Genomic DNA, 115343 nt, shown 5'->3' with positions numbered 1-115343 from the left:
ATTTCATGCATAAAAATCCTCCCTTCCTTGTAATTTTAATATGAAACACAAACAAGAGAAAGGATGTTTCCCTTCTCTTAGTTCAGTTGATTCAAATATTTTAAATCAAATTTATAAATGATTTCTTTTATAGTTCTATCCTTAGTAGTCTTCCCTGGATTTACATGAATCTCTTCAATGAGAGAACGAAGCAATTCCTTTTTGTCATCATCTTCGATCATATCGAAAAAGGCTTTTAAATCGTGTAGTGATGTTGAAATAATATCAGCTAAAAAGGTTTTATCTCTGAGTTTAATGAGGTGCTGTAAATTTTCAATTCGACTTAAAATCGTTTTCTCTTCCTCTTGTAAATCTACCATTTCCTCCTTCAAAATCGCTTCTGAAATAATATCTTTCAACTTCCAATTTATAAGTTCTTTTCTCTTTGTTTTTAATTCATCTAACTCAACTTCATACGTCTTTAATTTCATTTCCAATGGCTCTATTTCACTCATAGCGTATGCGTGTAGCATACTGGTTATAGGTTCTATAATGTTGTATTTTTGTAACGCTATAAACACTTGGTTGAATACATAATCTTCAGCATAATCCTTTTTTACAAGGTTTGAGGAACACGCCTTACTACCGCTGTTTTTGTTTCTTGAACATTGATAGTATTTGTATTTTGGACTGCTATTTCCTTGTAACATGGCTGAGCCGCATTCTGGGCATTTTAGTAAGCCTGATAAGGGGAAGCTTCCAGGATGAACTTTCTCTTGTCTATAACTACTTACTTTCAATACTTCTTGTGTTTTCTCCCATAACTTTAGGTCAACAATAGGGGCATGCTTTCCATCTCTCAGTTCACCACGCCATTTTATTTTGCCTATATAAATGGGGTTGCTTAGTATCGTTTTTACGGAAGTAATTGACCAAAAATTATTTTTCTTTGTAGTGACACCTAAAGTGTTTAAGTTTGAAGCAATCTTTTTATAACCCCACTGGTCGATTGCATACTTTTCAAATATATAATTTACGACTTTTGCTTCTTCAGGGACAACTTTAAGCTTCTTATTCTTCGATATATATCCATAAATGACGCCTCCATTAAATTCTCCTTCAGAGGCTCTTTTCTCCATACCAGAGTTTGTTCGGAATATGATCATATCTCTTTCTAACTCTGCAACTAATGACATGATTTGATAAAGTATTTTTGCTCTTGGATCTCTTGTATCAATATTGTCAGCTATACAAATAAGATGTTTTTCGGCTTGCGTTAGTCGTTTATAAATATATAAGGATTCTAAATTGTCCCTGGATATACGGTCAGAATCATAAACGACAACGTAATCTATTCGATTTTGTTTATCAAAAACAAATGAGTACAACTCTTTAAACTCAGGTCGATTTTTAAATGATTCAGCCGATTTTGCCCCTTCATCAAAGATGCGAACGAGTTGTAAATCATTATTTTTGCAGTATTTTTCAATTTCCTCTTTTTGTTTTGCAATAGAAGTATTGTCTAATTGTTTTTCGGTACTTACTCGAACGTAACCAACAGCACGCATAAATCAATCACGCTCCTAATCTGCTTTCCTTAAATTTGTCGTAAATAGTAGTTTCATATTTGACAATCAGATCGGACAGTAAGTTAAGAAACTTTCGAGCATTATATTTTTCCAGCTCAGGTCCAATCAATAATTGTTCTTCAATTTCTTCATTAAAACTTAAAGTAGGGGATTCTTTCATTGGGGATCTTCCTTTCGTAGTGGAATTTTGAGGTTATTTAGGTTAATGAAGTGAGGAAAGTGTCATTAACCTATGTAAAAATCGGGGGGATATTATTTGAAAAGAAGCAAGAATGCATATAAAACAACAAAAAAGACTGCTTTACTTAGATATACAAAAAATCGCAATAAGTAGTTAAGCAAGAAGGCATAATCCCCCTTGAAACAACTATACCTATTGGATTGTTCATGTATCTAAGTAAAACAGTCTATAATCTATCAAAATATGTGTTATATAAAAATTTCTATAAACTATAATAAGAAATATTTTGCCTAATGTCAATAGTTAATTGAATGTTACAACAATTAATGGAATAACCAGCTCGAACCAGCTCGAACACAAAACCTATTTATTTCAACTTGACTTCTTCGCTATATTGTCAGTAGCCCATCTAATTTTGGGGGCAAGGAAGGATAAATATAATGGGGCTGGGAGCAAAAATATAACAATAAACCTTTGATGTATAAAGATTTCCAGCCTCCCAAGGTCAATCTGGAGGTGGTATAAATGATCCATACAATCAAGCTGTATTTTCCTATTGAATACTATGAAGTTATGGATTTGCAAAAAAGGTTTAATATTATTTACACGCAACTGAATGACTACTTTGCTAATTACTACGGTGGTAAGTTTAAAGGAGTTACGCTTCAAATTTCAAATAAAGGCAATGGACAGTGGAAGTTATATATGTTCATAGATGCAATTCTCCTTCTTGGTAAGTTTGACATTACGGAAGATGACTATATTTCGTTAGAACAAGAGATAACGAATATTCTTTGGATTCTCTTTAAACATTTTTTGCATTTCAGACATCATATTCTGCAAAGAATTGATTACCGATACGATTTAGTTGTAGAGGAAAAACTCCACAGAGATATACTGCTCCACTTGTATCAGAAGCTTACTAAATCACATAGGTATCAAAAAAAGTATATAGGTAAGCTTGATGCTGAAGGTGTTTTTCAAAAATATGAAACGACTGTTTACCATTCGTCAAAATCGGTACAAGCTGTAGTTTATTCAAAAGAAGAAGAACGATTATTTAAAAAAGAAGAGATACAAGAGTATGAAAAAAACGTACTAAGGTTTGAAGTACGAATTCTACAAGATCATATTAATTATATGGCTCGACAAGACAAAGGGAATTGTCGACCTAAGAAATTAAAAGAATATATGAAAGAAGAAGTCTATCGAGGTTATTTCCGCAAATATATGTCCCCCATTTACCATCCTGGAGAATTTAATAAGTTAGATGAAGCAAGAAAACGTATACGTAACTCCTCCCTCTCTGATTCCAATAAAGATAAGCTGATTGTATTTTTGAAACAAGTATCTTCTCACAGTATTGATACCCCGCTGAAATCAATGACAAAAGCCACATTTAGAAACCGCTTGGAAATGTTGAGTCAACTTGGCATCAATCCAATCCCCATTCCAAAAAATTACCCAAAAGCACCAAATACTCTAAGCAATCCTCTTGATAAATTTTTATGGTAAATAAATTTAGAATGTTTAAATTCGAATAGAAATACAGTTGATATGTGGTTAATAATGGTTATAATAATGATAAGCACGATATTGCGAGTATCGTGTACCATTACCGAACTTGAAGTTCGGTTCGGCAATAAGTAGATCCATTAGAACCACTCCGCTAACCAGGCTTCGGGTGGTTCTTTTTCTATGCCTATAATTACTATTAGTACCTTTCTTATGTTATCAAATTCCTCTTCCTAACTATGATATAAAGATCAACTCGATCAATTAAAACAGGGTTCCTTGAATGGAAAGATTAAAAGGAGAGGATTTGAATGACTAAAGGAAAACGAGAACTTGGCAATGATTTTGGAAAGCTGTTAAAACATCTAAGGCAATCCAAAGGGTATTCACTTCAAAAAATGGCGAGGTTGTGTAACGTCACCCCATCGTACTTGAATCGTCTCGAATCAGGTCACAGAAAAAATCCAAGCATCAATATTTTAGAGGATATTGCGGTGGCATTAGGAACAGGAGTTGACACTTTCCTCGGCACAAAGTTTGATTCTACAGGCAGAGAAGCTTCACTTGAAGAACTTTTCTTCAATAATGAAATTGAGTGGGAAGGGATAAATCTAAGTGCAAATACGAAAGATTCACTGCTAAAAATTTGTACTACTGTTTTAGCAATCGAATGGGTAGCAGATACAATGCTGGAAGATTTAAAAAGGGTTGGCGAATTAATTATAGAGCTTAAAGAAGAAATGTAAGGTTAGGAGGAGAGATTTTCTCCTTCTCTACCTATATATATATATAGGTTATGAATATTATTTTGATTACATATAGAAGAAATACATAATATGTGCCAAAAAATTGATTATTAATAAATTGTATATATGTTATATGAATTATTGACAATACAGAACCCTTTGCTATAAAGTTAGGACAGTATTATTATAAAGGTTTGATTCCAATGGCAAATTCTATCTATAAAATTCAACTATATACATTAAAAACAGCACTTACCGTCTCTGGATGGTAGGTGCTTTTCTTTTGTAAAAAATAAATGACAAAAAACCACAGCGAATGTAGGAGGCAATAGGATATGAGTAAAAAGGGGAGCAACAAGGAGTCGATTTTTACAATTTACCTAAAGGATTTTTATCAACAATGGCAGGAGATATTAGGATTTGAATTAAATAATATCTCACTGGAACAAAACCATACGAACCGTACTTATATGGAGCGTATCAAAAAGATGATGCTGGCTAATCAAGAGGCGGTTATTGTATGGATGGCATTATCATTTGATGAGGTAATACTTCGGGATCTTACAGATTGGATAAAGAGCAAACAATTACACTATATAGATTTTTTTGCAGTTTCAATTAATCCCTTAGCTATTGATATGTTAGAAAAATTGAACCAAATGTATAAGCTTGAAGTGTATGAACATATGAAGCAATTAATAAAAATCAGACAGCTTCTAACTGTCGATTATTCAATCAAAAATATACATCCTTTACACGCTGGCCATGCATTAACATTGGAGCCACCATTAGATCTTTCACGAACAGATGATATAAAAAGGGCAATGTTAGCTGTACTTCGCAAGAGAATGCCTTTCTATCTAAACTTTCACTACAACAAAAAAATGAATTTAAACGATTTAACGTTAACAGTCGGCTCAGGTCAGAATGGTTTGCTATTTAGATGCTCCTCTAAGAATGTAAAGTCACGTGCATTTGTAGAGCTTTATTTCGAAAAACATAGAATTGATAGGTACAGATTATTTTTAAAACATAGGGAGTTAATTCGTAATGAGGTGCATCCAGACATACAATTTGAACATAGAAAGATTGGTGTATACTTTAAACCGTTGGATTCCTTAGAAGATACTTTTGATATGATTGCAGAAATATTTGAAAAGTTTATTTTGTATTTCTGCCCCTACACATATGGAAGAAAAGAAATAGCATATGTAGCAGATCAATGGGTTAAAAGTAGGAAGGATTAAAGGCAATATTACTAACATCCGAAGATGATTGAAGGTTTATATGAAACCGAGGAAAGTTACCGAATACGGCAAGAAGATGCAGATGACTTTTTATATTGTTATTAGAAGAGAATTTTGTGGTATCGAGCTGGATTATGGTACAATTTATAAGATAATTGGATAAATACGGTAGAGATTCGACGTACTAAGGGTTATGGAAATAATTTTGTTAAAATTAAGAGTGAGTGGATAGTTAAGAATATAAAATTAAAACGGATAACGATACTTGGTGAAGAGATTGTCCAAGAACTTTTAACAACAAGAACTTACAACAAGATATGAAGGAAAGGCAGTTTCTAATTAGATTAGAGCTGTCTTTTTTTATAGAAGGGATGTAATTATGGCAGTCCTTATCGAGTTTTAATAATGGAACTGCCTTGTCTTTTGTGCATTTTTATTTGTTGGAATATTTGTCTGTGAAATCAAGAAGAAGTTGGGCAATAATGTCTTGGATTTTCAAATGGGGGAACTCGTTTTCACAAGTAGCAACAAAGTTTTGGTAGAGGTCGTCTGGCATACGGAAGTTTTTACTGGAGATTTTAGAGGTAGATCGGAATATACGCTTGTCAATGATGAAGTCGTCATTGTGTTTATATCTTTCTATTATGCTTTTCAAAAGGGGAAAATTCTTTTTAATATAATCCATTTCGGAATTACTTTGGTTAGAAATAGTAGATATCTGTCCTTCATCACGAACAAATTTATAATACTGGTTTTCCCGTTTAATATAAACATAATCGTCTTCTTGCATCAGTTTCGTAAAGGTAGAATAGTTAATTTCAAGAGCATCCGCTACTCTTTGTAAATCAAAACCTTCCCTCTTTAGCAACTCGTTTACGATGGCTACACGATTTTTGCTATTTGTTGTGAGGAACTTGTCTTTATTCATGGATACACCTCCTTTGTAATTGTGGATGTATTGTATTTTAGTATTTTGTGAGAAAAGTATTCATTTGAGGTGAGGAAAATGAGAAAAGTAATATTAATGAACAAATTAGCAGTGAATTAGTTAAATGATTTATAAGTATTAGGAAAATAAGCACGCTTCATTTTAATTCATCATGAATTATCTATAATTTAACATATCTTTTAACACCGCTTTTAGAAAGACTTCATAAATTTATGTGGTCTTGCTAATTTTAGTGCTAAATAGGTGCAAATTAGTGAGCAACAGACCGATTGAATAAAGTAGGAGTAAAAAAAATGGAGAAATTACGTTAAAATTTTAATATGGTATTAAAATATATTCTTATTAAACCAACGGGGAAGAAGAGTTGAAGAAGTTTAAAAAAGTGAGGGTGGGATTGGTTTGAGTTCAATAAAAAAAGCATACGGTTACGTAACCAGGATAAAGAATGGTAAGACACAAGTATTGGTTTTTCAACATTCGATTCCTGAAGCTGGAATACAAATACCTAAAGGTACAGTGAACGCTCAAGAAGATGCTTATCATGCAGTTATTAGAGAAATTGAAGAAGAAACTGGATTGAAGAATTTTATAGTTGAGAATTTAATTGCAGAAGATAATTGGAAAAATGATGATGGTGCTACTCATAATAGATTTTTTTATAAAATTGTTGTATCGGATGCTCCAGATAAGTGGGATCATCAGCCAACAGGTGGAGGAGATGAGGAAGGGCTAACATTCCATTACTTCTGGATATCATCAAAGGATGAAGTTGAACTTATCCGAGGTCATGGAGATTATCTACACCATGTCTTTAGTTAATAGCTACTTCAACTATAGTAGCCGATAATCCAAGAAGGATTAAAGTCCTTTTTTGTTGAAGTTACTGAACTAAAGTGGCAGATTAGTTGAAGAAGAGAAATTTGATTTTAGGTGGGATACTCTTAAGTAAGACAATTGATGTAAAACCATATGAAAATTATTTGTACTTTGCTATATATGCACTCATCCTCGGATTAGTCCCTGTATTAAGTAACTTTCTAACTAAATTTTCTTTGCAAATTTTTTTTACGTTATTGATCGTTTTTATTGTGTCTTTAGTTGTCGAAAAGATATCGAAGGCTTTTATGAACTTCTGTCTACGTTTTAATTTAAGGCTATTATATTTGTATATTATTTTTATTGTTTTATATTTTCCAGTATATATGTTTTTCAATTAACGAGGACTTTAGTTGAAGAATGGGGTTGCTAAGTCAGCCCTTGTCTTATTCAACTATCGGGGCAGGTTAGTTCAATGAGATTGTTATAAAATACCAGAAGTTTTGTGATAATCGCTGTAATATGTTGTCTTAATAGTAATTATTAGACTAATGACAATTAAATAAATCTTGGAGAGTGATAGTGTGGTTAGGTTGAAACATATTGTGAGTGTATTAGTTGCAATAGTTTTATGTGGAGTGATTTGGTTGGTTCACCCTGCGAAAGAACAAGTAAATCAATTGGAAACACAAATCGGTCGCCAATACTATTCTGCAAACTTCTTACTACTGGATACAGTTGAGGAACTACTTGCATGGAACTTTAGTCAACCCCTAACTGATGCGGACGTAGATTATTTAGACAAACTTTCTGATGATTTACTGCACACAACTGATCTGATTTTTTTTGGCGGGAACGTTGTACATCATGAATGGAGAAGTCGAATGCTTGAAGTACAAGAACATCTAACAAAATATGTGAACGGTACTTCACTTACAGAAATAGAAGTTGCAGATTTAATGCAGACATTAAAGGCAACTCGCTTTATAACCCTGGATTTTCAAGATTATGTTGAGAATATCCATGATTTCTATAACGCAATGCATGATGAACAACATGAAATGTTCGAAAGAGTTAAAGAACGTTTAGCTACAAAATATTAATCATAGATTTTCAGCTCTTATAAATTGATAAAAAAGCTAATAAATAAACTTACTTAACTAACGGAGGCGTTAATCCAAGAAGGATTAATGCCTCTTTTGTTGAAGTTATTGAACTAAAGGGGCAGGTTTGTTGAACAAAAATAGTCAAAAAAGAAAAGTAAGAACAAATCATATAAGGTGGCGATAATAGGATGAAAACATTCTTAGAATTACTCCGTATATTATTTATTTTAGGAATATTATTTGCATTGGGTTGGGTAATTATAGGCAATATTTATGCACTAAATGACGTAACTGAATCTTATTCGTGGCTTGGTGCAATAGCTATTTTATTACTTATTTTTGTTTTGTACAGAAATAAGTTGCAATTTTCAGGGTGGTATAAAGGAAAAGGTATGGTGAAACTTCCAAAGTTTGTTACAGCAACACTAATTATAATCTCTATATTGTTAATCATTTCACCATTTCTATTAGGTTCTTTATTAAGCTAACGGAGGCTTTAGTTGAAGAAGCACATTAAATAATGCCGAAAAACGCTCATATTAAATACTGAGCGTTTTTGTTTACCATTTTCATAGCAAATTAACTGTTAAGACGTTTGTTAAATGGGTGATTACATTACTTTTAGGGTTTTCCCCTCCATCAACCAAACATCTCGTCTCATTTTTTGCCTCTTAAATAGACACGGTGAACCGTATCATAAGTAAATGAGGTTTTTGAGGGAATATAAGAATCTAAACATTGAAAAACATTTAATTTATTTAATCAAGTTTTTAAATTGACTAGCACTGTGAAAGGATGTTGACAGGCTAGTAAAGCAAAAAAGCAACTAAAAAACAGAAATTTCTTTTAGCCAGCCTTTTGGATTATGCAGTTTTGGAAATGATTTGGTTATTATCTAATAAGACCCTTGATTTATCATTAGCGGAATGGAGACCTTTTCATTTAGTTCTTTTATGTATAATTTATTGTAAATAAAAGAAAACACAACCCCGTTCAGTTGAACCAATCCACAGCATAAATGATCGAAATACTCCGCAATTAAGCATAAGAAGCACCTTCTTTACAGTTAAGTGAAGGTGCAACTTTTCTAATAGGTTTTGTAAAGCAACATTGTAAATGTAAGCTTATGCTTAATTGTTTAATTCAGAGATATCCATTTCTTTTATAATCCCCATTCATACATCATTTCAACGATAGGAAGTAAAGTCATCCCCAATTCAGTCATGGAATATTCCACTTTCGGTGGAACTTCTGGATAAACCTCGCGATGAACTATTCCATCTTCCATCAGTTCTCTTAATTGATTTGTTAATATTTTATGAGATATTTTTGGAAAAAGCCTTTGGAGATCACTGAATCGGTGTGGCCCTTCTACACCCAAATGCCATAAAATAACAATTTTTCATTTACCACTTATAATTGATAAGGTAAGTTCTTTTTCACAATTATAATCACCATTTATGATCTTTTCTTTAACTTCATCTCTAAATGTATCTGGCATAAATTCTTACCTCCTTATTTATATCAATTGTAACCTGTTGGTAACCTTCTTACAAAAAAGTGCATTCTTCACAGTGAAGAAAACAAGAAGTAGAATGAAATAGTCGTCTTACCGGCGAATCTTTTTTATTAATGAGGGGGAACTACAAATGAGTAAAAAAGCACTTTTAATTATACCACCAGAACGATTCAATGAAGACGAATTATTTCAACCAAAAGTGGAATTGGAAAGCAACGGAATTGAAGTGACAATTGCAAGTACAAAAACAGGTGAAATCATAGGGGATTATGAAGGTAAAGCAACTGCTGAGGTCATTTTCTCAGACGTTTCTGCTTCTGACTATGATGTTGTATCTGTTATTGGTGGATCTGGTACGAACGATCATCTATGGGAAAATCAAGAATTACAAGACTACTTGAAACAAGCGTATACTAATAAAGTTCTTGTAACAGGAATTTGTGCAGGTGCGGTTACTGTAGCTAAAACGGGTTTACTTACTGGAAGAGAAGCAACTTGCTATCCAGTAGATATACAAAAAGACCAATTAAAAGCGAATAAAGTAACATATGTTGAAAAACATGTTGTTGCTCATGATGATATTATTACTGGTGATGGGCCAGATGGCGCTAAAGAGTTTGGAGAAGCTTTAGTAAAAGCATTAAGCTAATTCTACAGTATCTTCGCTGAATTTTCATATAATCGAAAGCCTACGGAATTAATTCCGTAGGCTTTTGGCTATCCAAATATAAGAACAATATACCAAAGGAAGGTTCGGAAATTCATTTGGCTGAGTTTAATGAAGAAGAAGCTGCTGTTATACTAATACAACATATAGAGTGGATTATTGGTAGCAAACAAACGGTAAAAGAAAAGCCGCAGACAGTTTTGGAGGAAAGCCAGGCGGATGTGATGAAATCATGGTCAATTCCCAAGTTTTCGACCACGACGCTAGCTTGTGTTTTTGTATAATTATGACAGAAATTACACAAAGCAATAGATTGTAAACAAAATGCCCTAGAATCTTTAGATTCTAGGGCATTTTGTTTCTATTATGGCTTATTCGATAGGAAAAATTAAAGGTTTGGCCTTTTTGAATTTGCATCCGTCAAAGGATCGATATTAATATTGTATTTTATTTTAATGTCCATCTTCTCAAACATTTCAATCCATTTTTTTTCTTCCATTGGTTTTGAGAATGGTCTTTTTGTTTGTATGCCAAGCTGTAATGGATCCACTTTCAATTCTTGCATCTTTTTAACTAGTTCATATGTTTGTTTTTCAAGATGGGTTTCGATATCTTTTTTCATATTTTCTAACTGCTGTGGGTCAAATAATTGCTTCTCTCCCCGGTATTCCTCAATCCTAGTGTCTATATTCACGGTATAGGTCATTGTAGAATAACTGCTATCGATATCTACTATTATTTTAGATCTAACATGACCCAGTACAATTTCGAATTCTGGAATCGGTAAAACTTTTAAGTAGTGGTCGTTGTTTATCAGCTGGAAGATACGCTCATCTAAAGATGAAATAGTTTCAACTAGCTTGTCATCTTTAAACAAGGCTGTACCTTCATAGTTGACCCCATCCTCTTCTATTTTGAATACAGGCAAGAAAGGATCTGAATAAGGAGTATAGAGCAAATGTTTAAATTGATGAAGATTAACGACAGTTAATTCTCCTTGATTTTTTTCCTCATAATGCTTCAGCATTCGGTAAAACGAGTAATCAAAGTTTTCATCTTTGTCCAATTGGCTTTCCAAGTATTCATCAAAATTTCCTTTTACGAGTACTAAATAGATTCTCGGAGAAATATCCGGATCAGTCAATAATACATTTATAATGGACATAATCCCGTCTTTTCCAAGTTCATCACTAATTACCAGCATCCGCATTTGTCCGGATTTAATTTCCTGGTAGAAGTTAAAGTTGTACTTCTGTACTCCCTCCTTTAATAAGCTGACTTCTTGCGACATAACAAACTTATTTTCTTTACTTAGAGGAGGCATAATTGTACTGACTTTTAATTTCCCTTTATCCCCCTTACTAATTGACAAAAAGGTAACGGGAGAAATTTCTTCAATAAGGTTGTTTTCGGTAACAGGGGCACAGCCAGATAACCAAAAAGTCATAAAAAGGAGTATCAATCTTTTACATAGCTTTTTATGTAGAAGCATGTTTTTTAACCCCCTCTTTTTTCATTACTAAAACAATAACAAGTGGAACAAGAAAATAGCTTATGCTTCCAGCTATAATTTGAAGATTAAGTAAAAAGTTCTGCTTCTCCCAAGACTTCCAAAATAATTCATTCACAAGAACCATTCCAATAAAAATAAGGAATACACTGAATAACAAACCTTTACCACTGGTCGGCTTGCTCATTTTACCAAAAGCTATTTTAGATGCTCCATAAAACAATAATAGAAATAGAGAAACTGCAAAAACTAGGTTAAATAATAGAAAGGAAAGCATCATTATATCAATTCGTTCAAACACTGGGTTTTGTAAATAACGGCCCATATTAATAATTGGATATTGAGTTTTACTTAAAAAATTGGAACCGAAATAAAATAAGGATGCTATAAATAGGAATACATACTCTACAACGGTGAGAGCGTTTCCGTAAGACAAATAGCGAAAGGTTTTATTGTTTGTTTTAAGCCATGGTCCCAAAAATACCAGAAATTCCGGACCAGAATAGGAAGACAAAATTAAAAAAACGGCTTTCCAATTTTCTACTTTCCACTCCATTGGAATAAGTGGATACAAATCACTGAGTTGAGCTATTGGAGGGAAGACGAAAAAAACGAAAAATGTGATCATCCAAAATGTACAGAAAAAAGAAATCAACACAAAACGAATGGTATGTTCAACGCCCCTACCTGCGACATAAAAACATAACAACAAAATAAAAAAGACAAGAAAATTTGTATCTGTTGATGGAAGTATAAATGTTTGAACAATTTCGCTGAATCCTAACGTTATGACGGAAATTTTAAGTAGAATAAAGAACAACCCGATGAAAGAGAGAAATCGTACCAATTTTTTTCCAAACAATTGGACAAATCCATTATAACCATTGCTAGATAAACGGGTTAAAAGCCACTTCGATAAAAGAAGAAGGTTTAGTTGGGATAATAACCCTACAGCTATAAGCACCCAAATCATATATGGATTGATCAAGATATTTGGCATAATCAGAAAAAAGTATAGCATTTGGAGGCGATTTACCAACAACATGGCATAGAGCCCATTATAGGTTTCATTCTTTTTAAATAATTGGTGGGTTCCCATCATCATCAAGTCATCTCCTAGTTTTATATCTCTTAAGTTTTAGAGGTTTAAGATGCTCTGGACGCTCCAACATTTTGACTAATGGCCCTCGAATGAATAAGTCAACCCAATCCTTTCCAAAGAAGGGTGAAACTGGCGAAAGATAGGGTTGCTTGATTGAAGACATGCTATTAAGATGGGCTAAAATAGCAATGCTTCCTAGTGCAATCCCAATTATCCCAAGTAAAGAAGAAAAAACAAGAAGCATCAATTGAATTAATGAATTTGCTTTTGTCATAAGGTAGTTGGGAATAAGAAAGGAAGCTATCGTCGAGATTCCAACCATGACAATTAATACCTTGCTAGCGAATCCAGCCTCAACAGCCGCTTGACCAATCACAATACCACCAATAACCCCAAGTGTTTGACCTGTTTTTGTAGGCATCCTTAAACTTGCTTCTTTTATGATTTCAATAAAAATTAACATGATAAATGCTTCCCAAAAAGGAGTAAAAGGAAGCTTGCTCCTTGATTCGACCAACACCAGAAGTGTTTGTATAGGAATCATTTGATAGTGATGAGTTGTCAATGCCACATAGACAGGAATCAATGCGACTGACAGAATAAAACAGACATATCGGATGATACGCAAAAAACTGGCAACTACCCATCGATTAATATAGTCCTCGGGTGATTGGAACAAATGGAAAAAAGTAATGGGTGCAACAAGAGCAAATGGTGTATTGTCTACCAGAAGGGTAATCTTTCCTATTCCCAGAGAATAAGCAACTACATCAGGCCGGTCAGTTTGCTGAAACTGAGGGAAAATACTGTTTTGATGTTCCTCCAGGAATGCCGCAACTTGAGAGGAGTCAAAGAAGAGATCAAAATTAATTTCAGAAATCTTCTCTTTGACTGTTGAAACAAATTCTGGATTAGTCAGCCCCTCTATGTACATTAAAACAACACTTGTCTTACTCATAGAACCGACAGTAAACTTCTCTGTTTTCAGTTCATGTATGGGGAGTCGTCTTCGAATAAGCGTAATATTTTGTTCTACTTGTTCACTAAAGCTGTCTTTTGCTCCGAACAGGATGGTTTCTGTTTCGGAAGTTTCAATGGCACGTCCAGTAGGATTTTTTAATGGCACAGCTAACCAAAGGTTTTGCGAAGAATCAAATAACAAAACGGACCCTGAAAACAACTTTGTTTTTGCCTCTATAAAAATATGATTGGGAATAATTGAGGAATTCACAATGCAATCTTGAATAGACGGTTTGGAACAATTAGTTAAAGGTTTTATAATGCTTTCATTTAAATTTTCTTGGTCAATGAGAGTTCGTATGTAAACAAGATGAATTTTTCGAATATCGGAAATGTCAATTTCCACAAATTCTGCATCATCCATTTGAGTGAGGCTTTTTTTCAGAGCTTCTATCGATAATTCTGATTCAGCTATTGATTGAGTAACAAGCTTACTTTCAATTTGTTTTTTTTTCCAAAACAAACATCCCACCTCCATTATTGAGAAAAAAATTTCTAGTCGTACTTAAAAGGACCATTGTCATACACATTATTAGCAATTTAATATAAAATATACAAAAAAGTAGAGGTGAAACGACCCAAGAGAAACCAAACCAATCCATAATAGATAGGCCTTCTTCATCATAAAGATTGTTATAATAAAGAAGTGTCAAAAGCTGTAGCCTTGGATGCTCTTTTTTTGTCCAAAACACAATCTTACTAGCCAGGGAGTTAAAATTATAGATGAATACAAAGATATAGCAGAGATTCGAAAACAATTTAAGTTGGATGACGATTTACTGAAAATAGTGGTGGAAGATGAGAATACTCCTACTTTGGATACTAAAGAGAATGAACGTGTGTGAAGGCGAGCTGCGAAAAAGATGTGAATACGGAAAAAGTGGAAAGGGTATTTCAGCAGATGGTTGAAGACAAAACGTATGAAATGAAAGCATGCCATATCGTTCCGAGTTACGCGTCTAAGTCCATTAAGATCAGCACAAAAGTAGCGAATATTGCGATCAGTCCTCAAGACTTGAGATATGTCAAACAGGTCAATTATAATGGCAAACGCTGTCTATTGATCGAGGTGGAAGAAGACACGATCATTGAAGGATTTAAGCTGCTTCCGGAAGAACGTTGGAGTAAGAGTAAGAGAGATTGGGTGATCATCCTTCAGCCGGCTTTCTAAAATGGACAAGGGAAAAAACCTCATTTAGCCCTGTTACGGTGAACCGTATCATAAGTAAGTGTGGTTTTTCATTTTATAGAAAATATCAATAATATAAAGAATTAGGAGAAGATTAAATGAACACCAATGATTTAAAAGAAACACCACATATTAAGCCAAACGGAGTAGAAATAGCAGAAACTATACTTTTGCCAGGGGATCCACTACGTGCAAAGTTTATTGCTGAAAACTATTTAGAAAACCCTGTTCTATTTAATGAAGTTAGAGGTATGCTGGGATACACAGGTGAATATAAAGGGAAAAAAGTTTCTGTTATGGGTACCGGAATGGGGTCACCAAGCATGGCAATCTATTCATGGGAACTAATTAATGTTTTTGGAGTTAAAAATCTAATTCGTATCGGTTCATGTGGGGCTATGCAAACGAATATTAAGTTATACGATATTATACTTGCTATGGGAGCAGCAACAAATTCAAATTTTGCACATCAATTTGATCTCCCTGGTCAAATGCCAATTACAGCATCTTATGAACTATTAGAGAAAGCTAAAAAAGTAGCTGATGAAAAGAATTATAAGGTTTTTGTAGGGAATGTACTATCTAGTGATGTTTTCTATAGTGCTAATAAAACAACGGCAACAGAAAAGTGGGCTAAAATGGGAATATTAGCAGAAGAAATGGAAACGACAAGTTTATATTTAAATGCTGCTAGCGCTGGAGTTAAAGCATTAACCATTTTAACAGTAAGTGACCATATGATTACACATGAACAAACAACACCAGAAGAGAGACAAACTTCATTTACAAAAATGATGGAAATTGCTTTAGATATAGTATAAGTAATGAGAGTCATATAAGTTATAAAAGAAGTATCAAAGAACAACTAAACATTCTTGGTACTTCTTTTTTCAATTTTATAAAAGTTAGTAGATAAAACCCCTCATTTAGTTACAGGACGGTGAACCGTATCATAAGTAAACGCGGTTTATAAAGATAATATTGATAAAAAGTGTTTATTAAACTGGGTACATAGCGTGTACATGTGTGATTATTAATTAGTGTACACCCTATGTCTATTATTATTTCTGGTTGAAATTATGAGTAATTTTCATATTTAGTTTAGGGATTGAACCTTTAATATGTTAAATTGCCTACTTCTAACATTCTATTAAATTGTTCTACCGTAAGTGGCTTACTATGAAGATATCCTTGATATTCATCACAATTTATATCTTATCTATATATTACAAATTATTAGACAGTGTTTTAACTAAGAGACAAGAGCCGATAATCTATTAATTCTATTACGTAGGTTTTTTTTGCAGTAAACTATAATAAGAGAATAGTGCCATTAATATAAATAAAACCTATGAAAATAAGCGTCCAAAGCATAGCTAAACATTCAAGGATGGGAAAGGAATGTAATATTATGAAACTTATTGATCTAGAGGTTTTGGATTCACTCTTAGATCAAATTGCCGTATTAAATAGAGATGGGGATATTATGGCTGTTAATAGATCTTGGGTGAATTTTTCAATTGAAAACAATGCTGATCTAGATAAGACGGGGATAGGGAACAATTACTTGACTGTTTGCCCAAAGGAAGTTCAAGAAGGAATAATTCAGGTATTAAAGGGTACAAAGGATCATTTTAATTATGAATATCCGTGTCATTCTGATTGTGAACTTCGGTGGTTCGTATTAAGAGTTACTCCAATTAAAATAAATCAGAACAATGGTGCAGTTGTATCACATGTAAATATTACGGATAGAAAACTTGCAGAGATTAGACTGGAAAGAAATGAACAGCTGTACAGGCATATTGCTGAAAACTCGACTGATTATATTTCATTGCATACCCTTGATGGAAAATATACATACGTTTCACCAAATCACTCCCATGTATTAGGGTACACATCTAAAGAGATGGTGGGAAGATCTCTGTATGATTTCATGCATGATAGAGACATAGAAAATATCAAGTTATTAAATGATAGTAGTCATACAGATACGATAGATGAAATTAAAACAATAACCTATCGATTTAGATGTAAAAATGGGAAGTATATTTGGATTGAGTCAAAATATAAAAGGGTTTTATCCTTAGATAAGATAACAGATGAGATTATATGTATCTCTAGAGATATTACAAAAAATAAGCAGAAGTTATTAGAGTTAGAGGAAGAAAAGAAATTATTAAAAAAGACAATCTATACCGACACATTAACAGGGGTTTTTAATCGAAGGTTTTTTAACCGCCATTTAAAAAAGGTGTATCAAGAGTATCTCCTACATAATATTGTCTTTTCTTTATTAGTCATAGATATTGACTATTTTAAAAAATATAACGATACATACGGTCATAGAAAAGGGGATGAGTGCCTAATTAAAGTAGCAGATACACTTGCTAGTGAGGTTAGAGAAAATGATCGTGTATGTAGAATAGGCGGAGAAGAGTTTTGTATTATCTTGCCTAATACAAATAAAGACGAAGCTATATCTTTGGCAGAAAGGCTTTGTAGGAAAGTAGAAGAATTGAAAATTCTTCATACAAAGTCAGATGTCAGTCCATTTGTTACTGTTAGTGTAGGTGTTACAACTGCAAATATAAGCCGTGATATTGCAAAAGTCAAACAGGAACAATTTTTTATAATAGCTGATAAGGCATTGTATAACTCTAAAAGAGGCGGGAGAAACCGAGTAAGCTTTCGTTAGAAAAGGACCACCATGTGATAAAGTATAGACCCAGAAGAAAATATCTCGTGCCTTCCACATTTAGTGGCCTAGTGTAACTATTTCGAGGGTTCCCTTCTTACTTTTTCCTTTATCTTCAGAGTTAGGTCAAAAACTATGAAAAGTAGTTACTCCTCACATAGACTTGTTACGGTGAACCGTAACATAGGTAAACGCGGTTAGTCATAACTGCAGCCAAGTTACGTAAAAATGATAAAGAAAAGAAGATAATTGGGGAGATGGGAACATGGAGAAGGCAAAGGTTCAAACTGGAATTGAACAGTTTTTCAAAAAAAGGGTAGAAAAAGACGCCAAAATTCAAAATGCATATTTGCGTGTTCATTCAGAGAAGCACGGGATTGACTTTCAAATGGCTACTGGAAAAGAGGCTATCCATTCTGAACAACCATTTTATATTGCTAGTATTAGTAAACTGTTTACTTCCGTTTTGTTTGGACAATTAGTTGAACAGGGGTATTGTTCATATGAGGACAAAATTTCAAAGTATTTGGATGCTGAGATTTTAACAAATCTGCATATTTACAAAGAGAAGGATTACTCAAATGAAATCAAAATCAGACATTTATTAAATAACACTTCTGGCCTAAACGATTTCGTAGAGGATAAGCCGGTTAAAGGAAAGTCAATGCCTGATTTGCTTGTTGATGAACCAAATCGAATATGGACTCCACTTGAAGTGATTAATTGGGCGAAGGAGAACATGAAAAATCACTTCCCTCCAGGACGGGGATTCCATTATTCCGATACAGGATATCATTTATTGGGATTTATTATTGAAAATATCTCAGGTTTACCTTTCCATGAGGTACTAAGGAAGAATATTTTTGAGCCTCTAGAGATGAAACACTCTCATTTCTCTCGTACTGAACCAATAGAAAAAAGTCCATATGAGGTAGCGAAGTTTTATATTCGTCAAACAGACATGACGAATAGCGAGAGCTTGGGCATTTTGTATGCTGGAGGCGGTATCGTATCTACTACCGGTGACTTGTTAACGTTTATGAAAGCACTAGTAAATGGTAAAATGCTAAAGAAAGAAACTATTGAAAAAATGAAAAATGACTGTGGTAAATTCTTTTTAGGAATAGATTATGGGTATGGATTGATGAATATAAAAACGATTCCTTTGTTAATGCCGGCAAAATACAACTCTTGGGGAAATGCTGGATCTACGGGTTCATTTATGTTTTATCACCCGGCTACGGATGCCTATATTATTGGAACCTTAAACCAATTTGGATATGGTCAAAAAGGGATTAGGTTAATGCTTCAATTAGCGGATAAGCTTCTAAAGGCTACAAAAAAAGTTGAGGTATTACTGTAAAAGAAAATTTCAAAAGAAATAACGAGGCATCTAATTTAGATTAAACTGCGTTTTATGAAAACATAAAAACCTCACATACTCGAGTTACCGAATACCGTATCAAAAGTAAGTGAAGATATACAATAAAAATAAAAAACACATTGGAATTTATTTGTTGTTTCCAATGTGTTTTTATGTTGTTATATCAAGGTTAACAAATATTTCTTAAGTTATTATATAGAAAATATCAACGTCTAGTTGATTGATTTGAACTCGCCCTCAATTGTTAGAAAAAAATTTTCAGCTGTAGTTTTTATCTTATTTTGTATAGTTATCAAAGTATCCTTGAATATAGACCATTGGTGTACCTTTGTCCCCACTACCAGAAGTTAAATCAGATAATGATCCAATTAGATCAGTTAGTCTACGTGGCGTAGTACCTTGTGATTCCATCGAACCAACTAGGTCTTCGTCTTTGTTTTGGATAAATTCAGAAATAGCTTGTTTTAGATCTTCTCCACGAAGATGAGAGAAATTGTTATCTGCCAAGTATTTTAATTTCACTTCGTTTGGAGTACCGTCAAGTCCTTGTGTATAAGCAGGAGATACAACAGGGTCCGCAAGCTCCCATATCTTACCTACTGGATCTTTAAATGCCCCATCTCCATAAACCATTACTTCAACAGTTTTACCTGTTACTTCTTTGAGTTTTGCTTGAATCCCATCAACGATTGGTTGACAGTTGTTAGGGAATAACTTTACGCTGTCTTCCGTTGCTTTATTTGAACCTAGTAGACCATATTCTTCATTAAATCCACTACCATTAATTGATTGGGAAAGAATATTATCAAGTCCATATACTTTTTCAGCACCGTTGTTTGTTAAAATACGTTTTGTTCTAAAACGTGAGTGAATATCACATGTTAAAACGCTCTTTGTATAGTCAAGAATAGTTTTAGGATTGTTTGAGAAAATCACTTCACAAGTTGCGCCTTCAGCTTCAACTAAAGATTTATAATAATCGATGTAATCAACACCAGTGAATGTATGTTTGTTATATCCGAAATATTCACGGAATTGAGTCTCAGTCAATACATCTGTCCAAGGATTGACGCCTTTAACATCTAGCTCATCGATATCTACTAGGTGATTACCTACTTCATCAGATGGGTAACTTAACATTAATACAATACGCTTTGATCCTTTAGCAATCCCACGTAAGCAGTTTGCAAATCGATTACGACTAAGAATTGGAAAAATAACACCAACAGTTTCATCGCCAAATTTTGCTTTAACGTCTGTTGCTATATCATCAATAGTTGCATAGTTTCCTTGTGCACGAGCAACAATGGATTCAGTGATTGTAACAATATCACGATCCTCAATTGAAAATCCCTCAGTTTTTGCTGCATTTAATACCGTATCAACTACGATTTGTTCTATATTATCACCATTGTTGATGATAGGACCGCGAAGTCCGCGGACTACTGTACCAACGGCTCTTGTCAATTTAATCTCTCCTCTAAGTGAGTATAATTTATGTAGAAATACTTAAGTCTGTTTAAACATTATAAGTTTACTATACCCTCCAAAGATGATATAAGTAAAATTAATATTTATAATATGTGATATAAGGAGAACTTATATGATTGGGAACTTGGATTTATATCGTATATTTAACGTAGTTAGTGGTAATAAAAGTTTTTCTAAAGCAGCACAGGAATTATATATGACACAATCTGCGGTCAGTCAAGCCATTATGAAGCTTGAAAATGAATTAGAAATACAACTTTTTTATCGAACATCTAAGGGCATAATATTAACTAATGAAGGAAAACTATTAAATGAATATATTAATTCTGCATTAGGAATGATCGACGTTGCAGAAGAAAAGATATTAGAAGTTAATAAATTAAATACTGGACAATTACGTATCGCGGTTGGAGATACAGTCTCTCGTTACTTTTTGTTGCCTTATTTGGAAGAGTTTCATGCAAGATACCCCGGAATTAGATTGAAAATTCTAAATGGAACTACATCAGAAATTTGTGATTTTATTAAATCCGGAAAGGCAGATGTGGGGCTATGTAATTTGCCAATCCATGACGAGAACCTTCAAATCATACCTTGTAAGGAGGTTCATGATATTTTTGTCTGTGGAGATAAATTTAAAAGAATGATCGATAAACCGATCAGTTTTGAGTATTTAATGAAAATGCCATTAATTTTTTTAGAAAGAAAGTCCAACTCACGAGTATATGTAGAAAATTTCTTTAAAAAAAGAGGTTTTCAAATTTCGCCTGCGTTTGAACTTGGGTCACATGATTTAGTTTTAGAATTCACAAAAATAAATTTAGGTATTTCTTGTGTAGTAAAAGAGTTTGCAAGTGATTATTTAGAAAGTGGAGAGTTATACGAGTTAAAGCTAGAAGAGGAAATTCCAAAAAGGAGTATTGGTATATGTTACTTGAAAAATGTTCCTTTATCCCGTGCTGCTGGAAAGTTTGTAGAAAGGATACATAAAGTTTGAAATATACAAACTGCATTTAAATATATTACGTTGAGCCGTACCATAAGTAAGTGCAAATTCTTAAAAACACCAAAGAGAACGCTGTATTCTGCGTTCTCTTTTTGAAAGTCTATCCTTATTTAGTGGCTTATTGAATCTATTTCGAGAGTTAATTCCATATTTTTTCTTTTTTCTTCTGAATATGGCCAAATTTGGTTGGCTTTTTTGATTAGATTGTCTAATTGGTTGTTATCAATATTTTTGCCTTTAATTTTCAAATTAATGGATAATTTATATCCATCTTTCTCATCTTCTAACAATTTAACATTGGCTGTGACTTGTGATTCTAAATTCAATTTTTCTTTATTCGCTACTATTTGTAAAGCACTATCAAAACAAGTTGCGTATGCTGCTGCGAACTATTGTTCAGGATTTGTAACTTGCTCTAATTCCTCGTCTCTATTAGTTCCTGGTATAGCGGTGGCCATATTAATGACACCATCTGATGATTGGACTTTTCCCTCTACGCCCCCATAAGTTGTTACAGTCGAACTATAAAGAATTTCAGACATCTAATTCATCTCCTTAATTAAAGGTCATACCCATAATTACTGTTCCCTATAGATGTCTTTTTATGTGTAAATAAAAATAAATGGAAAAATTTATAGAAATTAATAATAAAGTACTTCTATTCTATTTCAGTAATGTAAAGAAAATTAAGTATATTTCTAATTGAAATTCACTTGTTTAATATGTCTAATCATTGATTGCGAAAGAAATTGTATACAATTTTAATGACTTTAGGGGTAATACTCATCACTTGGTCTTTGTTACTGATCTGTAATTAATCGTTATACTAGGGTAATACCAGGGTAATAGTTTTTCTCTATACTAAAAACCGTAAATTGATAGTAAGGGAGAAAATAAGATGAAGAGAATTAGTACAATTTTATTGACAGCTACCATCTCCATGTCATCGTTAGTACAGCCTGCGAATGCGATGAATGGAGATTCGGAAGTGAACAAACCCTGGATGAACACTAAGCTGTCTGCTGAGGAGCGCACTGAGATGCTTCTCGACGAGATGACGATGGAACAAAAAATCCAGCAAATCGCCATTTCACGCTTTAATGAGAACGACACCGGTGAGCCGGTTGTTATTAAAAGGGGCGGTACAAGTAAGTACATGAATGGTGAATTCGCGCCAGAGGGTACTTTGCCTGGTTGTGAGTGGCAGGACACTGGGCGTCAGATCCGTGGGATTGAGGAATTGGGTATCCCAACAATCCGTATGACTAATGGTGGTACGGGCGTAAAAGGTGGATCTTGTGGCAATGACCCAGAAGCAACAGGACTTCCATCAACACCTGCGCTGGCAGCGACTTTCGATCGCGAGCTGAACTATGAGGCAGGCCGAATTCTCGGCGAAGAGACTCGTGCCTTCGCGCATCACGTGTTGCTTGGGCCAGGCATGAACTTAATTCGTCACCCGTACGGTGGTCGTAACTATGAATATTTCAGTGAGGACCCATACTTGACTGGTACATTGGCGACTGAACAGGTTAAAGGTATCCAGGAACAAGGAGTTCAGGCCCAGCTTAAGCACTTGGCAGGCAATGAGCAGGAGACTGAGCGTTGGACAATGGGTGTCCAAGTTCCATCACAGGCAATGAACGAGCTATACATGCTGCCTTTCGAAATGACTGTTAAGGATGCTGATCCAGCGTCAGTAATGTGTTCATTCCCAGATGTTAACGGCACTTATGCTTGTGACAGCTCTGAATTACTACAAGACGCCTTGAGAGACAACTGGGGCTTTGAAGGTTACGTTATGAGTGACCGTCGCGCAATTCACGACACCGTTGCTGCTATAAAGGCGGGAACGAATGTAGAGCTTGACTGGGCACCACAGTTCTTCACTGAGGAAAAAATCGAGGATGCCCTTGACTCGGGTGAGGTAACTGAGGACGACATCGACAATCTACTTCGTCCACGTTACATCAAGATGATCGAGTACGGCCACATGGATGAGCCTTACGACAAGTTCATGCCTGAAATCGTCGATCCGATTGCTAACGGTGCTAGCGCACTGAAAATGGCTGAAGAAGGCGCTGTACTATTGAAGAACGATAACGATTTCCTACCATTGGACGGCGAGCCGGAGACTATCGCACTAATCGGCGTTGAATGGTTCGCTGGTGAAGCAAAGATGTCTCCGCGATCTGTTCGAGACAATAACGAAAACGTAAATGCTCCTTACACGGTCACTCCGCAAGAAGGACTTGAGAATGTCATCGAGGAGCTTGGCTATGATACTGAAGTAACATATAACGATGGCCGTGACCCAGAGGCAGCAGCTAAGTTAGCCGCTGAGTCCGACGTAGTACTGCTAATGGTTGGTGACAACCCACATGAGACTGTAGACCGTGATACCCTTGGCTTCCCGGCGATTGACCTTAACACTAACCCAGATAAAGAGGACTGGGTGGAGCAGGAGCCACTAATTGATGCAGTCTTGGAAGCAAACGCGGAGAACACTGCAGTAATCCTGAAGACTTCTGGTACGGTGCTAATGCCGTGGTTAGATGAGGTACCTGCAGTGCTTGAAGCTTGGTACGCAGGTATGGAAGATGGCAATGCCGTTGCCAACCTGCTATACGGTAAAGTAAATCCTTCTGGAAAGCTACCTATGACGTGGGGTGCGACAGAGCGTGAAGCAGCTTTTGCGACTGAGAAGCAGTACCCTGGAACACGTCAAGATACTGGCAAGCCAGGTGGCCCAGGTCCATACGGTAATGGTTCTGACCAACTAATTGCTAAGTACACTGAGGGTCTAAAGATGGGCTATCGCTGGTATGAAGCAAACGACGTAGAGCCGATCTTCCCATTTGGATACGGTTTGTCGTACACTACTTTTGCGTATGACGACCTAAAGGTGAAGAAGGTCCAAGGTAAAGGCTCATTGTCCGGCATTGACGTGTCCTTCACGATTACGAACACGGGTGACGTTGCCGGTAAAGAAGCAGCACAAGTCTACCTGACATTGCCAAACGAGGCAGGGCAGCCGACTAAGCGACTTGTCAATTTTGAGAAGGTTGATCTTGAGCCTGGTGAGAGTGAACGCTTGACTGTACGTATTAACCATGCTGACTCTAACCACCCATTCTCTTATTTTGTTCCGGAAGAACCGGACAATTTGGCGAACTGGGCTGATGGCGAGTGGTCTACCGCTAACGGGAAATACCGCGTACATGTCGGTGGTTCCTCAGCAGACACACCATTGGAAAAAGACATCCCGTTGAACTTCAAACTTAACAAGGACAACGGCAAAGAAAACAACAAAGGCAACAATAAAGGTAAAGGTAACAACAATGGCAACAGCCAAAGATATTAACAATGACAAGGGGAACAATAATAGGTAGACCCCTTGCCATGAGATAAGTCGGCGACCCGGTAAGGATTGTCGGAACATCCCAAGGGCGGTGAGCGCGTGCGCTCATCGCCTTTCTCATCGCCTCACATGGGCGGTGAAACGAAAGGAGTCTTAGAAAGGACGTGAGAAGTGTAATGAAGGAATCCATTCGGAGTAGCCTAAGAGGTCTGACGCATTGGTGGTGGGTAGTCCTTGGCCTGGTGGTCCTCTTGGCCGCATGCAACGAGGAATCTGACGGGTCGGTCGAGAGCAAGGAAAATGTAGGACCTGCTCCGTCTAAGCCCGGCGACTGGCAGGTCCCGGGGTTGGTGGATAGGTCCGGGATCCAGATTGAGGTGCCGACGCCAGGTACGGCGACAGGCAGGACCTTGGATATCACTGACTTTGGGGCAGATCCTGATCCGGACTCAAACGACGATGCAGTAGCCATACGGGCGGCCCTAGATGCAGCTGAACCTGGTGACGAGGTAGTAATGCCGGCTGGTACATATGACTTACGTACAACTGACCCGGACGATGAGTCAGCAAATATCGTGTTGCGTAGTGGTGTGGATATACGCGGCGAGGGACAAGAGAGAACAGTGTTACTGACCTCTTTTGATGGCGAGGATGACAGCCGGGTGATCCGTGGTTCTGGAGTTCACGACGTCATTGTCGCTGACTTTACAATCACCTCTCGTTATGAGGGTCCACTAGGCGAGGACCCTGACTATGGTGAGGCGGGTGGTGGCCCGATGTATGGGATTCACATAGGAGCCAGAGATGGCAAGGCTAGCTCTCGGATCTTGGTAAAGAACCTTGGCATCAGAAAATTCGAGCGCCACGGTATCTCCGTTAAGGCTAGCCGTGAAGTGACTCTCTCTGGTAATTACGTAAGTGAGGCTACTGCAGTTGGACCAGGAGGACAGGGGTACGGCATCGCTGTTGAAGGCTCAAGGGACCAGCACGACCCAGATGCCTCTAACGATTCCCGGCACAATGTTGTAATCGGCAATACTTTCGATGGCAGGCATCTGCGACATGCCATTCTACTTCAGTTCCCCACACATAACAATCTTGTAGCAGAGAACACCATTGTTGGCAGCCATCTCGATGCCATTGACTTACATGGCGAAGGTGAATACCTTAACGAGGTCCGGGATAACAAAGTCATCGGCGGGCAACGGGCGGGTATAGCGCTGGGTAATTCCGGTGGGTCCAAGAACAAGCACGATGCCTCAGGACATGGAAATTGGGTGCACTCTAACGATCTAATCGGTAACCGTCAGGGAGTACTCGTTATCCTGGGAACTCCTGACACACTCATAGAGAACAATAGGATCACGGCAGGGGATAATTCAAAGGTAGGTATAGAGCTACGCAATGCTCCGGGCACGAAGTTACACGGTAACCACATCACTGGAGGGACTGAGGGGTTCTGGTCTATCAAGCTCAGTGAAGACCGTGGCACTGACGGACGTGGTAAAGGCATTCCTACAGGCATCAATATCGAGTGCAACGTCATTCGACATGCAGCCAACGGTATTATGATTAATGCAGGAGATAACCTCAGCATGGTGAATAACATTGTAGAAAATATCATCGGAGAAGACCTGAGAGTGGCCGACGGGATTGATGTGAGACGGTCGGCTCAGCAGCAGTGCAAGCTTCACTAATAAAAATAGATTAGTGAACTTGGAACAAGATTAATCAACAAAATAAAAATACCAGTTAATATGGTGAGGAGAACCGTACTATAAGTAATTGAAGTTTTTAAAACAAGCCGTTCAGTCAAAGCTGAACGGCTTGTTTAAACTTAGGATATTTAATTTACCTGAGATTATTTGAAAGAACCTTCAAATAAAATTTCTTCTAATGGGCGGCGACCTGATGGTGTTTCGCGTTGTTGTAATTCTGGAGAAAGCAATTCTTTTTCACCTTTGTAACCAATCGCGATTGCTAATTGTACATCGAAGTTCTCAGGAATATTTAATACTTCCTTCGCAACATCTTTGTAAATACCGCTCATTGGGTGAGTGATTAAGCCCTCTTTAGCTGCTTGTAATGATAGGAATCCCCATGCTGTTCCAGCATCAAATTCATTTGATCCTTTTGTATTATCAGAAACTAGTATTGCTAATACTGGTGCATTTTTAGCCCATACTAAGTTTCCTTCCATTAAGATTGGATGGAATTTCTCAAGGTCAGCTTTTGTTTTAGCAACGATGAAGCGCCAAGGTTGGTTGTTACCTGAAGAAGGTGCCCAACGAGCTGCTTCGAATATTCTATTTAATACATCGTCAGCCACTGGTTTGTCAGCATAAGAACGCGGAGACCAACGATTTAAAAATAGGTCTGCAATTTCGTGTTCAGCTGTTCGGTAATCTTTTGCTTGAAATGTTGTCATAATAAAATCCTCCTAGTTGTATCGAACTCCCATTTTTATATTAAATTATTAAAATAAGTTTGCAAGTAATTCGACTTACGAAAAGTAAGCATGTTATTGTTCGTAAGGTAACTAAGGAGCGTTCACGATTTTATCTGAAAGCTTTATGTCCCACTGTCAATAATTTAATATGATTGGCACATAACCAAATTCCATTATCTTATTAATGGCATGATCAAGTTTTTCTTCTATCGTGAATTGATGCTTTCGCAACTTCTCTATAAAAATAGAAACATGTAGAATTGTTGTTGTTCTACATGTTTCATTTTTTTCTATTTAATTTTGTTCAGGTAAATAGTTATTTAAATTCTTTTCATTCTCTGATGTAATAAACCATCCGAGCTGTTATTCTCACCATAGATGAAATCCTGCATATAGTGAGTTAAATATTTTCCATAATTAGTTTGCGTATTAAGTAATAATTCATCAACATAATATACACCTAAAGCAATCTCATCTAACAATAAACTCGCAGTTCCAGCATATATTCCACAAGCTACTTGGAAATAGGTTGCATTCGTTTTATATTTTTGGAATATATCACTACATTTCATTGAATTATACATATAGATTTCCTTATCTTTGTATACTAAAAGAACACCAACAAGGTCCTCACCTTCAACCTCTCCATCAGATGGGTCAATAATCTTTTGTTTCCAATTCCAAAGGTCATCCACATTACTTAGATTATTTCGAATTAATTCTGTTGTATATTCATTGACGCGATATATAAATCCAATTTCAAAATCATATAGTTCGCCCAATGTTAGTACTTCTTCATGGGGCATGAGACATCCATAAAACTCCTTGTTCCCTAATTTTACTTTATATTCAGTAGCGTAAACATCATCATATAAGTAAAGCGGTAAATGATGTTGGACAAACATTGGGTAACTTAATATTGCTTCATCTAAAAAACACTCTACTGACCAGGAAGTGTAAATAGTATTAGGCTTTATAAGGTTTTTGTCTTTATAAAAGGAACTATCATGCTCGAAAATGTAACAAGCTAATGGTTGGCTTTCGGAATTCTCTTTTAATAGTTTAATTGCCATCCATTGAACTACACCAGGATTCATACCTGATCCAATAATTGCTTTTGTATTAGTAAAGTTATCTCTACTATCTTCGAATCGATAATACCTCTCGGTTAGTGGAAACCCATATAAGCTGTCATCTGCATCAACCGCTGTGTTCTCTAATGCAGAATTGATATAATAAACACCAAGTTGATTACAACATTCTAACATTTCAACTGTATCAGCCCATGAAACATCAATAACAACTTTAGTGTTTGTTGATTTCAGGTGTTGAGTAAATTTATCTTTGTCACTTAAATCAAATTGCAATAGGGTCAATTTATCAGTTAACTCGGGAAACAATTGCTTATAATAACTTTTTTCCCCTTGATTGATATCAATTAAATAAAGCTTTGAATTTGTCAAAACATGATGTATTGGATCTTTTATATCTTTAATAGAATGATTAAAAATCGATAATAATGATTTAGCAACACCACCCATACTTCCAAGAATAGTGATTGTATATTGGTTTAATTGTTCCACAGCAAAACGTCCTTTTCTTGTAGTTAACATAGTTTATGAGCTTTTAAATGAGATTGCTGTATGAATCAACTAATTTCAATTGGAAAGTTAACTTAGAAATTTTTTGAAGTGAGATTTGGTTAAAATAAACTAATTAATAGCCTATCCGTAAGCTGTTAAGGCCTAGGGATAAAAATATTCAGTTACTAGCTGGATCATGAACCGTTCCTACATTTTAAATCAATTGTAAAAACATAATGAAAAGGATAGCTTAGACCATATAGGCCAAGCTATCCTTTTCATTAGTGTCTTACCTGAGCTTTACAATAAACTTCTACAAAGTGGGCAGGGTTTAACTTTTCCCCTGTTATACGACTGATTTTTTCATTCCAGTTATAGCGTGCAGCTGGTTTAAAAAATTCATTGATAAACATTTCCCCCGTTTCTTTTGTGAAAAATTCTGGGGAAATCGTTGTTTCAATATGGCGAAGAAGTTGGGCTGCCATTAGTTCACCTAAGAGATAATTTTGGTAGTAAACAGGAGCGAGAGTAAAATGGATTTTTGCTGCCCAATCAGGGTTATCAGTTGTATCCGGAGGAGTGACAAGCTGAATTTCATTGACAGTTTTCCACCATAAAGCGTTTAAGTCTTGATCTGGATTTTCGTACAGTTCTTTTTCAAAAAAGACAAAGGTAACAATCCATCTTACTGCCATAAGCATTTGTAATTGTTGGAACTTCTTTAATTCAGGAGCAAACTCATTTACAGTTGCATCATCGACATGTAAGAAGCGCTTTAACCAACGAGGGTCTTTGCCCATTTTTCCAAATAACATTGCGATTGATTCTGTTGTTAAGGTATGACTACTCGTACGTAGTATGAATGGAAGGCTAGCGTCTACATATTTAAAATAAGCTGCATGACCAAATTCGTGTAAATTTGTTTCCATCCAATACGCATCCTCCATTAAGTTACAAAGGACACGAACGTCACCTTCACGATCAACATCCATACAAAATGCTGTTGGATTTTTCTTATCTCTTGGGAATAAATCGCTTTTTTCATATAAATCATCTATTTTGATACCTAATGAGCTAAACGTATCTGTTGTTATTTGAAGAACATCTTTTCCCTCGTAAAAATGGTCTAGATTAGTTGAATCGGATGGCGGTGCTTCTTGGAAGAAAGGGTCAACATAATGCCAAGGGCGTATAACCTCTGGATTGATCCCGAATTTAGTTGCTAAACGTTCATCAAGTTCATTTTTCATCGTGCGATAAGCTTCATCTGATTGTTCAACCAGTTCGTTGAAAAGAGCAAATACCTCATCACGATCAAGTTCTTGAAGTGCAAAGCCCATTTGGTGATAGTTATCATAACCAAGTAGTTTTGCTGCCTCATTACGCTTCTTAACAAGCTCTAGCAATCCTTTTTCTACGACTTTACCTACTTCCTTACTAGCTAGCCATACTTTTTTGCGTAATTCCAGGTCATTACTATTCAACAATACCTCTCGAATGTCATTCGCAGAATACTTTTTCCCATCAACTTCAGGTGAATAAGTGTTGAATAATAAATTTAGTTCAGAATCGCGTTTTGCCAAATCTGCAATCACATCTTCAGGTAGTTGGTTTCTTTCCATTTCGTTCAGTAAAAGTTGAAGCTGGCGTTTTTCAATTTCTGTTACGTTTTCCGTTGCTAGAAAGTGTTTTGCTTTCTCGTATGTTTCTTTTGAGGAGAAAAACAGATTGTATTTTGTTTCAGCTTCCCCCAATTTTTCAGCCCATACAGGGTCCCCCGTTGTTTGGGCCATCCAGGCTGTTTCAGCCGTAGTTTTGTATAAACCTTGCATTTTATCATTGAAATCATTTAGGAATGTTTGTAGTGTTTTCAAATATTCGCAACCTTTCTGTATCAAAATACCTTTATACGATATTAAGAATTCGATATGAATATGCTTAAACCTTTAAGTGATTAAAAATAAAATTGCCATAGTTAGAAAAAAAATTACCTGATGCACAAATTAACGTAAATGAATCGTATTAATTAGTGAAGGAGGTTGGGTATGAATATGTTTGCAGGCTTAAGTGTTCATGAGATTGTTCAAACTTATAGCGACACCTTAATACGAATCGCTGTGCAGCAGACAAAAAATATGTCTGAGGCTGAGGATATTGTTCAAGAAGTTTATATGAAACTTATGAGACAGAAAAAGCCTTTTGATAGTGAAGCCCATTTAAAGGCTTGGCTTATCAAAGTGACTTTTAATAAATGTAAGGATTACTTTAAATCTTCTAGGGTCAAGAAGACAGTACCGATAACAGAAGAAATGACGTTTTTCTCAAAAGAAGAACAAATCGTTCTCCCTGAAATTTTTGAGCTTGATCCAAATGAGAGGTTGATTGTTTATTTACATTATTACGAAGGCTACACGACTGCAGAAATTGCCAATCTAATAGACATGAAGGTTAACACAGTAGGGTCGAAGTTGAGAAGGGTTCGAATGAAGCTAAAAGTAATTTTAGAAGAAGGGAGTTAAGTATCATGAGTACTTATAAGAAAGTGATGAAACAGATTCATGCTTCTGAAGAATTTAAAAGCAAAATGCATAAAGAGATGATGAAATATGAAAAAGGGGAAAAGAGAATTTTTATGAAAAAGATAAGTTTATTGGTTGGAAGTTTAGTAGCTTGCGCTGTCATTGCTGTGGTAGTTTTATCAAATATAAACAACGACGGAGCTCTAGATTTGACCGATAGAATTGTAGTAGATAATGCTGCTCCTGCTGCGAGTGCAATGGTTAATATTGAAGGAGTCATTACTGAAGTTGGAGATGATGGACTGAGTTTTACGTTGGATAATGGAATGAAAGTAGTAGTTACAGATGAAACAGAATTAGGAATTGATGGTCCAACTGCACCACATAAGGAAGAACAGTTATTCGAGCCTACATTTAGAGTAGGCAATCTAATAGGTGGTTTTACAGAAGACACGTCGACAGATCCAGTTACTGCAGCTGTAATTTATACTAACTGGAACTTTGAGAATCCTATCAGATAGGTGCATTTATAAATACCCCGATCAATAAGTGACGGTTTTATAATAGACGAAAGGTTGCCCAAAATTGTTAGGGCAACCAAGTAATAATTATTTAATACTTAAGTAGAATTTACCTGGCTGTTATAGACTCGATTTACGGGTAGCAGCAAGGTATAGGATAAGAGCAGTAAGAATGACGGTAGTTATAAGAGGGAGCATGAGTGGTCCCTCTAGCTTACCTGATATAAATAGGGAAGCAGCTGCATTTGTAAGTTGTGCTGGGCTCCATTCCATATATTTTTCGAAAAGTGATGTTAAGAGTGTCAAAAGAATACTAAGTAAAAGTGTAAACGCGGCCACGAAACCACTACTTTTCAAAAAGGTGCTAAGAAAAACTGTGAATGTTAATAAAAACATTATCCATATAAGGTACAGACTCGTACCCTTAACAATATTCATAAAAGGGTAGTCACCAATCAAGAGCACTGTATAGTACCATGAGGCTAACATTCCGAGAAATATTGCTCCTACACTAAGCAGCACTGCACTCATCCATTTAGCGGTGATATAAGATGAAAATCTGACTGGTTTTACTAGAATCGCTTTCAACATCCCGCTTTTTCGTTCAGAAGAAACGATGCCCATAAATGCAAGAACGAGAACGAGAATCCCCATCTGATTAAATTGTCCCAAAGTTTGTGCTAGAACTTCCCCGCTTGTGGGCATTGGAATTTCGATGACGGACCCTTCTGGGAGATTACTTGCGTTTTTCAAGATTTCGGGCATATAGTAGCTTGTTATTGGCTGCATAAGTCCGAACAACACAAAAATGAGTGGAATCCAGATTACTTTATAATTTCGGGTCATCTCAAGCCATTCTTTTCGATGAAGAACGAACCATTTTTTCATCTTCCCACCACCTCCATGAACAGGTCCTCAAGGCTAGTTTGCCCTACAGTGAATTTTGTAATTGGCAATTTTTTCTCGGTAATTTCAACTAGAAGTAGATTTCTTGCCTCTGCCACATTTTTCACATAAATTTCAATCTTATTATTAGTTGAGATAACCTTGGAAACGATATTCCAGTTTTCAATGCTCCCAGCCCATGCATCTAAATTTTCATCCGCTGATATAATAATGACGTCTTCTTGATGCTTCCTACGTAGCTCTGAAAGGGACGCCGTTACGGCAAGCTCTCCTTTATGAATCATAATGACATCATCACAAACTTCCTCAGCATCATGAAGGATATGGGTCGAAAACAGAATCGTCGTAGTTTCTTTCAACAATTTCATCAGTTCAAGGATTTCCCTACGTCCAACAGGGTCAAGTGCTGAAACGGGTTCATCCAGCATTAGCAACTTTGGTTCATGAATCAGTGCTTGTGCGATTCCAAGACGTTGCTTCATACCCCCTGAATACCCACCAATCTTGCGCTTTTTAGCATCGGCAATTCCTAAAAGTTCAAGTAACTCATTAGCACGTGCCACCGCCTTAGACTTAGACAGTCCAGAAAGCTCACCCATTAACACAAGGTATTCAATTGCATTCATCCAAGGGAAAAAAACTGGATATTGTGGTAGGTAGCCAATATATTCCCGATAATCTCTTTTTTCTACACTTAAAAACGATATCGATCCATTTGTTGGTTTTTGCAGACTTGCGAGCATTTCCAGCGTTGTGGTTTTTCCTGCGCCGTTTGCACCGAGCAGCGCAACACAGCGACCTTCCTCTATTGAAAAGGATAAGTCGTTAACGGCCACATGCTTTCCAAATGACTTAGTTAAGGATTTTACTTCCAACAGTTCCATCTTTCTCACACCCTTCAAGGAGCATCGTCTATGAATGCTTTTTCCCTATGATAAAATACAAAATTGGACCTAGAGTATTGATAAAAATAACGATAAGTACCCACATCCATTTCGGTCCATTCGTTTTCTCAGTTTTAGTGAGATCAAACAATGCAATAATCATTAAGATAGCCTGAATGACAAGGAGAGGAGCAACCAAGGCCCAGTTTATTTCAAAATTCAATTTTTTCGCCTCCTAATAATTTTCTTATTACTACTCAAAATTGGCTCCAAAACAAAAAGCGTATCTACTATTGATAAACTTTATGCAAAATGGATTCTTACTTAAATTACATATAAATGGAGTAGCGGGTTAGGAATCTAGGATTACCAATCAAACACTCCATTCTTGTTTGTTCTACATGTAGTATATCAGATTTGTTCTACACATACTATAACAAAAAATGATTTTAAGAATTAATTTTTTAAAACTAATATATTTTGTTTAAATGATTTGAACAAAAAAACCATCAATTAAAATGATGGGCTTTTTAATTATCTTTGGACAGGCAATAACATAAATTAAATTAGGATGGATTATATAATAATTTTGATGTTAGAACTGGGAACCGAACTTCTGAAGATACACTAATTTCTATGGGGGAATAGGTATGAAATCTGATAATTATAGTGCTTAATTTCCTTTTCCTTAGTTAAAATAATTAAAGGGGTCTAAAGTATGATACTTTAGATTAATAATCAATGTTTTTTAAAGCGAGATACAATACCTATTTGCATGCGGTTTTGTTACCAAAAATAATCGTAATGTCCCAAAAAAGGGAAAATTATTGTATAATATAAATCTATTAACCTAGTTTGAAATGACTATATGAATTTGTCATTTTAGTGCTTAGAAAGGAGAAACTAATGTCGAATCTCGATATCACTTTTATCGATGAGTTAGAAGAGGGAGAAATAATTCAAAGCGATATTTATTTTAATAAAACGTTACTTATTAAAGCTGGTACTAAAATTGACGATGTTCTTCTAAAAAGCTTACAAAATTGGGGAATTACAAAACTTAACACTTTATATTTAAAAAATCCAGAGCGTGATGTAGAAATAGAACAAATCCCTAAGAAAAAAGAGAAGATTTTTTATTCAAAAGAACTCTTTGATATAAAAAAGTTATTCTATGAAAGTTTACAATACGTCGTGAGTGAAACAAGGTATGGACTAATTTTAAATAGTGATGCGCAAATTACATGGCTTGAGAATTTATTTATCTCATCATTATTAAACAGCGAAATTTCGATGGGCTTATTTAACTTGAAGAAAAAGGACCCATATAGTTACTTCCACTCGTTCGATGTATTTTTACTAGGATCATTGCTTGCAGATATGTCTGGTATCCGTGATATTCGTTCTTTTGCAATTGGTTGTTTAATTCATGATATCGGTAAATTAGAAATAAGCAATGAGGTCTTGCATAAAGATGGCGCATTATCCAAAGTAGAATTTGATGAAATTCAGAAACACCCGCTTTACGGTGTGGAATTTATGAAGAAAAATAATATTCCAAGTGAATATCTAGATTTAGTCAAATCACATCATGAACGATTAGATGGAACTGGCTATCCGGAAGGACTTACAGGTGATGATCTTTCAGAAGAAGTAAGATTATTAGGTGTTGTCGATACGTATTCCGCTCTTACGTTACAACGTTCATATAGGAAGGCATTTTCATCCATTAAAGCGATAGAGTTGCTATTAAGTAAAGCAAATAAATACGATACAAAGTATGTTATTCATCTTATGGAGTTAATTAATATTTATCCAACAGATAGTATTGTTCGTTTATCGAATGGTAGAAAGGCAAGAATTAAATCTGTTCATCCTAACCAACCATACTTCCCTATATTAGAGGAAATCGGAAAGCCTAAAGTTTATCAGCTACCACTTAATTTTTCCGTAACGATTAGCCGATTTATTGAGTGGGATCAAGTCGTAGATTCAGAAGCAGATGACCATATTGACAAAAGGGAAATATACTGGAATCTACTTATTAGTAAAATTACCGATGGAGATATGGAAGAAGCAATGAATTGCTATAACCTTATAACTAAAGGTATGGGATTAAATAATATTTTTATTGATGTCATTATTCCTCTTATTAAAGAAATTGAAACTAAACGAATCGAAGGGGAACTATCAACAGGAGAAGAACATGATGCATTTTTAAAAATAAAAGATATTTTAGGTGCAGCATTTAAGGAATAGATTGAGAGAACGTAAGATCTTTTGCTTTGTTAACATATAACTTAAAGCTGGTTTTTTCCAGCGAAAGAACACGGGGACAGGTTCTTGGCTTAATAAGCCGAGATACCTGCCCCTTATTCGTTTACAATAAGCGACTAGCTAAGAGAGCTAAAGTTCACTTCTACTAAAAATATTTTTCTTAATAATTAAGTAATTCTTAATCGCAAAATTTAAATAATATAGATTAGCTCTAATTTCAAATTCTTCTCTCGACTTCGGTAATTCTGTTTCACGTATAGACTCTTCGTAATCCTCTAAATGCCGCAATGCAATGGTTGTATCTCCTGAATCAACATGTTGGCTTATATTTAAGAAAATATTAGCAAGCATTCCTCTTTGTGTAACATTTAACTCTGAAGAAGAAACATTACTCAAGATGGTTTCCATTTGTTTTAAGATTTCTAGTTGTTTCTCTCGCATTTCAAGGTAATAATAATCTTCATTTTCTTTTCTTAATAGATGGTTTTCTACATCTTGTATTACAACATTTTTAGCTTGATTTAGTATATTTGAAACTTCAACTATTTCTTTTCTGTCCCATTCTCGCTCACTATTCTTTAGTAGACTAGAGAATTCGTAAAGAATAACGCTAAATTTCTGTTCAATTTCAGCTCTATATTTCTCTATTTCTTTCTTAAAACTCGGCATAATGCTGTTCACGAGTAAGGCGATACCTATACCGATGAAAATAATATAGAGTTCATTTAATAAGTTTTCTAGGTTTGCTTCCTTCACTGTATATATATGTAGGACAATAACTATGCTTGTGACGAAACCTTCCTGAATACGTCCTTTTATAAGAATTGGGACAAACAGTAAAATAAATAAAGTTAAAACAATTGGATTGTACCCTAACAGTTCAAAAAACATTGAACCAAGGATTAATGATAAAAGAGATGCGAAAAACTTTTTCTGAATAGAATATAAGGTTTTTTTCTGTGTCTTCTCGATACACATAATAACGATGATCGCTGCAAATGATGCAAATTCCAATTCGAGTAATGTGGCAATCCAAATTGCTAACCCTGCTCCTATTGCAGTCTTAATTGTCCGATATCCCATTCCAACCATAAGTACCATCCTATTGTTCTTTAGTTTATAACACTAATTATGTTCATCTATAGTATAGACAATAAAATTTTTTTCTCCAAGTTTTGTATACAATAAATTCATCAAAGGCACAGTTAAAAATTACATTTCTACTATCTATTCAAAATTAGAAGTCCAAGATCGAGTTCATGCTGTTTTGAAGGCTAAAGAGGAGAAATTGATTTAGTCTGAGGGGCGAATAAGGGTAGAAATTAGTTGTTATGTGACAAAACTGCTGAAAGCCCCCCAATTCTCTTGCCTAGTAAATTGAGGATAAGAAGAAATAAAGTTAACTATGATATTGGCCTTATCTAAATAAGGATATTTAGTAAATAGTAATCTATCACCATATCGAATTGCTTTTAGTGCAAGTGGTAACTCACGTCTAAAAATTTCATTCCGTCTTGCAGAAATATTTTGATCGAATTCTCCTTGATCTATATATAAATACACATAGTAATATAAGTGTCCCCCATATGAACACCATTCACCTAAAACTTCATCTCTCATCTCGCGATTAACTTCATCCCAAGCATATTTATTTCCTATCGTTAAAAATAGGTTTCCAGTTTCATCAGAGTGGGTAAGTGTGTAACGCCTTGGAACAACAGGTTGTATCGCAGTATATCCATTTCTAAATTTAACATAAAGTTTTTCTGGGTTAAACTTGCTCAAGCAGCATTCAACTCCAATCGGTTTTTGTATCAATATGTGAATGAAAACTGATTAATTAGTTAAAAGTCATGGGTCGAATATAATTCTTCAAGAACTGAAATGGATTGAAGCATTTTTAAGGAGAATATTATAATGAGTATAAGAGGTTAGACAGGAGTATTTTTAGTCTTGATATTTTGGTCTCATAAATAACCAATGGTAACAAAGCTACATACATTATGAGTAAGCTAGATTCTTTTCTTGGAAGGAGGAAATCTACTTGAATAGTGTATTGCTTAACTCCCTTAGAAATGGGGGTTTTATATTGTATGTAAGGCACGGGGAAGCGAATGTGGGGAACGATTTACCCAATTTAAACTTTCAAAATTGTTTAACCCAAAGGAATCTTTCAAATATGGGGCGTAGTCAAGCTAGATATTATGGAGAAATACTACGCTATTTACAAATTCCAATTCAAATCCCTATTATCGCAAGTTCTTATTGCAGAACAATTGAAACAGCACAATTGGCATTTGGCATTGAAAATGTTCAAGATAACCCTATTTTGGTTGGGGTAAATCGGTTGAATGGAAATCTACCGAGTAATGATAGACAAAAAATTTTAAAACAACTTACCTCTGTTTTAGAGGAGATTCCAGAAGATGGTAAAAATAAGGTGATTGTTGCTCACAGTTTTCCAAATGGCGTAGGTATAGGTTCAATACCTTACACGGGAACAGTCATTGTAAAGCCTAAAGGAAAAGGGAATGGTTATGAAGTTGTTGGTAAACTATCATTGGCTGATTGGAGTAGATTAGTTAATTAGAGGAAAGTTTAATTAAGCTTAAGTAGCCCATTTGTAAAACTGAATCAAAAAGAAAAACTTGCATACTTGTATTGTACTAATAAACCATCCATCTCAAGGAACGGGATTTTAAGCCACATTAAAATCCCTATTTTTAATATAGTTTTGCCTAATGATTCATAAAAGTGAACAGAGTATGAGAAAACAATAGTACTAGCCATTTCTTCAATGATAAGTGTTATGATAGAAGCATTATGCCTTAAAGGAGACCAAAGTCTATGAATATACCAATATTATTTGAGGATAATCATCTGCTTTTGGTTGAAAAACCAGTAAACATTCCCGTTCAAGAAGATAGCAGTAGAGACCTCGATTTGTTAACGATATTAAAAAATGACATAAAGGATCGATATCAAAAGCCTGGTAATGTCTATTTAGGTCTTGTCCACCGCTTAGATCGTCCAGTTGGTGGTGCCATGGTGTTTGCTAAAACTTCAAAAGCCGCTTCTAGATTATCGGATATGATACGAAGGAATATTATTGAACGTAAATACCTTGCTGTTGTTCATGGTACCCCCAAGAAAAAAAGTGGACAATTAGTTCACTACTTACTAAAAGACGTTCGGAAAAATAAAGTTTCCGTTGTTGCTCCTAATCACCCAAAAGCAAAGAAGGCTATTCTCGATTTTGAAGTTTTAGAATCGAAAAAAGGATTCAGCTTACTTTCTGTCAAACTTCACACAGGTAGACCCCACCAAATTCGCGTTCAATTGTCCAGTATGGGCAACCCAATTTTCGGCGATCAAAAATATGGAGAACACCTTAATAAACCTGGACAACAAATTGCTCTTTGGGCTCATAGAATCCATTTGGAGCATCCTGTTAGGAAAGAACCAATCGAAGTTAAATCACTACCACCTAGTAAGTACCCTTGGGATTTATGGAAGGTTGTTACTAACAGAAAAGAAGAAAAAGTCCCTCTAGAAATTTCATAATACTCTGTGAAAAAAGAATGTGCTACCCAATAAACTATTGGAGCACATTTTTTTGGACATTGTACTTATAGGTAATTTCTATTTTTTATGGTATCTAATAAAATTTCTTCTAATAAGATTTTCATAGGATCATCTCATTATCTTTTTTATCAAATAGAATTTAAAAATAATAACGGGATACTTGCTCATCCCCAATTATTAATCCTTCGACTTCTTTAAAGCCCATTTTCTCATAAACGAGTTTAGCGTGAGTATTTGTTGGTTCGTATGATAATGTGATTGTTTGATGACGTTCTTCTTTTATATTCTTAATGTCTTCTATTACTAGTTTTACAGATTCTTTCCCAAATCCTTTTCCTTGATGCTTTTCATCAATCATCATACGGTAAATCCAGTATTCATGGTCATCTTCATCAATCCCATAAAGTGCAAAACCAACCATTTCTTCACCGAAATAGATTCCTTTTGCATGGAAATTTTCCAGGAAATTTAGCTGAGCTAATGAAACTGCATTAGTAGCAACAAAATTTCGTTGGTCTTCTCTAACTTTTAGTGAAATTGCTTCAATCCAGTTGTCTTTTGTAATTGTTTTTAGATGTAACATCTCTTTACCAACCCTCTCGATATTCAATTGCTTAATAATTAAAACTTTTGCAAATTTTAAATTATAGGAATGTTTTAACAGTTAATAATCTATAAGTCAATAAAATTATAAAGTATGAAAAAATTAAAAGAATAATGGAAGTAGCTTGATAAGTGCTGGAATTTGTTCATATCGTGAAAAGTTGCTCAATTCCAGGCAGAAGTCCCTCTAATATAAACATACAAGCAACCCAATCTTATTTGTTTTTATTTTCCATATAGGATTAACCAATAGTATACTTATAGTAGGAAGTACTATTAAGGAGGGGGAGTATGAAACAATTTTACATTAAACAAAAGGTGTTCAGTCTAAGGGGGAAATTTACCGTAAAAGATCACCAAGAAAATGATGTCTATTATGTAGAGGGAAGTTTTATGCGTATACCAAAAACTTTCTCCATTATGAATACAAAACAAGAGGAAGTTGCCCTTATTACAAAAAAGACATTTAGCTTATTACCGAGATTTTTTGTTGAGGCGAATGGACGAGATGTATTAACGACTAAAAAGGAATTTTCCTTCTTTAAAGCACGTTATACAATTGATGCTGCAGGAATTGATGTGCAGGGTAATTGGTGGGACATGGAGTTTCAAGTGTACCAGCATGGTGAATTGGTCGCCCAAGTAAATAAAGAGTGGTTTACATGGGGGGATAGTTATAAGGTGCAAGTATTGAATGAAGAAATGGAGACTATTATCATTGCGCTCGTTGTTGCTATTGATTGTGTAAAAGCTGACCAAGCAGCGGGAGCTTCAGCAGCATCCAATTAAGGATACGTTCGATAACAATTAGTTAGGTCATTCTTAATTATAAAATAGAATGAAAATCATCATACTGTTTTAGGATGATTTTAATAATAGTAAGAAGGAGCGGTTTAAATGGCACAATCATTGAATGGAAAAGTTGCATTTATTACTGGTGCAGCAAGAGGAATAGGGAAAGCAACTGCGCTTCGCTTAGCAAAAGAAGGCGTAAATATTGGTTTACTTGCAACAACAGAGTCTTCATTAAAAGAAGTGGCTTCGGAAATTGAAGGATTAGGTGTTAAAGTTGCTTTTGCAGTTGCAGATATATCATCACAAGAGCAAGTAGATACAGCCATTGCGTCTTTAACGAAATCATTAGGTACTACTGACATACTAATTAACAATGCAGGTATTGCAAAATTCGGTACAATTTTAGAGATGGACCCAGAAGAATGGAAAAAGATGATTGATGTGAATTTAATGGGTACATATTATGTAACACGCTCCGTATTACCTCAATTAATCGAAAAAAATGGTGGGGACATCATTAATATCTCATCAACTAGTGGTTTAAATGGAGCAGCTACTTCAAGTGCTTATAGTGCATCAAAATTTGGAGTGATCGGTTTTACAGAATCATTAGCTCAAGAAGTTCGCCGAAATAACATCCGTGTATCTGCTCTAACACCAAGCACCGTTGCAACGGATTTGGCTATGGATTTAAGTTTAATTAAAGAAAATAATGAATCAAAAATAATGCAAGCAGAAGATATAGCTGAATTTATTGTTAACCAGCTAAAACTCAATCCACGTGTGTATATAAAAACTGCAAGCTTTATTGCTACGAATCCGTTTTAGTTATTATGGAAAATAAATAGTTATTTCTACAAAATCCTCTACTTATATAAGTAGGGGATTTTGTATGGGAGATTGTTCAGAGTCTTATTAAGCCTGGACCTCACTCATTAATGCGTGAATATTATCTTCTGTATCTTTAAAAAATGCCATCCAAATCTCCGTTTGCCCCATCTTTCCAACAACATGTGGTTCATCGATAAAAGTCACTTCTTTGCTTTCTAATCGTTCATACGATTCATTAATATTTGCAACTTGAAAATAAATTACTGAACTCGGATGATTGAATTCCTCAGCTTCTGGAAGTGATAGTAAGAGCCGAATTCCATCGCAGTCAAAGAATGCTAAACGATCTGTATTAAATAATAGTGAAAGACCCAGTTTATCTTTATAAAACTCTAGAGCTCTTTCTAAGTCTTTAACAGGTACCCCAACTTGTCCGACTTTTTGAATCATTGTAGCCTCCATACAACATATCCCCTTTAATATGATAGTCATTTTAAGAATAAACGATTTTACCAAATAATAGAAGGGATAAAATCTGATGAGATTGGGAAGGGAACCTATTGTACGAACCAATATACCTTTTTAATAATTATTTTTTAACACTTATGCTATATTTTTTATGAACTTAAATTGAATTCAAACAAGGAGTTGAAACAATGGCTGCAAACAAAAAAAGTATTTATTTTATTTTCAGTTTATTAGCAGTAGTTTGTATATTAGCAGCATGCGGTACATCAACAGATGAAGTAGAACCTACTGAAAAATCAGAAAGTAAATCTGCTGATACTACAAATTATCCAGCGGAAGTAACAGAGAACCCAATTGTTACGATTACAATGGATAACGACGAAAAAATCGTAGTTGAATTGGATCCAAAAGTAGCTCCAAATACAGTAGCAAATTTCATTTTTCTAGCGGAAGATGGATTTTACAATGGGCTTATTTTCCATCGTGTTATCCCAGGATTTATGATTCAAGGTGGAGATCCTCAAGGAAATGGGACAGGCGGACCTGATTACTCTATTAATGGGGAATTCAATTCAAATGGATTTGAAAACAATATAAAACATGAGCGCGGTGTCATTTCAATGGCAAGAACACAAGATCCAAACTCTGCAGGGTCACAATTTTTCATCATGGTTGCCAATGCGCCTAGCCTTGATGGGGAATATGCTGCTTTTGGGAGAGTAATTGAAGGGATGGAAACAGTAGATAAAATCGTTTCTGTTGAAAGAAATCAGATGGATAAACCGCTACAAGACCAAATAATAAAAAAGGTTGAAGTTGATACAAAGGGCTTTAACTATCCAGATCCGACAGTTCAATAGTATTCATTTAAATAATGATTCCATGAGGCAATTTAACACTGCCTCTTTTTTTTGTTTTGTAAACCTTAAACAATTACGGTTTCTTTATCAAACGATAAGTTCATAAATGGAATCGTAATTATAAGACTACTATCCATTCTCAATTAGCATTGTGATACGATAGATGGAAATACAGAATACATAAGTGAGGTGAGTTTCATGTTTCCAAATAACTTGAAGAACAAACTTGCGCAAAAGCAGCCATTGTTTATAGGAGAGGATACGGCTTTTCGTTTTGCGGTTTTAATTCCGTTGGTGCAAGTAGAAGGACAGTGGCATATTCTTTTTGAAGTAAGGTCATTTGCTATGAGAAACCAACCTGGAGATATAAGTTTCCCAGGAGGAAGAATAGACAAAAGCGATCCAACACCAATGGATGCAGCATTACGTGAAACTTACGAGGAATTGGGAATTGACCCTAAGACAGTAAATGTCATTGGCCAATTGAGCGCTTATGTAGCATCATCATCCTTTGTCGTTTACCCATTTGTTGCAACCATAGATTACAGTCAAATCAAACAATCTTATAACATAGAGGAAGTTGAAGAAGTATTTACAATTCCGATTCAGTGGTTATTAGATTATGAACCTTATATGCATAAAGTGTCCTTTGATGCTATTCCATCGGATGATTTTCCATTTGATAAAATTATGAATGGTTCGAATTATCAATTTCGAACAAGAGCAATGGAAGAATGGTTTTATGACTATGGCAAGTATACAATCTGGGGCTTAACTGCGAGAATCCTAAAACATTTGATAGAGATGCTAAAATAGTGGACACCATTAAATAATTATCAAGAAAAAGAAGGAATTGTTCTGTATAATTCTGGATAGTATTGTAATTTTGTTTGATTTAATTCATAGGTTAAAAGTGATATAATGTGTAATGTAAAGTTGCATAGATTACTATTTTTAATGACAAATTTAGCAAGATTTCATATTATTACTTCTAAAAGCTTTTTACTATACTATAATAGTAGATTTAATTCTATAAAGAAAAGTGTTATACTGTAATATGGTTTTAGTAGATATACAGAAAAGGTGGTTCAGAGGAGCACCTGCTTTTGTTACACCTAAGTGGAGGCCTACATCTTTTTTGCAAATATAGGGGAGATAAGGAAGGTTATTATGAGTAACAGAATTGAAAAAACAGATGTTGTTTTAATAGGTGCGGGAATTATGAGTGCTACTTTAGGAACACTTCTAAAAGAATTAGCACCAGAGTGGGATATTAAAGTGTATGAATCACTTGATAAACCAGGTGAAGAAAGTTCAAATGAGTGGAACAATGCAGGTACAGGACACTCTGCACTTTGTGAATTAAACTATACACCTGAACAAAAAGATGGCTCAGTTGATATTAAAAAAGCAATTAACATTAACCAACAATTCCAAGTTTCAAGACAGTTCTGGTCTTATCTTGTAAAAAACAACTTAATTACAAATCCAGAAGAATTCATCATGCCACTACCTCATATGAGTTACGTATATGGCGAAAAAGATGTGAATTTCTTAAAGAAACGTTTTGAAGCGCTATCAAAAAGTCCATTATTTGAAGGAATGGAATATACAGAAGATCCAAAAACATTAAAAGAATGGCTTCCACTAATGATGCAAGACCGCAAGTTCAATGAACCAGTTGCAGCAACAAAAATTGATTCAGGTACAGATGTGAACTTCGGTGCATTAACACGTATGTTGATGGGTCATTTAAACAATCAAAATGTTGAGATTAACTATAAACATAGAGTTGAAGGTATTAAACGAACAAGCGATGGTCGTTGGGAAATTAAAGTACATGACCTTGATGGCTGCAAAATGCATTATATCCATACTAAATTTGTCTTTATCGGCGCTGGCGGTGCTAGTTTACATTTATTACAAGATACTGGCATTCCAGAGTCAAAACATATTGGTGGCTTCCCAGTAAGCGGACTATTTATGGTATGTAACAACCCTGAAATTGTAGAGCAACACAATGCTAAAGTGTACGGTAAAGCAAAAGTTGGTGCTCCACCAATGTCAGTACCACACTTAGACACACGATATATCGATGGTAAAAAATCATTATTATTCGGTCCATTTGCAGGATTCTCACCGAAGTTCTTAAAAACAGGTTCTTACATGGATTTATTTGCCTCTATTCGTCCTAATAACTTATTAACATTATTAGCAGCTGGAGCAAAAGAAATGCCATTAACAAAATACTTAATTCAACAAGTATTGTTATCAAAAGAACAACGTATGGAAGAATTACGTGAATTTATCCCGAATGCTAAGAGTGATGATTGGGAAATCGTCGTTGCAGGTCAACGTGTACAAGTTATTAAAGATACTGATGCAGGAAAAGGAACACTTCAATTCGGTACAGAAGTAATCACTGCTGAAGATGGTTCTGTTGCAGCATTACTAGGAGCTTCTCCAGGTGCTTCTACGGCTGTTCAAGTTATGCTTGAAGTGATTAAAAAATGTTTCCCACAAGAACACAAAGGTTGGGAATCAAAAATTAAAGATATGATTCCTTCTTATGGTATTTCTTTAGCAGAACATCCAGATCTATTCAAAAAACTTCATGCTGAAACTGCTGAAGTATTAGGTTTAACTGAAGTTAAAGAAGAAGCTAGAGAATTGCAAGAAGTGAAGTAATCTCCTTCGCAGATAAAAACTAATAATACGCTCCCTATTAGGTATACAAGATGGAAAACAAATTTCATCTTAACTAGTAGGGGGCTTTTTTAATCCGTAAATATGGAAAAAAGCCCTGTTGCATAGGGCTTTTTCCATTTAAAAATTAAATTATTTAAATATCGGTAATTTCTTTAGAACTAAACAAGCGGGTATAGCAATAAGAATACCTATTCCATTTTGAATAAGGTCACCAGGAATTGATAAAAGAGGTTGAATCCAGTTGCCGTAAAGGATTACTTCACCTAAGTAGTAAACACCAAGCATAAATGGAACTGAAGCAATTGTAGCAAGTATATTAAAGCCAATACTGTTTCCATCTCGACCATTCATCCAAGCAATTTTCCCTACAATAAACCCTTGCAAGCCCCTTGCCACAATGGTAATCGGTGCCCAAATCATCCAACCTCCCATTACATCAAACAATCCCATACCAGCTGCTCCTGCGATGGCTCCTTTTTTAGGACCAAAAAGAATGGAAGCAATAAATAGCATCCCAGTGCCAAAGTGAACTAATCCTCCGTGTCCAAAAGGAAGTTTAATGTTAATAAAGACAGTGGAAACAAAAACGAGTGCAATTAAAAAGGCAGTAATAATTACATCAAAAGTTTGTGTTCTAGTATTCGATAAGCTTTGTGTTTTTTGCATACCATGATTCTCCTTGCTAGTTAAATTTATTGATAACAATAGCAAAGGTCTGGTGTTAAGAAAAGCATCACTTTTGCATTTTTAGTTAAGGTCAGTTTGTAGAAAGGCAGTTATTTAGAATTTAATAATAAAATTTAGGAAATACTATTCAAGAGGAGGTATGTTACATGAAAAAATTCTTTCTTTTATTTTTCCTAACATTTTCTACGCTAGCTTTAGTTGGATGTGGAGATGATGACGAATTAAAGGAAGGCGAACATATAGAAGAAATTGAAGAAGAAGACGAAATTGGTGATGGTGAAATTGATGATGAGTAAATATCATTAATAGTTTAACTATTACAGATTATATTATGCACAGAATAATTAAAACGAAAAAATCCTCAAATTTTGGACAAACTAACATTGAAAAGTTCAGAAATCTCATAATGGATTTCTGCTCTTTTCAAAACAAACAATGAGGAGGATGGCAATGTCAAATCAACAGATGAACAATTCTGGAATGAATTATGCAAATTCAAAAATTGGGGGTTCTTGTAAGTTAGAAAGAACTTCTCAAGTTAATCGCAACTTAAAACATAATAACGTTGAGTTTGCTGAAGAATTCAATCCTAATGGACAAATTGGAAGACCTGCTCCATTAGCCAGAAGAGAGTTCGAGCCTAATGAACAACAAACTCCAGTAAGTGAACGTACTGCTTGGAATTAGGTGTGTTTGACAGCTGTTCAATTCATTGAAATGGGGACTAGAGTAGAGCAAATCTCCTCTAGTCCTACATAGTGGTGTTATTACAAGTATATTCAAATGAAAAATTTACTTTGAATAAATAACACCCTTTAGAAAAAAATAAGGTATTCTCACATTAAAATCGAAGCTGTGAGATAAAAATAAAGGAGGTGTGTGTAAATGAACGCAATTTATAGAATTGCTTTAACGTTAGCAATTATAGGCGCAATTAACTGGGGACTTATTGGGTTATTTGACTTTAATCTAGTTGATGCAATTTTTGGTACGGATACGTTTTTATCCAACTTAATTTATTCACTTGTTGGTCTAGCGGGACTTCTATCTTTACCAATTCTTGCAAAACGATTTGCAGAAGAACGAATGGATGGACCTGCTATGTATGCTGAACCAAGACCTCAAATGGAGGCTGGTGAAGAATATGAATTTACAGAAGTAGAAAAAAGAAGAACTGATAAGAATGATCACAATGATACAATAGTTTAAACCAAAGAACCCTCCATGCCGATTACGGTTTGGAGGGTTTTCCATGGAACACCATGAAAGACAAAGAAAAGGTCTTATGATTGACTCTTCAAATGCACACAATACGTAATGAAGAATTAAAATAATATTCTTCATTATCTCATACAAGGAGGATATCTTAATGCCAAATGTAGAAGTACGCTGTTCTGTATCGAATTGTATTTTCCATAAAGACGGGAATTTATGTGGAGCGGAAAAAATCGAAGTAGATATGGATTACCATTCTCAAAATCGTCAGACAGAGTTTGCTTCAGATTTTGACTTCAATCAATTGAAAGAAGAAGCTAGTAGTTCTCGTGATACGTGTTGTAAAACATTTGAACCAAAAGATACTCACGAATGAAGTCGGATAATTATGGCATCTAGATAGAACACTTTGAGATTCTCTTGAGGGACTAAGAATAATTGCCTTAGTCCCTCAAATTTTATACATAAGACAACCAATAAATGTGCATAATTGAAATTCCGATATATATAACACTTATTCCAGCTAATGACATTACAAAAGATCTTTGAAATCGTTCATTACTTTTGTAATAAACAGCAAAAGATAAAATAATGATTAAAATAGAAAATAGAAATTTAAAAATCAGAAACAGTTCTGGACTTATTGTCAATATGTGATTCATAAGTGGATTTAACTCTTCGATGAAGTTATAACTGTAGCCATAATTTGTTGCAAGTCCATCAAATATATTTAACAATGAAACAAGTAGCCCAAGAGCTAAAATGGTAAATTTATTTTTATTTTCCAATATGATCGTCCTTTTTAATGAAATAGAAATCACTATCCATTATTTACCTAATTGCTTATTTATATACCAAAAATAGGTAATAACATTACGGTTTATAAAAAGTATGACGATTCATTAATATGATTTTTTTATGTAAATAATAATGCCCACGAGAAAAAGTCTCGTGGGGGAATGATTAGTGGATTAGGTATTCTTCTTTTAATTCGTCTACATTCACCTCAGAACGTTCTTCTAACGATTTGCGTATATGGACAGTTGCTGTTTTACCATCTTCGTGAAGTTTGTCAATCCAAACGGAAACTCCATTATAGGTAACTTCGTATTCTTTTGACGATGAAACAATTTCCTGAGCACGGTTGAAATCCATGAAAATTGCCTCCTAGTTATTTTTTTTGTGTATTGTTCTTTGCCTTTTTCACTAATTCCTCTAGCTCATCTAACTCTTGAGCAAATTCCTCATGCACTTTGCTGGGTGGAATCTTTAAATTCTTTGGTGTTTGTGGCAAAGAGCTCGTGTTATTACTTTTTCCTTGGCTGTCGTCTCGACCCATAAAAAGTCTCCTTTCAAATGAAATCAATCTTAATATGGCTAAAAACTAAATTTTTTATCACATGTAGGAATAATTCATTGAATAAAATCAGAAGGGTAAATTTAACATCAACGTACCTTAGCATATGTAATGTAAATGATTTATAGGAAAGGATAGACTGAATTTTATAGTGTATAGAAAATGCGAAAAAAAGGCAGACCATCATGTAAGACGTCTGCCCGATAAATTATAATTAAAAGCTTACTCCTGTTTGAACTTGCAGTACCTGGACCTGCGCCTGCCATTCGCCTATTAAAGTACTAGCTTCTGCAAGACCTTGGTTGGCCATTTCAACGTATTCCATACTTTGTTCTTCTAACGCTGAAATCATTACTGCAAAGGCACCTAATTGAACCGTTGCTCCTTCCACATATAGAGCATGTAAGTCTCTAATGACTTGATGATCTGAACTAATCGCAGATAAAGCACGAACAAATTCCGTATAGGATGGAACTACATCATAATATAACGCTTCATACATAATTTGGTCATTTACATAGTTGTTCCCCGATACACTGCCATATACCTGAATAATTCGTCCTTCTTCTGAAGCAAGCATACGAATATCGTTAATGTATGTTTGGAAGGCTATAGCTAACTCATCGTTTTGGTTATTATTGTTGTTGTTGTTGAAATTATTATTATTATTATTGTTATTGTTATTATTATTATTATTGTTATTGTTATTATTATTATTATTATTATTGAAGTTGTTATTGTTCCCATTGTTATTGTTATTGAAATTATTGTTGTTTACATCTTGATTATTATTATTTTGCTGATTGTTGTTGTTCTGTTGATTATTATTTTGTGGTTGTTCTTGATTTATGGGACCATTAGCTTGTTGGGGAGGAAAAAGATTACAGGCAGCCAGAACACTAGTGAACATGAGGACTAAAAGAAAAGTTAAAAGTTTTTTCATATGTCTCCATTCCCCCGATATTTTCTCGGGAATTTTTAGTAGGTACATATGATTATATTATTCAAACATATGTCGAAAAATGACACAATATGACGACAAATACTTAATAAAATAAGCATCTCAAATTGAAGTGTCAAAGTGAGATGCTATGTGATAAATAGCATTTACATATATAGCCCGGCAAGGAAAATACCTAGAGTTTCTTCGTAAATTTCATCGAATTGACTTAATGGTAATGGATTTATGCCTGTTCCTAATTCAACAGTAAAACCTGGCCTGCGCCAGTCTTGAATGAACCAATCTTTGTAACCTGCATAGCTTTCAAGTGTTTGTACAGGCGTATAACCACTAACCCTACTAAATTCATTGACTAACACTTCAGCTTCAGGTGGCTCCAAGTTTTCGTAACCCCAGTAAATAACCTCACCTTGAGTATGGAACGCTAGAACTCTTGCAAAATCACGTTTTCTTGTTAATTCTGCCATAGCAATCGCTTCTGGTTCTGTTAAAGGTGCCTCGCCTCCATAATCTCTTGGGCCAGGAGTTTTTGGATTTCGTTCCCTTTCTGCTTCCCAATTTGCAGGGAATTGGTCATTTAAATCTACACCATTAAAGTTCGCCTTCCAACCAGAGAAATCCAAGCTACCGTTGTTCCATTCAATTACACGACGAGCAAAAGGTTCAGCCTCGGTTGGACCATTAATAACTAAATTTACTCCATCTGGGTTAACCATTGGTACTATTGACAGGGATGTTTGTTGGTAGAGAGGGAATGTGTTTAATCCACGAATTGGGGTTTGATTAGTAAGTGAAAGTAAATAATCGTTTAAAAAAGTCATAGTAACAGGTGTTGTAATCCATTCGTTTGCATGAAATGCTCCATTGTAATGAACACGTTTTGTGCCATTTCCAACTAAGACTTCGGGAATGCTTCGACCAAGTACAGTGTTACCAATAGAAGAAGATTGAATGAAAGGATAGATTGTCGCTAAACTTTGGAGATCGTTTAACATAATGTTATATTCGTAATTTTGCCTGCTATTCACGACTCGCCATGTCACTCTTTGTGGGACTAAGATAATCTGGCCAATCTGTAAACGGTTTGGATTCAGGGTAGGATTTACAAGAAATAAAGAATCGACGGGTATATTACGTCTTCTTCCAATAGACCATAATGTGTCGCCTGATTGGATTTGGTAGTTTGTCGTAATATAACCTGGAATTCGAATTCTTTGCCCAACTGAATAAGCTTGCGGATTCACATCCCAGTTCGAGTCAATTATTAATTGAAGAGGTATTTTAAATAGTTGGCTATAGTACCAAAACGAATCGCCTCTTCTCGCATAAACGTCCACATAATACCTCCCTTAGATGATTCATAATTTTCGGATGGTGAAATTATCATTAAGTAAAGCCCAATTTTGCGGGTATGGATATCCTAAAGCCCAATAACTTATCCCTCGAAGATTATATTCTTTTGCCATATCAAACTTTGCCTGTGCACTTCGAGCATCTTCGAACCATACTTCATGTCCTTGCCCATTTTCATCTGTATATCGGAAGAATGGCGATTGAGCGACTTCATCATATTGTATAGCAGCATTATACTGTGTAGCTCTTCGTACCGCCTCTTGTGGACTAAAGGTTTCAGCAGCGGCCCCTGGGGCGTGAGGAATTTTCCAATCTCGAGCGTATATTTGAAAACCTAAGTATATTTTATTTGCAGGCATGACAGAAAGTGCATATTCAACTACACGTCTCATTTGATTTAATGGAGAAATCGCTTGTGGAGAAGCACGCATCCAGCCCCATTCATAAGTCATCAATATAACAAAATCTGCAATACGTCCATGTGCCTCGTAATCATGCGCCGTATACAACAAACCTTCTTGCCCCCCACTTGTTTTGGGTGCTAATGCTGTTGAAACAAAATAACCTCGTTCATGCAATCGATCTACAGCTAGCTGCAGATATTGATTGTAATTTTCACGGTCTTCAGGTGGTACATATTCAAAATCGATATTTACTCCTTTATAACCTTTTTCATCCATCAATTTAAGGATATTCGTTATGAGTGTCTCTCTAATTTGTGGATTTGATAGGACTGCATGAGCTAAATTTGTCCCAGCACTTGTGGCAGAAAGGTTTGTAATAGCTAACATAGGTACTGCATTGTTGGAAACAGCAGCTTCTAGCATTAAATCATCATCAAACGGCACTAAAGTACCATCTTCTTTAATCATATAAGCAAACGGACTAAAATAAGTTAATAAGTGACCGATTTGATTAACTGAATTCGCAGCATCTTGATCTTTTTGATAAGAATATGCATTCACTTCAATGGTAGGTTTTCGCCTTGGAATAATTAGCTGGCTGCCACTATAAATAAGATTGGCATTGTCAATTCTGTTTGTCTGCATAATTGCCTCAACCGATGTTCCATAAAGTCTTGCAATTTGAGTTAAATTTTGCCCTGGTTGAACAATGTGGAGTAAAGGTGGGATATAAAGCCTACTTCCTGGCATAAGTAAATTTGGGTTTATTGTCTGATTAGCTTGTAAGATTGTATTCACTGGAACACCATATTGCCTTGATAATAACCATAAATTCTCACCTGGTTGTATTGTATGAATACTACCTGGAACTGGGATGACAAGTGATTGCCCTATTAGCAATCGATCCGGATTAGGCAATTCGTTTACTTGTTGAATGGCACCGGTTGAAACATTATAGAGCCTTGCAATCTGCCAAAGCGTCTCGCCCCTTTTTACAACATGGATTAACAAAACATAGCCCCCTTCAAACTATGATGAACATTGTAATATATGTTCTTGATATTAAGAAAATTATGAAGGAAAAAAGGGCCTATGGTTATCCTAAATTTTTCCTATATAAACTCGAACGATAATATATTAAACTTTTACTTAAGTGTAAATATTTGTTTACACTGGAAACGTTCCATTTTTTTGGAATTACCTTTATAATGATACGGGGGATTATTCAATTAACTTCAAACTAGTAAACTATTAATATACATTTACTCAACTACATTAACGAAAACATTTCGTGGAAAAAAAGCACAGTATAACTGAAGTTAATATACCTCAAGTGGATGCTACAGATATTTATAATGATTTTATTGTGAATCTCGATAAAATCATGCCAAGGTGTAATTGTTAAGAGTATGAATGGTAAAAACATTAAGGAGGATTTAAATGAACGAGGATAATCAAAATCCAAACCAAAATGAAAATCCAAATCAAGGGTCGAATTCAAATAATGATGGAAACATAAATTCCAATTATTACGGAAACCAAAACCAAAACCAATTTGGAAATTCAAATCAGTTTGATCACCAAAACCAATACGTGAACCCCAATCAGTACCCAAATCAAAATCAATATGCGAACTCTAATCAGTACCCAAATCAAGACCAAAATGTAAATCCAAATCAAAATCCTGGCCAATATAATGATCAGGACAAATATTGGAATCCAAATCAAAATCAATACCAAGGTCAAACTCCAAATCAATTTGTGAATCAAAATCAATATGGAAATCAACCAAACCAGTTTGGGCAGCAAAACCAATATGGAAATCAACCAAACCAGTTTGGGCAGCAAAATCAATACGGAAATCAACCAAACCAGTTTGGAAACCAACAAAATCAATATGGCAATCCAAACCAATTTGCTAACCAAAACCCAAAACCGAAGAAGCCAAAATCGAAAAAATTAACTGTAACAATTATCAGTGCTATTTTTGCATTATTATTAGTTGGTGGTGGTGTATTTGCATTCTTCAATATGCAAAAAACACCGAAAGATCGACTATTACTTGCTGAATTAAACTCATGGGGCCAACTAAATAAAGCATTTGAAAGTCGTTACCAACCAGAACTAGAATGGGCTAAAAAAGCAGAAACAACACCAACCGAATATACATATCAAGTCGGAGCATCCGTTGATGGAGAGTTCTATAGTTATGAAGATGAAATGGTTGCAGAAATATTAAGTAACTCCTCACTGACACTAGGTGTTCAAATGGATCCTAATAAGCAAGTTTTGAAGGCAGATTTAGGTGCAGATGTAAATGGAGTTAAAATCGATAATCTTTCAGCTTATATTACAACAAAAGAGTTAATGTTTGGCTTCCCATTCACGGACGATATTCTTCAATTGAAAGATGAAGACTTCGGTAACTTTATGAAATCTTTAGATCCTTATTATGAAGGTACAGAAACACTTGGCCTATCTGATTGGATGGGTAAAAACGTATTTTCAAAAGAAAATCAGGATTACTTAGTAAAAGAATATTTATTATTCTTCTATAACTCAATTCCACAAGAGGCATTTAAAGAAGCTTCTGAGGACGTAAATGTATTTGGAAGTAACTTACAAGCAAACAAGATTTCAATGGAACTTAGTGGCGATCAAATTAGAGATGTATTAGTCAAAGTACTTGAAAAGGCTAAAAACGACCCGAAATTTGAAGACATTATTCTTGAAACAGTGAAAAACGCAACAGGTGCAGCTGGTTCTTTTGAAGATGACTTTGATATTAATATTAATGAAGGTTTAGATACTGCAATTGCAGAGCTTAAAAATACAGATATTCCAACAGGCATTAACTATACTGTATGGGTAAATGCAGATACAGTTGTTAAAAGTGAATTAGAAATTGGTGAATTTAAGGTAGAGGGAACTCGTCAATTTACAACTGAAAAAGTACAATGGGATTATACTTTAGAGATGGAAGGCGAAAGCTTATACTTCGCAGGGGATCTATCTTCTAATAATGGTAAATTTAATGATGAAGTTACATTGTTAGATGACTATGGAACAGGATTTACTTATGAAGGTTCGGAAGATTTAAATGGAAGGGACCGTACATTCTATCGTACATTGTATTTCCAAGATGAGTGGGATGAATTTGAACTCTTCTGGGAAGGTAATTCTTCGTATAAAGGCGATTCAATGGAAGGTGAACATAGATTTGGAATCGGATCGTATGAATATGATATTGCAATCACAGTGGATGAGGCAGGATCATTTATTAAAAATGTAGATATTCCATCGAATAATCTTGTCGACATTGGGTCAATGAGTTCAGATGAAATTGAAAGATACATGACAGAAGATTTCCTTACTGCAGCACAAAGCTGGGCTATGAACCTCTACTTTGAGTTAGGACTCTATTAAATGAATGGGTGATTACCCCTTGAGAAAGATTAATAATATACTATTTTTCATTTATCAATATTTAAGACAGCTACAGAAGAAGTGGAAATCACTTCTTCTGCTTTTTGTATTTCCTATTTTCATCATTTCAATTGGTGCATTTATGGTTATATCGTTAATAGATACATCTACTAACTCGAAAATAAATGTCGCACTAGTAGATGATGATCAAACAGAAGAAACGAAAATGATAAGTAGCTTCCTAAAGACTAGCTTTAGTCATGACGGAACGATTGAAATGAACCTGATGGATGAAGAAGAAGCAAAGAAGCAAATCGAAGATAACAGGATTAGCGCATATATCATCTTGCCAAAACATTTTACAGAAAGTATGTACAATGGGGAATCACTTACTATTCCAATCGTTGGAAATCCGCAACAAACAACAAATAGCTTTATTGTAAAAGAGCTAGTCGAAAGTTTTACAAGATACATAGAATCCGCACAAGCAAATATATTAACGGTTTATGATTACGCAAGAAAAACAAACATGTCTGACTCGGAATTTCAATCCTATCGATACGAACTATTTATGGAATTTACACTTTTCACCTTAGGTAAAGATCAATTAGTAAAAGAAAAAACAGTTACAAATCTTGCAACATCTTCACCAATCCATTTCTTTACGTTTTCTGGTTGGTTCCTTGCCTTCACGATATGGCTGTTTGGTTTTTATGAATTATTAAGAAAAGATGAATCGATATCTTTGATTATAAGACTCAAATTATTTGGTGTTACGATCTGGCAAAAAATTTTAGCTCGGATTATTGTTTCATTTGCTAGTAGTGTTGTACTCGCATTGATTGGGTTAATAGCAATAACGAACTATTTTACATTTGAGCTATATATAATTGATTATTTAAGATTGCTACATTACTTAACTCTTTATGGATTCATACTGTTAGTCGGGATATCAATCATCGATGTTTGGATTAAGACTAAGAAGATGGCAATTCTTATCCAAGTAATATTTTTGTTCTCTGTAATTATTACTAGTGGTTCCATTATTCCGTCGATTTATTTGCCAATTTCTTTGCAGGATTATTTACCCTTCATCTTTTCACATGAGACATTTAATTGGATCACTGATATAGCTTTAGAAGGTAGGAACTATGCGGAATATACTTCCTTAACAATCACGACAATTATTGGCTTTATCATATTATGGATATCGACCTTTGTTAAAGAGAGGTGGGTGAGTTGAAGGGCATTTTATATACAAGAATGATAAGGCTTAAGAAAGATTGGAAGAACCTTACCTTTTGGTTAGTTTTCCCTTTCCTATTCACGCTACTAACCGTTAAATTTATAGGTGTTTGGGGAGAAGATTCAAAAATCCCTGTTGGCCTTGTAGTTGGGAAAGAATCAGGGCTTTCAAGTCAATTAATCGACCAACTGAAAGAAGTATCCTACATAGACGTAATACTTTTAAACGAACGAGAGGCAATAAATGAATTAGAAAAGCACGAGTTAGATAGCGTATTTGTTTTGCATGACCGTTATGAAAAAATAATAATGGATGGAAAGAGAAGTCAATTAATTGAGGCATATTCTTCTAATCGATCCTACGCTTATTTTGCTGTGAAGGAACTGATCACTTCCTATGTACAGGATGATGTATCTCGAATGAAGGCTGCATACGAAGTAAAAGACCTTTTTAGAGAATATAGTGCGGATGAAGAATGGAATTGGCAAGAAGTAGTACAGGCAAGTATTGAAAAACAAGAATCACGACAGTTGTTAGGTACAAGTTTTTCTTACCAGAATCAACCGATTCAAACTACTGAAGGTGAAGTATTACCAATTTTCCATACATGGGGAATATGGGCATTTTTCAGTTTAATATCCACCTTTTTTATTTTCGATTGGGTGTTAAAAGAAAAGAGGCAAGAGCTACATATAAGATGGCTATTCACATCCACAAGCTTTAAAAGATTTGCTTTTACTAGTTTCGTATTTTATACAGTAGGAAAAATGATTATAGATGGGGGATCATTGCTTTTATTAAGTAATTTATTAAATGAACCAATTTCTTTGCCATTTTGGAAATCGTTCTTATTGTTTGAGTTAGTTATAAACTTGCTGGCATTTTTATTTGTGAATCTATTTAAACAATCATTAATGTATTATGTAGGTTCCTTTGGCTTGGCATTAGTCTTTATGATTCTAAGTGGAGCAATCATCCCAATTGATGGGCTAAAGAATTATTGGAGTTGGGTAGAATACCTTAGTCCAATAACGAGCTTATTAACCGAACAAATTCCATATGTATGGTTAGTCGTCCTTTTAGGTTGGTTCTTTATTTGGTATATGAAGGGAGACAAGTTACATGCTTAAGGTAGTAGATTTAGAGAAAAGCTATGGGAAGAAGAAGATATTAAACCAAGTCTCCTTTTTGCTAAATAGAGGGGAAGTTGTTGGGCTCGTTGGAGAAAATGGTGCCGGAAAGTCAACGATGTTAAATATTCTAGCTACAATAACAAAAGCCACTAAAGGTACAGTGCAATTGGGCGATTATATCTATGGAAGAAAAGTAGAAGATATTCGTAAAATCGTAGGTTATGTTCCGCAAGAACTCTCCCTGTGGGAAGAATTCACTGTTGAACAAAATATGTTATTTTTTTCGAAACTATCTTGGAAAAAGCGAACAAAAGAGGAATGCCGACAGCTTTGTCTTAATATGCAGCTAGAGCAGTGGAAAGAGCCAGTTAAATCATTGTCGGGTGGTATGAAACGCAAGTTAAACATAGCCATCAGTTTGCTACACGACCCTATGTTAATCCTACTTGATGAACCAACAGTCGGTATTGATATGAAGTCAAAAAATGAAATCGGCAAGTACCTAGTCAAGCTAGCGAAAGAGCAAGGTAAAATCATTTTATATACATCCCATGATATGAATGAAATTACTACGTTTTGTGACCGAGTGTATGCCATTGGACAGGATCCGTTTTATACAAATCTACTAACGAACAATGGAGTTCAGGTAGATAGATTATAGGACAAATAGAGAGCAGGTTAATTATGAAAGCTTCAATGAAAATAAGTGTGTTAATAATGGTTCAACAAAGCGAAAAGGTAGAATCCAATGACTAGGGTTCTACCTTTTATTTTTGGTCTATTTTCTCATTATAAAGCTCAAATGTCTTCCGCTTTTCTTATCCTGTCTGTAAGAAAACCCTACTTCAGTTAAAAAAGTACATGTAGCATCTATTGTGATATTTTCGCTTGGAATCCCTGCAAGTTCCAATTGTTTCTTCACTGTTTTTTGATTATCTATATGGTATTTATGTGACTCATTGTTGTAATACATGAAATCATCTGCATAACCTAAATCTTTAAAACGAAGATAGACATCTTCATCTACTTCGAATTTTTCTTGACTTAATGCTGGCCCTAAGATAACTTGGAATCCTTTAGCATCACATCCTTCATCATTCACTAGTTGATTGAAGACTTTTCGTGTGATTTCCTTTACGGTTCCTTGCCAACCAGAATGGATTACACCAACGAGCCCTTTTTCTTCATGATGAAAAATTACAGGCACGCAGTCTGCAGTAAAAGAGCATAACAAAATGTTTGGTTCATAAGTATAAAGTGCATCTGTATCAGGAATAGCAGTGGTTTGTTTTGTAGCACCACGGCCTTTATCTTTTAATGTTACTTTATGGACATTTGCACTATGTGTTTGGTTTGCACAAACAAAATCTTCAATGTTGCACTGAAGCAGATTTGCAAGTTCCAAACGATTATGGAGAATATCTTCTTCATTCTCACAAACATGAAGGGCCATATTATTAAATTCTAACTCTGATGGATTTTTTAACGTAATCCCAGCGAGAAGCTTCTCATTATTAAAATACATTTTTGTATTCATGGTCATCACCTAACTTTACTATATACAACAACGAGACAGATGTCCCTATATTAGTAGTAATGTTTATTTAACACAGATTGAATTTGTTGATTAAGTGCGTTTACATCAACACTTTCAATTTGATCGTCTTTGAGTTGATATTTTTCCTTAAGTTGAATAATTCTTACAACACTGTCGTTAATGCGTTCTTCTGAGATTTCACCATTTTCAACAGCTTTTTGAATGGCCCTAAATGCAGAAGTTACTTTGTTATAGTCATGAGCAACCATAATAATGTCACTACCAGCTTTAACTGACTGAACAGAGGCTGCACCAATATCATAATGATCTGTAATAGCCTCCATTGTCATATCATCTGTTATAACAACGCCGTCATATTGAAGTTGGTTACGTAATAGGTCTGAAATGATTGCCTTTGACATTGAGGAAGGATTCTCCGCGTCTACTTGAGGTAATAGAATATGGGCAATCATAACAACATCAGCCCCTTCTTGAATCGCTTGTCGGAAAGGTACTAGTTCCAACTCCTCTAACTCCTCTATGGTTTTGTTTACTCGGGGTAACTCAAGATGAGAGTCTGTTGCAGTATCCCCATGACCAGGGAAGTGTTTAATGACTGCTATTACATCTTCAGATTGAATCCCTTTCATCGTTTCAATACCAAGCTTACTTACAATGTTAGCCGTATTTCCAAAAGAACGATCTCCAATAACCGGATTATTTGGGTTGCTGTTAATGTCTAAAACAGGTGCAAAGTTCATATTAAAACCAAATGATTTAACTTCTTTACCTAGAAGGCTGCCAATAGCATAAGAAAATTCAGAACTTCCTACATTCCCAATTTGTAAACTAGGTGGTATTGGGGTTAGAGCGCCAGGCAGTTTTGCTACACGCCCTCCTTCTTGGTCAACACCTAAGAATATAGGTAATGGTTTAGCAGCATTTTCTGACTTGATTTTATTGACATATTGATTCGTCTGATCAACTGATAGAAAATTTTTTTTGTTGAAGATTATTCCTCCAACATGATATTGATGGATTAGATTTTCGGCATTTTGATCATAATTTGCACCATCAACCCCAGCAAATATCATCTGACCGATCTTTTCTTCCAGTGACATGTTTTGAAGTAATGTTAATACTTCTTCACTGATTGGTGGTTCGGTGTAAACAGAAATATGATGAACGACTGGATCTGGTTGCTGTTCCGTAGGATTAGGAAGAATCCATTTTAATTGATAGTTTGAATTTATATTATAAGCTAGAATAATTTGATCGACATTTTCGTCTTTGTAATACCTTGTTTCATCAGGTTCACCTTGTACATTTCTAATATCAGATAGGTGAATCTGTTGCAAGGTTTCGTTATATGAGCGTAAATCAAAGGCAAGTGACTTTTGATAGCCAACTGTTACGTCATTCTTATAGGTTGTGTAATCCCCAAGAACGGTTTGATCCGTTATTATAGGTTCACCAAATGAATCATTGATCTCTTTCATTTGTGATTTACCTGCTTGAAAAGGGCCATCAATAATTTTGCCTTCAGTTGCTAGGGTTACGATACGAGAAACAAAGCTTTCAGCTGTGGCAATATCTTCGTGATTCGTTTCCACAGGTTTAGATTGTTGCTCATCGCCTTCGTTAATATCATTTGTTGCGTATAATTGTAAAAATATATATATACCTGCACTGATGATTACAAGAATAATTAGCAGATACATTAGTTTTTTCAAAATAACCAAGCCTCCAATGTCTTACGTATTTGTTTAGACGGGATGGGCTAGACAATAGTTACAATAAGGATTACTTAGTCCCTACCAAACCTTTAAATAATTCAACGGCAATTTCTATATTTTCGTCACGGAAGTCATATTCGAATGTATGGATTGGAGCATAATTTTCTCCATTACCAACATAGCAAAATGCGCCTTTGGTTTTCTTTAAATAATAACCGTAGTCTTCGGATGCACGGTAAGCCCTTGGTAATTCATAAACAGGTAGACCAATGTCCTGACACACTTGGCGAATTTTATCTGAGCTTTCTTTATGATTTGCCGTTTCAGGGAAAATATCATTATATTTAAAGCTAACTTCTATTCCTTGTTCCTCACATAATTTTTTAGTGAGTACTTCAATGCTTTGTTGAAGTCGATCTAATTCCACTTCTTTTTCAGCGCGGATCGTCATTCTTAGAGCACCTGTATGTGCTTGAATACCGTAATTTTCAGAACCAACATCGATTTGAATGATCGTGCATAGCACTAAACCTTCGTTATTTTCAGTTGATGTAAACTGAGGAATCGCATCGATAATTTTGGCAATTGCAAAGGAAGGGTTTTTTCCATTCTCAGGTTCACTTGCGTGGGATGGTGAGCCAATCATTTCGATGGACATTCCGCGAGAAGCACAATGAGCAGTCCCATCAATTACACCAACCATTCCTTCAGGAAACCCAGACATATTATGATAGCCAAAAATTTCATCGATTTTCTCAGCATCAATCAATTCTTGTGCTTCAATAGCTCCTTGACCAGTCTCCTCAGCGTGTTGGAATAAGAAGAAGACATTATGATCTGCACCTTTTTGGTCAACTTCCAAAGCGAATCCAGCTAACGATGCGGAATGCCCATCATGTCCACATTTATGTGATACACCTGGGATTTGTGAACCGTATGGTAATTCAATTGTTTCTGGTATAGGAAGAGCATCAAAGTCTGCACGAAATGCTACATTTCTTTTTCCTTCGCCTGCACGGTAGACTGCGTAAAAGTACTTTCCTTGATCGACAATTTCTAAACGAGTTGTATGTTCTTTTAAGAAATTCATCAGATGCTGTTTTGTCCAAACTTCTTGGTAGGATAGTTCAGGATGTGCGTGTAGTTCATGACGTAATTGAATGGCTAGCTCTAAATTTTTCTTTTCCATAAAAATTGCTCCTTATTTCTATTTTGATTTCTGAATCTTTCTGCAATTAGTATTGTAACATTCCGGACATAAGGAAAGAGACTATTTTATAATAAAAAATCCCCCATCGGTTTTATTAACCAATGAGAGATTTACAAAAATTATTCATTCATAGTACTATGGCGCTTACCGTACACAAAATACAATACAAGACCAATTAAAAACCATATTCCACACGCAATCCATGTGCTAATAGCCAATTGCAAAATTAAGAAAACACATGCTCCAAACGATAGGATTGGAATGACAGGGAATAGTGGCACCTTAAAGCCACTAGTAGGCATATTTTTATTTTTTCTTAAGAAAATTACACCAATAGATACGATGATAAATGCAATCAATGTTCCCATATTAACAAGTTCTGCTAAAGTACCTAATGGAATAAAACCTGCACAAAAAGCAATAAGTATTGCAAAAATCCAAGTGTTCTTAACTGGTGTCTTATGCTTTTGATCTAATTGAGTCATGATTTTAGGTAATAGTCCATCGCGACCTAGAGCATATAAAAGTCTTGTCCCCCCGAAAATCATAACGAGAATTACTGTCATCATCCCAGTGACTGCTCCAATAGAAATTATACCGGAAATCCAGTTTTGGTTGACCAACTGTAAAGCATAGCTAACTGAATCCGTCACATTTAACTGTGTATAGGAAACAATACCTGTTAATACAAGAGAGACTGCTACATAAAGAAGTGTACAAATAAATAATGAACCAATAATACCAATGGGCATATTGCGTTGTGGATTTTTTACTTCTTCAGCAGCAGATGATACAGCATCAAAGCCTAGGAAAGCAAAGAATACTAAGGCTGCTCCACTTAAAACACCTTCAATTCCAAAGGGCATGAAAGGTTGCCAATTCTCAGGTTTAACATAAAACATACCTACTAAAACAAACAGCAGGATGACACCAACTTTTACGAAAACCATAATTTTATTAATTTTTGTAGATTCCTGGATACCACGCGTTAGTAAAAACGCAATGGCTAGTACGATAATAACTGCTGGTAGATTGATAAATGTCCCATTTTCAGGATCAAACGGACCTGTAAACATTTCAGGAATAAATATATTTAAGCCTTCTAATAAGTTTACAAAATAAGCAGACCATCCTGTTGCAACAGAAGCAGAGGCAAGTCCATATTCAAGGACCAATGCCCAGCCAACTAACCAAGCAATGATTTCTCCAAATATGATATAACCATAAGTGTAGGCGCTACCAGTTACTGGAATGGTTGAAGAAAATTCTGAATAACACATAGCTGCAAGCGCACAAACAATGGCAGCGATGATAAATGAGATGACAATGGCAGGACCCGAATGAGTCGCAGCAACAGTCCCAGGAAGTATGAAAATTCCTGTTCCGACAATTGCACCGACACCAAGCATCACTAAATCAAACCCACTTAATGTTTGAGGCAATCTTTCTGTATTGCCATTTAATAATTGAGAAACATCCTTTTTCCTAAATAAATTACTCAAATTAAAACACCTATTCTAATTGAAATATGTAACGATTCTATACTTTAAAGCGCTAAAGGTCAAATACTTATTAGTATGCTATCTAAATTTTTATATTAAAATGAAATATTAACGAAATTTTAAGTTCTTTATATTCAAATTTCAATTATAAAATCGTAAAATTCTGATAATACGAAAAATCAAAAAATTATATACAACCTCATTGTTATTAATGTCCTCATCTTTTCCTTTTTACCCTGTACATATTCTAAAACAATAAAAATAGTGCCGAGTGATTTCTACACTCAGGCACTATTAATCGTTATGCTAAAGTTTTGTCTTTTTTGGCTTGAACTAATAAGCCGCCGCCTTCTTTTAAGTATTTGATCATTCCTTCTACTGCGTGATATGTTAATGCAGCAGCAGTTGTTGTAGGATTAGTGCAGCTAAAGTGTGGGAATGCACTTGCACCACATACAAATAAATTATCCATATCCCACAATTGTAAGTATTTATTTACAGCAGATGTATTAGGATCACTTCCCATAATGACACCACCCGCGTTATGTTGGAATGAAAGACCACCAGTGAAATGTTCAGCCATAGGGAATGGTAGTATATGAGTGGCTCCCATTTCTTTTAATATTTCTACATGTTTTTCTTGAATGAATTTATGAATTTCACGATCATTATCAGAATAATCCCATGTCATGCGAATTAACGGATCTCCGCTTTCGTCTTTGTAAGTTGGATCTAAATCTAAATAATAATCTTTGTATGGTAATGTTGCTTTTTGACTGAATAACATTAGTCCACGATAAGTATAAAATAAGGATATTTTCTTATATTCTTTACCCCAACCTGGTGTACCAGGAGGTGTGATTGTCCCCATTGGATTCGGACCTACTACACGTTGTTCAATTTGTCCCCCATGCAAAAAATTTAAATTGGTATGGTCAAATAAGTCTCCTGTAAACTCTGTTACTGCCATCCCATAAGCTCCTGTTGCTGCATAATTATTGAATTTCATTTCGTCAAATAATCCATAACTAATCGTAATTCCATGGTGGTCTGTAAAGTTCTTTCCAATCACACCAGTTCCAGTTACTGGATTATACGGTTCTCCGATCCCTGATAACAAAAGTAATCTTGTATTATTAAATACATAACTCGATAACACAACTAAATCAGCTGGTTGTTCAAATTCTTCACCTGTACGTGTATCAACATAAATAACCCCAGTAGCTTTTCCATCACTATGCAAAATACGTGTTACTTTCGCATGTGTACGGAGGTCAAACTTCCCAGTTTTTTGTGCGGTAGGTATTACCGTTAATACAGGATCCGCCTTTGCCCCGTACTCACAATAGTTACTCCCACAGAATGCGCAATATTGACAGGCATTTAATTGCTCTCCATCTGGATTTGTATACGTTTGCGAAACTGTACCAGTTGGTATCATAAATGGTTTGTATCCTAACTTTTTCGTTGCGGCTTCGAAAATTCTTAATCCTTCATTTTTCTTCAATGGTGGATTCGGGTATGGATTTGAGCGGTCAGGATAATTTGGATCAGGTTCTCCAGAAATGCCAGCCATTTTTTCAAACTTATCGAAATACGGTTCTAATTCATCATACACAATTCCCCAGTCCTGAATTGTCATGTTTTCTGGAATTTTTTCTTCACCATATCTTTCAATTGTTTTAGTTCGAATTTCAAAATCATATGGATAATAACGGTGTGTTTGAGCTCCCCAATGACTACCTCCACCGCCTATCCCTTCTCCAATCACAGCACGTGTTTTATCACGAATAGGCCTTGCTTCTTGGTTTAATGTGTTTCGATACGTATAACTTTCAGATGTTAATTTCTCTAAACCTTCTCCTCTATTTGGATAACGAATTTGATCATGTGTTAACTGATAATCTTTAATATTTTTTTCTTTACCTTTATCAAGACCTACAACATTAAAACCAGCTTTTGTTAGTTCAGATGCAACTATTCCGCCCATCCAACCAACACCAATTGTTACAACGTCTACTTTTGGCAGTTTATTAGCCATTCTTTACCTCCTAATCATATATGAATATGGTTACTTAAACTTTGTGGTTTTTTCACAACAAATTCTTTTTTCTCAATTACATCAATATGGGACATAATCGCACCTGGAAACTCTGCCATTATCCAACCTTCCATGTTTTTGTTTCCACCATGCACCGGATCACAGAAACATCCTTCAATGGTTAAAGTGCGAAGTAATCCAAAGAATGCTGCAGATGTTGTTAATTCCAGGGGAACATTACCAGCTTCAAATTCTTTTAATATCGCAATTTGTTCTTCTTCTGTTAAGTCTTTAAATAATTTTTGATGTTTACTTTGTGCAGTTTCATTAATTTTTCGAACACCTTGTAAAACAATTTCACCTCTTGTTAAAGGTGACTCGCCTGGTTTAAACGGTCTAACCATATAATCATCTGTATTTCTTCCCCAAGGCGAAGCGAGTTGTTTATCAATATAAAATGGAGCACCTAGTTTAATGGCTCCAGGTCCATGTTCATCCTCTGGGTAAATGACCTCCGTTGCAGCACTTAATGCAAGAAAGTCTTCTAATCTAGTAAAGAATAGAAGGGCATCAGAGTAGTTATGAGTTACATGCGTTTCGTGAGAGTGAGTTTCTCCACCCGCCGCTGGTACTTCCACCTCAACCTCTACAGGTACTTGTACTTCAACTTCTTTTGTAACCGTTTCCGTTTTACTTAAAAAAGTCCCCCCTAAAGCTCCCCCCAGAACTAGACCCCCAACTGTTAAACCAGAGTTTTTGAGGAATTCCCTTCTACTTGTAGGTTTCTCTAAAATTGGATCCTTTTTTTGTTCTTCAGACATACATGTCAAAAAACACTTTGTAAAATTTTTATCAATGTATGAATATAAAAGCGCTTTCATTCATTTAATGGAGTATAATATATTTCATTTTTTTAGGAGTTTGATAATCCTATTTACTTAAAGTGGGTGATAGAAAATGAGGCAAAAGCAGGACCAAACAGTTATTGAACATCTTGAGGAATTAAGAAAGAGATTAATTATTGTTGCTATTACATTTACCATTGCAATTGCAGTTGGATTTTGGTGGGCTCCTACTCTATTAAATATATTAAAGGAACAGCCATCTGCTATGGGTGTTGATTGGAATTTGTTCGGCTACACAGATGGTATCCTGATTTACTTGAAATGTGCTTTTATCCTGGCGCTTCTTTTCACATTACCGGTTGCATTACTTCAAATCTGGCTTTTTGTTAAACCGGGTCTAACAGATCAAGAAGCTAAAAATACGATAGCCTTTGTTCCAGTTTCATTTTTGTTGTTTCTAACAGGTTTAGGATTTAGCTACTTCATTCTATTTCCACTGATGCTAGATTTTTTATCCTCGATTAATACATCTATTGGCGCAACTGAGACTTATGGGATTAATCAATATTTCACACTGTTATTTAATTTAACGATTCCTATAGGAGTTGTATTTGAATTACCGGTTGTTATTTTGTTTTTAACAAATCTAGGAATTGTTAATCCTACAAAACTTCGGAAAATGAGAAAAGTTGCATATTTCATCTTAATTGTCGTAGGTGTTTCCATATCACCGCCTGATTTTATCTCGGACTTTTTAATTATTATTCCTTTATTATCATTGTTTGAGATTAGTATTTTAGTTTCTAGCTGGTCTGTGAAAAGGCAACAAGCAAAAGAAATGAATAAAGAAGTTGTTAATCATAATGGGTAACAAAGTACTTTTAATATAAATAAGGGGGAAATATGATGCCGAATATAGGAATATCCGGGTTAATTATTATTTTAGTGATTGCTCTAATTATTTTTGGACCTAAAAAACTACCTCAATTGGGAAGAGCGGTTGGTGAAACGTTGAGGGAATTTAAATCATCAACAAAAAATATTGTAGATGATGTTGCGGATGACTTTAAGATTGAGGATTCAAAGGAAACGAATAAAGAGAAAACTACAAATATAAACTAGACAGAATTTAATAGAAGAAAGCAAAAATAGTGCCGAGTGATTTCTACACTCAGGGCACTATTTTGCATTATGCTTAGGTTTTATTTTCTTCGTTTAGACTAACAAGTCATCCAGTTCCTACGAATGAAGTGGGAAAAGGACTCCGAAATTGTAAGCGATTGAGTATACGAATGTAAAAAGGATTAAAAAGGAAACAAACACAATACTTTTTTTCCTTAACAATAAATATACGACTATTGCAAGACCAAAACCAAAGACGAAAACAGAGTACCAAGGGAATACACTTTGAGTTAAAAACATGACATGAGCAAAAATAGCCGTTAAAAATATACCCAGCAATGCTTGTAAAACTAAGTTAAGTTCTTCTTTATAATGCTGATTCACACATTTCCCCCCCTTACGCTTTAATCTATAGGCATCTCCAATCTATTACTAGTTTAATAACTTATAATAGGGAGCGCATTTTAAGTGTACCATATATTTGAAGATATGGAACTGATACACTAGAGGGGAACGCCTCTTGTCATAATATGGAGGTTTTTAGCTTGTTTTTAATTATATTAAGATTTTGTAAACTGACTATTGTTTGCAGTAGCAGTCTGTTATCATGGGAAATATGAATTTTTATAGTTGGAGATGAGTATGAAAAAATTATCGCTAAAAACACTTTTTGAAATTTTGTTTATATCTACGAGACTTGGTTTGACATCCTTTGGAGGACCAACTGCACATCTTGGATATTTTCACGAAGAATATGTTCGGAGACGAAAATGGATCGATGAAAAAAGTTACACTGAATTAGTGGCGCTTTGTCAATTTTTGCCTGGACCTTCTAGTAGCCAGGTCGGAATTGGAATTGGCGTGGTTCGTGGAGGAATCATAGGCGGGATTATCTCTTTCTTAGGATTTACAATGCCATCTGTTATAGCCTTAATCATCTTTGCCCTAGCAGTAGATGGTTTGAATTTAGGTGAGGCTGGCTGGATACACGGGTTAAAACTAGTAGCGGTTGCGGTTGTCGCTCATGCTGTGCTTGGAATGGCTAAAAATTTAGCCCCTGATTTAACGAGAAAAGCTATTGTTCTTTTCGGATTATCCGTTGCTTTGTTGTGGGAGACAGCATATTCACAAATAGGAATTATCTTGTTTGCGGCTGTTTTAGGGTTTTTCATTTATCGTTCAAATCAGGATAGTGGGGAACCTTCAACGCACTTCCCAATATCTAAACGGTTTGGGGCGATCTGTCTTACATTGTTCTTTGGCTTATTAATTGCCCTACCGATTTTACGAGAAGTCACAAAGTTAGAATGGGTAGCAGTGTTTGATAGTGTTTATCGAGCAGGATCATTAGTATTCGGTGGTGGGCATGTTGTATTACCTTTACTACAAAGCGAATTTGTTCCATCAGGTTGGGTGAGTGAGGAAGCATTTCTAGCGGGGTATGGTGTAACTCAAGCTGTGCCTGGTCCACTATTTACATTTGCTGCTTACCTAGGTGCAGTGATGAATGGATGGGTTGGTGGATTACTTGCTACTCTTGCAATTTTCTTACCTGCATTTTTACTTGTATTTGGTGCACTTCCATTTTGGAATCAACTTCGACAAAACAACAAAATTAAAGGTGCGTTTATTGGTGTTAATGCAGCAGTGGTAGGAATCTTGATAGCAGCATTTTATAAACCAATCTTTACGACATCTGTTTTCCTTCCAATAGATTTTGCTTTTGCAGCAGTTTTATTTAGCATGCTTCAATTTTGGAAATGCCCACCGTGGGTTGTTGTACTAACTGGGGTAGTAAGTGGGATTGTCCTTCAATATATTAATTTCTAAACTTATGAAAAAATCGTTACGGAGAATTTACCTCTCCATAACGATTTTTCTTTTTATCGCCCTTGCCAAATATGATAAAGATTATTATTTTGTCCTCTTGCAAATACATCCGTACGGTTAGGTCCCCACGAAACTGCTGCAGGAGCACTTGTTAGGTTTCCACCAAGGTTTTCCCAATCACTCCAGCGGGAACCGTTCCAAGTTCTTCTATATAATCTGTTACCTGTACCTCTCACAAATACCTCGAGGCGGTTTGCACGAGTTGATGAAACAGTTGGAGCGCTAGTTAGTGTTCCGCCAAGGCTCTCCCAATCACTCCAATTGCGACCATCCCACCATTTGTGAATAAGATCGTTGTTTTGCCCTCTAGCAAACACATCAATTCGATTTGGACCCCATGATACAGCTGCAGGTTCTGAGTTTAGATTTCCACCAAGGTCAACCCAATCAATCCAGCGCGAACCGTCCCACGTTTTTTGGTAAAGTCGATTATTATTCCCTCGAACAAATACATCTAATTGATTTGAACGACGTGAAGAAGCCGCTGGACCACTCGTTAATACCCCACCGAGGTTCTCCCAATCATTCCATCTACTACCGTCCCACCATTTATGGTAAAGTGCATTGTCTGTACCTCTTACAAATACATCTATGCGGTTTGGTCCCCAAGAAACTGCACCAGGAGGGCTCGTTAACACACCACCAAGACTTTCCCAATCGCTCCATGAACGTCCATCCCACCACTTGTGGTAAAGCGTATTATCTGTTCCACGAGCAAACACATCTAAACGATTTGCTTGCCATGATGAAACAGTCGGAGCACTTGTTAACACGCCTCCAAGGTTCTCCCACTCAGACCACCCAATACCAGGTTGTTGACCAGGTATCGGCTCTGGCCTAGGCCCCGGTCCAGGACTAGGTTGACCTCTTTTCATTTCATTCAACGTAATCTCAATTACTCTTGTTAATACACGGTCAATCGTGTTTAAAGGAAGATTTAAAGACTCAATAAGTAAGTTCACCCAAGGAGTTTCTCTTTGGAATAATCGATAAATTTGACTAGCAGATTGATTTTGATTAGCTTGATTAATTGTATAGTTTACAACAAAGAAAAATAGTGCCTCTGACAATTGTCTACTGACGCCTGCACGTTCCATTTGAGAATATAAATTATTATGTTCGGAACGAAGTGTTTGCAACACTTGCTGAACAGTTGGTCTTCTAGTTTGTTGAACATACATAGGTTGATTCACTTGCGCGTAGTAATTCACTGGAACAAGATTCACTTGTGCATAGTAATTATTTGGAACTTGATTCTCTGGATAGTAACCAGGAACATTTCCACCATAGTAATATGGGTAACCATAACCATTATTCATGTACATTAGCCCATAAGCCTCCGTTTTTCTTTTTAATGTATGCAAATGTACCGGGGTGCTAGGGGCAAACGCCCTATTAGTACACTTTTTGAAATTCAATAGTTTTCATTATAGATAAGAACAAGGAAGTCCTTAAAATGACCGAAGGCAAAAAGTCGGCTTTTTGTAGAAAATAACTACAATATATAGAAAAATAGATACTTTGTTAGAATTTCAAAAATAATAATAAAGTAGTTATTTTATAAAGAAAATTGACATTTTACGTAGTTGAATATAATAAAAAATCAAAAGTTTAATAATAAAACAATTCTATTAATGGAAAATTCAAAAAAGACAGAAAAATCATACTTTACTAAAAATTGAATATAAATTAATATTGAGGAAGTAAATATAAAAAAGAAGATATGAATGTAATTTATTATTTGAATATTTTGTCTATTTTAATGATTTATTCAAAAAAAAATATATTACTATTTTATCTTCTAGTTAAAAGGGGGAAAGGTCATGAAAAGAAACAAACTAAAAAGATTTGCTTCGATTTTCTTAGCAGGTTCTTTAGTAATCGGGGCTTTAGCTGGGTGTAGTTCAGGGGGATCATCAAGTTCGAACTCAGATGTCATTAAAATCGGTGCAAACTTAGAATTATCTGGAGGGGTAGCATCATTTGGTCAATCGATTTTAAAAGGTGCTGAGCTTGCAGTTGAAGAGATTAACGCAAAGGGTGGAATTGACGGTAAGAAAATTGAATTAGTAACTGTTGATAACAAATCAGAAGTATCTGAAGCTACAGCAGCTACTCTTAAATTGATGACTCAAGATAAAGTACATGCAATGATTGGACCAGCTACTTCAGGTAACATGAAGGCAACAATCCAAACTGCAACTCAAAATAAAATTCCAGTTGTAACAGCTTCAGGAACTGCTGAAGGTTTGACGGTAAATGAAGACGGGTCAATTAATGAATATATTTTCCGTACATGCTTCATTGACCCATTCCAAGGAGTTGTAGCAGCAAACTTCGCAACTGAATTTGGTGCAAAAAATGTGGCAATCTATGCTGATAACTCAAATGACTATGCAAAAGGCTTAGCGAAATCATTTAAAGAGCAACTTGAGAAAAATGGTGGAAACATCGTTGCTGAACAAGCTTATGTAGCAAACGATGTGGATTTCAAATCTACATTAACTTTACTTAAATCTTCTAATCCAGATTTCATCTTTATCCCTGGATATTATCAAGAAGTTGGGCTAATTGTAAAACAAGCTCGTGAAGTAGGTATTGATGCAACTCTTATGGGTGGTGAAGGTTGGGAATCTCCAACTCTATTAGAATTAGCTGGTGCTGATGCTTTAAACAATACGTATTATGCAAATGCATTCTCAGCTGATGATCCTGCTGAAATTATTCAAAACTTCCTAAAAGGCTATGAAGAAAAATTTGGTGAACAACCAAATGGATTCGGCGCATTAGGATATGACACAGTTTACTACATTGCAGATGCAATTGATCGTGCAGATTCTCTTGATGGGGAAGCTATTAAAAATGCTTTAGCGAGTACAAAAGACTTTGAAGCAGTAACAGGTACATTTACAGTTGACGAAAATCATAATCCAATTAAATCAGCAACAATTTTAGAATTCAAAGACGGCAAAACAGTTTTCAACTCTAAAATTAATCCTTAATGCAAAAAAAAGGGGGCGCTTGCTGCCTCCTTTTTCTTTTACAGAAGGAACCAATTTATGCATCTTTGAAAATGTAAAAACATTGATAAAACAGCAATTGGAAAAGGAGTGAGAAATATTATGGAATGGCTCCAACAACTTGTAAATGGTATATCACTAGGTAGTATTTATGCATTAATTGCTTTGGGGTATACGATGGTATATGGAATTATAAAATTAATTAACTTTGCACATGGTGATGTGTTTATGCTTGGTGCATTTATTGGATTCTTTGCAATTGCTAGATGGGATATGGGCTTTTTCCCAGCATTATTACTTGCAATGCTACTTTGTGCGATTATTGGGGTAATTATAGAACGAGTTGCCTATAAACGTTTAAGAAATGCTACTCGTATTGCAGCGTTAATAACTGCAATCGGGGTTTCATTGTTAATCGAATATACAGTGATCTTCTTCCGAGGGGCTACACCAGAGGCATATCCACAAATAATGGCAGAGACTTCTATTAACTTTTTAGGTGCAAATATTAGCACAAAATCTTTATTAATTTTAATGGTAACGATTGTACTAATGCTTCTATTGCAATTTATCGTGCATAAAACAAAGATTGGAAAAGCAATGAGAGCTGTATCTCACGATGCAGATGCTGCAAGATTAATGGGAATTAACGTAGATAATACAATTTCAGCAACATTTGCTATTGGTTCTGCTCTAGCTGGTGCGGCAGGTGTTATTTTCGGATTCTACTATACTCGAATTGATCCTCTAATGGGTATATTACCAGGCTTAAAGGCATTTGTTGCCGCAGTACTTGGTGGAATTGGTAGTATACCTGGTGCAATGGTTGGTGGTTTAGTTTTAGGAGTTGTTGAATCAATTGTTAACGCAGTTGGCTACTCACTATGGCGAGATGCAGCAGCATTTGTCATTCTAATTTTCATTTTAATTGTAAAACCATCAGGGATATTCGGCAAAAACGTCCGAGAGAAAGTGTAGGTGACTGTAAATGAAGAAATCTAAAGCTTTTCTAGGCTATAGTATTTTAGCACTAGTAATCTATGCTGTCGTTCAAGGCATGATCATGGGTGGAATGATAGATTCATACTATCAAAACATACTAGTTACAATGTGTATCAATATTATGTTGGCTGTGAGTTTACATATTGTAATTGGGGTCACGGGACAATTCTCAATCGGTCACGCTGGATTTATGGCTGTAGGGGCTTACTTCAGTGCTATCGCTACAATGGAATTCGGTTTACCATTCTCTATAGCAATAGTTATTGGTGCAATAGCTGCTGGGTTGGCAGGATTATTAGTAGGTATTCCAACATTACGACTTAAAGGTGATTATTTAGCAATTGCCACGCTTGGATTTGCAGAAATAATACGTATTGTTTTTGTTAATGTCGATTATGTTGGTGGAGCTGCTGGTATGGCAGTAAATCAGATGTCAAACTGGACATATGCTTATCTTGGAGTAATTGTTACAATTCTTGTCATCTCTAATTTCACAAATTCCCGTCACGGCCGTGGATGTATCTCAGTCCGTGAAGATGAAATAGCAGCTGATGCAATGGGTATTAACACGACGTATTACAAAGTAGTTGCATTTACAATTGGTGCAATTTTTGCAGGAGTGGCTGGATCAATTTTTGCACATAACTTCTTTATCATTCAACCGACAACGTTTAACTTCCTAAAATCCTTTGATATTTTAATTTTAGTCGTATTAGGTGGATTAGGAAGTCTATCTGGATCAGTAATAGCAGCAGTTTTCATAACGTTTATATCTGCTTATTTAGCGAACTTTACAGAAACACGAATGATTATTTATTCTCTTGTGTTAATTCTAGTTATGCTCTATCGTCCAACAGGGTTAATGGGTACAAAGGAAATTACACAAATGCTGAAGTTTGGTAAAAAGGGAGGTTCAAATGTATGACGGAACTTCTAATTAAAGCGGACAATGTCGGTATTCAATTTGGTGGTTTGAAAGCCGTACAAGGATTCAATATGTATTTAAATAGTGGAGAACTAGTCGGACTGATTGGGCCAAATGGAGCCGGAAAAACAACAACTTTTAATATGTTAACCGGAGTATATCAGCCCACAGAGGGGTCAATTACTTTCGATGGGAAAAGTCTAAAAGGTCTTCAACCATACCAAGTAACAAAACTAGGAATTAGCCGCACATTCCAAAATATTCGTCTATTTAAAGACATGACTGTCCTTGATAATGTAAAAGTAGCGAATCACAATGTTGCTAAGCATTCCATCCTTTCATCCATTTTCCGTTTACCTGGACATTTTAAAGGTGAAGCAGATATGGAGAGACAGTCGATTGAGTTTTTAAAGATATTTGGACTCGATAAATATAAAGATGAGTTGGCTAAAAATCTCCCATATGGGATGCAACGACGCCTTGAAATAGCGCGAGCTTTAGCTGCAAAGCCAAAACTATTATTGTTAGACGAGCCTGCAGCGGGGATGAACCCACAAGAAACACAAGATTTGATGGAGTTAATCGCCTTTATCCGAAACGAATTTGATTTAACGATTTTACTAATAGAACATGACATGCATTTAGTTATGGGAATCTGTGAAAGAATTTACGTGTTAGACCACGGACAACTGATCGCAGATGGACTACCGGAAGAAATAAGAAACAATCCGAAAGTAATTGAAGCTTACCTTGGTGAGGAGGTTGTTGAAGATGTTAAAAGTTAATAACATCGATGTATTTTACGGCAATATCCATGCCTTAAAAGGTGTCTCCTTAGAGGTAAATGAAGGGGAGATTGTTACATTAATTGGTGCAAATGGAGCGGGGAAATCTACTTTATTAAAAACTTTGTCCGGTCTCTTAAAACCCAAAAGTGGAGACATTACTTACCAAACCAAGCAAATTGGAGGAAAGCCGGCGCAATCAATCGTAAAAAGCGGAATATCCCAAGTTCCTGAAGGCCGACGAGTATTTGCTAACATGTCAGTAGAAGAAAATCTTGAGTTAGGCGCTTATTTAAGAAAAGATCGAGATGGCATTAAGAAGGACTTGGCGAATGTTTTTGAGCTTTTTCCACGATTAAACGAGCGCAGAAAGCAACAATCGGGTACTCTTTCTGGTGGAGAGCAACAAATGCTAGCTATGGGCCGTGCACTTATGGCAAAACCAAAGCTACTTTTGTTAGATGAACCTTCAATGGGACTGGCACCATTAATCGTAAAACAGATCTTTGAGATTATTAGAATGGTAAATTCCCAGGGGACTACGGTTTTATTAGTTGAGCAAAATGCCAACATGGCGCTGTCGATTGCGGACCGAGCGTATGTTATTGAAACCGGTAAAATAGTACTTAGCGGTACTGCAAAAGAACTTCAAGAAAGCGAAAAGGTGAAAGAAGCTTATCTTGGTGGGGTGTAAAAAGGGAAGGCGATATTTCTGTCCAAGTGGAAGTGTGGACTAGGAGTATCGCCTTTTTGTAGTTACCTACTACTCAAAGATAAAAAACATGATATCTATGGAAAACTGTCCTCGAGACCGCTTCTCAAGGACAAAAAAATTAAAAATATCGAAAAGATGTCCTCGAGACCGCTTCTCAAGGACAAAAAAATCAAAAATATCGAAAAGATGTCCTTGAGATCGCTTCTCAAGGACAAAAAAATCAAAAAAATCGAAAAGATGTCCTCGAGATCGCTTCTCAAGGACAAAAAAACCAAAAATATCGAAAAGATGTCCTCGAGACCGCTTCTCAAGGACTAAAAAATCAAAAATATCGAAAAACTGTCCTTGAGACCGCTAAACAAGGACAAGCATGCCCTGACCCAGTATCCATTAATGAAAATCACTCAATATATCGCAAGCTAGTATAAATAAACACTAACCTATGCATTCTTCGGTCTATAATTCAAAAGCCCAAACAATTCTGTACGTTCCTTCTCAGTTAAGTCTCGCCATTGGCCTACCTTCAAATTGCCTATGTGTATATTCATTATTCTAATTCTTTGTAACCTCTTAACGTTATAACCTAAAGCTGAGCACATTCGGCGAATTTGGCGGTTTAGCCCTTGCTCTAAAATAATTTTAAACACAAGTGAAGAAACTTTCTCTACTCGACAAGGTAATGTTGTTGTGTCTAGGATCTCTACACCCGAAGACATTCTTTTTAAAAATGAATCCGTGATTGGTTTATCAACCTGTACTACATATTCTTTTTCGTGATGATTTTCAGCACGTAAAATTTCATTGACGATATCTCCATCGTTCGTAAGCAATAGAAGCCCTTCCGAGTCTTTATCAAGCCTGCCGATATGAAAAATTCGCTTCTCGTGTCCAACGAAATCTACTACATTTCCTTTAATATGCTTTTCAGTTGTACTCGTAATTCCAACGGGTTTATTTAATACAATATAAACAAGTTGTTCTTCCTTCTTAACAGGTTTACCGTCCACACAAACAGTATCCCCATCTTCAACTTGACTACCTACTGTTGCAAGCTGACCGTTGATCGTTACTTTTCCTTCTTCAATTAATTTATCTGCGCCTCTTCTTGAGACAATTCCTGTTTCGCTTAAGTATTTATTGATTCTCATAAAATCTCCTACAAAGATATTTAGATTTAGTATATAACGGATTTCCCTCTACTAACCAGTGTTAACAAGGCCGAACATTAATATTAACTATTTTACATTATTCCTATGAACTTTCTTCTCTTTTTGTCGAAAAGTTTTCTATTAAAAATAGTAAGTTTCAGATATATTCTAGCAACTCTAAAAATATATATAAATAAATACCTTTTTCATAACTTGGGGAAGTTACGAGTGCTGTGTGAAAGCTAAAAAGGTGTTGGATAATATTTTGTAAAGGGGAGACAGGTTTAATGTCAGTATTAACAATGGCTTATGCATTTCCTAACACAGAAGGCGCGTTAGTAAACTTCAAAGAAAAGTATGACAACTATATTGGAGGTCAGTGGGTAGCGCCTATCAATGGAGAGTATTTTGATAATGTTACACCTGTAACTGGTAAAGTTTATACGAAAGTAGCTCGTTCAAATGCAGAAGATATCGAATTGGCAATTGATGCTGCTCATGCAGCAAAAGATGCATGGGGAAAAACAACTCCAGCAGAAAGAGCGAATATTTTAAATAAAATCGCTGATCGCATTGAAGCAAACCTAGAAATGCTAGCAGTTGCTGAAACTTGGGAAAATGGGAAGGCGGTTCGTGAGACACTTAATGCTGACCTTCCTTTAGCAATTGACCACTTCCGTTATTTTGCAGGGGCTGTTCGTGCGCAAGAAGGTGGCGTTAGCCAAATTGATAACGATACTGTAGCATATCATTTCCACGAACCAATTGGTGTGGTTGGACAAATTATTCCTTGGAACTTCCCACTATTAATGGCAGTTTGGAAATTAGCTCCAGCACTAGCTGCAGGTAACTGTGTAGTATTAAAGCCTGCAGAACAAACTCCAACATCAATTTTAGTATTAATGGAGTTAATCGAAGATCTACTACCACCGGGTGTTGTGAATATCGTAAACGGCTTTGGTTTAGAAGCGGGTAAACCTCTTGCTTCAAATCCACGCATTGGAAAAATTGCGTTCACTGGTGAAACAACAACTGGTCGTCTAATTATGCAATATGCATCCCAAAACATAATCCCTGTAACATTAGAACTTGGTGGTAAATCACCAAACATTTTCTTTGAAGATGTAATGGATGCAGATGATGAGTTTTTAGATAAAGCAATTGAAGGATTTGTATTATTTGCTCTTAACCAAGGGGAGGTATGTACATGTCCATCACGTGCACTAATTCAAGAATCGATTTATGAGAAGTTCATGGAGCGTGCACTAAAACGTGTTGAAGCGATTAAAACAGGTAACCCACTAGATCCAACTGTTATGATGGGTGCACAAGCATCTTCTGAGCAAATGGAAAAAATCTTATCTTACTTAGATATCGGTAAACAAGAGGGAGCAGAATGCCTAATTGGTGGAGAGCAAAACCAATTAGAAGGTGAGCTAAAAGATGGTTACTACATTAAGCCAACTGTATTTAAAGGCGATAACAGTATGCGTATCTTCCAAGAAGAAATCTTTGGACCGGTTGTATCTGTTACAACGTTTAAGACAAAAGAAGAAGCGCTTGAAATTGCAAACGATACATTATACGGCTTAGGTGCAGGTGTATGGACTCGCGATATCAATACAGCGTATCGCTTCGGTCGTGGCATTCAAGCTGGTCGTGTATGGACAAACTGCTACCATGCTTATCCAGCTCATGCTGCATTTGGCGGTTACAAAATGTCAGGTGTTGGTCGTGAAAACCACAAAATGATGCTAGAGCATTACCAACAAACAAAAAACTTACTAATTAGCTATAGCCCAAATAAATTAGGATTCTTCTAATACTAAAGGAGGCTAGTCAGTGGTAGAACGAGTACTTGCAACTGATACAGCGCTTGCCCTTATCGAACAGTTAAAAGGAAAACACGGCCCTGTCATGTTTCATCAATCAGGAGGGTGCTGTGATGGTTCCAGTCCAATGTGCTATCCAGACGGGGATTTAATCATTGGAGATCAAGATGTGCTACTTGGTGAAATCGGTGGTGCCAAATTTTATATGCACAAAAATCAATTTGAATACTGGAAGCACACACAACTCATTATTGATGTTGTCGACGGCCGTGGTGGAATGTTTTCTTTAGAGGGAGTGCATGGGAAACGGTTTTTAACAAGGTCTCGTGCGTTTACGAAAGAAGAATTAGACGAGTTGAAAATTAAATAAGAGTAACGATTAGAAGCACAATCCTGTTAATGGATTGTGCTTTTACTATTTTTACATGTATTGCCTTTCAACTTAGAAGCTTATTATTTGCTCCAAGTCTAAATCGCTCTATTATAATAAGAAGCTTTTTTGCCTTTGTTTCTTTTAACAGCAAGAACTTCTTCTACTTTATTAATATAATCTTGGTCATTTGATATTCTTGTTAAGCTTGTTAATAAATAGGGTCTCAAACCAGAATTCACCTTCTTAAATCTTGCGAGATTTATTAAATACTTTGCCATCTTAAATGACTTAAGATGTGTATGTCCGTATTTGAACTCTTTCTTCGTATTTACAACCATAAATTCTTGCTTTCGCCCTTTATAGAAAGGGGTAATAATAAACTCATCTTTCCTGAAGATTTGATTCATATTACCTTCATCCCTTTTCTCTTGAATATTTTAAAAGTATGAATATCTTTAAAAAAATAGAGAAATGTAAATCAAACGATTTTGGATTCCAGTATCTCCTCCCAATGACAACGAACTTTTTATAAATCTTCTTATTAGTATAATATTTCTGGACGACTCCTTTAGTTCAAAAAATGTGTAAATATTTCGTAAATTTGGGCTACCTTATAAAAAGCAATCGTTATATTAGTTACGTTTAGGCAAAATCATTAAGTATGTTTGATTGATAGGTGCAAGCAGTTCAACATAATCCTTTGAAACTATTTTAAGTAACTTTCGTAGAAAAATTATAGGGGTGAGTCTTTATGAGTAATGAACAATTTTTGAAAGCATTTCAAGCTAATTTTAATAGAGCAGATAACTTTTTTGGTAGTGGCTTTGACCGACAACTACTTTTGTCTTTGGCAGCCAAATATACTTTAGCAAATAAAACCTTTAGTGGCGTTGCTTTAGACAAGATAAGTGAAAACATCGATAAAACAGCCAATCGAGAATTTCCATTTCACCCAGGATCTCCAGCAAGCTACAGACTTGCCGCTTATCTTCAAGATGAAGATGATATAGAACAAGCAATAAATCGTATGATTCAAAATGACAAACAACTTGGTAAAGAAAAGTTTAAATCAAATCATTATCGAATGTTTGCATCTTTATTTCTACAAGAGGATCAAAACCAACATGCAAAACGAGCCAAACAATTATTTGATGAAATGAATCGACACCAACGCTTTTTAACTTCCAATGAAGATATACCATATGTTGTTTTACTAACAAGGGAAGAAAGTAACTTTGTTCAACAAGTGGAAACGATGGTTAAGTACTATAAGGAATTAAATAAACAACAATTCCAAATGGGTAACCACCTTCAAGCATTAGCGCAAATTCTCACGATTTATAGTATTAAGTATTCTGACATCCTTTCTCAGTACGTTGTAAAGCTACGAGATGAATTGGAGGATCATGGAGTAAAGGTGAAGAAGTACCATTATCCATTTTTAGGTGTATTAGCACTGGCTGCAACAGATGATTCTAAAATAGATCAAATCGTTACATTGCATACTGAGTTATGTAAGTTAAAAGCATTTAAACAGGCCAAAGATTATGCACTTATAGTTGCAATCCAAAAAGAAATTCGTAATGTATCGGAACTTCAATCTTTAGTGAATCTCGCCAATGTTTCAATATTAGATACGTTACTTGATTTAGCAGAAATTGGTTTGGACATTTTTTCTATATTTCCAAGTGGTGTGGGATCCATTTTAGGAGAGTTATTTAATTAATACTAGTGGAAGGGTGCATTTATGAATTATCTAGAGTATATAAAACTTTTTGAAAGAAATTTTGAAAAAATTAAATCTCACTTAGGTTGGACGGTTGATAAAAGGATTTCAGTTAGACGGCAAGTAGATACGCTACAAAGGGAAATGAGAAGCTTCGTAATCAGTTATGTTATGAATAGTTGTTTCTACACAAACGGTGATAGAATGTATTCAAATACTGTTTGCAAGAGGTGTGGAAAGTGAAAGAGGTGTAAAAAATAGCGGATACGGTCGAGAAGGTATAAAATACGCCTTACAGGAAATGACTGACCTAAAATTCATAACTATGAAAACGACAACTTAAAGCAATAATTACTGTAAAGGATGTTAAAACAGTGGAAAATTCAGTCCCAATGAGCAAATCACGTACTATTCAATCACATCTTGTATTACCACCAGATACTAATCATCATCTATCTATATTTGGGGGTAAAGTTTTAGCCTATATCGATGAAGTAGCTGCCATAGCAAGTATGAAACACGCAAAAAGTGAGATTGTTACTGCAGCTTTTGATTCTGTGGAATTCAAATCCCCCGCTTATGTTGGAGATATCCTTGAATTAGAAGCAATCGTAACTTCTACTGGAACTACATCTATGGAAGTATACGTAAAGGTTAAGACCATTAATTTCCGTACTGGGGAAGAAAGAATAACTACTGAATCATTTGTTACAAACGTTGCAATCGATAGTAAAAGTAGACCTGTTGCGGTACCCGGTGTCTTTCCTGAAACAGATGAAGAAAAAGAGCTGTATGAAAAAGGGTTGCTTCGAAGACAACAACGTATAGAAAAGCGGAAGAAACAATAATAGGGAGCTTGTTAATAATCAATCTCCCTAAAATTTATATAATTATGCCATTCATATAATGTGAATACTGTTATACTTGAATAAAGAGAATCGAAAAGGAAGTCATATAAATGTGGAAACACCGATCGAAGTTTGTCATTCCAACAATGATCATTGTAGCAATTGCCTCTACATATATGTTGTTCAATTATTATAGTGAAGTTCCATCGTATCATAAGTTTATTATCATTGTTGCTGCAACTTTATTTTCTGGTCTTATATCAGCACTTCTTTTCCCGAAAGATGAATATAAGATTGATGAAAAAAAAGTGGAAAATCAAAAAAAATAATACCTCCAAAACAAATCCGACTAAAGGAAAAAATCTTAGTCGGATTTTTATTTCCCAATTTTTGAAAAATTTAGCTCGCTAAAGACTTATTTTCAAGAAATTTGTCAATCCTACATATCATAAAAGAAACACTTTTATTTGCATTTTGTTCACCCCGTTATTATAATAAAGTCAAAGATAGTCAAAGTCAGAACATCTAGTGAGGTGAGGTATAAAAATGAGAAATATATCTGACATCATAGAAGGTTATTTAAAACAAGTTATCGAAATAGGAGGCAAAGGACATATTGAGATAAAAAGAAGCGAATTGGCAGATAAATTCCAATGTGTCCCCTCGCAGATAAATTACGTAATCAATACACGCTTTACTGTTGAAAGAGGCTATTTAGTTGAAAGTAAAAGAGGTGGCGGTGGCTATATTCGAATCGTACGTGTTAGGCCAAACTCTAAGCTTGACCTACTAGATGCGGTGATTGAGCAAATTGAAAATGGAGCTACACAATCCATGACAGAAGATATTGTCTATCGATTGATCGATGAAGCTGTTATTACGAAACGAGAAGCCAAACTCATGTTAGCTGCCCTTGACCGAACGACTCTAAGAATAGACCTACCTATTAGGGATACGATAAGGTCCTATATTATGAGAGCTATGCTTACAACCTTAAAATATGATAATAAGTAGAGGTGACTTTTATGATTTGTGAACATTGTAATGTCAGACAAGCGACTGTAACGGTCACACAAATTATTAATGGTCAAAAGAGCGAACGACACTTTTGCGAGGTTTGTGCCAACCAATTCCATCCTTTTAATATCGATTTTAAAAAGGAGGAAAATCTCCATCTAGCACAACTTGTTTCAAATTGGTTTGGTTTACCTATTTGGAAAAGTGAAGCACAAGAACAGCAAACTCAAACTACACAAACAACAACAAATTGCCCTACATGTGGGTCTTCGTTTAGACAATTTTTAAATGATGGAAAACTTGGTTGCCCACAATGTTACGAAACATTTAGTAATAAACTTCCACAAGTACTAACGAAAATTCAATCAGGAACAAAACATACCGGCAAAATACCAGGAACAACTACTAATAACCACTTGGTATTAAAAAAACAGATTGATTCAACACGAGATCAATTACAACAAGCTATTGTAGAAGAACGGTTTGAAGATGCTGCAAAACTTAGAGATGAGATAAAAGACTTAGAAAGAAAGCTTGAAGTCGGGGGTGTAGACACACCATGAACCTAGAACATTTTTTAAAAAATGAAGCACCTAGTTGGATGAGTAAAAGTGGAACAGATGCTGATATTGTCATTAGCACTAGAATCCGATTAGCTCGAAATCTAGAAGGTTATAAATTCCCAAGAGTTTCATCAGAACAAGAAGCTAAACACGTAGATAATGTTGTAACCAATGCGTTACTAAACATTAAAAAAGGAGAAAGAAATTTTTCGCACTTTACCATTAAAGAAATGCCTGCATTGCAAAGACAGGTATTAGTGGAGAAGCATTTAATTAGCCCACTTCTTGCGAAAAAGGAAAAGTCAGCATCCGTTGTTTTATCAAACGATGAATCAATTAGTGTAATGGTTAATGAAGAAGACCATCTACGAATACAATGTTTATCACCAGGTTTTCAATTATTTGAAACCTATGAAATTGCAGATCAGCTTGATAGTTACCTTGAAAAACATTTACCATATGCCTTTAATGAAACATTTGGTTATCTAACATGTTGTCCGACGAATGTTGGAACAGGTTTAAGAGCTTCCGTAATGATGCACCTGCCAGCGCTAACTATGTCAAACCAGATGAAAGTAATCACACAAATGTTAACAAGATTAGGGATGGTTGTTAGAGGAATTTATGGTGAAGGTAGCGAAAACTTAGGGAACATGTATCAAATTTCAAATCAAGTTACTCTTGGAAAGTCCGAACAAGAGATACTAGAAGATTTGCAAAATGTCGTTTCCCAGATCATACAAAACGAAAGAAATGCAAGGGGATCTCTCATGAAGCAAGCGCCAATTGCCCTTGAAGACCGCATTCAACGTGCATTAGGAACACTGAAGTACGCACGAATTATGACAAGTGATGAGGCAGCGACGTGTTTATCGAATGTACGCCTTGGGGTAGACTTAGGGTTAATAAAAGGCATACCTATTAGCATATTAAATGAATGTATGATCTTTATACAACAAGGATTTGTGCAACAGTATGCAGGTACAACATTACAAGCAACAGAAAGAGACCTGTTCAGAGCAAAATTATTACGTGAAAAGTTAAATGTAGAAAATCAAAATTCGAAGGAAAAAGGAGAGGAAAAATATGATGTTTAATCGTTTTACACAACGTGCACAAAAAGTTTTACAACTAGCACAAGAAGAAGCTATTCGCTGGAAACACGAATCCATTGGTACTGAACATATTCTTCTTGGCCTTATTCGAGAAGGTGGGGGCATTGCTGCCAAAGCGTTAGAAGCAATTGATGTAAGTCCACAAATTATTGAATCTGGAATTGAAGAATTAGTTGGTAAAGGAACAAAAGATGTTGGCCCAATTGTGCATTATACACCTCGTGCGAAAAAAGTAATCGAGTTATCGGTCGATGAATCTCGCAAACTAGGTCATGCTTATATCGGCACAGAGCATATTTTATTAGCTTTAATTCGAGAAGGCGAAGGTGTTGCTGCTCGTGTACTTGCTAATGCAGGTGTTAGTTTAAACAAGGCTCGCCAACAAGTACTGTTATTACTTGGAAACAATGACACTACCCAAAGTGGTGCAAATCAAACTCAATCAGTAAATACGCCAACATTAGATGGGCTTGCTCGTGACCTAACGGCGATTGCAAGAGAAGGTTCTCTAGACCCAGTAATTGGGCGTAGCAAAGAAATTACACGTGTTATTGAAGTATTATCACGTCGTACGAAAAACAACCCTGTGTTAATTGGTGAACCGGGTGTTGGTAAAACTGCGATTGCAGAAGGACTCGCACAACAAATCGTGAACAATGAAGTACCTGAAATTCTGAGAGATAAACGTGTAATGACTTTAGATATGGGTACGGTTGTAGCAGGTACAAAATATCGTGGGGAATTTGAAGATCGTTTGAAAAAAGTGATGGATGAGATACGCCAAGCTGGTAATGTAATTTTATTCATCGACGAACTTCACACGTTAATCGGTGCAGGTGGAGCAGAGGGTGCTATCGATGCATCGAACATTCTAAAACCATCATTAGCTCGTGGAGAGTTACAGTGTATCGGTGCAACAACGCTTGATGAGTACCGTAAATATATTGAAAAAGATGCTGCATTAGAGCGTCGTTTCCAACCAATTCAGGTGGATGAACCATCAGTAGAGGAAACAATCCAAATTATTCACGGTTTACGTGATCGCTATGAAGCACATCACCGTGTAAAAATAACAGATGAAGCAGTTGAAGCTGCTGCGAAATTATCTGATCGTTACATCTCAGATCGTTTCTTACCAGATAAAGCAATCGACTTAATTGATGAGGCGGGCTCAAAAGTTAGATTACGTTCATTCAACGTACCACCAAACTTAAAAGCGCTTGAAGATAAATTAGAAAATGTTCGTAACGAAAAAAATGCAGCTGTATCTTCTCAAGAATTTGAAAAAGCAGCAGCACTTCGAGATACAGAACAAAAAATTAAAGATGAGCTAGACCAAACAAAGAAAACATGGAAAGAAAAACAAGGAAAAGAAGAATCTAAAGTAACGGTAGATGATATTGCCCAAGTTGTTTCCATGTGGACTCGTATTCCTGTTGCAAAGATTGCACAAGAGGAGTCTGCGAAACTTTTAAATCTTGAAGATGAATTGCACAAACGTGTGGTTGGGCAAGGTGAGGCTGTAGAAGCAATTTCTCGTGCAATTCGTCGTGCTCGTGCTGGATTAAAAGATCCAAAACGTCCAATCGGATCCTTTATCTTCTTAGGTCCAACAGGTGTAGGTAAAACAGAACTTGCTCGTGCTTTAGCTGAAGTTATGTTTGGTGACGAAGATGCGATGATTCGAATTGACATGTCAGAGTACATGGAGAAACACTCCACTTCTCGTCTTGTAGGGTCACCTCCAGGTTATGTTGGGTTTGAAGATGGCGGCCAATTAACTGAAAAAGTGCGCCGTAAACCATACTCAGTTGTGTTATTTGATGAAATTGAAAAAGCACATCCAGATGTATTTAATATCTTATTACAAGTACTTGATGATGGTCGTTTAACAGATTCAAAAGGGCGTAAAGTTGACTTCCGTAATACAGTTGTTATCATGACTTCTAACGTTGGAGCAGAGGCATTGAAATACCGTAAAAACCTTGGTTTCGGTGTAGGTGATACTTCTGACAAATATAAAGATATGAAAGGGACAATGCTTGAAGAATTGAAAAAGGCATTCCGTCCTGAGTTCTTAAACCGTATTGATGAAATGATCGTCTTCCACTCATTAGAAAAAGATCAATTAAAAGAAATTATTTCTCTAATGGCTGCGTCATTAACAAAACGTTTAAAAGAACAAGATATCGAATTAGAGCTTACAGATGCTGCTCTTGAAAAAATTGCAGATGAAGGGTACGATCCGCAATACGGTGCACGTCCGTTACGTCGTTCACTACAAAAACACGTTGAAGACAGACTTTCCGAAGAATTATTAAAAGGTAATGTAGCAAAAGGTCAACATGTTGTAATCGATTATGTTGAAGGTGAGTTTGTTGTACGGACAAAGGATGTAGTACAATCTATATAAAAAAGAAAAGGTGTCTCGTATAATGCGAGCCACCTTTTTTATTCCCTAAATAATGGCTGAGGGATGTATATGGGCTACATCATTAAACGTTATCTACTAAATTCTATAAGCTCCCATCCTTGTTGGTAATGGTTCAAAGTACTTTTGAGAAGGCCTGTTTGATATAATTGCTATATAAGAAAAGAAGAAGGAGGACATTATGGCAAAAAAGAAAGTAAAGTTCTGTTGTAATTCCTGTGGCTATGAATCTCCCAAATGGATGGGGAGATGTCCTGGATGTGGCGAGTGGAATACGTTTGTAGAAGAAGTTGAAATTGTGACGAAGGGACCTCGTGGCGCCTTTCAACATTCCGGTGATACGGTTGTGCAAAAAGCAACACCAATTGTAAAAATAGTAACTGAGGAAGAAACTAGAATTGAAACAGGCATGGAAGAACTAAACCGTGTCCTTGGTGGAGGTATTGTTCCTGGTGCCCTTGTGCTAATAGGGGGAGACCCAGGGATCGGTAAATCCACTTTACTGATGCAAGTTTCTGCATTGTTAGCTCAAAAGGGAAACCGTGTGTTATACATATCTGGGGAAGAATCTATGCGTCAGACGAAGCTTCGTGCAGAGCGCCTTGGTGTAATGTCAGAGGAGTTGTATATATACTCTGAGACAAATTTAGAACTCATTCATCAAACGATTGAGGAAGTAGGACCGAAATTTGTTGTGGTCGATTCAATTCAAACGATTCACCATCCTGAAGTGACAAGTGCTGCAGGGAGTGTTTCACAGGTTCGAGAATGTACTGGTGAGCTTATGCGGATTGCTAAAACAAAAGGTATTGCCATATTCTTAGTAGGACATGTAACGAAGGAAGGACAAATTGCAGGTCCGAGGCTGCTAGAGCATATGGTTGATACAGTTCTTTACTTCGAAGGTGAACGCCATCATACGTATCGGATTTTAAGAAGCCATAAAAACCGCTTCGGCTCTACCCATGAAATAGCTATTTTCGAAATGGTTCATCACGGATTAAAAGAAGTACGAAATCCATCGGAACTATTTTTACAGGAAAGATCGCTCGGTGCTCCAGGTTCAACAATCGTTGCATCAATGGAAGGGACGAGGCCGATTTTAGTTGAAATTCAATCACTTGTAACACCAACAAGTTTTAATTATCCAAAACGTATGGCAACGGGCCTAGATCATAATCGAGTACAGTTATTAATGGCTGTATTAGAAAAAAGAATGGGAATGCTTTTACAAGCCCAAGATGCATATATTAAAGTAGCGGGTGGCGTAAAATTAGATGAGCCAGCGATTGATCTAGCCGTCTTAACTTCAATTGTTTCAAGCTATAAAGAGCAGTCTGTTCAACCGACGGATTGTTTTGTAGGTGAAGTTGGATTAACAGGGGAAGTTCGACGTGTTTCCCGAATCGAACAAAGGGTTCAAGAGGCTGCAAGGCTAGGATTTAAAAGAGCCTTCATTCCAGCGTCCAATATAGGTGGTTGGGATTTTCCAGAAGGGATACAAGTGATTGGGGTTGAAACTATTAATGAGTCGTTAAGAGCTTGTTTTAACGATTTGTAAAAGAAAAAAATAGTGCCTATACAATTTCGCTTTTGTATGGGCATTTTTAGTTTAAATTATGGGTAGAAATGTATAGAGGAATTGCAAATTGAGAAGGCGCTCACTAATTTTTTCAAATGAACCCGGTATATTTACCTAAATGTATATTTGGCGAGTGTTTCGCATCGCAAACAATTTAGGTGATATGTATAATTATTTATAGAAAAGGAGGTGAATGGGATGTTAAAAGGAATTATACAATTTGCATTTTTATTTATCGGTGGGGCGTTAGGTTTTGTGTTTTTACCGCCATTATATGAATTAATAAATTTATCCTCTAATCCTTGGCTTAACAACCCATATGTTTCGGTAGTAATTGGTGCAATTTTGTTATTTGTTTTATCATTTGCATTATCGGACTACTGTGTAAAGTTAATACAATGGTTGGAAGATGTCTTGTTTAAAATACCTGCTGCAGATTTATTATTCGGAACTCTTGGTTTAATTGTTGGACTAATTGTAGCCTACTTAATTGGCTTTGCAATTGAACGTATTCAGATTCCGATTATTAATGATATTTTACCGATTTTACTATCTATAATGTTAGGATACCTCGGATTCAGAGTAGGTTTTACTAAACGTGACGAGTTAACTCAGATGTTTTCAAAGTCAGGTTCGGGCTCAAAAAAGAAAAGTGGGGATCAATCGAATCCGCAACAAATTGAACAAAAACCTATATTTAAATTATTGGACACGAGTGTAATTATAGATGGTCGAATTGCTGATATTTCCTCAACAGGGTTTATCGAAGGAATCCTTGTAGTTCCACAATTTGTGTTAACTGAGCTTCAGCACATTGCGGATTCCTCGGATACTTTAAAAAGAACACGTGGAAGGCGTGGTCTTGATATATTGAAAAAGTTGCAAGATGAACGTGCAACTAAAGTGGATATTACTGAAGAAGATTTTGAAGATGTACATGAAGTGGATTTAAAGCTTGTTCGACTAGCAAAGAAAATGAGTGCTCAAATTTTAACAAATGATTTTAACTTAAATAAAGTTTGTGAATTACACAATGTTCAAGTGCTAAATATTAATGACTTAGCTAATGCTGTAAAGCCGGTTGTAATACCGGGGGAAGATATGCAAGTTCTCGTCATAAAAGATGGGAAAGAACATAATCAAGGTGTAGCTTACTTAGATGACGGCACTATGATCGTAGTGGAAGGTGGCCGAAGTTATATTGGTCAGTCTATTAAAGTAACCGTAACGAGTGTTTTACAAACCTCTGCAGGACGTATGATTTTTGCCAAACCTAAAGATGAGGTAGCGTAAAGAGGGCGTTATAATTTGCTCTTGTAGAATGTATGAGTACAACAGCTACAATAAAGTGAAATTATTCGTAGTATTAATTTGTAAAAAAAGATATAGCAAAACTAATGGGAAGTGGAAATATAGTGCGTTATGAAGTTGTACTACCTGCAGCGGGAAGCGGGAAAAGGATGGGTGCTGGGAAAAACAAGCTGTTTCTAATCCTTCAAAATAAACCAATATTAATCCATACGTTAGAAGTATTCCAGAATGATGCCAATTGCACAGGAATTTGGTTAGCTGTTAAACCTGAGGAACGTGAGTATATTCAACGATTGCTAAACGAACATCACATTACAAAAGTAAAGGGATTACCAAATGGTGGCGAAGAACGACAACATTCAGTACATTCTTGTATTAAAGAAATGGAACAAGTAGATATTGTGTTAGTACATGATGCGGCTCGACCATTTATTACAAATGATATTATTGCTAGTCTTGTGGAATGTGCCGATGTTAAAGGTGCAGCCATTGCCGGCGTTAGAGCGAAAGACACAATGAAAAAAGTACGCGATGGAATCATTGTTGAAACGGTAGATCGTGATGATTTATGGATGATACAGACCCCTCAAGCGTTTCAATTTGATATATTGTATAAAGCTGAAGATGTTGCGGAAAAAGTAGGATTTTTAGGTACCGATGAAGCGATGCTTGTTGAACGTTTAGGGTATCCCGTACATATCGTTGAAGCGAGCTACGATAATATTAAAATGACGACAGTGGAAGATTTAGTTATTGGTGAGGCTATCTTACGAAAAAGGAGCCAGGCGCTAGGTAATTTTTAATTAACTTTTATAATTAAAAGGTGGAGATGATCCACCTTCTTTTTTTATCGATTTATATAAGTGTTATTCCTAATTAAAAACTGAAATTTCTCCATTAATCGAAAATGATATACGACATAATTGGAATTAAGTGCAAATTGCACATAATTCTAAATATGTCGTATGTCAAAATCCGTACTTGAGCGAATTGAGCAAAATTAAAGCCATCCAACAATTTTCTATTGGATGGCCAATTTGATATTTTTCTATACGGATGTATATCCACCATCAACCAATAGGTTACAGCCAGTGACAAATTCATTTTCACATAAGAAGACAATCGCATGTGCAATTTCTTCAGGTACGCCAAGGCGCCCAATAGGATGTTGTGAAACTAGATTATCATAATAATCTCCTAATGCTGCTTTGTTTACCATACCTGATTCAACATATCCTGGACAGACGGAATTTGTACGAATACCTTTGTTTGAGTATTCTGCAGCAAGTGATTTAGTCATTAAGTTAGCTGCACCTTTTGAAGCGTTATAAGCAAATGCGCCTGCTTGACCAACCGTTCCTAATATTGAAGCAACGTTCACGATTGCCCCACCATTACCAGTTTTCAAAAATTCTTGGATGGCGTATTTAGAGCCGTAGAATATACTGTCTTGGTTTATCTTAATAACTTTATGATAATCATCGGTTGTAAGTTCGTGTGTCTCAGCTAAAATACCAATCCCAGCATTATTTACAATAATATCAAGCTTGCCATACGTATCAACAGCAAATTTCACTAATGCCTGAACCGCAGCTTCTTCAGCAACGTTGGCTTCAAAGAACGTCACTTCACCACCAGATTGACCAATAGCTGCAGCGTGTTGTTTTCCAGCTTCAACATTAATATCTGATAATACAACCTTTGCACCCTTTGCTACAAAAGCTTTAACTGTTGCAAGACCGATCCCTGATGAACCACCAGTTACGATAGCCACTTTACCTTGTAAATCGAACATAAAAAAGTAAACCTCCTTTTTCGTATGTATCCCCTAAAATAGTATTAGACTAGTGACTAGGATTTATAATAAGAAAAAGATTACTTGAAACGAAGTTGTTAAATTTATTAGCAATGCTTACAATTAAATCGAATTGGAAATATGTTAATATATGTAGTGGTAAATAAGACAAAATTTCTTTATGTAAAGGAAGGTGAATGTTGCCCGAGTCTCGTATTGATTTTGGCAACAGTTTCTATGTTTCGAATTGGACAAGGATTTGACGTTCATGCATTTGCAGAAGGACGTCCGTTAATTTTAGGTGGAATAACTATACCTCATGATCGTGGTCTTATAGGACATTCAGATGCGGATGTGTTATTGCATACTGTAACAGATGCTGCTTTAGGTGCGATTGGAGAAGGGGATATTGGGCATCATTTTCCAGACACAGACCCTGCTTTTAAGGATGCAGATAGTGCGAAATTATTAGAATACATTTGGAAAATCGTTGAAGAAAGAGGGTATGTACTTGGTAATGTGGACTGTACGATAATGGCACAACGTCCCAAATTAGCACCGTACATTGAACCAATGAGAAACCGCATTGCAGAACTATTAAATGCAGAACCTTCCCAAGTAAATGTTAAAGCAACAACAACTGAAAAATTAGGCTTTACTGGACGTGAAGAAGGAATTGCTGCAATGGCAACAATTTTATTGATTAAAAAGTAAGTTCGGGGATATTGCCAAGAAGTTCGGGAATATCAACTAAAAACTTCGGGATTATCGTGCAAAACTTCGGAATTATTTCATGCAACATTCAAGACCCTGTAGTTTACTTTCATTTCGTATTACACAGTGTTAAAATGAACAAAGCAATTTTACATATTTAGGAGGCAATTAAAATTATGACAAAGGAAGTTCGCGTTCGTTATGCGCCATCTCCAACAGGTTTTTTACACATTGGTGGAGCACGTACAGCATTATTCAATTATTTATTTGCCAAACATCATAACGGGAAATTCATCGTACGCATAGAGGATACAGATATTGAACGTAATGTTGAAGGTGGAGAAGCATCTCAGCTGGATAATTTACGTTGGTTAGGCATCATCCCAGATGAATCGATTGATATTGGTGGTCCTTATGCGCCATATCGTCAAATGGAGCGTTTAGACATCTATACAAGACATGCAGATGAATTACTAGAGCGCGGAATTGCCTATAAATGTTTCTGTACATCAGAAGAATTAGAAGCTTCTCGTGAAGCGCAAAGAGCAAAAGGTGTTGCTGCTCCAACTTATGATGGGAAATGCCGTCACTTAACAAAAGAGCAAGTAGCTGAAAAAGAAGCAGCTGGAATCCCTCATACAATTCGTATGCGTGTACCTGAAAACACAACTTATAAATTCACAGATTTAGTGCGTGGTGAAGTTACTTTCGAATCAAAAGATATAGGCGACTGGGTATTAGTAAAAGCTAATGGTATTCCAACATATAACTATGCTGTTGTATTAGACGATCACTTCATGGACATTACACACGTATTCCGTGGGGAAGAACATTTATCAAACACACCAAAACAAATGATGATTTTTGATGCATTTGGTTGGGAATATCCACAGTTCGGTCATATGACATTAATCGTTAATGAAGACCATAAAAAGCTATCTAAACGTGATGAATCAATCATCCAATTCGTATCTCAATATAAAGATTTAGGGTTCTTACCAGAAGCGATGTTCAACTTCTTTGCACTACTTGGTTGGTCTCCAGAAGGTGAAGATGAGATCTTTACGAAAGAACAATTTATCGAAATGTTTGATGAAAAACGTCTGTCTAAATCACCGTCTATGTTCGATAAAAATAAACTAACATGGATGAATAACCAATATATTAAAAAAGTATCCTTAGAAGAAGTAGTAGAGCTTTCCTTACCACATTTACAAAAGGCAGGTTTACTTCCACAGGAGCTTTCTGAAGAACAAAGTGCTTGGGCAACGGCTTTAATCGCTCTTTATCATAATCAAATGAGCTATGGCGCAGAGATTGTGGAACTATCAAGCCTATTCTTCAAAGATGAAATTGAATATGATGAAGAATCGAAAGAAGTATTAGCAGGAGAACAGATTCCTGAAGTGATGACGTCATTTAAAGCTCAACTAGAAGCGCTTGAGAACTTTGATGCAGCTTCTATTAAAGCGGCTATTAAAGCAGTGCAAAAAGAAACTGGTCATAAAGGGAAAAACTTATTTATGCCAATTCGAGTTGTGACAACTGGTCAAATGCATGGACCTGAATTAGCAGATGCAATTGCTTTAATCGGTAAAGAAACTGCTATTGAACGTGTTGCAAAGTTTATCAGTTAATTTGAATTGACTTTTAACTACTCTGCGGTAAAATGGATTTACAAAATTGTTCAATTAATAGCAACGCTGGGAGTTAGAGATAACATTTCCCAAGTGTTTGTTTCAATCATATTAATATAACAAAGCGCATTAGAAGGAGAAGTACGTAAAAAATGTTTTAAAGAGAGGGTCATCACCGGCTGAGAGTGACCTAAACCTCTATTTTACGGAAATGCACCTTTCGAGCACGATGCTGAAACTAAGTAGGCACGTCGGATCGTCCTCGTTATTGGACTTTTGAGTGGAAGGCACTATGTTGCTTTCAATCAGAGTGGAACCGCGTTTATAAACGTCTCTGTCATTTTCTTTAAAATGATAGGGGCGTTTTCTTTATGAAAAGAAGTTGTGGAATTATAAGATTCAGGGTATATAAGTTGTAATAAGGAATTATCGACTAAAAAGCTTTTCATGTTTTAAATGAAATAAATAATGCATCGCATTAAAGGAGGAAAATTAACATGACAATTCAAATTTTCAACTCTTTATCGAGACAAAAAGAGCCATTTGTACCACTCGAAGAAGGAAAAGTGAAAATTTATGTTTGCGGACCAACTGTTTATAATTTTATTCATATAGGAAATGCTCGTCCTGTTATTGTTTACGATACAGTTAGACGTTATTTTCAATACAAAGGCTACGATGTGAAGTATGTATCGAACTTCACAGATGTAGACGACAAAATTATTAAAGCAGCGAATGAAATGGGTGAGGAAGTATCTGAACTTACTGAGCGTTTTATTAACGCTTACTTTGAAGATATTACAGCTCTTGGTTGCAAAAAGGCAGATGTACATCCTCGTGTGACAAACCATATGGATGATATTATTGAATTCATTAGCGTGTTAATTGAAAAAGATTATGCTTATGAATCACAAGGTGATGTTTATTATCGCACGAGAAAGTTTGATGGTTACGGTAAGCTAAGCCACCAATCAATTGATGACTTAAAAGTTGGCGCTCGTATTGAAGCTGGGGAGAAGAAAGATGATCCGCTAGACTTCGCGTTGTGGAAAGCGGCAAAACCTGGTGAAATTCACTGGTCAAGTCCGTGGGGAGAAGGTCGACCTGGCTGGCATATTGAATGTTCGGTTATGGCTAGAGAACATTTAGGTGACACAATTGATATCCATGCAGGTGGCCAGGACTTAACATTCCCGCACCATGAAAACGAAATCGCCCAGTCAGAAGCTTATACTGGGAAAACCTTTGCACGCTATTGGATGCACAATGGATATATTAATATTGATAACGAAAAGATGTCAAAATCACTAGGTAATTTCGTGTTAGTTCACGATATTAGACAACAGCTAGATCCACAAGTTTTACGTTTCTTTATGTTATCGGTTCATTACAGACATCCTATTAACTTCGCTCAAGATTTAGTCGAATCAGCGAAGTCTGGATTAGAGAGATTACGTACTGCATATTCGAATGTCCAACATAGATTAACAACTACAACGGACTTATTGGATAATGGGGATGAATGGACGCAAAAAATTGCTGAAGTGAAGAAACAATTTGAAGATGCTATGGACGATGATTTTAATACGGCCAATGGAATTTCTGCTTTATTTGAGCTTGCACGTATCGCGAACACGTACCTAAATGAAAGCAATACAGAAGAACGAGTGTTAAAGGCGTTTATAGAAACGTTTGATCAACTAGGTGAAGTACTTGGAATCCAATTTAAAGTGGAAAACCACATTCTAGATGATGAAATAGAAGCGTTAATAGAAGAACGAAACAATGCTAGAAAAAACCGCGACTTTGCAAAGTCTGATGAAATACGTGACAAACTTCTTGCGATGAATATAGTTCTAGAAGATACTCGTCAAGGAACACGCTGGAAACGAGGTCTATGATATATGTCGCAATTGCGAATTGAAGATGTCAAGCAGCTAAATGCCTTAGCATTAGCTTATATGGGAGATGCGGTTCTTGAACAAAAAGTTCGAGAACACCTTCTTCTAATTGGACGAGCAAAGCCAAATCATTTACACAAAGAAGCAACACATTACGTATCTGCAAAAGCGCAATCCATGGTAGTTCACAAGCTCATTGAAGAAAATTATTTAACTGAAGAAGAAGTTGCAGTTTTTAAAAGAGGAAGAAATGCAAAATCTGGATCTGTTCCAAAAAATACTGATGTGCAAACGTATCGAAACAGTTCAGGTTTTGAGGCAGTTTTAGGCTATTTATACTTAACAAAACAAGTGGACCGTGTTTATGAAATTATTGATTATGCTATTGATATTGTCGAACAGTCGAAAGGGGCAACAACATGACAGAGCAAAATGGTGAAATGATTGCTGGGAAAAACCCAGTATTAGAGGCGCTTCGTTCAGGACGCGAAATCAATAAATTATGGATAGCTGAAGGCGTGAAAAAAACAGGTATCAATGAAGTGCTCGACCTAGCACGTGAACGTGGAGTGCTTGTGCAATTTGTACCGAAGAAAAAGATTGATCAATTATCAGACGCCAACCATCAAGGAATTGTAGCATCTGTAGCTGCATATGACTATGCAGAATTAGATGATCTGTTTAACGCTGCTAAAGAAAAAAATGAAGATCCATTCTTCTTAATATTAGACGAGTTAGAGGATCCTCATAATCTTGGGTCAATTATGCGTACTGCTGATGCAATTGGTGTACATGGAATTATTATACCTAAAAGACGTGCAGTTGGATTAACAGCGGTTGTGGCAAAAGCTTCAACTGGTGCTATTGAACATGTCCCTGTTGTAAGGGTAACGAATTTAGCTCAAACGGTCGATGAATTAAAAGATAAGGGAGTTTGGATTGCTGGCACTGATGCGAAAGGATCTGTTGATTATCGCAAGATGGATGCTACATTACCGCTTGCCATTATTATCGGTAGCGAAGGACGTGGGATGAGTCGATTACTTAAGGATAAGTGTGATTTTTTATATCACTTACCGATGATTGGGCATGTCACATCTTTAAATGCATCTGTAGCAGCAGCGTTGTTAATGTATGAAGTGTATCGAAAAAGACAAGAACGGTTGGAAAAGTAAACTTCATGCAAACGATCTTAATTGTAGATGGCTACAACATGATTGGTGCTTGGAAAGAACTACGACCGCTTCGTGATTCGGATTTTGAAGAAGCTCGAAATCGATTAATAGAGTTAATGGCAGAGTACAAGGCAGCAATGGGTTATCGAGTCATTGTTGTCTTCGATGCTCACCTCGTTCCAGGCGTGGAACAAATGTATGTTCATAATGCTGTTGAAGTAATTTATACCCGAAAAAATGAAACTGCCGATGAAAGAATCGAAAAACTAACAAATGAATTAAAAGGGCGTAAGAAACAAATCTATGTAGCAACTTCTGATATGACAGAACAGAATGTTATTTTTGGACAAGGAGCACTTCGTAAATCTGCAAGAGAGCTAGAGATAGAAATGCAGATTATACAATCCCAAATATCATCTAATGTTAAAACAATTAAAGAAGTAAGACCTGCTAGTCGAATTAATCTACCAAAAGAGATTGAACTAGAATTTGAGAAATGGAGAAGAGGTTTGAAATAACTCATTGACCTATATTTTCCAATTCCGGTATACTGATTCTAAACGACTCTTAGCGTTTCGAGGTGAAGCCGTTGCTAAAGAACAATCAGATGCAAGTATTACAAAGGTTTGACGATATGACAGATGAGCAACTTATTGAATTGGTACATCAGGGTAGCACAGATGCGTTAGATTATTTAATCACAAAATATAGATTGTTTGTTAAAGCGAAGGCACGTTCCTATTTTTTAATTGGTGCTGATAAGGAAGATATTATTCAAGAGGGAATGATAGGTTTATATAAATCGATACGAGACTTTAAGGGAGACAAGCTGTCATCATTTCGAGCATTTGCAGAATTATGTATAACTCGTCAGATTATAACAGCTATAAAAACAGCTACCCGCCAGAAACATATACCACTTAATTCTTATGTGTCGCTTGATAAACCAATCTATGATGAAGAGTCAGATCGAACTTTACTAGACGTGATCACCGGCTCGGATTCAGAGGATCCGGAACATCTAATGATTCATCGTGAGGAATACTCACACTTAGAGGAGAAAATAGGTGAAATCCTAAGTGAACTTGAACAGCAAGTTTTAGCACTCTATTTGGATGGACAATCTTATAATGAAATCTCCGAAGAATTGAATCGACATGTAAAATCGATTGATAATGCCTTACAGAGAGTTAAACGTAAACTAGAGAGACATTTAGATATAAATCAACCCAATTAAATTGCTCTAAAAAATTATAAAACATAGTATATTACATTTAGACGTTATATTGACACGATTCTCATTAGGTGATAGTCTTTAAAAGACATACTGTCGAAAATGAGTGATACATTTATGGTGAATAAGATTGTGTTGAGCTGTGAGAAATGTGGATCGAGAAATTACACATTTCCTGAAAAAGCTGATTCAACTAAACGTCTACAATTGAAAAAGTTTTGCTCTCATTGTAATGAGCATACTGTTCATAAACAAACAAAATAACTAATGATTATATATTTAAAGCACGAAGGTTTAATTGGGATAGTAAAATTTTAGAATAGACGGGTAATTCGGAGGTTAAGCTATAATGGGCAAGTTAAAACAATTCTTCCAAAATGTAATGTCAGAAATGAGAAAAACTAGCTGGCCAAAAGGTAAAGAGTTAACGAAGTATACTGTAGTAGTAGTATCAACTGTTGTCTTTTTTGCTGTATTTTTCATGCTAGTAGATTTAGGAATTTCAAGTTTAGTTCGTTGGTACTTTGCGTTATAATGTTCTTAATATGAATATTTTGAAATGGCCCGTAAAGCTTAACGGGTTTTTTTCATTTGCATTAATTATCGAAAAAAGTATATCGCCTATCATTGTAGGCAAAGGAGGAATGGACGTTTAGTCCTGCTGATTATGGAGAAAAAGTGGTATGTAGTTCATACTTATTCTGGCTATGAAAATCGAGTGAAGCAAAATCTTGAAAAACGTGTTGAAACTATGGGGATGCAAGACAATATATTCCGTGTAATTGTTGCTGAACATGAAGAAACAGATATGAAGGATGGTAAAAAACGTACAGTTATGAGGAAGGTTTTCCCAGGCTACGTTTTAGTGGAAATGATCTTAACTGATGAATCATGGTATGTAGTCCGAAATACTCCAGGGGTAACTGGTTTTATAGGTTCTTCAGGCGGTGGAGCAAAACCAACACCATTGTTACCTGAAGAAGCTGATCATTTACTACGTCAAATGGGTATGGATAAAAAGGCTGTTGGGGAAATTGATATTACAGTTGGTGAAAGTGTAGAAGTACTAGACGGACCTTTCGCTCACTTCCAAGGTAGAGTTGAGGAAGTTGATGTTGATAAAGGGAAAGTTAAAGTTAGTATTGATATGTTCGGTCGTGAAACGAAAATGGAACTTGATTTTGAGCAAGTTCAAAAATTATAATTATATTCATTATATTTTTACTTGCTAATGCATTTTAAAAGTGATATCATTTCATAGGTCAGACTGTCAAATTAATAGTCTGCATAAATTGTTAATGTTATCGGCAAATAGCTGACAGACAGATATTGAGTGGGAGGGGCAACCCAATTACCACATCACGGACTTAAGGAGGTGTGTCTCGTGGCTAAAAAAGTTATAAAAATCGTAAAACTTCAAATCCCTGCTGGTAAAGCAAACCCAGCGCCACCGGTTGGTCCTGCATTAGGTCAAGCAGGTGTTAATATCATGGGATTCTGTAAGGAATTCAATGCTCGTACAGCTGATCAAGCTGGATTAATCATTCCAGTTGAAATTACAGTTTTTGAAGACCGTTCTTTCACTTTCATTACAAAAACGCCACCTGCAGCAGTATTACTTAAAGTAGCAGCAGGTATCCAATCAGGATCTGGTGAACCAAACCGTAAAAAAGTTGCAACGGTTAAACGTGATAAAGTTCGCGAAATCGCAGAACAAAAAATGCCTGACCTAAACGCTGCTTCAGTTGAAGCTGCTATGTTGATGGTTGAAGGTACTGCACGAAGCATGGGTATTACAATCGAAGACTAATTCCCAAAACACTTGATGAAGAAAGTTTTTGTTAATGAGGTTGCGTTAAGTTCTCTAGGACTCGCAACCTCTATTCGTGGGAGGAATATCCGTTACAACCACAATCAAGGAGGAAAAATATAATGGCAAAAAAAGGTAAAAGACTGCAAGAAGCGGCTAAATTAGTTGACCGCTCTAAAGTATATGCAGCTGAAGAAGCTATTGCTTTAGCGAAGGCAACAAGCTCAGTTAAATTTGATGCAACAGTTGAAGTTGCTTTCAAACTTGGTATCGATACTCGTAAAAATGACCAACAAATCCGTGGTGCAGTAGTGCTTCCAAACGGTACTGGTAAAACTCAACGTGTATTAGTATTCGCTAAAGGTGAAAAACTTAAAGAAGCAGAAGCAGCTGGAGCTGACTATGTGGGCGATGCTGAGTACATCAACAAAATCCAACAAGGTTGGTTTGACTTTGATGTAATCGTTGCTACACCTGATATGATGGGTGAAGTTGGTAAACTTGGTCGTGTATTAGGACCAAAAGGTTTAATGCCAAACCCTAAAACAGGAACAGTTACTTTTGATGTAACTAAAGCAATCCAAGAAATTAAAGCTGGTAAAGTTGAATACCGTGCTGACAAAGCTGGTATCATCCATGCTCCAATCGGTAAAGTATCATTTGATACACAAAAATTAGTAGAAAACTTCCTTACTGTATTTGACGTAGTTCAAAAAGCTAAACCAGCTGCAGCTAAAGGAACTTATATGAAATCAGTTAACGTAACAACTACTATGGGTCCATCTATTAAAGTGGATTCTTCTAGTGTGAAATAATAAATTATAACTATTTTTTTAAAATAGTTGACAACAGCCCGCTTCCTTGGTAAGATGGATGCTGTTGTGAATCATCCATTTGTACCGTAGACAGTAGGGGTGCTAAGACACTTAATCATCCTACCGAGGACATCGGAAATCAGATTCTTTTAAGATGATGACTTTCTGCCTCTATGTCTACTGACGTAGAGGCATTTCTTTTGTCGGTATAAATGACATTCTAATAGGAGGTGTCAAAATGAGCATTGCAGCTATCGAAACTAAAAAAGTTCACGTTCAAGAGATCGCTGAGAAATTCCAATCTGCTTCATCAGTAGTGGTAGTTGACTACCGTGGGTTAACAGTAGCTCAAGTAACAGAATTACGTAAACAATTACGTGAAGCTGGTGTTGAGTTCAAAGTTTACAAAAACACTTTAACTCGTCGTGCTGCTGAAATCGCAGGCGTAGAAGGAATCAACGCTGTATTAACTGGACCAAACGCAATTGCGTTTTCAAAAGAAGACGTTGTAGCTCCAGCGAAAATCATCAACGATTTCGCTAAAAAGAACGATGCTTTAGAAATTAAAGCAGGTATCATTGAAGGTAATGTTTCAACTGCTGAAGACGTTAAAGCTCTTGCAGAACTTCCATCTCGCGAAGGTCTACTATCTATGCTTTTATCAGTACTTCAAGCGCCAATCCGCAACTTCGCTCTTGCTACAAAAGCAGTTGCAGAACAAAAAGAAGAACAAGGTGCTTAATTTACAGCGCTTAAACTTTAAATTAAACAAAAGGCGATCGGCCTAAACTAAAACATTCCATAGGAGGAAATAATAATGAGCAAAGAGCAAATCTTAGAAGCTATCAAAACTATGACAGTTCTTGAATTAAACGATTTAGTAAAAGCAATTGAAGAAGAATTTGGTGTAACAGCTGCTGCTCCAGTAGCAGTAGTAGCAGGTGGCGGTGCAGCTGCTGAAGAAGAAAAAACTGAATTTGATGTAATCCTTGCTAGCGCTGGTGACCAAAAAATTAAAGTTATTAAAGTAGTACGTGAATTAACTGGTCTTGGCTTAAAAGAAGCTAAAGAATTAGTTGACAATGCTCCAAAAGCATTAAAAGAAGGCGTATCTAAAGAAGAAGCTGAAACAATCAAAGCTAAAATTGAAGAAGTTGGCGCTTCTGTAGAAGTTAAATAATAATTTTTTCTATTAAAGTTAAGGCTTCAATCGATTAACATTAATATATATGTTACGTTTGAAGCCTAAAAGCTCGTCTTGTATTTGACGAGCTTTCTTCATTTCCCCCGGTGAAAGCGTTCGTAATGCGTCACTCAAACTCTTGTGTAGATGGGAGACTGCAGTCGCAAACACCCAGATTAGTTGAACAATCAATTAGTGGGGGTGACTCCACTAGTTGAAAGTTTCACTTTATCCCGAGGAGGGCGTAAATGTCTGAACATTACTATTCAAAAAAGCCTCAAATAGAAAGTAAGCCACGCCAATGGAATTTCAATCTACTTGGACACTCGTTTCAATTTGAAACGGATAGTGGCGTATTCAGTAAAAGCGAAGTAGATTTTGGATCCCGTACTTTAATCGAAGCTTTTCAAATGCCAGAGGTAGACGGAGCAATTTTCGATATTGGCTGCGGTTATGGACCTATTGGTTTAACGATGGCAAAACAATACCCAAATCGTATTGTCTACATGATGGATGTCAATGAAAGAGCGATTAACTTAGCTAAAATGAATGCTGAAAGAAACGGAATTCAAAATGTACGAATATTTGAAAGTGATGGCGTAACAGCTGTTGATCAAGAAGTGAAAGCTTCCGCAATCCTAACAAATCCACCGATAAGAGCTGGTAAAGAAGTTGTTTTTAAGTTTTATGATGGAGCTTATGAGAAACTTGTACCAAATGGGGAGTTATGGGTTGTTATTCAAAAGAAACAGGGTGCACCATCGACAGTAGCACATTTAGAAGAAAAATTTGCTGAAGTTGAAATAGTTGAGAAGAAAAAGGGCTATTGGATAATAAAAGCAAAAAAATAAGGCAGAATTGTATAAAATATTGACTTGACAAATTGCCTATGATAACATAATAAAATGCAAAATTATTATTTTGTGGTAGTATGCCCATTTGTATGCAGTTCCAATTTGGTGGGTATACTTGCCATGGATAAGTTTAGTTTAACCGAAAATGAGGTCAAAGAAAAGTCTCGTTTTCTTTTTGTCTTTGGAAATCATACACTAAATTGATGATTTTGCAAAGACCTATTATCGCTTTAATGAGGGGTGAATAAGTTGACGGGTCAACTAGTTCAGTACGGACAACACCGCCAGCGTAGAAGCTTTGCGCGTATTAAAGAGGTGCTGGAGCTTCCGAATTTAATCGAAATCCAAACAGCATCTTACGAGTGGTTCCTTGAAGAAGGATTGCGTGAAATGTTCCGTGACATTTCGCCGATCGAAGATTTTACTGGTAATCTTTCGCTTGAATTCATCGATTATACTTTAGGTGAACCTAAGTATGATGTAGATGAGTGTAAAGAGCGAGACGTAACTTATGCAGCACCATTACGAGTAAAGGTGCGCCTGCATAACAAAGAAACAGATGAGGTAAAAGAGCAAGATGTGTTCATGGGAGATTTCCCGTTAATGACAGAAGTAGGTACTTTCGTTATTAATGGGGCAGAACGTGTAATTGTATCCCAGTTAGTACGTTCACCAAGTGTATACTTCCACGATAAAACAGATAAAAATGGTAAAAAAGGCTTCGGTGCAACGGTTATTCCAAACCGTGGAGCATGGCTTGAGTATGAAACGGATGCAAAAGATGTTGTCTATGTACGTATTGATCGTACACGTAAACTTCCTGCAACGGTTCTACTACGTGCTTTAGGTTTTGGTTCAGACCAAGAGATTATCGATATTTTAGGTGATAACGAATATTTACGTAATACCCTAGAAAAAGATAATACTGACAGCACTGAAAAAGCATTATTAGAAATTTATGAGCGTCTACGTCCAGGTGAGCCACCTACAGTAGATAGCGCGAAAAGTTTATTATATTCCCGTTTCTTCGATGCTAAACGTTATGATTTAGCGAATGTTGGACGTTATAAAATGAATAAAAAGCTTCACATCAAAAACCGTTTATTTAACCAAACGGTTGCAGAAACTCTTGTAGATCCAGAGACAGGTGAAATTCTTGTTGAAAAAGGTACGGTATTAGATCGTCGTAACTTGGATCGTTTAATTCCTTATTTGGAAAACGGTATTGGATTCCGCACGTTATCACAAGTTGGTGGCGTACTAGAAGAAGATATAACTGTACAATCCATTAAGATTTTTGCACCAAATGATGAAGCACAAAAAGAAATTAATGTTATTTCAAATGCTTATGTAGATGAAGAAGTGAAGAATTTAGCTCCTGCGGATATTCTTGCTTCAATGTCTTATTTCTTTAACCTACTACATGGCATTGGAAACACTGATGATATCGATCATTTAGGTAACCGTCGCTTACGTTCTGTAGGTGAATTGTTACAAAACCAATTCCGTATCGGTTTATCCCGTATGGAACGTGTTGTTCGTGAACGTATGTCAATCAACGACACTGCTTCAATCGTTCCACAACAACTTATTAATATTCGTCCTGTAATTGCGTCTATTAAAGAGTTCTTTGGTAGCTCTCAATTATCACAATTCATGGACCAAACAAATCCTTTAGCAGAGTTAACACATAAACGACGTCTTTCTGCGTTAGGACCTGGTGGTTTAACGAGAGAACGTGCTGGTATGGAAGTACGTGACGTTCACTACTCTCACTATGGTCGTATGTGTCCAATTGAAACTCCAGAGGGACCGAATATCGGGTTAATTAACTCACTTTCATCATATGCAAAAGTAAATAAATTTGGTTTCATTGAAACGCCATATCGTCGAGTAGATCCTGAAACTGGTAAAGTTACAGCGCGAATTGACTATTTAACTGCTGATGAAGAAGATAACTATATTGTTGCTCAAGCAAACTCACCATTAGATCCAGATGGAGCATTTACTAATGAAGAAGTATTAGGACGTTTCCGTGGTGACAACACAGTATTTAAAAGAGACCGTGTTGACTATATGGATGTTTCTCCAAAACAAGTAGTATCAGCTGCGACAGCATGTATACCTTTCTTGGAAAATGACGACTCAAACCGTGCGTTAATGGGTGCGAACATGCAACGTCAAGCGGTTCCATTATTAAACCCTGAAGCTCCATTTGTTGGAACGGGTATGGAACATGTAGATGCTCGTGACTCAGGTGCTGCAGTAGTTTGTAAACACAATGGAATTGTTGAACATGTAGAAGCGCGTTCAATTCATGTTCGTCGTATCGAAGAAATCGATGGTAAAGAGGTAAAAGGTGAATTAGTAAAATATAAGCTTCAAAAATTTACTCGTTCAAACCATGGTACTTCTATTAACCAACGTCCAATTGTAAAGGTTGGCGATCGCGTTAAACCTCTTGACATTTTAGCTGATGGACCATCTATGGAATTAGGCGAACTTGCTCTAGGTCGTAACGTACTTGTTGCTTTCATGACTTGGGAAGGATTTAACTATGAAGATGCCGTTATTATGAATGAAAGACTTGTTCGTGATGACGTTTATACTTCTGTTCATATTGAAGAATATGAATCTGAGTCTCGTGATACAAAATTAGGGCCAGAAGAAATTACACGTGATATTCCAAACGTTGGTGAAGATGCACTACGTAACTTGGATGATCGTGGTATTATCCGAATTGGTGCTGAAGTTCGTGATGGTGATATTCTTGTAGGTAAAGTAACACCTAAAGGGGTTACAGAGTTAACAGCTGAAGAACGATTATTACATGCAATCTTTGGTGAGAAAGCACGTGAAGTTCGAGATACTTCATTACGTGTACCTCACGGTGCAGGTGGTATCGTACTTGATGTTAAAGTCTTTAACCGTGAAGACGGTGACGAATTACCACCAGGTGTTAACCAGTTAGTTCGTGTTTATATTGTTCAAAAACGTAAAATTCGCGTAGGGGACAAAATGGCCGGACGTCACGGTAACAAAGGGGTAATCTCAAGAATTTTACCTGAAGAAGATATGCCGTTTATGCCAGACGGAACTCCAGTAGATATCATGTTAAACCCACTTGGGGTACCATCTCGTATGAACATCGGACAAGTTTTAGAGCTTCACTTAGGTATGGCTGCCCGTTACTTAGGTGTTCATATGGCCTCGCCGGTATTTGACGGAGCAAACGAAGAAGATGTTTGGGAGACAATGGAAGAAGCTGGTATGAACCGTGACGGTAAAACAATCCTGTATGATGGACGTTCTGGTGAACCATTTGATAACCGTGTATCTGTAGGGATCATGTATATGATTAAACTTGCACACATGGTTGATGATAAGTTACATGCTCGTTCAACAGGACCTTACTCACTTGTTACGCAACAGCCACTTGGTGGTAAAGCGCAATTTGGTGGGCAACGTTTCGGAGAGATGGAGGTTTGGGCATTAGAGGCATACGGTGCTGCTTATACACTTCAAGAAATTTTAACAATTAAATCGGATGACGTTGTTGGACGTGTTAAAACTTACGAAGCGATTGTTAAAGGTGAAAGTGTTCCAGAACCAGGTGTTCCTGAATCCTTCAAAGTATTAATTAAAGAACTTCAATCTTTAGGTTTAGATGTGAAAATGTTAACTGTGAACGATGAAGAAGTTGAACTTCGTGATCTTGATGATGAAGAAGACCTTCAACCAGCGGATGCGCTAAATATTTTACCGCCTAACGATAAAGAAGAAGATAAAGTAGAATCATTTGAATAAAAATAGTATGCATCAGGCGTAAAATTTGCCTGATGCAACTAACATTTTTGTTTATATAGAGCAAAAGAATACATTTTGCAATCGATGTCGAGCTTCGAAAAGAGAGTCAAAGGACTTATACTAAAGGGAGGTAGGCTCCTTGATAGACGTTAATGAATTTGAATATATGAAAATCGGTTTAGCTTCACCAGATAAAATCCGTTCATGGTCTTATGGGGAAGTTAAAAAGCCAGAAACGATTAACTATCGTACGCTAAAACCAGAAAAGGATGGACTTTTCTGTGAACGTATTTTCGGACCAACGAAAGATTGGGAATGTCATTGCGGAAAATACAAGCGTGTTCGCTATAAAGGTGTTGTTTGTGACCGTTGTGGTGTTGAAGTAACTAGAGCAAAAGTACGTCGCGAACGTATGGGTCATATTGAATTAGCTGCGCCAGTTTCACATATTTGGTACTTCAAAGGGATTCCAAGCCGTATGGGCTTAATATTAGATATGTCACCTCGTGCCTTAGAGGAAGTAATTTACTTTGCTTCTTATGTAGTAATCGATCCTGCAGGTACTAGTTTAGAAAAGAAACAACTACTATCTGAAAAAGAGTATCGTGCATACCGTGAAAAATTCGGTAACAGTTTCGAAGCTGCAATGGGTGCTGAAGCGATTAAAAAACTTCTAGAACTAATTGATTTAGAAGATGAAACATCTTTATTAAAAGAAGAATTGAAGACGGCGCAAGGGCAACGTCGTACACGTGCGATTAAACGTCTTGAGGTAATTGAATCATTCCGTAATTCTGGAAACAAACCAGAGTGGATGATTTTAGATGTTTTACCAGTAATTCCACCTGAGCTTCGTCCAATGGTGCAATTAGATGGTGGTCGTTTTGCAACATCTGACTTAAACGATTTATATCGTCGTGTAATTAACCGTAACAATCGTTTAAAACGTCTTCTGGATCTTGGTGCTCCAAGCATCATCGTTCAAAACGAAAAACGTATGCTTCAAGAAGCAGTTGATGCGTTAATCGACAATGGCCGTCGTGGTCGCCCAGTGACTGGACCAGGTAACCGTCCTTTAAAATCACTTTCTCATATGTTAAAAGGGAAACAAGGTCGTTTCCGTCAAAACTTACTTGGTAAACGAGTAGACTATTCAGGTCGTTCCGTTATCGTAGTAGGACCAAACTTAAAAATGTATCAATGTGGTCTTCCAAAAGAAATGGCTATCGAATTATTCAAGCCTTTCGTTATGAAAGAACTAGTTGAGCGTGGTTTAGCTCATAACATTAAAAGCGCTAAACGAAAAATCGAACGTCTACACAACGAAGTTTGGGATGTGTTAGAAGATGTCATTCGTGAGCACCCAGTTTTACTAAACCGTGCACCGACATTACACCGACTTGGTATTCAAGCGTTCGAACCAACATTAGTTGAAGGTCGTGCAATTCGTCTTCACCCTCTAGTATGTACAGCTTATAACGCTGACTTCGATGGTGACCAAATGGCGGTTCACGTACCACTTTCTGCAGAAGCTCAAGCTGAAGCGAGACTATTAATGTTAGCTGCACAAAACATCCTTAACCCTAAAGATGGAAAACCGGTTGTTACACCTTCACAAGATATGGTATTAGGAAACTATTACTTAACTCTAGAACGTGAAGGGGCACGCGGTGAAGGTGCTGTCTTCTATGGACCAAACGAAGTGTTAATTGCATATCAAACTGGTCATGTACATTTACACACTCGTATTGCAGTTAAGGCTAGTTCATTAAACAACCAAACATTTACTGAAGAACAAAATCAAATGTTCTTAATTACTACTGTTGGTAAGGTAATTTTCAACGAAATTCTTCCTGAAACATTCCCTTATATCAATGAGCCAACAGAATACAATCTAGAGCAAAGAACTCCAGATAAATATTTCACTAACTTAAGAATTGAAGATGAGTTATTAAAAGAAGTGGAAGCAAGCGAAGGATACAGTGCATTATCTGAACAAGAAAAAATCACTGTTCAACGTCAAACTGTGTTGAAAAAACACTTTGATGATGCTCCATTAATTAACCCATTCCGTAAAAAATTCTTAGGTAGTATCATTGCGGAAGTGTTCAAGCGTTTCCACATTACAGAAACGTCTAAAATGCTTGACCGTATGAAGGACTTAGGATTTAAATACTCAACAAAAGCAGGTATCACTGTAGGTGTATCTGATATCGTGGTATTACCGAATAAAGGTGAAATCCTAGAAGAAGCGCAGAAAAAAGTTGATAAAGTAACTGTACAATTCCGTCGAGGTCTGATTACTGAAGAAGAACGTTACGACCGAGTAATCTCTAGCTGGTCAGCAGCAAAAGATGAAATCCAGTCTAAACTTATGGGCTCTTTACCAAAAACAAACCCAATCTTCATGATGAGTGACTCTGGTGCCCGTGGTAACGCATCTAACTTTACTCAGCTTGCTGGTATGCGTGGTCTTATGGCCAACCCGGCTGGTCGTATTATCGAACTTCCAATCAAATCTTCATTCCGTGAAGGTTTAACGGTATTGGAATACTTCATCTCGACGCATGGTGCTCGTAAAGGTCTTGCCGATACAGCATTAAAAACAGCTGACTCTGGTTACTTAACTCGTCGTTTAGTAGACGTTGCACAAGATGTTATCGTTCGTGAAGACGATTGTGGAACAGACCGTGGATTAACTATCGGCGCATTAAGAGAAGGATCTGAAATTATTGAAGGTCTTGATGAGCGTATTGAGGGCCGTCATGCGAAGAAAACGATTTACCATCCTGAAACAGGTGAGGTAATCGTTGAACGCAATGCGTTAATTACACAAGATGTTACTCGTGTAATTATAGATGCTGGTATTGAAGAAGTGACAATTCGTTCTGCATTCACATGTAACACAAAACATGGTGTATGTAAAAAATGTTATGGTATCAACTTAGCAACAGGTGAAGAAGTCGAAGTAGGAGAAGCAGTAGGTATTATTGCAGCTCAATCGATTGGTGAACCTGGTACACAGTTAACAATGCGTACATTCCATACAGGTGGGGTTGCTGGTAACGATATTACACAAGGTCTTCCACGTATCCAAGAGATCTTTGAAGCTCGTAATCCTAAAGGGCAAGCAGTTATTTCAGAGATAAAAGGTAACGTTATTGAAATTGACGAAATTCGTGAAGGCTTAAAAGAAATAACAATTCAAGGCGAAATTGAAACGCGTAAATACCAAGCACCATATAACGCTCGTATAAAAGTTCAAATTGGTGAATTTGTGAACCCAGGTCAAATTCTGTCTGAAGGTTCAATTGATCCAAAACAACTCTTAAAAGTAAAAGATGTTGCTACAGTACAAGAGTATTTATTAAAAGAAGTACAAAAAGTTTACCGTATGCAAGGGGTAGAAATTGGAGACAAACATATTGAAGTAATGGTGCGTCAAATGCTTCGTAAAGTTCGCGTTATTGAAGCAGGAGACACAGATTTACTACCAGGTTCATTACTAGATATCCACCAATTTACTGAAGCAAACAAGGAAATAATTATTGCTGGTAAAGTACCTGCAACTTGCCGCCCAGTGATCCTTGGTATTACAAAAGCATCTCTTGAAACTGAGTCATTCTTATCTGCTGCGTCATTCCAAGAAACAACTCGTGTGTTAACAGACGCTGCTATTAAAGGTAAACGTGATGAGCTTCTTGGTCTGAAAGAGAATGTAATTATTGGTAAACTTGTTCCTGCTGGTACAGGTATGCAACGTTACCGTCAAATTAAAATCAAAGAAGATTCAGTAGATGCAATGGAAGAACTTACATCTGCTGAGTAATAAAATAGAATAAAATCATTCCAAGGAGAAACTTTCTCCTTGGAATTTAATCGCGGATAGTTAATTTAAGCTTTTATGGAAATCCGCATAAGAAAAACATCGATTTTCGCTATCATTGGCGAAAAATCGTGTTTTTCTAAAAAAACATTTGACAGTTTATTTTAGTAGTGATAATATACTTAAGGTTGATAGTTAACTGTCTGTACTTCGGAGGATATGCAAATGTCTTATGAAAAAGTCAAACAGGCTAGTAAAACAATCATAGGGACAAAACAAGCAATTAAAGCTATAAAAGCTAGCCAAGTAGAAGAACTTGTCGTTGCGCTTGATGCAGAAGCCCGAGTAACCGATCCAGTTATAATTCTTGCGAAAGAAATCGGTATACCGATCAATCTCGTTAAGTCAAAAAAAGAGCTTGGTAAAGCATGTGGTATCTCCGTAGATGCTGCAATTGTTGCAATTGCTCGTTAATAGTTTTTGTGTTTGATTCACAAAGACTTTGTTTTTTACCCAAAAAATGAACCACCTGGATATGTGGATTTACATGAAAGAATGAAGGGAGGAAAAACCGATGCCTACAATTAACCAATTAGTACGTAAGCCTCGTAAATCAAAAAGCACGAAATCAAATTCACCAGCGTTAAACAGAGGATATAACAGCTTTAAAAAATCTTTAACAGATGTTAAATCACCTCAAAAACGTGGAGTTTGTACTCGTGTTGGTACAATGACACCTAAAAAACCTAACTCAGCGTTACGTAAATATGCTCGTGTTCGTTTAACAAACCAAATCGAAGTTACTGCTTACATTCCTGGTGAAGGTCACAACTTACAAGAACACAGCGTAGTATTAATCCGCGGTGGACGTGTAAAAGACTTACCAGGGGTACGTTACCATATCGTTCGTGGTGCTCTTGATACTGCTGGTGTTAACGGCCGTATGCAATCTCGTTCTCTATATGGAACAAAACGTCCAAAAGAGAAAAAATAATTTAGTTTTCTAAAACAATTAGATAGCCTTGTTGGTTGATATACACGATTTTGAGTTCATATGAATCGTGCGCACGATTCAAAATCAATTGTAGAAAATACAACGGGCAACTTGAAATATATAAAAGAGATAATTTTCGAAAGGAGGAAAACACATGCCTCGTAAAGGTCCTGTTTCCAAACGTGACGTGTTACCAGATCCAATTTACAATTCAAAACTAGTAACTCGTTTAGTCAATAAAATGATGATTGATGGTAAAAGAGGTACTTCTGAAAAAATTCTATACGGTGCGTTCCAATTAGTGAAAGAACGTTCTGGTCAAGAACCATTAGAAGTATTCGAAGCAGCTTTAAACAACGTTATGCCAGTACTTGAAGTACGTGCTCGTCGTGTTGGTGGTTCTAACTACCAAGTACCAGTTGAAGTACGTCCAGAACGTCGTATTACTTTAGGTCTTCGTTATTTAGTTAACTATTCTCGTCTTCGTGGTGAAAAAACTATGGAAGAACGTTTAGCTAACGAAATTCTAGATGCATCTAATAACACTGGAGCTTCAGTTAAAAAACGTGAAGATATGCACAAAATGGCAGAAGCAAACAAAGCATTCGCTCACTACCGCTGGTAATTTAGACTATGTACTAGCTTCTTGCTAGTACTAGTTTAACATTGTTTTGTTTGACAAAATGATGTTAACAGCCTAAGCGCTTTTCAAAGATTTCGTAAAGAATGCAACTCGAGTAATCATTCTTTTGAAATATTGGATAAAATATGCTTAGGCATATTTACAATATAGTCTAAACCAAATTGGAAGGAGAAAATTTTCCTATGAAACGCGAATTTTCACTAGAGAATACACGTAATATTGGAATTATGGCCCATATTGATGCTGGTAAAACAACAACAACTGAGCGTATCCTTTATTACACAGGTAAAATCCATAAAATCGGCGAAACTCACGAAGGTGCCTCTCAAATGGACTGGATGGAGCAAGAGCAAGAACGTGGTATTACAATCACTTCTGCTGCGACAACAGCTCAATGGAAAGGACACCGTGTTAACATCATTGATACACCAGGACACGTAGACTTCACTGTTGAAGTTGAGCGTTCTTTACGTGTACTTGATGGTGCAGTAACAGTACTTGATGCTCAATCAGGTGTTGAGCCTCAAACAGAAACTGTATGGCGTCAAGCGACAACTTATGGAGTACCACGTATTGTATATGTAAATAAAATGGATAAAATCGGTGCAGACTTCCTATATTCAGTAGGAACACTACATGATCGTTTACAAGCAAATGCTCACCCAATTCAATTACCAATCGGTGCAGAAGATCAATTCTCAGGAATCATCGATTTAGTTGAAATGAAAGCTACTACTTATGGTAACGACCTTGGTACTGATATCACGGTTGGTGATATTCCAGAAGAATATAAAGCACAAGCTGAAGAATATCGTGAAAAATTGATTGAAGCTGTTGCAGAACTAGATGAAGAACTAATGGAGAAATACTTCGCAGGTGAAGAAATTACTCTAGAAGAGTTAAAAGCGGGTATCCGTAAAGCAACTCTTTCAGTTCAATTCTATCCTGTTGTTTGTGGAACTTCATTCAAAAACAAAGGTGTACAATTAATGCTTGATGCTGTAGTTGACTATCTACCAGCTCCAACTGACGTAGAAGCAATTAAAGGTATTGATGATGATGGTGAAGAAGTTGAAAAGCATGCAAACGATGAAGAACCATTTGCAGCACTTGCTTTCAAAGTTATGACTGACCCTTATGTTGGTAAATTAACATTCTTCCGTGTATACTCTGGTATTTTAGAATCAGGTTCATACGTACAAAACTCAACAAAAGGTAAACGTGAACGTGTAGGTCGAATCCTTCAAATGCACGCTAACTCTCGTGAAGAAATTTCAAAAGTATTCGCTGGAGATATCGCTGCTGCTGTAGGTCTTAAAGATACTACAACTGGTGACACACTTTGTGATGAGAAACACCATGTGATTTTAGAATCAATGGATTTCCCAGAACCAGTTATCTCTTTATCAGTTGAACCGAAATCGAAAGCTGACCAAGATAAAATGGGTCAAGCTTTACAAAAACTTCAAGAAGAAGATCCAACTTTCCGTGCACACACAGACCAAGAAACTGGTCAAACAATCATCTCTGGTATGGGTGAATTGCACCTTGATATCTTAGTTGATCGTATGAAACGTGAATTTAAAGTTGAATGTAACGTAGGTGCTCCTCAAGTTTCTTACCGTGAAACTTTCCGTGGTTCTGCGGCAGTTCAAGGTAAATTTACTCGTCAATCTGGTGGACGTGGTCAATATGGTGACGTTTGGATTGAGTTCTCTCCAAACGAAGAAGGTAAAGGATTTGAGTTCGAAAACGCAGTAGTCGGTGGGGTTGTTCCTCGTGAATACATTCCTGCAGTTGAAGCGGGTCTTCGTGACTCACTTGACCGCGGTGTAATCGCTGGTTATCCATTAATCGATATTAAAGCGAAATTATATGATGGTTCTTACCATGATGTTGACTCGAACGAAATGGCATTTAAAATTGCTGCTTCTATGGCACTTAAAGCTGCTGCATCAAAATGTAGTCCGGTTCTTTTAGAGCCAATCATGAAAGTAGAAGTTGTAGTTCCTGAAGAATATCTTGGTGATATCATGGGTAACATCACTTCTCGCCGCGGTCGTGTAGAAGGTATGGAAGCTCGTGGTAATGCACAAGTAGTTCGCGCTATGGTACCACTTGCTGAAATGTTCGGATATGCTACTACATTACGTTCAGCAACTCAAGGTCGTGGTGTATTCTCAATGGTGTTCGATCACTATGAAGATGTACCTAAATCAATTGCTGAAGAAATTATCAAAAAAAATAAAGGTGAATAATTAATATTTGAAATTTCACCTTGTATCAAGTATAAATAATTTGTAAGCTATGATTGTTTGGTGAGAATGACATTCTTGCCAAACAGTTGTAACATATAAAAAAACAATAAAACAGATTATAGGAGGCTTTCTCTAATGGCTAAAGAAAAATTTGACCGTTCGAAAACGCATGCTAACGTTGGTACAATCGGACACGTTGACCATGGTAAAACTACTTTAACTGCTGCAATCGCTACAGTTCTTTCTAAAAAAATGGGTGGTACTGCAAAATCTTATGCAGATATCGATAACGCTCCAGAAGAAAAAGAACGTGGTATCACAATCAATACTTCTCACGTAGAGTATGAAACTGAAACTCGTCACTATGCACACGTTGACTGCCCAGGACATGCTGACTATGTTAAAAACATGATCACTGGTGCTGCACAAATGGACGGCGGTATCTTAGTAGTTTCTGCTGCTGACGGCCCAATGCCACAAACTCGTGAGCACATCTTACTTTCTCGTCAAGTAGGTGTTCCTTACTTAGTAGTATTCATGAACAAATGTGATATGGTTGATGACGAAGAATTAT

General features: G+C 36.0%; 111 protein-coding genes, 3 pseudogenes and 2 other annotated features (2 of these 116 cut by a window edge). Of the genes and pseudogenes, 75 read left to right on the top strand and 39 right to left on the bottom strand.

Annotated features, from left to right (window positions below; translation table 11 throughout):
- The 3 genes from CD29_RS04630 to CD29_RS20170 all read right to left on the bottom strand — a co-directional run.
- Positions 1-11, bottom strand: partial view of a recombinase family protein gene (locus CD29_RS04630; protein WP_036183412.1) — the start only. 1711 nt of this gene lie to the left of the window's left edge; the window shows 11 of its 1722 coding nt (coding positions 1-11); the start codon lies at positions 9-11; its stop codon lies beyond the left edge, outside the window.
- A gap of 66 nt (positions 12-77) precedes the next feature.
- Entirely contained in the window at positions 78-1547 is a 1470-nt protein-coding gene (locus CD29_RS04625) for a recombinase family protein (RefSeq protein WP_052123996.1), read from the bottom strand.
- 7 nt (positions 1548-1554) lie between these two features.
- Positions 1555-1728 carry a hypothetical protein gene (locus CD29_RS20170; protein ID WP_156111873.1) on the bottom strand — a complete coding sequence of 58 codons (174 nt, stop codon included), beginning with the start codon at positions 1726-1728 and terminating at the stop codon, positions 1555-1557.
- Positions 1729-2274: 546 nt separating this feature from the next.
- Here CD29_RS20170 and CD29_RS04620 point away from each other — a divergent pair.
- From CD29_RS04620 to CD29_RS19560, 3 genes are all read left to right on the top strand, one after another.
- The gene (locus tag CD29_RS04620; RefSeq protein ID WP_036183410.1) at positions 2275-3264 is read left to right on the top strand and encodes a phage/plasmid replication protein; all 990 of its coding nucleotides are present in this window, start codon (positions 2275-2277) and stop codon (positions 3262-3264) included.
- 311 nt (positions 3265-3575) lie between these two features.
- The gene (locus CD29_RS19565) at positions 3576-4010 is read left to right on the top strand and encodes a helix-turn-helix domain-containing protein (RefSeq protein WP_052123995.1); all 435 of its coding nucleotides are present in this window, start codon (positions 3576-3578) and stop codon (positions 4008-4010) included.
- Between the two features lie 335 nt (positions 4011-4345).
- Positions 4346-5257, top strand: coding sequence for a hypothetical protein (locus CD29_RS19560; protein WP_052123994.1), 912 nt, complete (start codon positions 4346-4348; stop codon positions 5255-5257).
- A 433-nt stretch (positions 5258-5690) separates the two neighbouring features.
- On the opposite strand, the gene CD29_RS04605 is transcribed toward CD29_RS19560, so the two are convergent.
- The gene (locus CD29_RS04605) at positions 5691-6185 is read right to left on the bottom strand and encodes a hypothetical protein (protein ID WP_036183408.1); all 495 of its coding nucleotides are present in this window, start codon (positions 6183-6185) and stop codon (positions 5691-5693) included.
- Between the two features lie 420 nt (positions 6186-6605).
- Here CD29_RS04605 and CD29_RS04600 point away from each other — a divergent pair, with 420 nt between their 5' ends.
- The 3 genes from CD29_RS04600 (at position 6606) to CD29_RS04590 (ending at position 8616) form a co-directional block, all read left to right on the top strand.
- Positions 6606-7025: an NUDIX hydrolase gene (locus CD29_RS04600; protein ID WP_036183407.1), complete on the top strand. Its 420-nt coding sequence runs from the start codon at positions 6606-6608 to the stop codon at positions 7023-7025.
- A 581-nt stretch (positions 7026-7606) separates the two neighbouring features.
- Positions 7607-8125 (top strand): hypothetical protein, encoded by a 519-nt coding sequence (locus CD29_RS04595; RefSeq protein ID WP_036183406.1) that lies wholly within the window; start codon positions 7607-7609, stop codon positions 8123-8125.
- Positions 8126-8316: 191 nt separating this feature from the next.
- Positions 8317-8616, top strand: a complete 300-nt coding sequence (locus CD29_RS04590) for a hypothetical protein (RefSeq protein WP_036183405.1) — start codon at positions 8317-8319, stop codon at positions 8614-8616.
- Positions 8617-9290: 674 nt separating this feature from the next.
- Here the strand turns inward: CD29_RS04590 and CD29_RS04585 are convergent.
- Positions 9291-9629, bottom strand: a pseudogene (locus CD29_RS04585) (winged helix-turn-helix transcriptional regulator).
- Between the two features lie 148 nt (positions 9630-9777).
- On the opposite strand from CD29_RS04585, the gene CD29_RS04580 reads away from it, so the two are divergent.
- The gene (locus CD29_RS04580) at positions 9778-10296 is read left to right on the top strand and encodes a DJ-1/PfpI family protein (RefSeq protein WP_036183402.1); all 519 of its coding nucleotides are present in this window, start codon (positions 9778-9780) and stop codon (positions 10294-10296) included.
- A 116-nt stretch (positions 10297-10412) separates the two neighbouring features.
- Complete coding sequence (locus CD29_RS04575) at positions 10413-10598, top strand: hypothetical protein (RefSeq protein WP_036183399.1); 186 nt, start codon at positions 10413-10415, stop codon at positions 10596-10598.
- 104 nt (positions 10599-10702) lie between these two features.
- Here the strand turns inward: CD29_RS04575 and CD29_RS04570 are convergent, their stop codons facing one another.
- From CD29_RS04570 to CD29_RS04560, 3 genes are read right to left on the bottom strand one after another with little or no spacing between them, the layout of a single operon-like run.
- Positions 10703-11806, bottom strand: a complete 1104-nt coding sequence (locus CD29_RS04570) for a Ger(x)C family spore germination protein (RefSeq protein WP_036183397.1) — start codon at positions 11804-11806, stop codon at positions 10703-10705.
- Entirely contained in the window at positions 11793-12929 is a 1137-nt protein-coding gene (locus CD29_RS04565; protein ID WP_235801776.1) for a GerAB/ArcD/ProY family transporter, read from the bottom strand. The genes CD29_RS04570 and CD29_RS04565 overlap by 14 nt, the downstream gene beginning before the upstream one ends.
- A gap of 4 nt (positions 12930-12933) precedes the next feature.
- Positions 12934-14409: a spore germination protein gene (locus CD29_RS04560; protein ID WP_036183394.1), complete on the bottom strand. Its 1476-nt coding sequence runs from the start codon at positions 14407-14409 to the stop codon at positions 12934-12936.
- Between the two features lie 331 nt (positions 14410-14740).
- Here CD29_RS04560 and CD29_RS04555 point away from each other — a divergent pair.
- The 4 genes and pseudogenes from CD29_RS04555 to CD29_RS04540 all read left to right on the top strand — a co-directional run.
- Positions 14741-15117 (top strand): annotated as a pseudogene (locus CD29_RS04555) (DUF4317 family protein); the annotation flags it as partial.
- A gap of 116 nt (positions 15118-15233) precedes the next feature.
- Positions 15234-15956, top strand: a complete 723-nt coding sequence (gene deoD, locus CD29_RS04550; protein WP_036183388.1) for a purine-nucleoside phosphorylase — start codon at positions 15234-15236, stop codon at positions 15954-15956.
- Between the two features lie 590 nt (positions 15957-16546).
- Positions 16547-17833: a sensor domain-containing diguanylate cyclase gene (locus CD29_RS04545; RefSeq protein WP_036183385.1), complete on the top strand. Its 1287-nt coding sequence runs from the start codon at positions 16547-16549 to the stop codon at positions 17831-17833.
- Positions 17834-18098: 265 nt separating this feature from the next.
- Positions 18099-19196, top strand: coding sequence for a serine hydrolase domain-containing protein (locus CD29_RS04540; protein WP_036183383.1), 1098 nt, complete (start codon positions 18099-18101; stop codon positions 19194-19196).
- A gap of 297 nt (positions 19197-19493) precedes the next feature.
- Here the strand turns inward: CD29_RS04540 and CD29_RS04535 are convergent, their stop codons facing one another.
- Complete coding sequence (locus CD29_RS04535) at positions 19494-20684, bottom strand: coenzyme F420-0:L-glutamate ligase (RefSeq protein WP_036183381.1); 1191 nt, start codon at positions 20682-20684, stop codon at positions 19494-19496.
- 136 nt (positions 20685-20820) lie between these two features.
- Here CD29_RS04535 and CD29_RS04530 point away from each other — a divergent pair, with 136 nt between their 5' ends.
- A complete protein-coding gene (locus CD29_RS04530) occupies positions 20821-21705 on the top strand; it encodes a LysR family transcriptional regulator (protein ID WP_036183379.1) in 885 nt (294 codons plus the stop codon).
- Between the two features lie 119 nt (positions 21706-21824).
- Here CD29_RS04530 and CD29_RS20915 read toward each other — a convergent pair.
- Both CD29_RS20915 and CD29_RS20910 read right to left on the bottom strand, forming a co-directional pair.
- Positions 21825-22091: pseudogene (locus tag CD29_RS20915) on the bottom strand (OsmC family protein); the annotation flags it as partial.
- Positions 22092-22103: 12 nt separating this feature from the next.
- Positions 22104-22256 carry a hypothetical protein gene (locus CD29_RS20910; RefSeq protein ID WP_408056597.1) on the bottom strand — a complete coding sequence of 51 codons (153 nt, stop codon included), beginning with the start codon at positions 22254-22256 and terminating at the stop codon, positions 22104-22106.
- Positions 22257-22612: 356 nt separating this feature from the next.
- Between CD29_RS20910 and CD29_RS04520 the strand changes: the two genes are divergently transcribed.
- Together CD29_RS04520 and CD29_RS04515 are read left to right on the top strand one after the other, a co-directional pair.
- A complete protein-coding gene (locus tag CD29_RS04520; RefSeq protein ID WP_081976139.1) occupies positions 22613-25078 on the top strand; it encodes a beta-glucosidase in 2466 nt (821 codons plus the stop codon).
- Between the two features lie 173 nt (positions 25079-25251).
- The gene (locus CD29_RS04515) at positions 25252-26772 is read left to right on the top strand and encodes a right-handed parallel beta-helix repeat-containing protein (RefSeq protein WP_140422892.1); all 1521 of its coding nucleotides are present in this window, start codon (positions 25252-25254) and stop codon (positions 26770-26772) included.
- A gap of 164 nt (positions 26773-26936) precedes the next feature.
- Here the strand turns inward: CD29_RS04515 and CD29_RS04510 are convergent, their stop codons facing one another.
- The 3 genes from CD29_RS04510 to CD29_RS04500 form a co-directional block, all read right to left on the bottom strand.
- The gene (locus CD29_RS04510; RefSeq protein WP_036183375.1) at positions 26937-27503 is read right to left on the bottom strand and encodes a nitroreductase family protein; all 567 of its coding nucleotides are present in this window, start codon (positions 27501-27503) and stop codon (positions 26937-26939) included.
- A 341-nt stretch (positions 27504-27844) separates the two neighbouring features.
- A complete protein-coding gene (locus tag CD29_RS04505) occupies positions 27845-29107 on the bottom strand; it encodes an S-adenosylmethionine decarboxylase related protein (RefSeq protein ID WP_036183373.1) in 1263 nt (420 codons plus the stop codon).
- 281 nt (positions 29108-29388) lie between these two features.
- On the bottom strand, positions 29389-30981 hold the full coding sequence (locus CD29_RS04500; protein WP_036183371.1) for a M2 family metallopeptidase: 1593 nt from the start codon (positions 30979-30981) through the stop codon (positions 29389-29391).
- Between the two features lie 171 nt (positions 30982-31152).
- On the opposite strand from CD29_RS04500, the gene CD29_RS04495 reads away from it, so the two are divergent.
- Both CD29_RS04495 and CD29_RS04490 read left to right on the top strand, forming a co-directional pair.
- Positions 31153-31626, top strand: coding sequence for an RNA polymerase sigma factor (locus CD29_RS04495; protein WP_036183369.1), 474 nt, complete (start codon positions 31153-31155; stop codon positions 31624-31626).
- Between the two features lie 5 nt (positions 31627-31631).
- Positions 31632-32147 carry a hypothetical protein gene (locus CD29_RS04490; protein ID WP_197061736.1) on the top strand — a complete coding sequence of 172 codons (516 nt, stop codon included), beginning with the start codon at positions 31632-31634 and terminating at the stop codon, positions 32145-32147.
- A 120-nt stretch (positions 32148-32267) separates the two neighbouring features.
- Here the strand turns inward: CD29_RS04490 and CD29_RS04485 are convergent, their stop codons facing one another.
- From CD29_RS04485 to CD29_RS04475, 3 genes are read right to left on the bottom strand one after another with little or no spacing between them, the layout of a single operon-like run.
- Positions 32268-33035: an ABC transporter permease gene (locus CD29_RS04485; protein ID WP_036183365.1), complete on the bottom strand. Its 768-nt coding sequence runs from the start codon at positions 33033-33035 to the stop codon at positions 32268-32270.
- Positions 33032-33937, bottom strand: a complete 906-nt coding sequence (locus CD29_RS04480; RefSeq protein WP_036183363.1) for an ABC transporter ATP-binding protein — start codon at positions 33935-33937, stop codon at positions 33032-33034. Before CD29_RS04480 ends, CD29_RS04485 begins: the two co-directional genes overlap by 4 nt.
- A 28-nt stretch (positions 33938-33965) precedes the next feature.
- On the bottom strand, positions 33966-34160 hold the full coding sequence (locus CD29_RS04475) for a PLD nuclease N-terminal domain-containing protein (protein WP_036183361.1): 195 nt from the start codon (positions 34158-34160) through the stop codon (positions 33966-33968).
- A gap of 683 nt (positions 34161-34843) precedes the next feature.
- Between CD29_RS04475 and CD29_RS04470 the strand changes: the two genes are divergently transcribed.
- Positions 34844-36196 carry an HD-GYP domain-containing protein gene (locus CD29_RS04470; RefSeq protein WP_036183359.1) on the top strand — a complete coding sequence of 451 codons (1353 nt, stop codon included), beginning with the start codon at positions 34844-34846 and terminating at the stop codon, positions 36194-36196.
- A 147-nt stretch (positions 36197-36343) separates the two neighbouring features.
- Here the strand turns inward: CD29_RS04470 and CD29_RS04465 are convergent, their stop codons facing one another.
- Positions 36344-37297 carry an aromatic acid exporter family protein gene (locus CD29_RS04465; RefSeq protein WP_169716154.1) on the bottom strand — a complete coding sequence of 318 codons (954 nt, stop codon included), beginning with the start codon at positions 37295-37297 and terminating at the stop codon, positions 36344-36346.
- Positions 37298-37543: 246 nt separating this feature from the next.
- On the bottom strand, positions 37544-37999 hold the full coding sequence (locus tag CD29_RS04460) for a staygreen family protein (protein ID WP_036183355.1): 456 nt from the start codon (positions 37997-37999) through the stop codon (positions 37544-37546).
- A gap of 259 nt (positions 38000-38258) precedes the next feature.
- On the opposite strand from CD29_RS04460, the gene CD29_RS04455 reads away from it, so the two are divergent.
- Together CD29_RS04455 and CD29_RS04450 are read left to right on the top strand one after the other, a co-directional pair.
- A complete protein-coding gene (locus CD29_RS04455) occupies positions 38259-38804 on the top strand; it encodes a histidine phosphatase family protein (RefSeq protein WP_036183353.1) in 546 nt (181 codons plus the stop codon).
- 257 nt (positions 38805-39061) lie between these two features.
- A complete protein-coding gene (locus tag CD29_RS04450; protein WP_036183351.1) occupies positions 39062-39778 on the top strand; it encodes an RluA family pseudouridine synthase in 717 nt (238 codons plus the stop codon).
- 160 nt (positions 39779-39938) lie between these two features.
- On the opposite strand, the gene CD29_RS04445 is transcribed toward CD29_RS04450, so the two are convergent.
- On the bottom strand, positions 39939-40382 hold the full coding sequence (locus tag CD29_RS04445; RefSeq protein WP_036183349.1) for a GNAT family N-acetyltransferase: 444 nt from the start codon (positions 40380-40382) through the stop codon (positions 39939-39941).
- 311 nt (positions 40383-40693) lie between these two features.
- Between CD29_RS04445 and CD29_RS04440 the strand changes: the two genes are divergently transcribed.
- Both CD29_RS04440 and CD29_RS04435 read left to right on the top strand, forming a co-directional pair.
- On the top strand, positions 40694-41191 hold the full coding sequence (locus tag CD29_RS04440; protein ID WP_036183348.1) for an LURP-one-related/scramblase family protein: 498 nt from the start codon (positions 40694-40696) through the stop codon (positions 41189-41191).
- A 108-nt stretch (positions 41192-41299) separates the two neighbouring features.
- Complete coding sequence (locus CD29_RS04435) at positions 41300-42025, top strand: 3-ketoacyl-ACP reductase (RefSeq protein ID WP_036183346.1); 726 nt, start codon at positions 41300-41302, stop codon at positions 42023-42025.
- 87 nt (positions 42026-42112) lie between these two features.
- Here the strand turns inward: CD29_RS04435 and CD29_RS04430 are convergent, their stop codons facing one another.
- Complete coding sequence (locus tag CD29_RS04430; protein ID WP_036183344.1) at positions 42113-42490, bottom strand: VOC family protein; 378 nt, start codon at positions 42488-42490, stop codon at positions 42113-42115.
- A 194-nt stretch (positions 42491-42684) separates the two neighbouring features.
- On the opposite strand from CD29_RS04430, the gene CD29_RS04425 reads away from it, so the two are divergent.
- The 3 genes from CD29_RS04425 to CD29_RS04415 all read left to right on the top strand — a co-directional run bounded on the left by CD29_RS04425 (position 42685) and on the right by CD29_RS04415 (position 46044).
- Entirely contained in the window at positions 42685-43356 is a 672-nt protein-coding gene (locus CD29_RS04425) for a peptidylprolyl isomerase (protein WP_052123992.1), read from the top strand.
- Positions 43357-43554: 198 nt separating this feature from the next.
- A complete protein-coding gene (locus tag CD29_RS04420) occupies positions 43555-44172 on the top strand; it encodes an NUDIX hydrolase (RefSeq protein ID WP_036183342.1) in 618 nt (205 codons plus the stop codon).
- 354 nt (positions 44173-44526) lie between these two features.
- Complete coding sequence (locus tag CD29_RS04415) at positions 44527-46044, top strand: malate:quinone oxidoreductase (RefSeq protein ID WP_036183341.1); 1518 nt, start codon at positions 44527-44529, stop codon at positions 46042-46044.
- A gap of 150 nt (positions 46045-46194) precedes the next feature.
- Here the strand turns inward: CD29_RS04415 and CD29_RS04410 are convergent, their stop codons facing one another.
- Positions 46195-46731: an ECF transporter S component gene (locus CD29_RS04410; protein ID WP_036183338.1), complete on the bottom strand. Its 537-nt coding sequence runs from the start codon at positions 46729-46731 to the stop codon at positions 46195-46197.
- Between the two features lie 167 nt (positions 46732-46898).
- Here CD29_RS04410 and CD29_RS20435 point away from each other — a divergent pair, with 167 nt between their 5' ends.
- From CD29_RS20435 to CD29_RS04395, 4 genes are all read left to right on the top strand, one after another.
- Positions 46899-47048 carry a hypothetical protein gene (locus tag CD29_RS20435; RefSeq protein WP_169716153.1) on the top strand — a complete coding sequence of 50 codons (150 nt, stop codon included), beginning with the start codon at positions 46899-46901 and terminating at the stop codon, positions 47046-47048.
- Positions 47049-47202: 154 nt separating this feature from the next.
- Complete coding sequence (locus CD29_RS04405) at positions 47203-47439, top strand: hypothetical protein (RefSeq protein ID WP_036183336.1); 237 nt, start codon at positions 47203-47205, stop codon at positions 47437-47439.
- Positions 47440-47637: 198 nt separating this feature from the next.
- Positions 47638-47961, top strand: a complete 324-nt coding sequence (locus CD29_RS04400) for a DUF378 domain-containing protein (protein ID WP_036183335.1) — start codon at positions 47638-47640, stop codon at positions 47959-47961.
- A gap of 160 nt (positions 47962-48121) precedes the next feature.
- Positions 48122-48343: a DUF1540 domain-containing protein gene (locus tag CD29_RS04395; RefSeq protein ID WP_036183331.1), complete on the top strand. Its 222-nt coding sequence runs from the start codon at positions 48122-48124 to the stop codon at positions 48341-48343.
- A gap of 82 nt (positions 48344-48425) precedes the next feature.
- On the opposite strand, the gene CD29_RS04390 is transcribed toward CD29_RS04395, so the two are convergent.
- The 6 genes from CD29_RS04390 to CD29_RS04370 all read right to left on the bottom strand — a co-directional run bounded on the left by CD29_RS04390 (position 48426) and on the right by CD29_RS04370 (position 53053).
- Positions 48426-48755, bottom strand: coding sequence for a DUF5658 family protein (locus CD29_RS04390; protein WP_036183327.1), 330 nt, complete (start codon positions 48753-48755; stop codon positions 48426-48428).
- A 175-nt stretch (positions 48756-48930) separates the two neighbouring features.
- Positions 48931-49122: an H-type small acid-soluble spore protein gene (locus CD29_RS04385; RefSeq protein ID WP_036183324.1), complete on the bottom strand. Its 192-nt coding sequence runs from the start codon at positions 49120-49122 to the stop codon at positions 48931-48933.
- 16 nt (positions 49123-49138) lie between these two features.
- A complete protein-coding gene (locus CD29_RS20430) occupies positions 49139-49306 on the bottom strand; it encodes a YfhD family protein (RefSeq protein WP_169716152.1) in 168 nt (55 codons plus the stop codon).
- A 232-nt stretch (positions 49307-49538) separates the two neighbouring features.
- Complete coding sequence (locus CD29_RS20165; RefSeq protein ID WP_197061735.1) at positions 49539-50234, bottom strand: hypothetical protein; 696 nt, start codon at positions 50232-50234, stop codon at positions 49539-49541.
- 197 nt (positions 50235-50431) lie between these two features.
- Complete coding sequence (locus CD29_RS04375; protein WP_036183321.1) at positions 50432-51622, bottom strand: M14 family metallopeptidase; 1191 nt, start codon at positions 51620-51622, stop codon at positions 50432-50434.
- Between the two features lie 21 nt (positions 51623-51643).
- A complete protein-coding gene (locus tag CD29_RS04370) occupies positions 51644-53053 on the bottom strand; it encodes a LysM peptidoglycan-binding domain-containing protein (protein WP_036183318.1) in 1410 nt (469 codons plus the stop codon).
- Positions 53054-53482: 429 nt separating this feature from the next.
- Between CD29_RS04370 and CD29_RS04365 the strand changes: the two genes are divergently transcribed.
- The 4 genes from CD29_RS04365 to CD29_RS04350 are packed head-to-tail and all read left to right on the top strand — an operon-like array spanning position 53483 to position 58508.
- Positions 53483-55468, top strand: coding sequence for a proline-rich domain-containing protein (locus tag CD29_RS04365; protein ID WP_036183316.1), 1986 nt, complete (start codon positions 53483-53485; stop codon positions 55466-55468).
- A gap of 19 nt (positions 55469-55487) precedes the next feature.
- Positions 55488-56711, top strand: a complete 1224-nt coding sequence (locus CD29_RS04360; RefSeq protein ID WP_036183314.1) for an ABC transporter permease — start codon at positions 55488-55490, stop codon at positions 56709-56711.
- A gap of 20 nt (positions 56712-56731) precedes the next feature.
- Complete coding sequence (locus CD29_RS04355; protein ID WP_169716151.1) at positions 56732-57844, top strand: ABC transporter permease; 1113 nt, start codon at positions 56732-56734, stop codon at positions 57842-57844.
- On the top strand, positions 57837-58508 hold the full coding sequence (locus CD29_RS04350) for an ABC transporter ATP-binding protein (protein ID WP_036183311.1): 672 nt from the start codon (positions 57837-57839) through the stop codon (positions 58506-58508). Before CD29_RS04355 ends, CD29_RS04350 begins: the two co-directional genes overlap by 8 nt.
- A gap of 117 nt (positions 58509-58625) precedes the next feature.
- Here the strand turns inward: CD29_RS04350 and pgeF are convergent, their stop codons facing one another.
- The 6 genes from pgeF to CD29_RS04320 form a co-directional block, all read right to left on the bottom strand.
- Entirely contained in the window at positions 58626-59384 is a 759-nt protein-coding gene (gene pgeF, locus CD29_RS04345; RefSeq protein WP_036183309.1) for a peptidoglycan editing factor PgeF, read from the bottom strand.
- Positions 59385-59434: 50 nt separating this feature from the next.
- Complete coding sequence (nagZ, locus tag CD29_RS04340; RefSeq protein ID WP_235801774.1) at positions 59435-61117, bottom strand: beta-N-acetylhexosaminidase; 1683 nt, start codon at positions 61115-61117, stop codon at positions 59435-59437.
- 70 nt (positions 61118-61187) lie between these two features.
- Positions 61188-62309 carry a M20 metallopeptidase family protein gene (locus CD29_RS04335; protein WP_036183307.1) on the bottom strand — a complete coding sequence of 374 codons (1122 nt, stop codon included), beginning with the start codon at positions 62307-62309 and terminating at the stop codon, positions 61188-61190.
- 140 nt (positions 62310-62449) lie between these two features.
- On the bottom strand, positions 62450-63832 hold the full coding sequence (locus tag CD29_RS04330) for an amino acid permease (RefSeq protein WP_036183305.1): 1383 nt from the start codon (positions 63830-63832) through the stop codon (positions 62450-62452).
- Positions 63833-64133: 301 nt separating this feature from the next.
- Positions 64134-65873 carry a GMC family oxidoreductase gene (locus CD29_RS04325; protein ID WP_036183302.1) on the bottom strand — a complete coding sequence of 580 codons (1740 nt, stop codon included), beginning with the start codon at positions 65871-65873 and terminating at the stop codon, positions 64134-64136.
- A 14-nt stretch (positions 65874-65887) separates the two neighbouring features.
- Positions 65888-66694 (bottom strand): gluconate 2-dehydrogenase subunit 3 family protein, encoded by an 807-nt coding sequence (locus CD29_RS04320; RefSeq protein WP_036183300.1) that lies wholly within the window; start codon positions 66692-66694, stop codon positions 65888-65890.
- A gap of 136 nt (positions 66695-66830) precedes the next feature.
- Between CD29_RS04320 and tatC the strand changes: the two genes are divergently transcribed.
- Positions 66831-67589, top strand: a complete 759-nt coding sequence (tatC, locus tag CD29_RS04315; protein WP_036183297.1) for a twin-arginine translocase subunit TatC — start codon at positions 66831-66833, stop codon at positions 67587-67589.
- 32 nt (positions 67590-67621) lie between these two features.
- Entirely contained in the window at positions 67622-67840 is a 219-nt protein-coding gene (gene tatA, locus CD29_RS04310) for a twin-arginine translocase TatA/TatE family subunit (RefSeq protein ID WP_036183294.1), read from the top strand.
- 117 nt (positions 67841-67957) lie between these two features.
- Here tatA and CD29_RS04305 read toward each other — a convergent pair whose 3' ends face one another.
- On the bottom strand, positions 67958-68224 hold the full coding sequence (locus tag CD29_RS04305; protein WP_036183290.1) for a hypothetical protein: 267 nt from the start codon (positions 68222-68224) through the stop codon (positions 67958-67960).
- 258 nt (positions 68225-68482) lie between these two features.
- Here CD29_RS04305 and chrA point away from each other — a divergent pair, with 258 nt between their 5' ends.
- Positions 68483-69670 carry a chromate efflux transporter gene (chrA, locus tag CD29_RS04300; protein WP_408056596.1) on the top strand — a complete coding sequence of 396 codons (1188 nt, stop codon included), beginning with the start codon at positions 68483-68485 and terminating at the stop codon, positions 69668-69670.
- A gap of 53 nt (positions 69671-69723) precedes the next feature.
- Here the strand turns inward: chrA and CD29_RS04295 are convergent, their stop codons facing one another.
- Positions 69724-71055, bottom strand: a complete 1332-nt coding sequence (locus CD29_RS04295) for a DUF346 domain-containing protein (RefSeq protein ID WP_235801773.1) — start codon at positions 71053-71055, stop codon at positions 69724-69726.
- 498 nt (positions 71056-71553) lie between these two features.
- On the opposite strand from CD29_RS04295, the gene CD29_RS04290 reads away from it, so the two are divergent.
- The 5 genes from CD29_RS04290 (at position 71554) to CD29_RS04270 (ending at position 76156) form a co-directional block, all read left to right on the top strand.
- Complete coding sequence (locus tag CD29_RS04290) at positions 71554-72732, top strand: ABC transporter substrate-binding protein (RefSeq protein ID WP_036183283.1); 1179 nt, start codon at positions 71554-71556, stop codon at positions 72730-72732.
- A gap of 120 nt (positions 72733-72852) precedes the next feature.
- On the top strand, positions 72853-73728 hold the full coding sequence (locus CD29_RS04285) for a branched-chain amino acid ABC transporter permease (protein ID WP_036183280.1): 876 nt from the start codon (positions 72853-72855) through the stop codon (positions 73726-73728).
- Positions 73729-73738: 10 nt separating this feature from the next.
- On the top strand, positions 73739-74677 hold the full coding sequence (locus CD29_RS04280) for a branched-chain amino acid ABC transporter permease (RefSeq protein ID WP_036183277.1): 939 nt from the start codon (positions 73739-73741) through the stop codon (positions 74675-74677).
- On the top strand, positions 74674-75462 hold the full coding sequence (locus CD29_RS04275) for an ABC transporter ATP-binding protein (RefSeq protein ID WP_036183274.1): 789 nt from the start codon (positions 74674-74676) through the stop codon (positions 75460-75462). The genes CD29_RS04280 and CD29_RS04275 overlap by 4 nt, the downstream gene beginning before the upstream one ends.
- Positions 75449-76156, top strand: a complete 708-nt coding sequence (locus CD29_RS04270; RefSeq protein ID WP_036183269.1) for an ABC transporter ATP-binding protein — start codon at positions 75449-75451, stop codon at positions 76154-76156. Before CD29_RS04275 ends, CD29_RS04270 begins: the two co-directional genes overlap by 14 nt.
- Before the next feature lie 461 nt (positions 76157-76617).
- On the opposite strand, the gene rluF is transcribed toward CD29_RS04270, so the two are convergent.
- Complete coding sequence (gene rluF / locus CD29_RS04265; RefSeq protein ID WP_036183267.1) at positions 76618-77325, bottom strand: 23S rRNA pseudouridine(2604) synthase RluF; 708 nt, start codon at positions 77323-77325, stop codon at positions 76618-76620.
- A 302-nt stretch (positions 77326-77627) separates the two neighbouring features.
- On the opposite strand from rluF, the gene adh reads away from it, so the two are divergent.
- Positions 77628-79148, top strand: coding sequence for an aldehyde dehydrogenase (gene adh / locus CD29_RS04260; RefSeq protein WP_036183534.1), 1521 nt, complete (start codon positions 77628-77630; stop codon positions 79146-79148).
- Between the two features lie 19 nt (positions 79149-79167).
- Positions 79168-79527, top strand: coding sequence for a DUF779 domain-containing protein (locus tag CD29_RS04255; protein WP_036183264.1), 360 nt, complete (start codon positions 79168-79170; stop codon positions 79525-79527).
- Between the two features lie 98 nt (positions 79528-79625).
- Here CD29_RS04255 and CD29_RS04250 read toward each other — a convergent pair whose 3' ends face one another.
- Positions 79626-79937 carry a hypothetical protein gene (locus CD29_RS04250; RefSeq protein WP_036183261.1) on the bottom strand — a complete coding sequence of 104 codons (312 nt, stop codon included), beginning with the start codon at positions 79935-79937 and terminating at the stop codon, positions 79626-79628.
- 344 nt (positions 79938-80281) lie between these two features.
- On the opposite strand from CD29_RS04250, the gene CD29_RS04245 reads away from it, so the two are divergent.
- From CD29_RS04245 to ispD, 10 genes are all read left to right on the top strand, one after another.
- On the top strand, positions 80282-81256 hold the full coding sequence (locus CD29_RS04245) for a DUF4003 family protein (RefSeq protein ID WP_036183258.1): 975 nt from the start codon (positions 80282-80284) through the stop codon (positions 81254-81256).
- A 374-nt stretch (positions 81257-81630) separates the two neighbouring features.
- Positions 81631-82104 carry an acyl-CoA thioesterase gene (locus CD29_RS04235; RefSeq protein WP_036183252.1) on the top strand — a complete coding sequence of 158 codons (474 nt, stop codon included), beginning with the start codon at positions 81631-81633 and terminating at the stop codon, positions 82102-82104.
- Positions 82105-82214: 110 nt separating this feature from the next.
- On the top strand, positions 82215-82433 hold the full coding sequence (locus tag CD29_RS04230) for a hypothetical protein (RefSeq protein ID WP_036183250.1): 219 nt from the start codon (positions 82215-82217) through the stop codon (positions 82431-82433).
- 217 nt (positions 82434-82650) lie between these two features.
- On the top strand, positions 82651-83118 hold the full coding sequence (locus CD29_RS04225; protein WP_036183247.1) for a CtsR family transcriptional regulator: 468 nt from the start codon (positions 82651-82653) through the stop codon (positions 83116-83118).
- Positions 83119-83129: 11 nt separating this feature from the next.
- Entirely contained in the window at positions 83130-83684 is a 555-nt protein-coding gene (locus CD29_RS04220) for a UvrB/UvrC motif-containing protein (RefSeq protein WP_036183243.1), read from the top strand.
- A complete protein-coding gene (locus CD29_RS04215) occupies positions 83681-84781 on the top strand; it encodes a protein arginine kinase (protein ID WP_036183240.1) in 1101 nt (366 codons plus the stop codon). Before CD29_RS04220 ends, CD29_RS04215 begins: the two co-directional genes overlap by 4 nt.
- Positions 84771-87212, top strand: coding sequence for an ATP-dependent Clp protease ATP-binding subunit (locus CD29_RS04210; RefSeq protein WP_036183236.1), 2442 nt, complete (start codon positions 84771-84773; stop codon positions 87210-87212). Before CD29_RS04215 ends, CD29_RS04210 begins: the two co-directional genes overlap by 11 nt.
- A gap of 199 nt (positions 87213-87411) precedes the next feature.
- Entirely contained in the window at positions 87412-88791 is a 1380-nt protein-coding gene (gene radA / locus CD29_RS04205; RefSeq protein WP_036183234.1) for a DNA repair protein RadA, read from the top strand.
- A 219-nt stretch (positions 88792-89010) separates the two neighbouring features.
- Complete coding sequence (locus CD29_RS04200) at positions 89011-90105, top strand: PIN/TRAM domain-containing protein (RefSeq protein WP_036183232.1); 1095 nt, start codon at positions 89011-89013, stop codon at positions 90103-90105.
- A 122-nt stretch (positions 90106-90227) separates the two neighbouring features.
- Entirely contained in the window at positions 90228-90926 is a 699-nt protein-coding gene (gene ispD, locus CD29_RS04195) for a 2-C-methyl-D-erythritol 4-phosphate cytidylyltransferase (protein ID WP_036183229.1), read from the top strand.
- Between the two features lie 245 nt (positions 90927-91171).
- On the opposite strand, the gene CD29_RS04190 is transcribed toward ispD, so the two are convergent.
- Entirely contained in the window at positions 91172-91918 is a 747-nt protein-coding gene (locus tag CD29_RS04190; protein WP_036183225.1) for an SDR family NAD(P)-dependent oxidoreductase, read from the bottom strand.
- A gap of 237 nt (positions 91919-92155) precedes the next feature.
- Here CD29_RS04190 and ispF point away from each other — a divergent pair, with 237 nt between their 5' ends.
- The 22 genes from ispF to tuf form a co-directional block, all read left to right on the top strand.
- Positions 92156-92632 carry a 2-C-methyl-D-erythritol 2,4-cyclodiphosphate synthase gene (gene ispF, locus CD29_RS04185; protein WP_036183531.1) on the top strand — a complete coding sequence of 159 codons (477 nt, stop codon included), beginning with the start codon at positions 92156-92158 and terminating at the stop codon, positions 92630-92632.
- Between the two features lie 176 nt (positions 92633-92808).
- Entirely contained in the window at positions 92809-94269 is a 1461-nt protein-coding gene (gene gltX, locus CD29_RS04180) for a glutamate--tRNA ligase (protein ID WP_036183222.1), read from the top strand.
- Between the two features lie 118 nt (positions 94270-94387).
- Positions 94388-94608 (top strand) — a binding site (T-box leader).
- A 158-nt stretch (positions 94609-94766) separates the two neighbouring features.
- On the top strand, positions 94767-96170 hold the full coding sequence (gene cysS, locus CD29_RS04175; RefSeq protein ID WP_036183218.1) for a cysteine--tRNA ligase: 1404 nt from the start codon (positions 94767-94769) through the stop codon (positions 96168-96170).
- Between the two features lie 3 nt (positions 96171-96173).
- Positions 96174-96593, top strand: a complete 420-nt coding sequence (locus CD29_RS04170) for a Mini-ribonuclease 3 (protein ID WP_036183215.1) — start codon at positions 96174-96176, stop codon at positions 96591-96593.
- On the top strand, positions 96590-97345 hold the full coding sequence (rlmB, locus tag CD29_RS04165; RefSeq protein WP_036183213.1) for a 23S rRNA (guanosine(2251)-2'-O)-methyltransferase RlmB: 756 nt from the start codon (positions 96590-96592) through the stop codon (positions 97343-97345). The genes CD29_RS04170 and rlmB overlap by 4 nt, the downstream gene beginning before the upstream one ends.
- 5 nt (positions 97346-97350) lie before the next feature.
- Positions 97351-97863, top strand: a complete 513-nt coding sequence (locus CD29_RS04160; RefSeq protein WP_036183211.1) for an NYN domain-containing protein — start codon at positions 97351-97353, stop codon at positions 97861-97863.
- 89 nt (positions 97864-97952) lie between these two features.
- Entirely contained in the window at positions 97953-98582 is a 630-nt protein-coding gene (gene sigH / locus CD29_RS04155) for an RNA polymerase sporulation sigma factor SigH (RefSeq protein ID WP_169716150.1), read from the top strand.
- A 114-nt stretch (positions 98583-98696) separates the two neighbouring features.
- Complete coding sequence (gene rpmG / locus CD29_RS19910) at positions 98697-98843, top strand: 50S ribosomal protein L33 (RefSeq protein WP_169716157.1); 147 nt, start codon at positions 98697-98699, stop codon at positions 98841-98843.
- 85 nt (positions 98844-98928) lie between these two features.
- Positions 98929-99114: a preprotein translocase subunit SecE gene (secE, locus tag CD29_RS04150; RefSeq protein WP_036183207.1), complete on the top strand. Its 186-nt coding sequence runs from the start codon at positions 98929-98931 to the stop codon at positions 99112-99114.
- A gap of 132 nt (positions 99115-99246) precedes the next feature.
- A complete protein-coding gene (gene nusG / locus CD29_RS04145) occupies positions 99247-99783 on the top strand; it encodes a transcription termination/antitermination protein NusG (RefSeq protein WP_036183204.1) in 537 nt (178 codons plus the stop codon).
- Between the two features lie 180 nt (positions 99784-99963).
- The gene (gene rplK / locus CD29_RS04140) at positions 99964-100389 is read left to right on the top strand and encodes a 50S ribosomal protein L11 (protein WP_036183202.1); all 426 of its coding nucleotides are present in this window, start codon (positions 99964-99966) and stop codon (positions 100387-100389) included.
- A 122-nt stretch (positions 100390-100511) separates the two neighbouring features.
- Positions 100512-101204: a 50S ribosomal protein L1 gene (gene rplA / locus CD29_RS04135; protein ID WP_036183200.1), complete on the top strand. Its 693-nt coding sequence runs from the start codon at positions 100512-100514 to the stop codon at positions 101202-101204.
- Positions 101205-101270: 66 nt separating this feature from the next.
- Positions 101271-101412, top strand: a sequence feature (ribosomal protein L10 leader region).
- A 30-nt stretch (positions 101413-101442) separates the two neighbouring features.
- Positions 101443-101946, top strand: coding sequence for a 50S ribosomal protein L10 (gene rplJ, locus CD29_RS04130; RefSeq protein WP_036183197.1), 504 nt, complete (start codon positions 101443-101445; stop codon positions 101944-101946).
- 75 nt (positions 101947-102021) lie between these two features.
- Positions 102022-102384 (top strand): 50S ribosomal protein L7/L12, encoded by a 363-nt coding sequence (gene rplL / locus CD29_RS04125; RefSeq protein WP_036183194.1) that lies wholly within the window; start codon positions 102022-102024, stop codon positions 102382-102384.
- 251 nt (positions 102385-102635) lie between these two features.
- Positions 102636-103238, top strand: a complete 603-nt coding sequence (locus CD29_RS04120) for a class I SAM-dependent methyltransferase (RefSeq protein ID WP_036183191.1) — start codon at positions 102636-102638, stop codon at positions 103236-103238.
- Positions 103239-103481: 243 nt separating this feature from the next.
- Positions 103482-107048 carry a DNA-directed RNA polymerase subunit beta gene (rpoB, locus tag CD29_RS04115; RefSeq protein WP_197061734.1) on the top strand — a complete coding sequence of 1189 codons (3567 nt, stop codon included), beginning with the start codon at positions 103482-103484 and terminating at the stop codon, positions 107046-107048.
- A gap of 139 nt (positions 107049-107187) precedes the next feature.
- Positions 107188-110877, top strand: a complete 3690-nt coding sequence (gene rpoC, locus CD29_RS04110; protein WP_036183185.1) for a DNA-directed RNA polymerase subunit beta' — start codon at positions 107188-107190, stop codon at positions 110875-110877.
- Between the two features lie 222 nt (positions 110878-111099).
- Complete coding sequence (locus CD29_RS04105; protein ID WP_036183181.1) at positions 111100-111348, top strand: ribosomal L7Ae/L30e/S12e/Gadd45 family protein; 249 nt, start codon at positions 111100-111102, stop codon at positions 111346-111348.
- A gap of 100 nt (positions 111349-111448) precedes the next feature.
- The gene (gene rpsL, locus CD29_RS04100; protein WP_036183178.1) at positions 111449-111868 is read left to right on the top strand and encodes a 30S ribosomal protein S12; all 420 of its coding nucleotides are present in this window, start codon (positions 111449-111451) and stop codon (positions 111866-111868) included.
- 154 nt (positions 111869-112022) lie between these two features.
- Entirely contained in the window at positions 112023-112493 is a 471-nt protein-coding gene (gene rpsG / locus CD29_RS04095) for a 30S ribosomal protein S7 (protein WP_036183176.1), read from the top strand.
- A gap of 200 nt (positions 112494-112693) precedes the next feature.
- Positions 112694-114769 (top strand): elongation factor G, encoded by a 2076-nt coding sequence (gene fusA, locus CD29_RS04090; RefSeq protein WP_036183174.1) that lies wholly within the window; start codon positions 112694-112696, stop codon positions 114767-114769.
- A 135-nt stretch (positions 114770-114904) separates the two neighbouring features.
- Positions 114905-115343 carry the start of an elongation factor Tu gene (tuf, locus tag CD29_RS04085; RefSeq protein ID WP_036183171.1) on the top strand. It continues 749 nt past the right edge of the window, so only the first 439 of its 1188 coding nucleotides appear in the window; it begins with the start codon at positions 114905-114907; the stop codon falls past the right edge of the window.

Source organism: Ureibacillus manganicus DSM 26584, assembly GCF_000772945.1.
Classification (GTDB): Bacteria; Bacillota; Bacilli; order Bacillales_A; family Planococcaceae; genus Ureibacillus; species Ureibacillus manganicus.
The sequence above is the reverse complement of the archived record's forward strand: the minus strand, read 5'-3'. Positions and strand labels throughout refer to the sequence as shown.

Excerpts from the sequence above, each read along its gene's own strand:
- CD29_RS04490 (WP_197061736.1), top strand. The coding sequence starts at position 31,632 with ATGAGTACTTATAAGAAAGTGATGAAACAGATTCATGCTTCTGAAGAA.
- CD29_RS04545 (WP_036183385.1), top strand. The coding sequence starts at position 16,547 with ATGAAACTTATTGATCTAGAGGTTTTGGATTCACTCTTAGATCAAATT.
- secE (WP_036183207.1), top strand. The coding sequence starts at position 98,929 with ATGGGCAAGTTAAAACAATTCTTCCAAAATGTAATGTCAGAAATGAGA.
- radA (WP_036183234.1), top strand. The coding sequence starts at position 87,412 with ATGGCAAAAAAGAAAGTAAAGTTCTGTTGTAATTCCTGTGGCTATGAA.
- gltX (WP_036183222.1), top strand. The coding sequence starts at position 92,809 with ATGACAAAGGAAGTTCGCGTTCGTTATGCGCCATCTCCAACAGGTTTT.
- rplL (WP_036183194.1), top strand. The coding sequence starts at position 102,022 with ATGAGCAAAGAGCAAATCTTAGAAGCTATCAAAACTATGACAGTTCTT.
- CD29_RS04515 (WP_140422892.1), top strand. The coding sequence starts at position 25,252 with ATGAAGGAATCCATTCGGAGTAGCCTAAGAGGTCTGACGCATTGGTGG.
- CD29_RS04420 (WP_036183342.1), top strand. The coding sequence starts at position 43,555 with ATGTTTCCAAATAACTTGAAGAACAAACTTGCGCAAAAGCAGCCATTG.
- CD29_RS20910 (WP_408056597.1), bottom strand. The coding sequence starts at position 22,256 with ATGTCTGAAATTCTTTATAGTTCGACTGTAACAACTTATGGGGGCGTA.
- CD29_RS20170 (WP_156111873.1), bottom strand. The coding sequence starts at position 1,728 with ATGAAAGAATCCCCTACTTTAAGTTTTAATGAAGAAATTGAAGAACAA.
- CD29_RS04530 (WP_036183379.1), top strand. The coding sequence starts at position 20,821 with ATGATTGGGAACTTGGATTTATATCGTATATTTAACGTAGTTAGTGGT.
- CD29_RS04335 (WP_036183307.1), bottom strand. The coding sequence starts at position 62,309 with ATGGAAAAGAAAAATTTAGAGCTAGCCATTCAATTACGTCATGAACTA.
- cysS (WP_036183218.1), top strand. The coding sequence starts at position 94,767 with ATGACAATTCAAATTTTCAACTCTTTATCGAGACAAAAAGAGCCATTT.
- rplA (WP_036183200.1), top strand. The coding sequence starts at position 100,512 with ATGGCAAAAAAAGGTAAAAGACTGCAAGAAGCGGCTAAATTAGTTGAC.
- CD29_RS04295 (WP_235801773.1), bottom strand. The coding sequence starts at position 71,055 with ATGTACATGAATAATGGTTATGGTTACCCATATTACTATGGTGGAAAT.
- CD29_RS04400 (WP_036183335.1), top strand. The coding sequence starts at position 47,638 with ATGAACGCAATTTATAGAATTGCTTTAACGTTAGCAATTATAGGCGCA.
- CD29_RS04225 (WP_036183247.1), top strand. The coding sequence starts at position 82,651 with ATGAGAAATATATCTGACATCATAGAAGGTTATTTAAAACAAGTTATC.
- CD29_RS04355 (WP_169716151.1), top strand. The coding sequence starts at position 56,732 with ATGATAAGGCTTAAGAAAGATTGGAAGAACCTTACCTTTTGGTTAGTT.
- CD29_RS04230 (WP_036183250.1), top strand. The coding sequence starts at position 82,215 with ATGTGGAAACACCGATCGAAGTTTGTCATTCCAACAATGATCATTGTA.
- CD29_RS04105 (WP_036183181.1), top strand. The coding sequence starts at position 111,100 with ATGTCTTATGAAAAAGTCAAACAGGCTAGTAAAACAATCATAGGGACA.
- tatA (WP_036183294.1), top strand. The coding sequence starts at position 67,622 with ATGATGCCGAATATAGGAATATCCGGGTTAATTATTATTTTAGTGATT.
- CD29_RS19565 (WP_052123995.1), top strand. The coding sequence starts at position 3,576 with ATGACTAAAGGAAAACGAGAACTTGGCAATGATTTTGGAAAGCTGTTA.
- pgeF (WP_036183309.1), bottom strand. The coding sequence starts at position 59,384 with ATGAATACAAAAATGTATTTTAATAATGAGAAGCTTCTCGCTGGGATT.
- CD29_RS04430 (WP_036183344.1), bottom strand. The coding sequence starts at position 42,490 with ATGGAGGCTACAATGATTCAAAAAGTCGGACAAGTTGGGGTACCTGTT.
- tatC (WP_036183297.1), top strand. The coding sequence starts at position 66,831 with ATGAGGCAAAAGCAGGACCAAACAGTTATTGAACATCTTGAGGAATTA.
- CD29_RS04405 (WP_036183336.1), top strand. The coding sequence starts at position 47,203 with ATGTCAAATCAACAGATGAACAATTCTGGAATGAATTATGCAAATTCA.
- CD29_RS04190 (WP_036183225.1), bottom strand. The coding sequence starts at position 91,918 with ATGTTCGATTTACAAGGTAAAGTGGCTATCGTAACTGGTGGTTCATCA.
- CD29_RS04580 (WP_036183402.1), top strand. The coding sequence starts at position 9,778 with ATGAGTAAAAAAGCACTTTTAATTATACCACCAGAACGATTCAATGAA.
- CD29_RS04445 (WP_036183349.1), bottom strand. The coding sequence starts at position 40,382 with ATGTTACATCTAAAAACAATTACAAAAGACAACTGGATTGAAGCAATT.
- CD29_RS04415 (WP_036183341.1), top strand. The coding sequence starts at position 44,527 with ATGAGTAACAGAATTGAAAAAACAGATGTTGTTTTAATAGGTGCGGGA.
- CD29_RS04450 (WP_036183351.1), top strand. The coding sequence starts at position 39,062 with ATGAATATACCAATATTATTTGAGGATAATCATCTGCTTTTGGTTGAA.
- CD29_RS04465 (WP_169716154.1), bottom strand. The coding sequence starts at position 37,297 with ATGGGATATCGGACAATTAAGACTGCAATAGGAGCAGGGTTAGCAATT.
- CD29_RS04245 (WP_036183258.1), top strand. The coding sequence starts at position 80,282 with ATGAGTAATGAACAATTTTTGAAAGCATTTCAAGCTAATTTTAATAGA.
- CD29_RS04495 (WP_036183369.1), top strand. The coding sequence starts at position 31,153 with ATGAATATGTTTGCAGGCTTAAGTGTTCATGAGATTGTTCAAACTTAT.
- CD29_RS20165 (WP_197061735.1), bottom strand. The coding sequence starts at position 50,234 with ATGTTCACTAGTGTTCTGGCTGCCTGTAATCTTTTTCCTCCCCAACAA.
- rplJ (WP_036183197.1), top strand. The coding sequence starts at position 101,443 with ATGAGCATTGCAGCTATCGAAACTAAAAAAGTTCACGTTCAAGAGATC.
- CD29_RS04250 (WP_036183261.1), bottom strand. The coding sequence starts at position 79,937 with ATGAATCAAATCTTCAGGAAAGATGAGTTTATTATTACCCCTTTCTAT.
- CD29_RS04570 (WP_036183397.1), bottom strand. The coding sequence starts at position 11,806 with ATGCTTCTACATAAAAAGCTATGTAAAAGATTGATACTCCTTTTTATG.
- CD29_RS04285 (WP_036183280.1), top strand. The coding sequence starts at position 72,853 with ATGGAATGGCTCCAACAACTTGTAAATGGTATATCACTAGGTAGTATT.
- CD29_RS04620 (WP_036183410.1), top strand. The coding sequence starts at position 2,275 with ATGATCCATACAATCAAGCTGTATTTTCCTATTGAATACTATGAAGTT.
- CD29_RS04480 (WP_036183363.1), bottom strand. The coding sequence starts at position 33,937 with ATGGAACTGTTGGAAGTAAAATCCTTAACTAAGTCATTTGGAAAGCAT.
- CD29_RS04350 (WP_036183311.1), top strand. The coding sequence starts at position 57,837 with ATGCTTAAGGTAGTAGATTTAGAGAAAAGCTATGGGAAGAAGAAGATA.
- nusG (WP_036183204.1), top strand. The coding sequence starts at position 99,247 with ATGGAGAAAAAGTGGTATGTAGTTCATACTTATTCTGGCTATGAAAAT.
- CD29_RS20435 (WP_169716153.1), top strand. The coding sequence starts at position 46,899 with ATGAAAAAATTCTTTCTTTTATTTTTCCTAACATTTTCTACGCTAGCT.
- adh (WP_036183534.1), top strand. The coding sequence starts at position 77,628 with ATGGCTTATGCATTTCCTAACACAGAAGGCGCGTTAGTAAACTTCAAA.
- CD29_RS04270 (WP_036183269.1), top strand. The coding sequence starts at position 75,449 with ATGTTAAAAGTTAATAACATCGATGTATTTTACGGCAATATCCATGCC.
- CD29_RS04215 (WP_036183240.1), top strand. The coding sequence starts at position 83,681 with ATGAACCTAGAACATTTTTTAAAAAATGAAGCACCTAGTTGGATGAGT.
- CD29_RS04320 (WP_036183300.1), bottom strand. The coding sequence starts at position 66,694 with ATGTCTGAAGAACAAAAAAAGGATCCAATTTTAGAGAAACCTACAAGT.
- rpsL (WP_036183178.1), top strand. The coding sequence starts at position 111,449 with ATGCCTACAATTAACCAATTAGTACGTAAGCCTCGTAAATCAAAAAGC.
- CD29_RS04485 (WP_036183365.1), bottom strand. The coding sequence starts at position 33,035 with ATGAAAAAATGGTTCGTTCTTCATCGAAAAGAATGGCTTGAGATGACC.
- CD29_RS04510 (WP_036183375.1), bottom strand. The coding sequence starts at position 27,503 with ATGACAACATTTCAAGCAAAAGATTACCGAACAGCTGAACACGAAATT.
- CD29_RS04280 (WP_036183277.1), top strand. The coding sequence starts at position 73,739 with ATGAAGAAATCTAAAGCTTTTCTAGGCTATAGTATTTTAGCACTAGTA.
- CD29_RS04200 (WP_036183232.1), top strand. The coding sequence starts at position 89,011 with ATGTTAAAAGGAATTATACAATTTGCATTTTTATTTATCGGTGGGGCG.
- rpsG (WP_036183176.1), top strand. The coding sequence starts at position 112,023 with ATGCCTCGTAAAGGTCCTGTTTCCAAACGTGACGTGTTACCAGATCCA.
- chrA (WP_408056596.1), top strand. The coding sequence starts at position 68,483 with ATGAAAAAATTATCGCTAAAAACACTTTTTGAAATTTTGTTTATATCT.
- CD29_RS04520 (WP_081976139.1), top strand. The coding sequence starts at position 22,613 with ATGAAGAGAATTAGTACAATTTTATTGACAGCTACCATCTCCATGTCA.
- deoD (WP_036183388.1), top strand. The coding sequence starts at position 15,234 with ATGAACACCAATGATTTAAAAGAAACACCACATATTAAGCCAAACGGA.
- CD29_RS04220 (WP_036183243.1), top strand. The coding sequence starts at position 83,130 with ATGATTTGTGAACATTGTAATGTCAGACAAGCGACTGTAACGGTCACA.
- CD29_RS04605 (WP_036183408.1), bottom strand. The coding sequence starts at position 6,185 with ATGAATAAAGACAAGTTCCTCACAACAAATAGCAAAAATCGTGTAGCC.
- CD29_RS04325 (WP_036183302.1), bottom strand. The coding sequence starts at position 65,873 with ATGGCTAATAAACTGCCAAAAGTAGACGTTGTAACAATTGGTGTTGGT.
- CD29_RS04540 (WP_036183383.1), top strand. The coding sequence starts at position 18,099 with ATGGAGAAGGCAAAGGTTCAAACTGGAATTGAACAGTTTTTCAAAAAA.
- sigH (WP_169716150.1), top strand. The coding sequence starts at position 97,953 with ATGCAAGTATTACAAAGGTTTGACGATATGACAGATGAGCAACTTATT.
- CD29_RS04275 (WP_036183274.1), top strand. The coding sequence starts at position 74,674 with ATGACGGAACTTCTAATTAAAGCGGACAATGTCGGTATTCAATTTGGT.
- CD29_RS04425 (WP_052123992.1), top strand. The coding sequence starts at position 42,685 with ATGGCTGCAAACAAAAAAAGTATTTATTTTATTTTCAGTTTATTAGCA.
- CD29_RS20430 (WP_169716152.1), bottom strand. The coding sequence starts at position 49,306 with ATGGGTCGAGACGACAGCCAAGGAAAAAGTAATAACACGAGCTCTTTG.
- CD29_RS04170 (WP_036183215.1), top strand. The coding sequence starts at position 96,174 with ATGTCGCAATTGCGAATTGAAGATGTCAAGCAGCTAAATGCCTTAGCA.
- rluF (WP_036183267.1), bottom strand. The coding sequence starts at position 77,325 with ATGAGAATCAATAAATACTTAAGCGAAACAGGAATTGTCTCAAGAAGA.
- CD29_RS04440 (WP_036183348.1), top strand. The coding sequence starts at position 40,694 with ATGAAACAATTTTACATTAAACAAAAGGTGTTCAGTCTAAGGGGGAAA.
- CD29_RS04410 (WP_036183338.1), bottom strand. The coding sequence starts at position 46,731 with ATGCAAAAAACACAAAGCTTATCGAATACTAGAACACAAACTTTTGAT.
- CD29_RS04385 (WP_036183324.1), bottom strand. The coding sequence starts at position 49,122 with ATGGATTTCAACCGTGCTCAGGAAATTGTTTCATCGTCAAAAGAATAC.
- rlmB (WP_036183213.1), top strand. The coding sequence starts at position 96,590 with ATGACAGAGCAAAATGGTGAAATGATTGCTGGGAAAAACCCAGTATTA.
- CD29_RS04565 (WP_235801776.1), bottom strand. The coding sequence starts at position 12,929 with ATGATGATGGGAACCCACCAATTATTTAAAAAGAATGAAACCTATAAT.
- CD29_RS04625 (WP_052123996.1), bottom strand. The coding sequence starts at position 1,547 with ATGCGTGCTGTTGGTTACGTTCGAGTAAGTACCGAAAAACAATTAGAC.
- CD29_RS04160 (WP_036183211.1), top strand. The coding sequence starts at position 97,351 with ATGCAAACGATCTTAATTGTAGATGGCTACAACATGATTGGTGCTTGG.
- CD29_RS04120 (WP_036183191.1), top strand. The coding sequence starts at position 102,636 with ATGTCTGAACATTACTATTCAAAAAAGCCTCAAATAGAAAGTAAGCCA.
- CD29_RS04395 (WP_036183331.1), top strand. The coding sequence starts at position 48,122 with ATGCCAAATGTAGAAGTACGCTGTTCTGTATCGAATTGTATTTTCCAT.
- CD29_RS04435 (WP_036183346.1), top strand. The coding sequence starts at position 41,300 with ATGGCACAATCATTGAATGGAAAAGTTGCATTTATTACTGGTGCAGCA.
- CD29_RS19560 (WP_052123994.1), top strand. The coding sequence starts at position 4,346 with ATGAGTAAAAAGGGGAGCAACAAGGAGTCGATTTTTACAATTTACCTA.
- CD29_RS04290 (WP_036183283.1), top strand. The coding sequence starts at position 71,554 with ATGAAAAGAAACAAACTAAAAAGATTTGCTTCGATTTTCTTAGCAGGT.
- CD29_RS04470 (WP_036183359.1), top strand. The coding sequence starts at position 34,844 with ATGTCGAATCTCGATATCACTTTTATCGATGAGTTAGAAGAGGGAGAA.
- rpmG (WP_169716157.1), top strand. The coding sequence starts at position 98,697 with ATGGTGAATAAGATTGTGTTGAGCTGTGAGAAATGTGGATCGAGAAAT.
- CD29_RS04365 (WP_036183316.1), top strand. The coding sequence starts at position 53,483 with ATGAACGAGGATAATCAAAATCCAAACCAAAATGAAAATCCAAATCAA.
- fusA (WP_036183174.1), top strand. The coding sequence starts at position 112,694 with ATGAAACGCGAATTTTCACTAGAGAATACACGTAATATTGGAATTATG.
- CD29_RS04210 (WP_036183236.1), top strand. The coding sequence starts at position 84,771 with ATGATGTTTAATCGTTTTACACAACGTGCACAAAAAGTTTTACAACTA.
- CD29_RS04590 (WP_036183405.1), top strand. The coding sequence starts at position 8,317 with ATGAAAACATTCTTAGAATTACTCCGTATATTATTTATTTTAGGAATA.
- ispF (WP_036183531.1), top strand. The coding sequence starts at position 92,156 with ATGTTTCGAATTGGACAAGGATTTGACGTTCATGCATTTGCAGAAGGA.